The sequence below is a fragment of the Salegentibacter agarivorans genome, assembly GCF_900113135.1.
Taxonomy (GTDB): Bacteria; Bacteroidota; Bacteroidia; order Flavobacteriales; family Flavobacteriaceae; genus Salegentibacter; species Salegentibacter agarivorans.
In genome coordinates this window covers 1-115,343 of sequence record NZ_FOOH01000006.1, presented here as the reverse complement: position 1 = coordinate 115,343, position 115,343 = coordinate 1, and the positions used below count along the sequence as shown (strand labels likewise).

Genomic DNA, 115,343 nt, shown 5'->3' with positions numbered 1-115,343 from the left:
ATTCCACAGCTTTTACATCTGTGGCACCCATATAAGAAGTGGTAATAATCTTTAATTTTTTACCGCTTTTGGTAAATTCTTCTAGTTCCTTTTTAAATATTCGAATTCCAGAAAATTTAATAAAAGAAACTAGCCAGCATATTTCATCGGCAGAAAGAATTTCTTTTTTAATTTCACTCTCCAAGGAAATTCCAACATTGTTTCCGGTAAATAGTTCGCTTTGACTTAACCGAGTGTAAGGAGTAATTTCCTTCAGCCTGGCCTTCAAATTTGAATATGGAAAATCTAGTTTAGAAAAAACAGCCTGTAAAATCTTTCCTTCGTTTTCAATTAAATTTTCAGAGAATTCTGCACTCTTGAGCTCTTCTACTAAAAGATTTATAATTTTATTCGATAATTCAATTTGTTTTAAAGGACGGTCTTTATCTTTGATTTCCTCCAACGCAAATTTGATGTTTTCACTCAAATAAGTACTCAAATATTGAGAAGCTTCTTCCTTATCTAAAGGTGTTTCGCTAATGTGGAATTTCTGTAAATCTACATTTTCGAGTTTATTGGAAACTAATTTAGTTATTAGCTGCTCGTAAAGGCCTGTTTCAAAACTCATTTATACTTATTGATATAATAATTAACAATTGGAATATCTGCTTCAGCCCAATCTAAAGATTTTAATTTTTCAATAGGAAACCATTCTACTTGCGAATGTTCTAAAAGCATAATTTTGAAAGTCTGCAAAGAACATCGGAAAGGTATCAATTGAATTTTCTTTGATTCAGGATAGCTATGTTCGTTGGAGGGTAATTGTTCCAAAACTTTAATTTCTACTCCTAATTCTTCTATAATTTCTCGTGTGAGACACTCTTCAAGAGTTTCTTCTTTTACTTTTCCACCAGGAAACTCCCATTTGTTTGGTAAATGCATTTTACTGCTTCTTTGCGCACACAATACTTTACCCTCATGTTCTATAATAGCACAAGCAACTTTTATCATTAAAGGGATTTTATTAGAAACTAATTCAATAAAGAAAATTATAAAGCTCAATTTAACATTTAATTTAGAAACCAAAAAAGGTTTTCCATAAACCGATAAAATTTTATTAACTCAAAATACTCATAACTATCTCTTCTTAAAATCCCGGATTTACCAAAAGAATTCCCCTAACTTTAAAACAAAAAATGTTTCAGCAGCAATTCTTCTTAATATTAATATTCTTGGTTATGAGTAAATTACTTCTTTTCGATTTTAGCGTTACCTCTAACTGGAGTGCCTGGGAAGTAGAAAACGATGTAGTAATGGGGGGAAACTCCACTGCCAGGCTGGAACGCAGTGAGTCTGGCAATGCTATTTTTACTGGCCATGTTTCGTTGGAAAACAACGGTGGTTTTGCTTCGGTGCAGTATCATTTTCCATCTAAAAATATTAAAGGCTATAAAAAAGCGCTGATCTTGCTGAAAGGAGACGGGAAATCTTATCAATTTAGAATGAAGGCCAATTTACAGGATAGAGCTTCTTATATCTACACCTTCAAAACCACGGGAGAATGGCAAACAATTGAAGTTCCGCTAAAGGAAATGGAACCGGTTTTTCGTGGTAGAAAACTTGATCTTCCTAATTTTTCTGCAGAGAGTATTCAGGAAATTCGCTTTTCAATCGGGAATAAAAAAGCAGAAGATTTTAGGCTGGAAATTGATAAAATAGAGTTGGAGTAAGTATCTCGCTGAAAAAGATTTTCCGAATTAATTTATCGTTTTTCAGCGCCAATAAGTCTTAACTATCTTTCTATAAAAAACTAATAATAGGCAGTTTTCCTAATTGCTATGCTTTCACTTATCTTTGAAGTAAAACTACTTACCTATGAAAATTGTTGTTTCCCCGGCCAAAAGCCTGGATTACGAATCTAAATTACCTACTACCCGCGGCACTCAGCCTGCTTTTTTAGAAACCACGGTGAAGCTTAATCGCAAGATGGCGAGAATGACAAAAAATGAGATTTCAAAATTAATGGGAATCAGCGATAAGTTGGCCGATCTTAATTATACCCGCTACCAGGCTTTTGAGGAAGAACACAACAAAAAGAATTCCCGCCCGGCGATGTATGCGTTTAACGGAGATGTTTACACCGGCCTGGATGCCTATACCATCCCCACCGATAAACTGGACCGCCTTCAGGATATTTTACGAATCCTTTCGGGACTTTATGGCGTGCTAAAACCGCTGGATCTTATGCAGCCTTATCGGCTAGAGATGGGAACTTCTGTAGGTATTGAGCGTAAGAATAATCTTTATGAAGTTTGGCAATCAAAAGTTACTAAACTCCTGAATGATGAAATGAAGGAAGGCGAACTTTTTATCAACCTGGCCAGCAACGAGTATTTTAAAGCTGTTGACACTAAAAAACTAAAAGCTGAGGTGATCTCACCTGTATTTAAAGATTTCAAGAACGGAAAATTAAAGATCATCAGTTTCTTCGCAAAAAAAGCGCGCGGGGCAATGGTACGTTATATTATCGATAAAGACGTAAATACCATGGAAGAGCTAAAAAGTTTTGATTATATGGATTACCGTTTTAGTGAAGAACATACGGAGAAAGAGAACGAACCGGTTTTTATTCGTTAGTTCTTTTCAGTTTTCAGTAAGCAGTCTCAGTGGGCAGTGGTTAGGGTTCTTGAGTTCTCGGTTTTTAAGCAATTCTTGTATTCGTCATCGCGAGTTCGGAACGAGCGTGGCGATCTGTAGTTACAATTCCTAGTCACTTTGAGTTTCCGACGAGAGTCGGAAGTATCGAAAAGTGCTTTGTGTTTAAAAGTTAAGCGAAAAGTTAAAGGTAAGAGAAGAGAGAAAATAATAAAGTTTCAGAAATCAGGATATTTTTTGAAAACTCAAAACCGATAACTCACAACTGACCACTCACAACCGAAAACTGAACAACTTTTACCAATCTCCCAACAAATTATTAACGCTTCCTTGGCAGCTGAAAAAAGATTAGCGATCTAATTTCGTAATCGTATAGGAATGTTTTATTTCCGTGACGCACAACCTAAATCTGCCAATTTTGAAACAACAATACACAAAATTAATCCTGCTTTTTTCTGGGATTATTCTTTTAATTTTTACTGCCTGTAATAATAATGCACAAGAACCCAAGAAAGAAGTTCCACCAACGCAATTAGATACTATTTCAATGGAACCACCGGTTTTTAAAACTACTTACCGGTTAGATTCTATTCAGAATAAAGAACATTTGGATAGTCTTTTTAATGATTTTTCTGAAGAAGATGTAAAGTTGGTCTATACGCTAAACCGAATTGACGCTTATCGCGTTAAACCCGGTGCCAAACTAATAATTCCCGATTCTTTGGTAAAGGATTTGAATGTCTATGCACCTTTTCCGAAACTAATGAAGCCATTAGATTCAATAGAAAAAACCGTGATAATTTCAAAACGAATCCAGGCTTTTGCACTTTACGAAAATGGGAATTTATTGCATTGGGGTCCGGTGAGTACCGGGAAGCAAAGCACAGGCACACCTTCGGGTTTATACTACGGCAATTATAAAGCCAAGCGAAAAATAAGTACCATAGACCAATCCTGGATTATGCCTTATTATTTTAATTTTATGAATTTTGAAGGAATTGGGACACACGAATATACGCTCCCGGGATATCCTGCCAGCCACGGCTGCGTTAGGATGTACCGGGAAGATGCAAAAATGATTTACGATTGGGCCAATATGTGGGAATTAAAAAGTGATGTGATTGTACAAAATGGAACCCCATTTATGGTGATAGGTGAATATGATTATAATGATATTCAACCCTGGTTTAAACTTGCAGAAAACGGGCGAAGTAATGACTTAAACAAGGCTGAGATAGATACGCTAAAAGTTTATGCCCAGCGTTATAAAAACGATCCTTTAAACTTTAAATTTGAAGACTTAAGCGACCAGGATATTGTGCTTTAGATGCTTTTAGATTTTGTATTTTAGTCAGAAATTCGTTTTTATGAAATTAAGATTTTCGATTCCAGTTTTATTTTGTGCATTTTTATTTTGCTTCGGAAGCCTGGTGGCCCAGGAAACTACGGTTATGGTTAGGGCACTGGCAAAAGATGCGAAATTTATAGGAAGTTCTATTGGCGGCGCTAAAATTATTCTTAGAAATGCTGAAACGCGAGAAATCCTGGACCAGGGTTTAACCTCAGGGAGTACAGGAAACACCAAATTAATTTTGCAAACTCCCAAAAAGCGCTACGATAAACTCACCGATGAAACTACAGCGGGATTTGAAGCTAAATTAAATATAAAAGAACCTACGTTCGTAGATGTAGAGGCCCACGCACCGGTTAATAAAAAACAGGCCAAAGTAATTTCTAGCACCCAACTATGGGTTATTCCTGGGAAAGATATTACCGGTGAGGGGGTAGTACTGGAAATCCCGGGATTTGTGGTAGATATATTATCGCCACAAACTCACGAACGCATTAAAGCTTCTAATGGAATTAATCTAAAAGCCAACATTATTATGATGTGTGGTTGCCCCGTTACCGAAGATGGTGTGTGGGATGCCAATCAATATGAAGTAAAAGCGATCATAACTTCAGAAGGAAGTGAAATTAAAGAAGTCAGCTTAAACCCAACCAATAAACCCAGTACCTTTACTGCAAATACAAATTTAGAAAAAGGCTACTATACCATCACGATCTACGCTTTTGATCCCGTGACAGGCAATACCGGTGTAGATAAAACGAATATTATTATTAATTAAGTTCTCGGTTCTCGGTTCTCGGTTCTGAGTTGGCAGGTGCTATTACTTCGTCAATGCGGGCAAGAAACGAAGCCGGCGATCTTTTGATTGGGTTTCCTTCCGTCCCTTCGAGACGGTAGGAGGAAGTATCGAGAAGAGCAGAACTTCTATGAGTTCTCGATACAGCGTTATTTTCGCTTTTGCTCAAATATCGCCATTCGAACTGACGACCGGACGGAATAAGAGAAAAGAGTCGGGATAAAAGAAGCAAGACCAAAGACTCTGAAATATCCCAAAACTCGCAACAACTACAAACCATAAACACCAAACTTTCAAACCCGCAACCGGTTCAACCGGGAACTGACAACCGAGCCCAGTGAAGAATTATTAGTGGATTCGTGGCGTAACAATAACTCGGAAACAATAAATCAAGTACAGATTACCGTGTCCTGCAATCGCAGTTCTCACAAAGACGGAAACTCAAAACTCCAAACAATAAACTGAAAGCTGCCAACTGCCCACTTAATTTTTACATTCAAAACATTTAATTAAAGCCGGGCTTATTTTTGCATCTTCAGAACCTTTAAGGGGTTTGTTCAGTAATTCTTTTTCAGCGATTATTCGGTGGAATTCTTTGGCGTATGCTACTAAATTTTCACGGCGGGATTTAATCTTTTCAGCAATCTCTTTTCCGTCTAATTCGTAGATTTCCCTGGGCCAAATTTTAAAAGCATCGGCAATAGCTTTATCAGTCATTAATTCCTGTAATTTTTTTGCTTCCGAGGTAAAGATTTCTTCAGGAGTATCAGTAAGGAAATAAACATCGTTAGGATAAACCAATCCCGGCATATAATCTATTTCCTTTTCAAATGGCCGAACTTCCGGTTCAATATTCTCATTCGAAATTATTCCGGGAATAACGCCCTCTAAATTGAAAAAAGCATTATCCCTGTCACCGGCCACGGGAAAGGCTTTAAAAGAATTATTTTCTTCCTGAATTACCCAGCCCCACTGCTTGGCGTGCCTGTCCCAATCGCCAATAAGCATATCAAATAATCGAGCCCTCACCAATGCATTTCTATCTATCGAAACTTTTTCAGGATGTTCATTTTTTAATTCCTGCATGTTCTTGGTGTCAAGAATTTCAGCTACATTTTTATAACCGGTCCAGTTCTTTTCTCCTTCGGTTTCATATTCTAAAAGGAACAATCTATTGCCGTATTTCTCGTTATATTTTTCGCCTAGAAAATCCTGTTTTGGAACAAAAACCACTTTGGGATGGGTGTGTAAAACATTAGCTTTTTCTGAAAGTGCAGCGGCGAGAATTGCGCCGTATGGGTGCGAGGCCGAAATTGCATCTATCACAATATTTTCCAACCCAAGGCTTCGGGCAAACTGGGGAACGTGGGTAGATGGATCTTTATTTACACTGCGCAGGGAATAAAGAAAACCCTCATTATCCTTTAAACGAAGGGAATGGGTTTGGGTACCACCACCTTCTTTTACGATTTTCATTCCGCCGTAAAGTGTATCGAGAAAAAGTACAGGAACTTTTACGGGAGTGGCCCAGGCTTCGCGGTAATTTTCTCCCTGCATAATATTTTTAAGCGGATTGATTTTATATAAACTGCTTGCAGCGACTGTAACGGAGTCGTGCGCACGGAAATCTATATCTTCAATATCTTTAAAATCTTCTATTGTTGCGGTTTCAAATTCCTTATCGGTACCTAAAACCGAAAAATAAATAAGTCCTATAAAACCAATAAGAAGTATTAAAACCAGCCAAAGCAGCTTTTTCATTTTCTATAATTTATTGCGATTTAAAAATAGCAATAAAAACGAGGATAAGCATTCAAATTTGCTGAGGCTTTAGCGGAATTTCATTTAAAAGATTGTTAAGCTGATTAAGGGAATGGGAAGCGATCAAACCTTTATGAATTTTAATATTTTGATCTTCCGATTCCAGTATAAAACTATTTTTATATTTTCTAATTGCGCTAAGTTTGGTGAGATCTATACTCTTAGGAAAGAGTGAATTTTTAGTAAGGATATTATTATTTATTTGGAGGTAGTGATATTTGTTTTCGTAGTACCAAGTACCAATTTCTAAAAAGCCCAGGATTAACCAGGGATATATAAAAATAGGTGCTGAATCGATTATAAAAGCGATAGTACCAATAATTACCGATACGATGCCGTAAAGCAGTTTATACTTCAGTCTTTTTTGTGGATAATATATGGTCACAACTTAACGTTTAAAATAATATTTGAATAGTGCTAATATCAAGATCAATGCCTATTAAGAGGCACTTTGAAATTAGATAAAAGGAAATTCAAATAAATTATGGTTAAGTTGCGGAAAAATTAGGGGGTAATTTTAATGAAATTAATAAAAAAACCTCATTATTTCAATAATTTTTTAATGTTTTCTTTTAACTCCTTATCTCTTAAATTGACACCGACCACGCGACCGTTGGTATTTATAAGATAATTGGAAGGGGTGCGCTTTATTCCGTAGTTGGTAAAAACCGGACCTTCCCAGCCTTCCAAAGCGCTAAGGTGTTGCCATTTTAAATTGTCTTTTTCTATAGATTTAATCCAATCGGTTTGTGAAGTATCACGGGAAACCGCTACAATTTCGAGTCCGTCTGACTTATATTTTCGATATAATTTTTTTAGCTCGCGGTTTTGCATTTTACTGGGTTCGCAGGTAGAAGCCCAAAATTGTAAAAGGGTTACTTTACCTGTTAAAGCTGAAAATTTTCGTGTTTCCCCAGTGGGTGTAGGTAATTCAAAATCTACATATTTTTCGCCAGGTTGGGGGATGTTGTCATTATTTAAAATACTAAGGATTCGCTTTCCCAAAGCGCTTTCCTGAATTTCTTCAGGAAAAAGATCAAAATAATGAGCCGTAGTTTCCTGTCCCCATTTTCCTGAGACTTCATAAAGCATCCGGGCACTAATCAAGGCGTTGGGATTGTTTTTTATAAATTCTTCCTGGCGTTTTCTAAGTTCGGCTTCACTAATTTTATCATAATCTTCATAAACTGTTTTTATTTCGTCAACTAATTCCTGAGAAATAGAGCCGGTAACTTCGGCATCCTGGAAATCGGTATTGCTTGCATCAAAACGCATAGGTTTGTCCTGCAACCATAATTCTTTGAATTTAGAACGATCTTTAGTATGCAGCATTACCCACATTCTGGGTTCGGAAAGTTTAGTTTCGAATTTAAAGCTATTATTTTGAACTTTTGCGGAATCCAACGTAGCTCCATTTACCAAATCCCGAAAATAAAGCCAGCTGCCATCTTTTATATCATTTGTTTTACCGGTTAAAGAAAAAGAGGATTCCTGAGCCGTACCAGAAAATAGGCCTAATGCAAGCGCCAAAAGGAGAGAGGTTAACCGCATGATTTATTAGGTTTTGGAAATTAATTTAGTGAAAATATCGATTAAAAATTCAAATAAAAATAGGGCATTGAATCTGCCGCGATAGTTTGCTTTAATCGCAGCGGTACAGAAAGAGGTATATTCTATTAAAGTAATTCCTATTATTTAGACTCGGGAAATTTCCACTTCCAAAACTTGAATTTTCCCGTGAGTAGAAACGGAACTCCTAGACCGGTTAAAGCGCCGGCAAAGAAATTTAAATTATAAAATGCAAAGTAGGAGCTCCAAAAGAGCCCTACGAGTATAAGAAAAAGGCCGACTAATCTAGCTGTATTCACAGGGAAAAATTTTAAGGAGCTTAACCAAGAACAATAACTTCTAAAGCCTGGTCTAAAAATACAACCAGCATAAACGCAGTGAAAATAATTCCTACTAATTTTAAAATATTGATTCGATCTTTCATGATTAAGGTTTTTTAGTATTTCGATAGATATTTTTTAGTGATGCTTTCCTGAAGAAATTCTTATGAATTGAGGAAGCAATATCTTTCGAAAAATCGGTTTTAAATAACTCGATTTTTGTAAAACTAGCGGTAAATATAAGGAAATTCTAAGCTTTTTGCCAAATTTATATTTTTTCCGGAGGATTTTATATGGTTTTTGGTTAAAAAATTAGTGGTAATGTAAGATTAGATTAAATAGCTTTTTTGATGTAGATAAAATGAAAAAAAGATTAAGGAATATTTGTTAAACCGGGTTATTCCAGCCTTCTAAAGCCGCTTCTATGGTGAAATCCAGGAAGTAGATTGCAATAATTATGAGAGCTATTATTCCCAGGATTTCTAAGAAAGTATAATTATGTTTTCTGTTAGTTTTATTATTTTCCATACCTGCCTTTAGTGATAAGTAGATGAAAATATTAAAATGTTACAGTAAACCTTAAAAAGCTTTGGATTATAGGGTTTATTCCAATTTAAATTCACAATGGCGATGCCACTGTTTTCCATCGTGTTTTAGCAGTGTAAATGATTTCGCGATAAAGGAAGCCTGAAACTCACGTTTTTTAAAATCTGCCCAGGCATCAGGAAATTGTTTGTAATGAAGATCTCGAGAGGCAAGCGTAATATGCGGATGAATTTTAGAAAATTTCTCGTGTTTCTTTAACTGCAAATTTGCTGCGATTACTTTTTGTAATTCGGTGTGAAGAATTTTTATTGGCTCGTGATCTTCAATATTTATAAAAATCACTTTTTGGTTAAACCTGCCAAAATCTTTTAAATCTACCCGTAAGCTTTTTTGATTCTCAGCAAAAATTTCCAGGAAACCAATAAGTATATTTTCTTCTGATTCAGAAAGCTGAAATGGAATTTGAAGGGTAATATGCGCGGGCAGTTTCAACGCATGTTTAGCTTTATATTTTTCAGCAATTTCCTGCTTTAGAGATTTTACTCGCTTACAAATTTCTTTCGGGGGAATTATAGCGAGAAAATATAAAGGCATTTCAGATTGAATTTTCGAGAGTTAATTTTATTTTCTTCCTCTTACAAAAACCGTTTTCTTATTAAAATAATAGATTAATAAACCAAAAGTGAATAATAGTAAATTTTGTACAAGACTATCTACCATAAAATTTAAATCATCTCCCGTAGCGATTTTTATGAGCTTTCCTATAATTGAAAGCCCGGGGCCAACCATCATTATAATTGCCCAAAAGTGGATGGCCATTTTTGCAAGTCGGTGTTTGTTAAATAGCAAATATAGCAGCGTTAATTCTATAACTACCGCAATTAAGCCGAGGTAATTACCGGAAATAACCATATAAGTATTCCAAATAAGTATTAGGAAAATATAAATAATGAGCAGCCTATAAAACCATTTGTTTTTAAAAACTGTTTCCATAAATTATTTAGAAGCTTTTGCAGTTTTCGGGGTGAAATCCATAACTTTTTGATGCCTTAGCAAATCCTCAAAAGTTTCGCGCTCCCTTATTAAATGGCCTTTACCTTTATACCATAAAACTTCTGGCGGGCGGTAACGTGAATTAAAATTACTGGCCATTGAAAATGAGTAGGCCCCGGCATTGCTAAAAGCCAGGATATCTCCTTCGGTAATTTCAGCAATTCGGCGGTTATTGGCAAAAGTATCGGTTTCGCAAATATAGCCTACCACCGAGTAAAACCTGAATTTACCTTCGGGGTTAGATACATTTTTAATATCGTGATGAGACCCGTAAAACATTGGGCGAATTAAATGATTAAATCCGGTGTCTACCCCGGCGAAAACCGTAGAAGTGGTTTGCTTTATCACGTTCACTTTAGCAAGGAATTTCCCGGCCTCACTCACTAAAAATTTTCCTGGTTCAAAAACTAAAGTAAGTTCGCGCCCGTATTCTTTGCAGAAATTCTTAAAACGTTCGGTTAGTTTTTCACCTAACTCTTCAATATCGGTTTCAATATCATTTTCACGGTAAGGCACTTTAAATCCGCTCCCAAAATCAAGAAATTCAAGGTTTTTAAAGTTTTTAGCCGAATCAAAAAGAATTTCTGAAGCGCGTAAGAAAACTTCAATATCAAGAATATCACTACCGGTGTGCATATGAATCCCGTTAATATTCATCCCGGTATTTTCAACAATACGCAGCAAAAGTGGCATTTGGTGAATAGAAATTCCGAATTTAGAATCTACGTGGCCTACTGAAATTTTAGAATTTCCGCCGGCCAAAATATGCGGATTTATACGAATACAAACCGGTACTTCTGGATGTTTGGCTCCAAACTGTTCAAGGATAGATAGATTGTCTATATTAATTTGCACTCCCAATCGTACCACCTGTTCAATTTCTTCTAAAGAAACTCCGTTTGGCGTATAAATAATATCTTTTGGAGCAACCCCGGCTTTCAAAGCAAGCTTCACTTCCTGTACCGACACTGTGTCCATACCACTTCCTAAGGAATTTAAATATTTCAGGATAGAAATATTAGAAAGCGCTTTTACCGCATAATGAATACGTAAATCTTTAATTTCAGAAAACGCATTTTTAAGTCGGTTAAACTGAAAAGCAATTTTTTCGGCATCATAAACGTAAACAGGGCTTCCAAATTCTTTGGCTACAGCGAGAAGATCTTGATTGGTCATAACAATTGAAAAATTTAAGTGGCAAAAAACAGGAGAAATTTCAACTCCCACAAGTGCAAGTCTCAAAAATAACGAATTCCCCGAAATTGTTAATATTTAAAGAGTAGATACTTTAACTCGCGGTGGCTACAGCGCTTTCTTTTCGTTTTCTAATAAGAATAATCGCCAGGGCGATAAAAACGCCGAGACCCGCCATAACTGCGCCGACCAAAGATGCAGAGGTGAAGCCATAACCAAAAGCAATTGGCAAACCGGCAAAATAGGCACCGGAGGCATTTCCCATATTAAATGCGCTCTGGTTCATAGAAGAGCCCAAGCTCTCCGAGCCTTTTGCTGAATTGATCATCACCATTTGAATAGGTGTGGAGAGGCAAAAAGCGATAGTAGCAATAAGGAAGGTCATAATCAAAATTGCAATTTGATTCTCGGCAACGTAAGCATTGGTAATTAAGGCAAACACCATTAAAACCATACTCATGATCACCGCATAAATAGGAGAAAATTTCTCGGCAAGCTTAGCGCCAATAAGGTTTCCTATTACCATTCCCACACCGGCAAGAATCATAACATAACTAACGAACCCTTCGGGGTGTCCCGCTACTTCAGTTATTAAAGGTGCTATATAACTGTACCAGGCAAAAAAACCGCCAGTACCAATAGTGGTAAGTAAAACCACCATCCAAAGTTCCCCACGTTTTAGCACATTTAAATCTTTTCTAATACCTTCAGAAGAAGATTTTGGAAGTACGGGCATCCAGAATTTTACACTGGCAATTGCCAGTAAACCCACAATTCCCACCAAGATAAAAGAAACATTCCAACTATAATTGTGGCCCAAAAAAGTTCCCAGCGGAACGCCAAATACGTTGGCCAGCGTTAGGCCGGTAAACATAATGGCAATAGCTTGTGCCGATTTCCCGGGTTTGGCCAGCTGGCCGGCAACCACCGCGCCAATTCCAAAAAAAGCTCCGTGTGGTAAACCCGATAAAAAACGGGAAACCAATAACAGCTCGTAAGAATTGGCAAAAGCTGAAAGCGAATTAAATACCGTGAACCAAACCATAAGAAGGAGCAGGGTTTTATGCGCCGGCCATTTCCCGCCAAAGGCAGTAAGCAAGGGCGCTCCAACTACTACACCCAAGGCGTAAGCAGAGATAAAATGCCCGGCCTGTGGAATACTGATCTCTAATGCCGAAGCTACATCGGGAAGAATTCCCATAATTACGAATTCGGTCAATCCAATGCCGAATCCCCCAATAGCCAGTGCCACAAGTGCTTTATTCATTCTAAGGTTAATTTTTAGCAAAGGGCAAAATTAAAAGGGATAAACTTAATAATGCATAATTTCATCAAAAAATTACGATAAGCTTATAGTGGGGAAATCGCAGTAATGACGGGCATTTTAAAAATTTGTAAACCTTAAGGAAATGCTAAATTTTCTTCTGGCTTTAGATTATCGCAGGGCTGGCGATATCCTAAAAAAGATTGGTACAATAGCTATACATTTGTTACTTTTGCTAACCGTAATTAATACTGAAGAAATAGCTGATTATGAACATACACGAATATCAAGGAAAAGAGATTTTAAGCAGTTTTGGCGTACGCATTCAGCGTGGTTTAGTTGCACATAACGCAAAAGAGGCCGTAGAAGCCGCCAAAGAACTAACTGAACAAACCGGTACCGGATGGCACGTTATTAAAGCCCAGGTACACGCCGGTGGACGTGGAAAAGGTGGTGGTGTAAAACTGGCCAAGAACCTTAAAGAAGTTGAAGAAGTTGCTGGTAACATTATTGGAATGAACCTGGTAACACCACAAACTTCTGCTGAAGGTAAAAAAGTACACCAGGTATTAGTAGCCGAGGATGTTTATTATCCTGGAGATAACGAGCCTGAAGAATATTACATGTCTGTATTACTTAACCGTGCAACCGGCCGTAATATGATTATGTATTCTACCGAAGGTGGTGTAGATATTGAAACTGTTGCTGAAGAAACTCCGCATTTAATTTTTACTGAAGAGGTGGATCCTGCAACAGGACTTATGCCTTTCCAGGCAAGAAGAATTGCCTTTAACCTGAAACTTAGTGGAGCTGCTTTTAAAGACATGACAAAATTTGTAATGTCTCTTTATAAAGCCTTTGAAAAATCTGATTCTTCACTTTTTGAGATCAACCCGGTTTTAAAAACCAGTGATGATAAAATTCTTGCAGTAGATGCAAAAGTAACCCTTGATGACAACGCACTTTTCCGTCATAAAGACTATGCTGAAATGCGTGATATTCGTGAAGAAAACCAAACTGAAGTTGAAGCTAAAGAAGTTGGACTTAACTATGTAGACCTGGACGGAAACGTGGGTTGTATGGTTAACGGTGCTGGCCTCGCGATGGCAACAATGGATCTTATTAAGCAAGCTGGTGGAGAACCTGCAAACTTCCTTGACGTTGGTGGTACAGCTGATGCAAAACGAGTTGAAGAAGCTTTCCGTTTGATCTTAAAAGACGATAAAGTAGAGGCGATCCTTGTAAATATTTTTGGAGGTATTGTTCGTTGTGACCGTGTGGCGCAGGGAATTGTAGATGCCTATAAAAATATGGGTGATGCTGTTAATGTGCCAATTATTGTACGTTTACAGGGAACCAATGCAGATATCGCCAAGAAATTAATTGACGATAGCGGATTTAAAATCCACTCTGCTGTTCAATTTCAGGAAGCTGCAGATAAAGTACAGGAAGTACTTAAATAATCCCGGAGTTTCGGGATTTCCTGTTAAAATTAAGACTGTCTAAAGTTTAATCTTATTAACCCGTCATTCTAAAACAAGTTCAGGGTGACGATAGGAAATAAGAAAAATTTTAGGCAGTTTTTTTGTGCCCTACTGTAACAGCTTAAATAAGAAGATGGTCTCTCGGTTATAAACCAATTAAATCATTCATCATGAAAAAGCTAGTAGTTATTTTAGGAATTATCTTCATCGGTCTTAGTAGTTTTACTTCTGTAATTGACAAAACGGATAAAGTTCTTGTTAAACAGATTTATGCAATGCTGGATGATCTTCCGTTGGAAATTGAGGAAGAACTTCTGGTTGAAGTAAGACTGATAATTAATGAGCAAAATCGAATAAAAGTGTTGTTTGTTGAAGCTGAAGATCCTTTAGTGAGAAAACTAATTAGAAAGCGCTTGGATAAGAATACATTGGCAATACCTTTTAAAGTTGAAGGTGCTTATCGCTTGCCAATTAGAATTAAAGTATAAAATAATCGGCATTCTGACCCGAAGAGCCAGGGATATTTCAGTATTCAAAATTGACCCGGAAACGATCCCGAAACTTCGGGGCATGGTGACGAAAATTACAGAACCGGTTCATCACCGGTTTTTTTGTTCTCAGATATAAGTTAAAATTTCCTGAAATTAATATAAGTATGTAACATATAGAGTTTTAGACCGGTCTTTATAGTATAACCTTTAAATTTTATTATTATGAAGACTTTAAAATTAGTATTGTTTGCATTGGCGTTTAGTGCCGGAAGTTTAGTTCACGCTACTCCGGGAAATTCACCTGAAACTTCAGATTCCTTTAAAAAGGAAATCCAGAATTTATTAAAAAATATTGAACTTGATATTGAAGAAGAAGTGGTGGCAAATCTTGTAGTGAGTTTTAACGAAAAGAATGAAATGCAGGTGCTTTATGTGGGAACCGAGCATATTCCCGCCGGGAAATTGATTAAAAAACACTTGAATCATAAAAAGATTAAGACCGTTTTAGATCCTTCTATTAAAAAATATAAGTTACCCATAAGATTAAAGCCTTAGTTATTTTTTCAATCAAAAAATGTAAAAAACAAAGAACCCGGCTCATCACCGGGTTTCATTTTTTAAAAAGATTCGTATTTATTCTTGCTCGCTATCAGGATACCATTCCAGCATCTCTACTTCAATATCCTTATTGCTTTCGTTTACCAATTCTTTAAATTTATCTACATCAGCAAAACCATCCTGACCTCTAAAATGGTAAGGAATTACCTTCTTAGGTGCAAATGCTAAAACGCCATCGGCAGCCTCTTCAACCGTCATTGTGTATGGCAGGTTCATTGGGATTAAAGCAATCTCAATATTTTCCAGTTCCTTCATTTCAGGAATGTTTTCAGTATCTCCGGCAATATAAAGGCGTTGCCCGTTTCTTTCTACTACATAGCCATTCCCGCGTCCTTTAGGGTGGTATGCTTCAGGATCTTCTGGAAGGTTGTACATTGGGATCGCTTCAATATAAAATTCAAGTACACGAGTTGTAGCACCATTTTCCAAAACCCTAACTATATCTTTCATTTCGTCAGGCATTTTGTCTCTTACAGCTTGAGGCACTATTATATAAGCTCCTTCTAAACTTAAAGCTTCCAGGGTTTCAATACTCATATGATCTCCGTGGATATCGGTAATTAAAACGAAGTCTGGATCTTCTATTCCTTCAAAAGCTTCGGCACCACCAACAGGATCTATGTAGAAAGTGGCATCGCTCCAGTTTACCGCGGCAGTAGCGTGAGATATAGGCTTAATGTCTATAGAAGCCGAATCAGCCTCCAGCACGTTCTTTTCTTTTCCGTAAGGATTTTCATTTAGTTTATTTTCAGCATCATTGTTTTTTCCTTCATTCTTGCAGCCGGTAAATAAAATTCCCGCTACGATTAAGGTGAATAAATATTTCATAGTTGATTATTTTACATTAAAATTAATTAACCTACACTAGAATAGCCTCGTTTTTTTAAAATTTTATGCCAAATCCAGTCGCATTTTTATATCTCCACGGCTGTAAGGGTTATTTTTTCCAATAGGAATTTCTTTGAAGCCATACTTTTTATAGATATAAATTGCATTTTCAAGTTTTCGATTAGAAAAAATAATTAAATGATTCCAGCCCTGCTTTTTAGCAAAATGGAGGCTATGTTCCATTAATTTCTGTCCAATTTTTTTACCCTGGTATTCGGGACTTACTGCCATTTTTGTTAATTCAAAGATGCCATCTTCAATTTTCATTAAAGCCACGCAACCAATAATTTTTTCCTCATCTTTTACGAAAAAGATATTTCCACCGGTTACAATAATATATTTTTCGGGATTTCCCAGTACTTCTTCATCGTGGGGTTCTACCCAAAAATACTTTTTTAACCAGGCAAGGTTTAAGTTTTTAAAATCTTTGGAGTAAGCTGAATTATAAGAGACAATTTCCATTTTTATGTAGCTATTTTTTTGAACAAAAATAGAATAATTAAGCTGTAATTTCTAAGCCCAAAATCTGAATAAAGGTTTATTTCTGGCCTGTAGTACGATCTTTTGATTGTTTCCAGGGGAATTTTCCTTCTATTTCAATTTCCAAAGTAAAGCTTAAAAAGGTGCGAATTAGGATTATAAGTCCTAGATTGAGAATCTGCTCCATTTCGGCTCCATACACCACGGTGGCAATAATATCGGCAGCAATTAGAATTTCCAGTCCCAGTAAAATTGCACGTCCTAATTCTTCTCTTATTTTTTGAAAGCTCCGTACTTTTTCTCCCTGAAGTTTAAATGCATACCTACCCAGGGCAAGAAAGGTTCCAATTACCATAACGAGAATTCCTACCACTTCTATTACCAGGGCGGTTAGTTTAATAAGTTCTTCTGCTGTATCTGTCATGTCTTCATAAAATCTGTTATAAAAAATGATAGTGCCTTTCCTACTTGCGCGTAATTTTCATCGCTGGGGGCGGCTTCGCAAATATGTAAGTATTTACAATTTTTTTCTTCGGAAGCAATTTGAAGAAAATTTCTAAGCATATTTAAAGCAAAACCAGAAGGCGATTGTGCGCTAGATGGAAAATTTATAATGGCATCACAGTCCAGTTCCAACCCAAAAGGCTGTTTGTTAATAAACTCCAGCTGGGAATTAAAAGCTGCCATTTTTCCCTGGTGAGTTTGCAAAATTAGATCTTCAAAAAGATGGAATTTAATATTTGAAACCGAACTTATTTCGTCAAAAATATATTGTGGAGTATAATTTTTATGTAAACCGAAAGTTGAATATTTCCCGAGGAAACCATCTCGTTGTGCAAAGCTAAAACCATTGCCACTATGCCGGTGTTCCAACTTTCTTAAATCGGTATGGGCATCAATATTTAAAATATTTAGCGGTTTTTTTATGGCTTTAGAAGTGCCTTTAATATTGCCGTAAGCGTTGTTATGCCCGCCGCCAATAATAATTGGAATTTTCCCGGCTAAAACTATTTCCTCAACCAAAAAACTTACTTTTTCGTCTATTTTTTCTACCAGGTCCCCAAGTTTTGCATAATAGTTTGGATCGGCTTCATCAATATTGGCTGCTTTTTGCATTTCGGTTTTGCAGTCAATTTCACCAAGTAGAATAATATTTTCTGGAGCGGTGAATTCATTATTTTGAATATTCAGCAACGAATTTAAGCAAGCTTCCCAGGCCTTTGAAGCTCCGGCTTTTCCATGGTTAGCTCTAACGCCAATATCTTCGGGAATGCCAAAAAGCACAAATTTTGCCTTTGTTTTCTTAAGATCATCCAGACTTTCTACAAAACCTATTTTTTCCCCAAACCGGGTTTCACCGTAACGAATGGAAATAAGCTTTTCTACCGACTTATAATTATAGATTTTTAAACCGTCCATTATTCTATCATCTTTCCGTTAATAAAAACCGACTCTATAGAATTTGTGCCGAAAGCATAGGGTAAAAAGGTATAAGACGGAATTTCTTTCGTCAATATAAAATTGGCCTTTTTTCCTTTCGTGATACTCCCGTGGGTTTCGCTGAGTTCCATGGCGTATGCGCCGTTAATTGTAGCTGCGTTTATCGCTTCTTCCGGGGTCATTTTCATTTTTATACAAGCCAGGGAAACTACCAAATTCATATTTCCACTTGGTGTACTTCCCGGGTTGAAATCGGTTGCTAAGGCTAATGGCAACCCAGAGTCCAGCATTTCTCTCGCGGGTGTATAGGGAATGCTTAAAAATAGCGAGCAGGAGGGAAGTGCTACGGGCATTGTACTTGTTCCTTTTAAACTTTCAATATCTTCCGGGCGCATCACCTCTAAATGGTCTACGCTTAAAGCATCGTGCTCTATTCCTGCCTGGATACCTCCAATAGCATTAAATTGATTAACATGTATTTTTGGTTTTAAACCGAATTTTTTCGCTGCAGAAAGCAGTTTATGGGTATCAGCTACGCTGAAATATCCTTTTTCACAGAAAATATCTATGTATTCTGCCAGGTTTTCTTCGGCAACTTTTGGTAAGATTTTTTCAATCACCAAATCCATATAAGCATCGGGTTTTTCTTTATATTCCTTCGGAATTGCATGCGCACCTAAAAAAGTAGCTTTAATTGGAAGCTCGTAATTTTTCTGAAGTTTCTTTATAACCCGAAGCATTTTTAACTCGCCTTCTTCGGTTAAACCGTAACCCGATTTAATCTCAACAGCACCGGTACCCAGTTTCATAACTTCTTCCAGCCTTTTAGCCGATTGTTGGTAAACCTCTTCTTCCGAAGTTTCCTGCAGGGTTTTAGCAGAGTTTAAAATTCCGCCGCCTCGATTGGCGATTTCTTCGTATGAAAGTCCGTTAATACGATCGGCAAATTCCAATTCCCTGTTCCCGGCATACACAATATGCGTATGAGAATCGCACCAGCTAGGCAGGATTATTTTTCCTTCAGCATCAATAGTTTTATCGGCATTGATTTCAGGTAAAGAATCCATTTCGCCGTAATCGGCAATCTTATCATCTTCAATAAGTAACCAGGCGTTTTTTATAGTTGGTAACTCCTTCATCTCAGTTCCCGATAGTTTATCTACCTTGTTTTCCCTTACCTGAAGTAGCTCTTTTATATTTATAAATAATTGTTTCATCGTGCTTAGTTTTTTGTCTGTTTTCTGCTGAAAATGTGCGTTAAACAAATATAAAAACTAAGCCGGGAAAACCGGCTTTTTCAGTAGAAACAAAAAAAGCTGACTGAATATTCCTGGTTCCGTCAAGCTGTCCCGAAGCTTCGGGATTGTTGCAGCTTCTAACATGTTGCTTACTATAATCATATTAGATCCTGAAATAAATTCAGAATGACGTTTAGAAAATCATTTTTCAGTAAACCTTTTTATTAGTTCTTATTTTTCAAGGATTTCATATCAATCACAAAACGATATTTTACATCTGATTTTACAACGCGATCAAAAGCTTCGTTGATGTTATGTATATCTATCATTTCAATATCTGAAACAATATTATTTTCGCCACAAAAATCCAGCATTTCCTGGGTTTCTTTAATACCACCAATCACCGAACCGGCAATTCGTTTACGTCCGCCAATTAATCCGCCACCGTGCACGGGATCCAGAGGTTCAATTGCACCCACCAGGACCATTGTAGCGTCTCTTTTTAATAAAGCGATATACGGATTCATATCGTGACCAACCGGTACGGTATTCAAAAGAAAATCGAAACTTCCGGCTTGTTTTTTCATATCCTCTTCGTTTTTTGAAACCAGAACTTCATCAGCTCCCAGTTTTTTGGCGTCTTCAGATTTGGAAGGGGAAGTAGTGATCATCACCACGTGAGCTCCTAAAGCAGAAGCAAATTTTACGCCCATGTGACCAAGCCCACCAAGACCAATTACGCCAACTTTATCACCTTTTTTTACATTCCAGTGACGAAGTGGTGAATAAGTAGTAATCCCCGCGCAAAGTAGGGGAGCGGTAGCTTTCGCGTCAATATTTTCAGGAATGCTAAGTACAAATTCCTTATCTACCACAATTTGTTCAGAATAACCTCCAAAGGTATGGCCGCCTAAATGTTTGTCTTTACTATTATAGGTTAATGTGGCGCCTTTTTCGCAAAATTGTTCGAGGTCTTCTTTACAAGAATCGCATTCCTGGCAGGAATCTACCATACAGCCCACGCCTACAAGATCACCTTCTTTAAAATTACTTACGTTTTTCCCAACCTGGGTTACACGACCAATAATTTCGTGGCCCGGGACCACAGGATATTTAGAATTCTTCCAGTCGTTTCTAACCTGGTGAATATCACTATGGCAAACCCCGCAATATTCAATTTCAATTTGAACATCGTCTGCGGTAATTTGCCTGCGTTCAATGTTTAGTTCTTTTAAATTGGCATCGCTGGCTTGCGCGCCATAGGCTTTTACTTCACTCATATCAATCATTTTTCTTAAAGATAAAGAATAGAAAAGCTAATATTAAATGCCTATCCTGGTTTAACTTAATTTAACTTCTGTTTGATTATGAAAATCTTTAGGAATAGGAAACAGCCCAAAAACAAAGGACATTTAGAATATTTCTTTTTACATTAGGGCGAATTTTGAAAGCTTTAAAAATGACAAAAAAAAATCCCGGAATAAATACCATTTGCACCCATAGCGGAGAACTGGAAGACAAACAATTTAAAGGCGCGGTTTCACCATTATATATGGCTACATCTTATGCGTTTGAAGATGTTGAGGTAAAGCGCTATCCAAGATATTTTAATACTCCAAACCAGGTCGCGTTGGCTCAAAAAATGGCCGCTTTAGAACACGGGGAAGCAGCGTTGATATTTGGAAGCGGAATGGCAGCGGTAAGCACAGCGCTTATGGCTTTTGCGCAGAAGGGAGACCACGTGGTTTTTCAGAATACACTCTATGGCGGAACAAGTAATTTGATTACCGAAGAATTTGAGAAATTTGGATTGGAATATTCATTTACTAAAGATTCAAAACCCGAATCTTTTGAGGCTGAAATAAAAGAAAATACAAAGGTGATCTATATTGAAACACCTTCAAACCCACTACTTACTGTAACCAATATAAAAGCGATTGCCGAAATTGCCAAAAAACACAATTTGGTGAGTATGATAGATAATACTTTTGCTTCGCCGGTGAACCAGAACCCTATAGATTTTGGAATTGATGTGGTGTTACATTCAGCAACCAAATATATGGGTGGGCATAGCGATATTCTTGCAGGAACGGCGATTGCTTCTGAAGCGCATATTGATAAGATCTTTCAGCTGGCTAAAAATTTTGGTGGAAGTTTAAGTGACTTTACAGTTTGGATGTTGGAACGCAGTTTAAAGACTATGGGATTACGGGTAAAAGCCCAGAATGAAAATGCGTTGGAGTTAGCTCGTTTCCTTGAAAAACACGGAGACATTTCCAGGGTTTATTATCCCGGTTTAGAATCACATCCCGATCACGAACTTGCAAAATCACAAATGAAAGGTTTTGGCGGCATGATGTCGTTTGAATTGCGGGGAGGACTGGATTTTGATCTTTTTCAGAAGAAATTAAAATTGATAAAATCTTCTATGAGCTTAGCCGGCGTTGAATCTACCATCTTATCTCCTTCAAAAACTTCTCACGGCCTACTTTCTCCTGAAGAAAGAGAAGCCCAGGGGATAAAAGATGGCTTGATGCGATTTTCAGTAGGAATTGAAGAGAAAGAAGATTTGATGGAAGACCTGGAACAGGCATTGAAGGAAGTACGAGGATGAAAATACGTGGGACGAAGTTTGAAAGACTAACTTAAAATTAGATTTCCGCCTGCGCGGAAATGACAAAGTAAATATTATGAAACTAGATATATTGGCTATAGGCTCGCATCCAGACGATGTAGAATTAAGTTGTTCGGGCACTATAGCAAAAGAAGTAGACAGAGGAAAAAAGGTAGGGATTTTAGACCTTACTCGTGGTGAAATGGGCACTCGCGGCACTGCCGAAACTCGTGATAAAGAAGCAAAAGAAGCTGCAAAAATACTGGGCGTTTCAATTAGAGAAAACCTTGAATTTAGCGATGCTTTTTTTGAAAATAATACCGCCCACAAACTGGAAATTATAAAAATCTTACGAAAATATCGCCCCGAAATTGTTTTATGCAATGCAGTGGACGATAGGCATATAGACCACGGAAAAGGAGCGAAATTGGTAAGTGACGCCTGTTTCTTAAGCGGATTACGTAAAATAGAGACTATTTGCGACAGGGAAAGTCAGGAGGCCTGGCGACCCAAGCACGTTTATCATTATATCCAGTGGAAAAATTTAAAACCTGATGTGGTGGTGGATATTTCGGGATATATGGATAAAAAGATGGAATCGGTTCTGGCTTATAAAACCCAGTTTTACGATCAGGATTCTAAAGAACCTGAAACCCCAATTTCCAGCAGTAACTTTTTAGATAGTATTAACTACAGAGCGAGAGATCTGGGCAGATTAATCAGTACTGAACACGCCGAAGGTTTCACGGTAGAGCGTTACCCGGCGGTAGATTCTATTTTTGATCTAATCTAGAATGAAAATTAGTTTTCGCTAATTAATTAATTTGAAGCTTCTTAGCTTTAAGTACAGGAAATAGCAGTAAAATTCGTTCTAATATTAAAAATTTTTCTTTGGGAAATAGTTAAAATAACCTACATTTGCAACCGCAATTAAAATGGTGGTTGTAGCTCAGCTGGTTAGAGCGCCGGATTGTGGTTCCGGAGGTCGCCGGTTCGAACCCGGTCTTCCACCCCTTTATTCAAGCCTTCAGTTTTCTGAAGGCTTTTTTTATGCGGTGAATTTAAAGAACCTGAAATATTAAAATAGGCGCAATGCTGAATTGGTTTCAGTATCTAGGTGGCACTGAATAATAACTATTTTTTCTAATAAGACTTCCAAAAGCCTAAAATCAATCCTTATTTTTACAACACTAAAATTTCGACTATGAACTCCAGAGAAGAGCAATTAAAAGCATTTGATCGATTATTAACTATCATGGAAGAGCTAAGAGAGCAATGTCCCTGGGATAGAAAACAAACTATGGAATCGTTGCGGCATTTAACCATTGAGGAAACCTACGAGCTTGGCGATGCAATTTTAGATAATGATGTAGAGGAAGTGCGAAAAGAACTGGGAGATCTACTGCTACACCTTGTGTTTTATGCAAAAATAGGAAGCGAAACTAAAGATTTTGATATCGCTGATGTTGCTAACGGAATTTGTGACAAATTAATAGCCCGCCATCCACATATTTATGGTGATGTAGAAGTAGCAGATGAAGAAGAAGTAAAGAAGAACTGGGAAAACCTGAAACTTAAAGAAGGAAAAACCAGTGTTTTAGAAGGAGTGCCACGCTCTTTGCCGGCAGTGGTAAAAGCCAGTAGAATTCAGGAGAAAGTGGCCGGGGTTGGATTTGATTGGGAAAAACCGGAACAGGTATTTGAAAAACTTCAGGAAGAATTAGGAGAATTACAGCACGAAATAAATACCGAAAATAAAGATAAAATAGAAGCTGAATTCGGGGATGTTATGTTCTCTATGATTAATTATGCTCGTTTTCTTGGTATAAATCCTGAAAACGCTTTAGAACGTACTAATAAAAAGTTTATTACCCGGTTTCAGTATTTGGAAGGCAAAGCAAAAGGACAAAATAAAGCTTTAAAGGATATGACTTTAGCTGAAATGGATGTCTTTTGGAATGAAGCTAAGTTGTTGTAAGATTTTTATTTCCCAAAAATAATCACCTTAGGATTAATCTCCAATGCTGAAAATCCCAGGTTATTTCTTATCCAATCCAGGCTTTTTGCAGTATAGAAAAAAACATGGGTACGATCGTTTTTATAATACCAGTTATTGAAATCTATTTCTTCAGAATAAATAGAGGTTTTACAATACAATTTCCCTCCAGCATATAGTCGTTGGGCTAATTCGCTGAATTCACGCTTTGGATCATAGAAATGTTCCATGACTTCACAACAAATAATAAAATCGTAGGTAGCGTTTAATACGGCGGTATTCGGGTAAAAATAAGGATCGTATAAAGCAATGGAATATCCTTGTTTTTCAAGAATGTTTGCGGCAACTGGCCCGGTGCCACAGCCGTAATCCAACCCGGAATGTTTTGGAGTAAAATCCGTGAGAATTTGAGAGGTTATGGGGCTTACAAAATCCTGATAGCCGAGATCCTCTATGTCGTTATTGTGCGTGAGGTATCGTTTTTCTTCGGCGTTTTTTGAAATATAGAAGTCGGGTAAAAGTTGAATGCCACCACAAGTGGTGCATTCAACAAATTCCCTGTTCTTACTTTTCCAGAATTCTTTGGTTGCACCTTCGCAAAGAATACATTTCATATCGCTTTTCTTAGTAAAGCGACTTGATTTTACGAAGTTTTTCTTTCCAAACTTCCAGTTGTTCTTTCTGGTCGGCTATATTTTTGTGTACATCCTGTACCAACGGGTTATCATCATCTACATTAGAGAAAAACTGTAAGTTGTTTTCTAACTGTCTAATTTCAGCCTTTGTTTCCTCAATTTTCTTGGTAAGGAAATAATGCTCATTACGAAGTTTTTTATCATCGTCTGCATCATTTATAGCCTGTACCTTATTTTCGTATTTCAGCATCTCAGCTTTGGTGTGATCTACATCTAGTTTATTGAAAAGCTGATCTAAAGCTTTATTGAATTTCCCTTCAATAAAACGCTTATTGTGAGGTACTTTTCCAAGATTTTTCCAGTCTTCAATAAATTGTTTAATCTTAGGTAGGTCTTCTTTTTTATCGCCGGTTAGCTCTACAGATTTTACCTGCTCTAACAATTCTTTTTTCTTATCAAAAGCTTCAAATTCTTCTTTATTCTCATCGTCACGATTTTCGTGCATACGTTCAAAATAATGATTGCAGGCAGCTTTAAATTGTTTCCAAACCTTGTCGCTATCTTTTCTTGGCACGTGACCAATCTTCTTCCAATCCGCCTGGATTTTCTTCATTAAAGGCGTTACCGTCTTAAAATCGTCGCTATCTTTATTTTCTTCAGCAATTTTAATTAGCTCTTTTTTCTTTTCAAGATTATCGTATTGCTGCTTTTTTAGGTTTTTGTAGAAAGCGTTTTTATTTCGGTTAAATCGGCGAACGGTTTGTTTGAAATCAGTCCAGGTTTCTTCGTTTTTACTACGCGGTACCTTCCCGGCGTTAAAAAATGCTTCCCGAAGCGCTTCAATTTCCTTAATTTTTTGTTGCCATTTATTGTGGCTTTTATACTCTTCGTCTGCGATTTCCCTAATTTTCTCAATAATAACCTGCTTGGCCTTCCAATTCTCTTCGTAACGCTCATCCATCGTACTAAAGAATTCCTGGCGCTTATCGTGAATTTGTTTGGTAGCACTGCTAAAACGCTCCCAAATATCTTCCCGAAACTCTTTTGCAACCGGCCCAAGTTCTTCTTTCCACATTTTGTGAAGCATTTGCAATTCCCTAAACGCACGGTTTACATCGTTTTCCTGCACCAGTTCTTCGGCACGGTCTATTACTTTTAATTTTTGATCGAGGTTGTGTTTAAAATCAAGATCGCGGAATTCACGATTTAAATGAAGGAAATCATAGAAATTCTCTACGTGATGGTGATAAGTATTCCATACATCGTTATATTTTTCTCGCGGAATAGGCCCCGCAACACGCCAACGATCCTGGAGCTCTTTAAAATGCTTGTAAGTGGTATTTATATTTTCTTCAACATCAATTAGACCTTTTAATTCTTCAATAATTTCCAGGCGTTTGGCCAGGTTTTTATTAAGGTCTTGCTTTAGTTGCTTGTAGTAATTATTACGTTTTTCCCTGTAATCAAAATATAGTGAATTGAAACGTTTTTTTAGCGGAGTAGAGTAGTGGAAGTCTATAATATTCCCGCCTTCAGCAAGAAATTCCTCTTTTTTCTCCTCTTCTTCTTCGTTAAATTTCGCATTAAATTCAGCACGAATTTCAATTACGTGGTCTTTAATTGCCTGAACTTTTTCCTTTTTAAGCAAGGATTCAAATTCATCTGCCAGCTGTTCTTTGCTCATTGCGTGATAATCTTTCTTCGGAATATCATGCCGCTCAGCCTTAGTCTCATCTTCACTGTCTTCTGCAACAGAATCGTCTATATGCTCCTGGTGATGTTTTGAAGTTCTACCGTCTTCTTCTGAAGTTTCATCATCCTCATCGTCATCGTCATCATCATCATCAGAGTGGGCTTCACCTGATTTTTCTTCAGCTTTAGCACCTGTTTCAACCTGATCTTTTTCCTCTTCAGGTCGTTTTTTCTTCCTGCTTTCTTCAAGAATAGCATCATCTTCATCGTCTTCCTCCTTGCTCGCTTTATTTTCTTCTGAAGTGTTTTTAGTATCACCCGCTTCAGCAATCATAGCATCTTCCAGGCTATCATCTTTAGATTTAATTTCAGAGGCAGTTTCTGCCGGTTCAATTACAGCATTTTTCTCTTCTGAAGTTTTTTGGGTTTCAGACTTTTGAGAAAATGAATTTTCCTCTGCATTAGCATCATTATTTTCTTCGCTCAACTTCTTCTTATCCTGAGTTTGTTCAGAATTATTTGTTGATTCGTTAGAAAACTCCTCTTTGTTTTTATCATTTTCTTGCTGAGACATATCTTTCAATGTAAAGGTTCGTGTAAATTAATTAGGCTGAAAGATAGTAACTCCACTAAAATTGGGCAAACAATTCCCTTTTTTTGTAGAATTTAAAAGCAAAAAGTAGTGGTCATTTTGTCCATATCTTCCAGGCGCTTTCGGCTTGTAATTCCAACATTTTTAACCCGTTGGTTGCCGTGGCTCCTTTTGCCTGGGCACGAGCCATTAATTTTGTGGTGCGCGGATTGTAGATAAGGTCGTAAACCAGGTGTTTTTCGTTTATAAACTGAAAAGGAATTTCTGGATGCGCGTCAACATCTGGGTAAGTGCCTAATGGCGTGGTGTTTATTATAAGGCTGTGTTCTTTCATTATTTCTTCAGAAAGATCATCGTATCCCAATTTATTTTCTCCAGCAGATCTGGAAACAAATTTATATTCAATTTTGAATTTCTCTAGGGCATAAGCTACCGCCTTAGAAGCCCCGCCGGTTCCCAGGATAAGTGCTTTTTTATGATGCTCTTTCAAGAAAGGTTTTAAAGATTCAGAAAACCCTATATAATCGGTATTATGGCCAATTAATTTATTGCCAATTACATTAATGGTATTCACGGCACCAATTTCTTTAGCTTCTGGCGCTAGATCGTCTAAATAGGGAATAATCTCCTGCTTATACGGGATCGTAACATTTAAACCCTGCAGATTAGGTGTTTCTTTTATAACATCCCGGAATTCTTTTATATTATCCAGGTCGAAATTTCGATATTCTGCTTCAATATTTTCTTTCTTAAACTTTTCAGTAAAATACGTGCGGGAAAAAGAGTAACTGATATTTTTTCCGAGTAGCCCAAAATTCTTCATCGCTTTGCGGGTTTTTGGTTTTTCTTTTCGTACCAGGCGAGTCCCAATACTATAAGTATTCCTACAAAGATAAAGAAAATTGCGAGCCAGGTCTCGGCAGAGGAGAATGCGGGGAAATACCGGTCGTAATAATCTATTACTGCATTTCCCTGGCTGTCTAAAATCATTTCCCCGTTAGCGTCTACTTTAAAAATTTTTTCCTTCCAGGGCCAAACTACGCCCAGAGAGCCGGTAATAAAGCCAATAATTGCAGCAAAAGTATCGGTTTTATAATTTTTTAAAACGAAACCAAGAAGGTGGGAAAGGCTTACCAATCCTGCTAGGGAACCTGCCCCAAAAACCAGTAATACTTCCAAGAGTCTAATTCGTTCAGGATCGGCAAGGAAGCTTAGATCCCAAAGTAATAGATTGGCAATGGTATCATAAAGCGCATTTACAGAATCGACTAAAAGAAGTACATAATTTCCTAATAAAATTAGGATAAAAGACCCTGAAAGTCCGGGAAGCGTCATTCCTGAAACGCCTATAATTCCGCAGAAAAATACAAACCAGAGATTATCATTTTCTTTAGCAGGTTCCAGAAAACTTATAGCCACACCTACAATTATTCCCAGCAATACAAATACCAGGGAACGTTTGCTCCATTCTTCAAAATCTTTACTGATGTAATAAATGGAACCTACAATCATTCCAAAAAAAGCGGCCCAAACGTAAAGTTCGTAATGAAGAATTAAGTAATCCAGAACTTTAGAAACACTAAAATAACTAATAAGCATCCCGAGAATAAGTAAGCTCAGGAATTTTCCATTGGTATAGTAATATAAACTTCTAAACCTACCGTTGATAAGCAGAATAAAAGCTTTGTAATTTATTTTTTGAAGAGAATAGATGAATTCTTCATAGAAACCGGCAACAAAAGCTACAACGCCACCAGATACACCGGGCACTTTATTAGCTGCTCCCATAGCTAAACCTTTAAGTACCAAAAGCACTTTATCTGTAAAGGTTCTAGTTTGTTGCATTTACTTTGGTTGAACTTTTTGCGGCGAAAATTTCCAGACCCAGAATTAATAAAAATCCTGTAAGCATCAAAATTACGGCAAAGAAAGTTTGAGGCTCACCATTAAAATTCCACGGTAAAACCGAAGCTTCTCTTAGAACAACTTCCTTATCTCCATACATTTCGGTTTGTAGAACATGTTTCCAGGGCCAGATTTTATTAAGGGAGCCGGCTATAAAACCAGTTAGCACCGCCAGGGTGATACTGCTGTAATGTACAAAAAGCCATTTCAGAATTTTAGAAAAACTAAGTAATCCAATAACAGCACCTACGGCAAAGATTCCCAGGGTTTGGAAATCAAAATCGTGCGCGGCTTCAGTAATTCTTTTATAAGCTCCTAAAAGCACTAAAATAAAAGCGCCCGAAATTCCCGGAAGTATCATTGCGCAAATTGCAATAGCACCTGAAAAAAAGATGAATAAATTACTATCATTTGCAGCCATTGGAGGTAGGGAAACAATATAAAAAGCTACTCCGGCTCCAATAAGCAAAGCAAGGACAATTTTGAAATTCCATTTTGGGATTTGTTTGCCAACATACCAAATACTGGCAAGTACAAGACCGAAGAAAAAAGACCAGATTAAAACTGGGTGGTTCTCCAGTAAATAATTCGCAATTCTCATTAATGAAAAAATACTAATAAGAATTCCTATAAAAAGAGCTAAAATAAAAGGCCCGTTAAGTTGGTGCCACATGGCTTTAAAGCCTTTATTTTTCCAGGTAGTTATTAGCGAAAAATTTACCCCGCTAATGGTAGAGATTAATTCTTCATAAATTCCTGAAATAAAAGCAATAGTGCCTCCCGAAACTCCGGGAACCACATCTGCTGCACCCATCGCCATACCTTTTAGGGTTATTGAAAGATGGTCTTTAAAGCTTTTTTGCATGTGTACAAATTAAAATTCCGGCTCAAAGTTAGTAAAATAACTAAGAGAGGTTTATAAAGGAATTTATAATTTGTCTTACACTTTTTCGGTTAAAGATTTGAGGAAATAATTCTTCTATTACAATATAATATTCGGCATCTAGTTTTAGTCCTTTATTAAGGTGAAAATAAGCTTTTTCTCCTTCATTATGGCTAAAGTATAAACCGGCCAGCCTAAATTCAATCTCAGCGGTATCAGGATAAAATTCCAGTGCCTGATTAAGGTTTTGAATAGCAGTTTCAAATTCGCCAAGATCTATTAAGATATCGCAGCGTCTAACCCAGGTTTCTAATTCATAATTACCAAGATCAAGACTTTTTTTATAGCCGCGTTCCGCCTCTTCAAAAAACTTAAGGCGGTTATTGATTTTAGCGTAACGTTTCCAGTATAAAACGTTTTCCTCATCTATATTTATCGCCTTATTAATATAATAAAGCGCTTTCTGGTAATTTTTCTTTTTAATATAGAAATCGGTGATCGCAATCCAGCCTTTATCTAGAAGCGGATCTTCGTGCACGCAATCTTTATAATGTTTAAGGGCGAGTTCGTTTAATCCTAATTTCTCAAAACATTTTCCAATTCGCAAATATGCAAAAGAAGTAGGATCGTCTAACTCCAGGGTTAAACGATAGTTTTCTATAGCTTCGTGAAAACGGCCTAATTTTTCCAGAACTTTTCCTTTTTCAAGATAAGCGCCAATAAAATAATCGTCACTAATTATGGCAAAATCGAAAGCCGATAATGCTTTTTCGTAATCTTTTAGGTCAAAATATTGTTTTCCTACCTGGTGCCAGGCAACCTCGCAATATGGATTTTTATCTAAATACATATTCAGGTATTCAATGGCTGCTGTTTTTTGATCAAGAAAATCAAAACAGTACATAATATTGTAAAGCGCTGAATAATCCTCTTCATCGGCTTCCAGACATTTCATAAAGCTGAATTTCGCATTCTCAAAATCTTCAAGGAATAAATATTCCATCCCAATTAGGGAATAAACTTCAGCAGGATCCAGGGTAATGTCAAGCGCCATTTCTAAAACCTGAATGGCGTGAGCGTGGCGATCTCGTTTAGAAAGAATTTGTGCTTTTTGTATATAAATTTCTTCGTTAGAAGATTCTAATTGTTGTAAATCGGTAAGCATTGCTTCAGCAACATCCAGTTTATCTTCAAAAACCAAAATCTCAATTTTAAAAAGTTTTAGGTTTGTAGAAGTAGGATGCTGCGCCAGGCCTAATTTCACGGCTTTTTTAGCCAATGCAAATTTCCCGTTCTCTAAATAATAGTTAATAATATCTTCAAATTCCGCTGAATCAAAGAATAAAACATCGTTAGTTTTAAGCATAGATTCAAATCGGGAAAGTGAGAAATTGTTTTCGTCGTTATGGCTTAATTGCATACGTAGGTAATTACGGGATTTCTACTTTACTCACTAAGTGAGATTTATATATTCCAGGTTAAACCGGAATTATTGATCTTTTTGAATAAAATGCCTTGCGGCACTGCTTTAAGGTATTTCCTAAAATTAAAAATGAATAATGTTAAAAAGCTCAAATATCAATATTGTTGTTAACAAATTAATTAACAGCTTCCTGTTTCTTAATTATATCCTCCAATACGTCAATAATGATGCCACAGCCTTCTTTTATTTCTTCTTCAGAAATGGTGAGGGGAGGAGTTATTCTCACCGCTTTTTTCTCAAATAAAAGCCAGAAAAGAATAAGATTTTTATCTTTACATTTTAAGATTAACTGGTTCGCGATTTCCTCTGAAGGTGTAATGACAGCAAGCATTAAGCCCATTCCTCTTACTTCTGAAATTAGCGGATGCACCAGCAATTTTCTGAATAATTTTTCTTTTTCCAGGCTTTCTGACATTAAGTCTGATGAAGTGATTTCTTTTAATGTAGCTAAAGCTGAAGCAGCAATTACAGGATTTCCCCCAAAGGTAGTGATATGTCCCATTTTTGGATTGTCAGAAAGGCTATCCATCATTTTAGCTGAAGCCGAAAAAGCGCCAATTGGCATTCCGCCGCCCATTCCTTTGCCTAAAGCAACAATATCTGGCACCATATCAAAATTCTGAAATCCAAAGAGTTTTCCTGTTCTGCCGAAGCCTGGCTGGATTTCATCTAAAATCAATAAGGCACCAACTTCTTCACAACGTTGTTTGATCTTTTTTAAATAATTATTTTTTGGAAGTATAAACCCGGCACCACCCTGTATACTTTCCAGGATTACTGCCGCGGTTTTTTCGGTAATCTTTTCTAAATCTTTCTCTTCGTTAAACTGAATAAAAGAAATTCCACCTAAAAGAGGTCTAAACGGTTTTTGGCGTTCTTCGTAATCCATTAAGCTTAAGGAGCCCATGGTATTGCCGTGATAAGCCTGGTGAGCTGCAATAATTTCAGCTCTTCCAGTGTAACGCCGTGCAAGTTTTAAAGCACCTTCAATAGCTTCGGTACCCGAATTGGTGAGATAAGTTTTTTCCAAAGGTTTAGGGAATTGTTCTGCCAGTAACCTGGTTAATTCAACGGCGGGTTGCTGGGCGTATTCTCCATAAACCATAACGTGTAGGTACTTTTCGGCTTGTTCCTTTATTGCCTTTACCACTTTTGGATGACAATGTCCCAAACTACAAGCTGAAACCCCTGCTACAAAATCCAGGTGCTTTTTTCCATCTGTGGTAAAAATGTAGGAACCCTTGGCCGATTCCACTTCCAAACCTAAAGGATGGGGAGTGGTTTGTGCCTGGTATCTCAGGAAATCTTTATTCATCTTTTTGATCTTCTTCAGCTTCAGGATTAGCTTTATTTTCTTGCTCTGTAGCTTTAATCATTTCCTGTTGCTTCTTTAATTGAGGGATAGAATCTCTTAGCCTATTTTGTAATTCTTCGGCTTCAGTTTTAGCTGCATTTTCTTCATCTCCGTTTTCAGTATTAATTAACTGCTGTGCATCTTTTAGCTGCGGAATACTATCTTTTGCCCTGTTTTGAAGGTCTTCGGGTTTTAATCTTGATTTATCGTTAAGCAGCATATCGTCTCCTTCTTCGCGTTCATCAAAAAACGCTTCATCTTCTTCCGGCAACGGGATTCCTTCAATCTTAACCAATTCGGGCACCGGTTTGCCTTTAAACAAATCTTCTTTTGTAAGTAATCGCTCATCACCCCGCCAGTTAAAGCCAATCAATTCCCGAACATTTAGGGGAAAATCTTCTTCCGGGGTTAAATTACCATCAACATTCTGGTAGTAATAAATATCTTCAATTTCCCGTTCTTCAAAAAGGATTTTAATTGAACTGGAGAGGGTTTTGTTAATCCCAATAAGTTCCTGGTCGCTATTACGACTGTAATAAAGGGTTTCGGTATTTTTATTAATATCTACCTGATATAGCTCATTGTCTTCAAATAATCCTACCAGGTCCATTCCTTTTACCTGGTTGTATCCATCTATAGTATCTTTTTGAATAAGAAAAGCATTGTTAAAAACCCGCATAGAATCAAGCTGTTCGGTTTTGGTGTTGCTTTGCAAATGAATAGTGTCTCCGGTCATTTGGCTAAGACCGCTCCACAGCACGGGACTTCGGCGTTTAGTGACCGAAGTAACCGGGCCGCTGGTAATATTGATCATTTTGGTTAGACCGGTTTGCTGATTTATATGTACCGAATCACTCTTCCCGCTCATATCGCTTTTGAAAAGTCTAACATCATAAAATCCGCGAATTATTCGTTTTTCAGGTTTTCCGGTGATCATTATGGTATCACCGTGAATAAACAATGAATCCCTATCCTGAACGCTGGCTGCAACTGCTCTTTTAGTAATAAAAACCGAATCTTTATCCCGAAAAACTTCAGCATAATGCCCTGTGACCACACTCTCGTTAATGGTGTCTATCACTTCAATATTATTCGTAGCAGAAGCAAAATTGGTATTCCGGTTAAAATACATGCTATCGCCTTTAACCGTTCTGTTTTCGTAATCTATTTTTGAATTTTTTACAAAATAACCGGTATCGCCCCTGGTATCATAAAAGCCACGTTCACAATAAACAGTGCTGGTTTCACTTTCTATGGTTGAAGGGCCATACAGATATGCGTGGCCGGTTTCGCCATAAAAATCAAGTTGTTCTGAATTGATGATGTATTCGGGATTGGTAAGCACTACATCTGAAACAAAAGAATATTTATCATCTTCCATAAAATACCGGCCAATATTACTGGTAATAACCCCGCCGGTGTCAATTACTTTACCACCGCTCCTGTAATAGGCCTGTTGTTTTAGCCGGTCAAAGAAAAGACTGTCAGATTCCAGGGTGGTTTGCGGGCGCTTCATCACCACCTCACCACTGGCGAAGGCAAACTGGGAGTTTCCGTTATATTCCGCATAATTACTATTTAATTTTACGGTATCGCCCTGTTGCATTCTCACATTGCCAAAAGCCCTGAAGAAGTTTTCATCTTTATAATGAATGGCGAGATCGCACCAAACCTCTATACCTTCGTGCTTAAAATATACCTGGTTTTCTACTTTACTTAAAACAAATGCACCGGGATATTTTTCATCCTGAATATTCCTATCGGCCCTATAGTCAATTTCTTTTGCTTCCTGCGCCTGGATTAAAGCTGGAAAAACGAAAAAGGCAAATACTATAAAAAGATTGAATTTTTTCAAGGTGAAAATTTTTTCAAAAGTAATTAAAATTCTGCCATCCATAATGGTAATTGTCGTAAGTCCGTAATCAGATTTTATAATGGAATAACGCAAAAAAGAATTTTTATTAAATCTTTAATTGCAAAAATTCCAATGCTTAATAAAGTTCATAAGGTTTAAGGTGTTTCCATTTTTTTATTTAGAAAACTTTAACTCTAATACAAAAACCGTTGCCGGAATTACTGCGTAAGTATAGGAAACAACTAAAAATTAAATTATGGAAAAACCACGTATTAAGGTTGATGCAGTTTCTGTGAAGCCGGTAAACAACAGTAAATCACGAAGAAGATTTCTAAAAATGGGAGGACTTGCTATGGCAGGTTCAGGATTATTACTTTATGGATGTAGTAACGATGACGACGTTAATAACCCGGAACCTATGCCAGGAGAAGTTTTTGACCTGGGTAGTGGCGATGTGGGTATTTTAAATTATGCTTACGCGCTGGAGCAACTGGAAGCTGCATTTTATACCAACGTATTAGATGGTTCTTACTGGGCCGGAGCGACTGCTGAGGAGAAATTGATTCTGGAAGATCTCTATGACCACGAGGTAATTCATCGAGAATTCTTTAAAGCTGCAATTAATGCAAATGCTGAAGCCAACCAGGTTTTACCAGAACTTGAATTTGATTTTAGCGGTGTAAATTTTGCCGACAGGGATTCTGTACTGGCTACAGCCCGTGTCCTGGAAGATACCGGCGTGGCAGCATACAATGGAGCAGGTAGATTACTGCAAACACCAGATTTTTTAGTAATTGCCGGAAAAATAGTTTCGGTAGAAGCAAGACATGCGGCTACTATAAGGTCTATATATCTTGAAAACGATACCGCTTTCGCAGGGGATGATATTATTGATAGTAATGGTTTAGATCTCGCCAAAGATCCGCAAACCATTCTTAGCGAAGTGGGAGCTACGGGCTTTGTAGTGACCCCGTTTACCGCTAATAACTTACCTCAATAAGTATTAATCAACTTAAAAACAATATTATGAATATTATAAAATTTTTAGATGAATTTACTTCGGAAGACCTTATCAAAAAGTCTTCTTCAAGAAGAGAAATGCTTGGTAGCTTAGGGAATTTAGGGAAAAAGGCGGCTATGGTAGCTGTACCTTTTGGTCTTGCTTCAACTTCCGGAAAGGCATTTGCGCAAAGTGGTGGCAATGATGCTATAGGAGCATTGCAACTGGCACTTATCTTAGAATATCTTGAAGCTGAATTCTATATAAAAGCATTAGATTCTGGAGTATTACCAAGTGGCGGAAGAGCGGAAGCGGTATATAACCAAATATCAAAACACGAATCTGCTCATGTTGAGTTTCTAAAGGCAGGTTTGGGTGACAACTCAGTAGATTCACCAGAATTCGATTTTACTGCTGGCGGAGCTTTCGATCCATTTAATCCAAATAATGATATGGCTTACGCTCAATTATTAGCCTTAGCCCAGGCGTTTGAAGATACCGGCGTGAGAGCCTATAAGGGACAGGCGACAAATTTAATGGGTACCGAATTTTTAACCCCAGCATTGCAAATACATTCTGTAGAAGCAAGGCATGCATCTGAAATAAGAAGGTTAAGAGCAGATGTTTTAGGTGATAATACTAACGAGAATGCACTTGGTTGGATCACTTTAAACAATCGCGGACCGGGAATGCCGGAAGCAACGCAGGCTGTATACGATGGAGAAGAGAATGTAGTACAGGGTGGAGTAAATCTGGTTGATGCTACAGGATTTAGCGCCGAAGCGGTATCACAATCTTACGATGAGCCAATAAGCGGAGAAGTAGCCCAGCAAATCGCGGGTTTATTTATTGTTTCATAAGTATAATTGGCTCAATTCTAATTTTTTGTTATTAAGAATTTTGTGCTAAAAAAAGCCGTTTCAACTGAAACGGCTTTTTAAATTTATAATTGCTTTTTTATTAGCGCTCTATAGTTTGAGTTCTGTCTGGCCCTACAGAAACCACTTTAATAGGTATTTCCAGTTCTTTTTCCAGAAATTCCACATACTCATTAAATTCTTTCGGAAGTTCATTAGCCTTCGTCATCCCTGTAAGATCTGCTGCCCAACCTTTAATTTCGGTATAAACGGGTGTTACATTTTCTGCTTCAATATTATAGGGTAAATGCTGAATTTTCTTTCCCTTATAATTATAGGCAGTACATACTTTTAGGGTTTTAAAGCCGCTAAGCACATCACCTTTCATCATAATTAACTGGGTGATTCCATTTACCTGAACCGCATATTTTAAAGCTACTAAATCCAGCCAGCCACATCTACGAGCCCGACCGGTGGTTGCACCAAATTCGTTACCAACCCGTCCCATAGTTTCACCGTCTTCATCAAAAAGCTCGGTAGGGAAGGGGCCGCTTCCAACGCGGGTGGTATATGCTTTAAAAATCCCGTAAGCTTCCCCAATTTTATTTGGAGCCACACCAAGACCTGTACAGGCACCTGCAGCAGTAGTGGTAGAAGAAGTTACAAAAGGATAGGTCCCAAAATCTATATCGAGTAAAGATCCCTGGGCACCTTCAGCCAGAATAGTTTTTCCTTGTTTTTGCGCTTCGTGCAAATAAGCTTCACTATCTATAAAAGTTAGTGACTTAAGCGTTTTAACCGCATTAAAAAATTCCTTTTCCAATTCGGCAAGATCATATTGAACATCTACATCGTAGAATTTGATCATTTTTTCGTGCTTATCGGCCAGGGTTCTGTATTTTTCCTTCCAGTTAGAAAGTTCTAAATCTCCTACACGAATTCCGTTTCTTCCGGTTTTATCCATATAAGTAGGACCAATACCTTTTAGGGTAGAACCAATTTTGGCCTTTCCTTTAGAAGCTTCAGAAGCAGCATCTAAAAGCCTGTGGGTAGGCAAAATTAAATGTGCTTTTCGTGAAATAAGAAGTTTAGATATGTAATCTATATTATGTTTGCTAAGGTTGTCCAGCTCCTTTTTAAAAATTACGGGATCTATCACAACACCGTTACCTACAAGGTTGATGGTTTCATCGTGAAAAATTCCTGAAGGAATAGTATGTAATACGTGTTTCTGGCCGTCAAATTCCAGAGTGTGGCCTGCGTTTGGCCCGCCCTGAAATCTGGCAATAATATCGTATTTAGAAGTGAGTACATCAACAATTTTTCCTTTGCCTTCGTCACCCCATTGGAGACCGAGTAGTAAATCTACCGCCATTGAAATCTTAAGTTAATTAGTTGTTTTTTTGTTGCCGTAAAAATATAAAGAATGTTTGGTTATTTCTATATCAAACACTTCTTCGATAGTTTTTTTAATAGATTGAATACGCGGGTCGCAGAATTCTATTACTTCACCGGTATCGGTAAGAATAACATGGTCGTGCTGCCGGTCAAAATATGATTTCTCATACTGAGACTGGTTTTGTCCGAACTGGTGCTTTCTTACAAGTCCGCATTCCAGTAATAATTCTATGGTATTATAGAGGGTGGCACGACTTACCCGGTATTTTTTATTCTTCATTTTAATGTAGAGTGATTCTATATCAAAATGATCGTCGTTATTGTAGATTTCCTGAAGTATTGCAAAACGTTCGGGGGTTTTTCTATGCCCTTTTTCTTCCAAATACTTGGTAAAAACGTTTTTAACTACTGCCTGATCGTTCTTATTTACAACTTTTTTGCTCATAGTTCTTTGTACCTTACAAAGGTATGGGATTATTCACGGCTAACCTTATCGATCCCGTTAATTTTTTTGAGTCGGTTCATGATTTTTGTAAGTATCGCATTGTTCTTAACCCTTAGGGTAATTTGCCCGCTAAAAACGCCGTCTATACTTTCAAAATTAATCTTCTGCATATTCACATTCAGGTTACTGGAAATTTCCCGGGTTATCTCACTTACCAGGCCTAAATTGTCAATTCCGGTTAGTTTCACTACGGCTTTAAAGTCTTGCTGAGAAGAATCTATCCATTTGGCAGGAATAATTCTATAGGCATAATTACTTTGAAGCTGAAGCGCATTAGGGCAGTTTTTCTTATGAACTTTAATACCATCGTTTACCGTTACAAAACCAAAAACCTGGTCTCCCGGAATTGGGTTGCAACAATTCGCCAATTTATATTCTAAAGTTTCATCTTCATCGCGTCCAAAAACAAGCTGGTCGTATTTTGAAGTTATTTCATCTTTATTAAGATCTTCCGCAATAACCGGTTTTTTGATCTTTCGCTTAATATAACTTACCAGGGCGTTGCTTCTGGATGCAGCAAATTCTTTAAGTTTTTGGTTATCAATTTTGCCAATTCCAACGCGATAAAATAAATCCAGGCTGGTTTTTAGGTTAAAATGAACCACCAGCTCGTTAATTATTTTCTCGTTAAACGGAATTTTTTGAGCCCTTAATTTTCGGGTAAGAATTGCTTTTCCTTCTTCTGCTATTTCCCTTTTTTCGTCTTTTAGAGAAGATTTTATCTTAGCTCGAGCCCTTGCTGTTGTAGCATAATCCAGCCAGTTAACATTGGGTTGTGCATTTTCTGAAGTAATTATTTCTACCTGGTCTCCGCTTTTTAACTCGTGGCTTAAAGGCACCAGTTTATTGTTAACCCGGGCACCACGTGTTTTTAAACCTATTTCAGTATGTATACTAAAGGCGAAATCTAAAGGAGTAGAGCCTTTTGGTAAAGATTTTAAATCTCCCTGTGGTGTAAATACAAATATTTCTTTTGAATAAAGATTCAGCTTAAACTGCTCTACAAAATCTACGGCATTTACATCGGGATTTTCCAGGGCTTCCTGAAGCCGGTTTAACCATTCTTCTATTCCGTGATCATCCTGAGTATCGCCCTGCTTGTATTTATAATGAGCTGCGTAACCTTTTTCTGCAATCTCATTCATTCGCTGACTTCTAATTTGAACTTCTACCCAGCGACCTTTTGGCCCCATAACGGTAATATGCAGCGCTTCATAACCGGTAGATTTAGGCGAAGAAATCCAATCTCGAAGCCGGGTTGGGTTTGGTCTAAAATGATCGGTTACTATTGAATAAATTTTCCAGGCGAGAAATTTTTCGTTGGCCTGGTCACTCTTATAAATAATTCTAATGGCAAATTTATCGTAAACCTCGTCAAAGCTTACATTCTGAGCTTTCATTTTACGATGAATGGAGTAAATAGATTTAGGTCTACCTTTAATATCGTAGTCAAAATTTTCCTGTGTGAGGGAATCTTCAATTACTTTAGAAAACTCCCTGATATAAGCATCCTGTTCTTCTTTACTTTCTTTTATTTTGGTGTGAATCTCGTGGTACACCTCAGGTTCTGTATATTTTAAACCAAGGTCTTCCAGTTCGGTTTTAATATTATAAAGTCCTATTCGGTGGGCTAGCGGGGCATAAATATAAAGGGTTTCTGAAGCAATTTTTTCCTGTTTATCCCGCCTCATAGCATCCATAGTTTGCATATTGTGCAATCTATCGGCTATTTTGATAATAATCACCCGAATATCATCATTCAGGGTAAGCAGCATTTTCCGAAAATTTTCGGCTTGCAGCGAAACATCCTTGTCTTTCTTTAAACTCGAAATTTTTGTGAGTCCGTCTACGATAGTCGCTACGGTTTCTCCAAACATTTCCTGAATATCTTTAAGCGTATATTGGGTATCTTCTACTACATCGTGTAAAAGTGCGGCGATAATAGAAGTGGCATCCAATCCAATTTCTGAAGCTACAATTTTTGCCACCGCAATTGGATGAAAAATATAAGCTTCGCCAGATTTTCTACGTTGATCTTTGTGGGCATCTACAGCGGTATCAAAAGCCTTTCTAATTTGCTTTTTATCATCGTCACTTAAACTACGGTAACTTATGCGCAGCAGTTCTTTATATTGCCGCGCAATTTGCTTGTTTTCTTTTTCTATAGCTGCTTCTGTCATAATTTAAAAGTACAATTAAGTAGGTAAAGAAACAACTACACACCTCGCTTTAAGTTTCTGAATCTTTGTAGAAGTGTAGGATGCGAATAATGCATAAAAACATAAGCTTTATGCGGAGTAAGATTACTCAGGCTGTTTTTAGTAAGTTTTTTTAAGCTTGAAATTAACGGCGCGGCACCATAGGTGTTCTTCGCATAATTATCTGCCTGGTATTCAAACTTTCGGGATAAATAATTCATTAATAATCCTGTAATTTCTGAAATTGGGCTGTATAAAATTCCAAAAGCTATCAAACCAGTATGAAAACTGGGTTCTTCTACACCCAACGCTTGTGATAGGGCAGGGCTACCTACAAATAACGAAAGCAACCACAATGTAAAGCCTGTGGTTAAAATTGAAGCCAGTAAATTCACAATAATATGGTTCTTTTTATAATGCCCAACCTCGTGTGCCAATACCGCCACAATTTCCTCTTCTTCCAAATCTTTTACCAAAGTATCAAAAAGTGTAATACGTTTTTCCTTACCAAAGCCCGAAAAATAAGCATTGGCTTTTGTACTTCTTTTAGAACCATCTATGATAAAAATATTATCGAGGGTAAACCCAACACTTTTGGCGTAGGTTTCAATTTTTGTTCGCAAAGAACCTTCTTCCAATGGGCTTTGCTTATTGAACAAAGGCACAATAAGTTTTGCATAAAACATATTGATAAATATGGAAAATACAGCTACGAGAATCCAGGCATACCACCAGAAATCATTACCCGCAAATTGATAAAACCAAACGATAAGCGCAAGAATTCCGCCGCCGAGGATAATCATCATAAACCAGCCTTTAATTTTATCCAGGAAAAAAGTCTTTTTCGTGGTTTTATTAAAACCGTATTTTTCTTCTATCACAAAAGTGCTGTACCAGGAGAACGGTGTGGTGAGAATATCGCTGCCAATCATTATTATTCCGAAGAAAATAAGGGCAACCAATATTGCATTATCGGTGAAATTTCTCGCAATGTCATCTACCCAGGCAAATCCGTCAAAAATAATAAACCCTAAAGTGAGCAATACTGAAAAAGTGGAGGTAATAATTCCAAAACGGTAACGTTCCTTTTTATAGCGCTGAGATTTTTCGTATTCATCCTTGTTGTAAACATCACTGAGTTCCTGCGGAATTGGATCATCAAAGTGTTTTGCGTTTAAAGTATCCAGGATTTTATCGATAATAAAATCGATAATTATAATGGCAATGATGATATAAAATAGGGTTTGGGGATTCAAAGGTTTTTAATTTTATGCTGAATTATATTTACTAAGCTCGGTGTTTGTGTTCTAAAAACCACGCTGTCTTTTAGCTTCAAAAATAAGTATTCCAGCTGCAACAGAAACATTCATAGAATCAATTTCACCGCTCATAGGAATAATAATATTTTGCGTGGAATTTTCGCGCCATTCTTCGCTTAATCCGGTTGCTTCAGTTCCCACCACAATTGCTGCAGATTTTGTAAAATCGATGTTGTGGTATGGTTTTGACGCTTGCAAAGCTGCTGCGTAGATAGAAATATTATTTTCCTTTAAAAAATCAATAATTTCTGAAGTACTCCCGGTAGCAATTTGGTTGGTGAAGACACAACCCACGCTGGAGCGGATGATATTTGGATTATAAAGATCGGTTTTTGGGTTTGCTATAAAAACAGCATCTACTTTTGCGGCATCGGCAGTTCTTAAAATAGCACCTATATTTCCCGGTTTTTCTGGAGCTTCAGCCACAAGAATTAAGGGGTTTTTAGTTTCAAATTTAATACTGCGAAGATTATTTTCTTTAGTTTTAAAAATGGCTAAAACACCTTCAGTACTGCTTCTATAAGCCAGTTTTTCATAAACTTCCGAAGAAATTTCAGTTACTTGAAATTCATCTGAAGTAAATTCCTGAATTTTCTCAAAACTTATTGAATCGGGGCAAAAATAAATTGCCTTTAGTTCAAATTCGCCCTTTAAAGCCAATTCGATTTCCCGTTGGCCTTCTACCATAAAAACGCCTTCTTTCCGGCGAAGCCGGGATTTTTCCTGTAATTGAAGTAGGTGTTTTACCTCCTTATTTTGTGTACTGCTAATTTGCTTAACCATAGGTGTAAAAATAGGGAGTTTAAACCTATTGCAAAGAAAAAGAGGTTAACAAAATACCTGCTTAGATATAGTTGCTAACCTCTTTAATATATTTAAATTTTTTATTTACTGGCGCTCTCGTATTTTTCCATATAACGCTGGTAAAGTTCGGTTTGGTGAGTTTCCAAACTTACTTCTCTGCCCTGGATAAAAGCGTGGGTTAAAATATTTCCGCGCATATCTAAGGCATCACCTTCGCTAATAAATAAAGTGGCATCTTTTCCTTTTTCTAAAGTGCCCACCATATCATCTATTCCAAGAATTTTAGCAGTATTAGAAGTAATTAATTTTAAAGCTTCTTCTTTACCCAATCCGTAAGCACCGGCAGTTCCTGCATAGAAAGGTAAGTTTCTGGTATTCATCCGCTCCATACTTCCGCTGCTTTCCAGGGCTACTAAAACACCTTTATTATGAAGAATTCCGGCTAATTTATATGGAAAATCATAATCGTGATCTTCACTGTTTGGCTGATCGTGCGGACGCTGAACCAAAACAGGAATGTTATTCTCTTTAAGTTCTTCAATAGCTTTATGAGCCTCATAACCACCAACAATTACTAAATGTTCTATTTCCTGTTTTTGTTTAAAATCTATTACATCCAGTATTTCTTTTTTTCCGTCTACGTGAATAAAAACACGTTTTTCTCCGCTAAAAACGTTTTTCATCGCATTGTAAGCAAGATTGGTTTTTTCGCTGTTTCCTTCCAAATAAGCTTTTGCAGAAGCAAAAAATTCTTCCAACTCCAAAAGTTCTTCCTGGTAATCATCGCTGGGTTTAATCCCGGGATCTTCCCCGGCCCACCAACGGCCACGGGTAAAACTGCTTGGCCAATTTATGTGAAGCCCATCATCCTCCTTAATAACCGCATCTTCCCAGTTCCAGGCATCAAATTGTACAATAGAAGAAGTGCCGGAAATTCTACCGCCTCTTGGTACAATTTGCCCCATTAAAACCCCGTTTGGACGCATACTTTCTACCAGCTTACTTTCAGCATTATAAGCGATTATACTTCTAATATGAGGAAGCATGGATCCTATCTCATCTTCATCATCGGTAGCACGAACTGCATCAATTTCTACTAAACCTAAAGTGGCGTTGGGTGCTATAAATCCCGGGTAAGCGTGTTTTCCTTTGGCTTCAATAATACGGCCGCGATATTGCATTTTTGTAGCAGTGGCATCCATCACCTGGGTGATTTTTCCGTCTTCAAAAATAATTAAACTATTTTCTATTATTTCACCATTTCCTAAGTGCGCGGTGGCACCAACTATGGTAATTGCTTCGGTTTGTTTAGAAGCAGGTGTTTGCTGCGCAAAAGAATTTCCTATACAGGTAAATAGTGCGAGTAGTACTAAATATTTCATCTTCATTTTTTCTTTTTAATGGATTTCTTCCAGGGTATTACAATGGATATGTTGTTCTTCTTTCTTCGTTACCGGTTGTGTTTTTAGGCCTTTATTTTTAGCCTCCAACATTTGGGTAATTAATTCACTTCTTTGCTGCTGAATTTCTTCTCGCAACTTTTTATCTCTCTCAATATCAAAGAAAACTTTTCCCTGAATTAAAGTTTTTTCGGCTTTGGCGTAAATCGATAATGGATTATCTGACCATAGAACCAAATCTGCGTCTTTTCCTGTTTTTACACTTCCAACGCGATCATCTATATGCAATAATTTTGCCGGATTCAAGGTTACAAATTTCCAGGCTTCTTCTTCAGAAACTCCACCGTATTTTACAGATTTTGCTGCTTCCTGGTTTAATCTTCTGCTCATTTCGGCATCATCACTATTAATTGCAGTTACTATTCCCTGGCTATGCATAATTGGTGCATTAAAAGGAATGGCATCATTAACCTCATATTTATAAGCCCACCAGTCTGAAAAAGTAGAACCGCCTGCGCCGTGCTCCTTCATTTTATCGGCCACTTTATAACCTTCTAAAATATGCGTGAACGTATTAATTCTGAAATCAAAATTCTCAGCAACTTTCATCAACATATTAATTTCGCTTTGAACATAGGAGTGCGCTGAAACAAAGCGTTCACTATTAATAATCTCCAGGAGGGTTTCCATTTCCAGGTCCTTTCTAAAGTCTTTATCGTTTTGTTTTGCCTTTTCATATTCTTTTGCACGGGTAAAATAATCGGTAAAAACCTGTTCTACACCCATCCTGGTTTGTGGAAACCTGGAACGGCTTCCCCAGTTAGACTGCTTTACGTTCTCACCCAATGCGAATTTTATAAATTTAGGGGAGTTTTCAAAGATCATATCTTCAGCATCTTCACCCCATTTTAACCTTAAAATCGCAGAACGGCCGCCAATTGGATTTGCCGATCCGTGTAAAAGCTGTACGGTAGTTACCCCGCCAGCAAGGTTGCGATAAATATTCATATCTGTGGGATCTACCACATCTTCCATAGTAACTTCTGCAGTAGAGTTGTGGCCGGCCTCGTTAATGGCAGAAGCCGCAATATGTGAATGCTCGTCTATAATTCCTGAAGTTAGATGTTTTCCTGTGGCATCTATGACTTTGGCATTTCCGGCGCTAAGGTTCTTTCCAATCCTGGAAATTTCCCCGTTTTTCACCAAAACATCGGTATTTTCTAAAATTCCTTCTGCTTCGTTTGTCCAGACTGTTGCGTTTTTAAAAAGAATAGTTTCTTCTTTAGGCATTTCTGAAAATCCGTAAGCTTTATTCGGAAAACTTACCGGCATAATTTCGCGAATATCTTCCTCTTTATCTTCTCCGTTTTCTTCTTCGTCTTCTTCCGCTGCAGCAGTTTCATTTGAAGCTTTCCTGGTCGCTGAGAAATCAGTTTCTGAACCATCGCTTAAATAAGCCGTACCAGAAATTTGTTCTTTATTTTCGTCGGTTTTGGCCACTAAACGGGTGAAACCTGTTTTAGTAGTATCGGCAGGAGAAAGCAATAAATTCATCCAATTATCAGAAAAACTAAGTTTTGCCCCCAATTTTGTATCTCCAGATTTTACACTTGCCTTTGGAGCTTCGGGTTTTCCTGAAATCTTTAATTCATACGTTTTTCCTTCTAAATTAAGATCGTAGGTTCCGGTAATATCTGTAGTGTTCATTTTATTGATCACTATTTTTTCGCCCTGGATCCAGTTTTCAAAAACACTGGTTTCTTTATCAAAATAATCTCCTGAAGTGATTATAAAGTTTGCCCACGCGCCTTCTTTTAAAGTTCCCAGGCGATTTTCCTCGCCAAGAATTTTTGCAGGGGTAGTGGTTAAGGCAGCAAGCGCATCTTCTTTACTTAATCCATAAGAAACTGCTTTTAGTAAATTATTTCTGAAATCTTTTTCAGCCTCAAGGTTGTGGGCGGTTATGGTAAACGGAATTTCATTTTCGGCAAGCATTTTAAGGTTAGCCGGGGCCTGGTTCCAGGTTTTCATTTCTTCCAGCGTTACATGTTCGGCCAAAAAAGGATTTTCTACATCGTAAGCATCGGGAAAATTAAGCGGAACAATAAATGTGCTTCCGGTTTCCTTTATTTCCTTAAGACGCTGATATTCTTTTCCGTCTCCCAGGATCACATAATTCACATTGAATTCGTTACCTATTTTTCCGGCTCTTAAAGCATCCAGTAGATTATCTGTTGCGAAAATTTGAGTCAGATTTTTATTTCGGTTTAAAGCTTCTAAAGCTAAATCTTTGTTGTTAGATTTTCCTTTTCCGTACCATTCAGCATCTAAATAAGTCTGCCGAATTAATGCCATTGCACCCATTGTGGAGGTCGGATAAGACTGTCGGGACAGTTTACTTTTATCAAAAGAAAGGTATTGTGCCGAGCGATCTTTTAAAATGCGATCACCTTCGGTGCCGCCGGGGTTTAAAGCTACCAACATCCCGGTACCGCGAATAATCCCATCTGGAACGTGTGTATTTACGGCGCCAAACCCTGCTTTATGGAAGGAAGTTACCGTTTTTTCATCATAATTAAAGTGTTGTACCGCATCGGTTTCTGGCCTTATATGGTCGTTCCAGTAATACCCTTCCCGGTTCGCATCATATTGTGGCTGGCCGTTCCCGTTACTCGCTTCTTTGGGTTCTTTTACTCCAAAACTGCTGTAAAGATCAATAAAGGAAGGGTAAACTTCTTTCCCTTTTAAATCTATAACAATGCTGTTTTGTGGTTCGTTAACCGATTTGCCAATGGCAGTAATTTTGCCATCTTTTACCACGAACCTTCCGTTTTCTATTGTTTGCTGCGGACTTACGTGAATTTTTGCATTTTTAAATACCGTGTAATTGGTTTGTGGATTTTTTACCCCGTCGTTTTTGGGGAAGTACTCCTGGGCGTTGCTTTGCAAACTGACCAGAAATACCAGACATAGTAAAAGTCTTATTTTCATAAATTGTAGCTGAATTAAATGTGGCTTAGAAATTAAAGGCGGTAAATTAAGAAAATTATAACAAAGCCGAAATTGGTTTTCGTACTATGTGAGAATTTATTTTTCTTACTAGCTATTTCATAAATTATTAGGTTAAAGTCTATTCTTTTCTTCTGAAAAATAATTCACCAAAAGTGCTACCACATAACTATAGCTTTTCATTCCATCGGCCTGGTTATTTACAATTAAAAACCGATTGTAAAATGCCTGAAATATGGGTTCAAAAGGATTTTGATGCGCCAACCAGAATTCTTCTACTTCCCGGTAGTTTTCTAAAATACCCGGATTCATTTTTGCCTTTAAAGTTTTAAACTTTTCAGGATCCCTTCGGTATAATTCATTTAAACAATATCGCAAGGCAAAAGTATATCCTGAATACCGGAAATAAGCATCGGGATGATTCATGGTGCTAAGGCAGGCAATAAAATTAGCTTCATTCTCTTTTGCAAAACCCAGTTGATGTCCAATTTCGTGACTGGCGGTAGTGGGGATTTTATAAGGCACAATTTGGGTATTTACCTGGGCTTCCCCGGTAAGTGGGTTCAAATAGCCGTTGAAGCCCATATAAGAAAGTGGAATACTATATAAAGAGCGTTTTAGCGATTCTCCTTTATAGGTAAGTTCAGGAAAATCTTTGCTGATATTGCTATAGCCTTCAATGGTTTTTTCAAAGATTTCATTCTTGGAATATGGAATTACCACGCTAACCGAATCGTTTTCCGTTAGTTGATTGTGGAGTTTGTTAGACTCAATAATTAATATTTCTGAAAGTTGATAAAGCTCTTCGGTGGTATAATCGTTTTCAATTTCTAAAGCTTCGTGAAGCGGTAAGCGGTAATAATTAAATCCCCAGAAAATATGGAAACAGGCATATACTACTGATAATATAGCAAGAACATCTATCACCCAAAAACGAGGGTTTCTAAATTTCTGATTAAAACGTCTTAGTAGCCAACGAATTATTAAAATTCCCAAGAACGTATATAAGAGATCGCCAAGAGAAAAAGGTAAAAATCCGTGCCCGTAGCGCATTAATTTTGAAAATTCAGGGTATAGAAATCGGCTGTACCAATTTTCTACCAGCTCGGGATGCCCGGCCAGGAAAAAGATAAAAATGATCTGCACGGGGAGCAGAAATGCTAAAATACAAAGTCCTTTTTTCTTCACTCGATAATCGAGATTTTATTCTCCGAGATCTGTCTCGAAATTAATAACATTATTTTCTATAATTGCTTCAAGAGCTTGCTACAGGGTAGTTTGCTTTTTAAAATTACAATTATTAGCAAAACACGGCTTAAAATTTTAAATAACTGTTCTTCATTTGGTTAAATAAGTTTTAAAAAGCCTGTAAATTTTCCTTCTTTGTTTATTACCAATACCTTTGTGAAAGACCAAAATATAAAACAATGAACGAAGAAATAAGGGAATTAGAGCCGAAAATCTTATGGAATAAATTTGCCGATCTAAACGAGGTACCACGACCTTCAAAAAAAGAAGAGCGGGTTATTGAGTTTATGAAAAACTTTGGAAACAAACTTAACCTGGAAACCCTGGTAGATGAAACCGGAAATGTGGTTATAAAAAAACCTGCTACTTCAGGGATGGAAGATAGAAAACCCATTGTATTGCAGGCCCATTTAGATATGGTGCACCAGAAAAATAACGATACCGATTTTGATTTTGAAACCAGCGGAATCAATATGTATGTAGATGGAGATTGGGTAAGAGCCAAAGGAACAACCCTGGGTGCCGATAATGGTCTGGGAGTTGCGAGTATGATGGCAATTTTAGAAAGTAACGATATTCAGCACCCTGCTCTTGAAGCTTTATTTACGATAGATGAAGAAACCGGAATGACCGGTGCAAAAGGTTTGGATTCTAATTTATTGGAAGGAGATATTCTTTTAAACCTGGATACCGAAGAAGATGATGAGATTGGGATTGGATGTGCCGGCGGCGTAGATATAACTGCGGTTAGGGATTATGAAGTAGAGCACACACCTGATAATTCGGTTGGTTACCAAATAAAAGTAAAAGGTTTGCAAGGCGGGCATTCTGGGATGGATATTATAAAAGGTCTGGCCAATGCCAATAAAATTATGGCACGTGTACTTTTTGATTCTAATCGGGATTTCGGTTTGCGCGTTTCCAGCATAAAAGGTGGCGGATTACGAAATGCCATTCCTCGTGAAAGCGAAGCTATTGTGGTGGTAGATAAATCTAATACCGAAACTTTTTTAACTGAAATTATTCAGCAGGTGCGTGAGATTAAAGCTGAATTTGCTTCTCTGGAACCTAATATGGATATTGAAATTTCTGAAACCGAAGTTCCAAACGAAGTAATGAAAGTGGAAGATCAGCAAGAAGTAGTTAAAGCAATTTCTGCAGCGCATAATGGAGTTTACAGAATGAGTCCTGATATTGAAGGTTTGGTTGAAGCTTCTAATAATATTGCCAGCGTAAAAGTTGGGGATGGAAAAGTGAAAATTAACTGTCTTACAAGATCATCGGTAGAATCTTCAAAAGATGATTTGGCCAATAGTTTGGAAGCAACCTTTGAGCTGGCGAAATTTAAGGTGAAATTATCTGGGGAATATCCGGGTTGGGCACCAAATCCTAATTCTGCAATTTTAAAAGTTGTAGATGGATTATATCAAAACCTGCATAATGAGAAAGCCGATGTTGCAGCCTGCCACGCTGGTTTGGAATGTGGAATAATTGGAAACCATTATCCTGAAATGGATATGATTTCTTTTGGGCCTACCATTAGAGGGGCACATTCACCTGATGAACGCGCAAGTATTTCCTCAGCCCAGAAGTACTGGAAATTTTTAATTGAAGTTTTAAAGAATATTCCGAAGAAATAATTGGAGATATTTAGAAAGTAAAAAGGCTGTTTGAATAGTCATTTTCAAACAGCCCTTCTTATATATAAATTCAGGAAATTATTCCTGTATACCTACCAATTCTACTTTAAAAACAAGATCGGTGTTTGGAGGAATTACGCCACCCGCGCCTCTTTCTCCATAACCTAAATGACTTGGGATATAAAGTAAAGCTTCATCTCCAACTTTTAATTGCTGAATGCCTTCTTTAAATCCTGGAATCATAGGAGCATCTGGACCGTAAACTACTGTCATGGGACCATAACCACCCTGGTTTTTTCTAGCTTCATTAAATAAGCCCATTTCTTTGGCCAGTTCTTCTTTGTTTGTATCAAAGATTTCACCGTCACTAAAATAGCCTTCGTAAAGCACTTCTACCATTTGCCCGGTTTTAGGTTTTTCACCTTCACCTTCATTTAAATAGTAAATTTTTAGTCCGCTATCTAATGCTTCAGCATCACCTTCGTGGCTTTCAAATTCTTCAGCCTGGGCTGCTTTAGCTTCCTGCCGCTTTTTAGCTTCGGCATCTTCCTTATCTTTTACTGCCTGTAGTTCTTCTTCAAATACCGTAGGAGCGTCAAAATTTTTGGCGGCTTTACCTTTTCTAATAATGTTTACCTCTTCCATGGTAACCGTCTTTACTGGCTTATCTCTTGGGCCTGTTTCAACTTTCCCTATAGAATCTACAACATCCTGGCCTTCTACAACTTTCCCGAAAACAGTATGCCTGCCATCAAGGTTTGGAGTAGGAGCAAGTGTAACAAAAAACTGACTTCCGTTAGTGCCCGGGCCGGCATTAGCCATAGAAAGAATTCCTTTAGAATCATGACTTAAGCTATCTACAATTTCATCTGGAAATTTGTAGCCTGGGCCACCACTACCGGTTCCAGTGGGATCACCTCCCTGTATTACAAAACCGTCTATAATTCTGTGAAAAGTTAATCCGTCGTAATAATTTTTGCCTTTATGGGTGCTGTCTACCATTTTGTTATTGCCTTCGGCAAGGGAAACAAAACTGGCTACGGTTATTGGAGTTTGTTCAAAGTAGAGTTCAGAAACAAAAGTTCCGTAATTGGTTTTAAATTCAGCATACATCCCATCTTCTAGATCTGGATATTCGTCGTTACACGCAAACATGGTAAATACCACGGCAAAAAGTAATAAAAATTTACTGGTTCTCATTTATTATAAAAATTAAAAAGGCTTAATAAAGCCCGGGTTTACTTATTGTTGATTTTGAATTTCTTCTTTTTCAGTGATATTATTGAGGGTGACTTTTGTTTTTAAAGGCCAGTTTGTACCTATTTTATTTTTATCTCCATAATATCCAAAAGCTTTATACGAAGGAAATAAAAAAGTTACGGTTTCTCCTTCTTTCATTAATTTTAGGCCCTGTCTTAAGCCGCTAAAAAGTTTTTCCTGGTCTATGGCATAAGTTCTGGTAGCTTTTTCTCCTTCGGCATAAATCACTTCATCATTTAAGGTAGAAATACTATAATCGAATTCTACAATATCGCCAAATTCTGGGGTGGTTGTAGTGGTAGAATCTTCAACTTTTTTATGATAAGAATACCAAAAACCATCTTGAGAAGAGTGATATTCTCTTGTAGAATCCCTTTGTATGGCAGTTTTAATAAGTGCTATTTCTTTTTCCAGTAGTTCCTGGTTTTTAGCAATAGATTCGCTAAAGTGGGAACCCGATTTCTGAGTTACAGGGTAACGGGCTTCAGGAGATTTACAGGCTCCCAAAGCGAAAATTGCTATAAAAATTAGATATTTATTCATTATTGCAATTCCTTATAACTGGGAAGAATGGTATTAAGCTTTGTGATGGTGTCTTCCATAGAAAGTTCACTTTTACCTCCGGCCGCATTATTGTGGCCTCCGCCTTCAAAATGAGCCCTGGCAAATTCATTTACGTTAAAATTACCTTTAGATCTAAATGAAATTTTAATAATTCCCTCTTGTTTATTTTCAATAAAAATTATGGCAAAAACTACCTTTTCTATCGCCAGGCCGTAATTTACAAAACCTTCGGTATCTCCTTTTTGAAAATTATGTTTATCCAGCTCTTCCTGAGTTAAAGTTATGTAAGCCGTTTTATACTGAGGTTTTACTCGTAAGTTTTGCAGCGCAGTTCCTAAAAGCTGAAGCCGGTCTTCATTATAGGTGTCAAATATATTGTTATGAATTTCGTGATTTACCGCCCCTTTATCAATTAAATCGGCTATTACGCGGTGTGTTTCGGCACTGGTGGCACTAAATCTAAACGAGCCCGTATCAGTCATAATACCTACATAAAGGCAGGTGGCGATTTCGGGAGTGATTTTATGTACGGCGCGTAATTTATCAATAAAATGATACACCATTTCGCAGGTAGAACTCATTTCGGCATCGCTATAGGTATAGTTAGCAAAGTCTGAGGGTTCCCGGTGATGGTCTATCATAATAAAAACAGCTTCCGAAGCTGTTAAGATTTCCTGCATATCGCCAGAGCGGTCTAAATGATTAAAATCCAGAGCAAAAACCAGCTCGGCTTCATTTATAAAATTTTCGGCATTTACTTTATCTTTTTCATAGATAATTACCTCATCATTTCCCGGTAGCCATTTTAGAAACCTGGGATAGTCGTTTGGTGAAATCACATTTACCTTATGGCCTTTATCCCTTAAAAAATGCATTAAACCTAAGGTAGAACCCATGGCGTCACCATCGGGGCCTTTGTGTGGTACAATAACTATATTTTTAGCCTGGGAAAGTTCGGCAGTGATCTCTAAAATTGCTTGTTCTATCATAATTTAATATAAAATACCACCGGGATAAATCCTCAAGGTATTATGTTGAAAAAAATGAAACAAAAACGTTTCAAATTTCATTTCCTTTAGTGATAAACCCAGGGCTATAATTCAATCTCTTGCCCGGCGAGTAATCAGTAAAGATACAATTTATTAATACCAGCTTAAAAAACCAATCTGTATTTTTGTATTCAACAAATCAACAAAAAATGAAGGTAATTTTGTCGCTCTTTCTAAGCTTTTTTCTATTTAGGCTTTAAAAAATGCAGCAGTCTGAAAGCTAAATTCATATAAAACTTAAAGGAGCTTGTATTTGCAGCTTATTTAATTATTTTTGCCAAAATTTAAAAAACCATAAGATGGCAGGAAAAAGAACATTCACCATGATAAAGCCCGATGCTGTTGAAGCCGGGAATGTAGGTGCAATATTAGAGCAAATTACCGCTTCAGGATTTAGAATTGTAGCTTTGAAAATGACTCAAATGACTACCGCTGATGCTGAAGAATTTTATGCAGTACACAACGAACGTCCTTTCTTTGGAGAGTTGGTAGAGTTTATGACTCGTGGACCAATCGTATCGGCTGTGTTAGAAAAAGACAATGCCGTAGAAGATTTTAGAGCTTTAATTGGAGCCACAAACCCAGAAGATGCTGCTGAAGGAACTATAAGAAAAAAATACGCGAAATCTGTTGGTGAAAATGCTGTACACGGAAGTGATAGCGACGAAAACGCACGGATTGAAGCTGCTTTTCATTTTTCAGGTAGAGAGATGTTCTAAGCAGAACTTTTTAAGTAATATAAAAGCCATCAGTTATTCGCTGATGGCTTTTTTGATTTATACCAATAGGGTTTTGTATAATATATTGCCCTACAAACACTTATAATTCCGTTTTTCATCTAAATAATAAGGAAACTATCGAATAAATAAGGTTTTTAGCCGGCTATTTTATAAATTATTGTTCAACTTAAAATGTAGAATTATGAAATTTATTGATAGCTATTTTGTCTTTTTTATTTTTTTGTTAAGCACTTCAATTACTGCGCAGGAATTAGAAGGAAAATGGATTGTCTCGGGAAATAAAAGCTTTGGTGGTTTTCCCGGAATACATTTAATGGAAGTGAGTGAAGATTCCTTATCTCACTATAACTTTGATCAATTTGTGACAAAAACTGCATATCAAACCGAAGATAACAAGTTGAAAATAGATACACTCGCCTTTGCCGATTTCAGCTTTAAAAATCCTAACCGATTAAGTATTTCTTCAGAAAGATTGGAACAACCTATAGATTATATAAGATTAGTTCCCACTAAAACAGATTTAAACGCTGCAAAAATTAAACAGAAAAAATACAATTTAGAACGGGGTGGGAAAAATTTCGAAATAGATTTTCAAAATCATCCCGATAGTAAAATTATGCATTCCTATTTAAAGAAAATAGATGAAACTTATTTCCTGGTAATTCATCGCTATGGTAACCCAATTACTGCGGTACCCATTGAGAAAATTACTGCAGATAAATTGCACTTATATGGATTTATGGCTGGCCCCGAAAAACTTGTAGCTAAAGCCATTGAATAATTGAAATAGCATAAATAAAAAACCTGCCTAAAAGAAGTCTTTGAGGCAGGTTTCACAAAATTTTCTTTGATATTTTATTTCTCTTCAGGTACCGGGAAGCCACGATCGCGCATTAGCGCATCAATTTCAGCATCACGGCCTCTAAATTTTCGATAAGCTTCAGCGGGATCCATGGCGTTTCTTGGCGCAAACAGATATTTCACTAATTTTTCTGCCATATTCTCATCGTAGAATCCTCCGGGAGATTCAGCAAAAGCTTCCGCAGCGTCAGAGGTTAATACATCAGCCCATAAATAGCCGTAATATCCGGTAGCATAACCTTCTCCTGAAAATACGTGTCCAAAATGTGGAGAACGGTGACGCATCACAATTTCATCTGGCATTCCCAGTTCGTCTAAAGTTTCTTTTTCAAACTTTCTTGGTTCAATTTTATCGGGATCTGTGGTATGGTATTTCATATCCATTAAAGCCGAAGCTAAAAACTCGGTGGTAGCGAATCCCTGATTGAAAGTAGCTGCTTTTTTAATTTTGGCTACTAATTCATCTGGAATTACTTCCCCGGTTTCATGATGTTTTAGAAAGCGGTTTATCACTTTATCGGTAGATAACCAACGTTCCAGTAATTGCGATTGAAACTCGGTATAATCACGAACACCACTGTTTAGGGTTGGATATTTAATATCGGCAGCTAAAAAGTGTAGCGCGTGGCCAAATTCGTGGAAAAAAGTTTCGGCATCGTCCCAGGAAACTAACACAGGTTCTCTGGGAGCCGGTTTTATAAAGTTAGAATTATTGGATGCTAAAACGGGTTTTGCACCTTCTAATTCAGAATAACTTCTATAGGTGGTTGCCCAGGCACCTGAACGTTTTCCCTGGCGCGCAAAAGGATCTAAATACCAAAGCCCAATAAGTTCTCCAGAATCTTTATCGGTTACTTCCCAAACATTTACATCTTCGTGGAAAACAGGGACGCTACCTTCTTCTACCGGCTTAAACTCGAAATTAAAAAGCTCTCCAGCGGTATAGAAAAGCGCATCGGTTAGATTGCCCAGTTCTAAATACTGCTTTACTTCCTCACTGTCAAGATCGTATTTTTCTTTTCTTACTTTTTCTGCATAATATCTATAATCCCAGGGTTTAATGGTAATATTAGCCCCTTCATCATCGGCTACAGCTTGCATATCTTTTACTTCTTCTTCTACGCGGGCAAGTGCAGCCGGCCAAACGGCTTCCATAAGTTCCATCGCGTTTTCTGGGTTTTTAGCCATTCGGTTTTGTAAGCGCCATTGGGCAAAATTTTCATAACCCAGCAACTCTACACGTTCATCGCGAAGTTTCAGGATTTTTTTTATCACCTCATTATTATCAAATTCATCATCATTATCACCCCGGGAATAATAGTTTTTCCAAACTTTTTCGCGTAGTTCACGTTCATCAGAATAAGTTAAAAACGGATCCATAGAAGAGCGCGTATTGGTTACGGCATATTTCCCTGCTTCTCCATTGGCTTTAGCAGTGCTCGCTGCAGCTTTCACATAAGATTCCGGAAGGCCGCTAAGTTGATCTTCGGTTAAATAAACAATGTAGTTCTCTTCCTCAGCAAGAACATTATTAGAGAATTTGGTATATAATTCAGAAAGTTCACTGTTTATTTCGGCGTAACGCTTTTTATCTTCTTCGTTTAAATTGGCGCCTTCCATCGCAAATTCTTCGTAAATAAGATCAATTACGCGTTGCTCTGGAGCCGGTAGCGGATTTTCTTCTGAATTCTGATAAACGGTTTTAATCCTTTCGAATAGTTTTGTGTTTTGAGAAATTTTAGAGCTGTATTCAGAAATTTCCGGAGAAAGTTCGCGCTGTATTTCCCTAAATTCAGGACTGGAAACATTGCTGCTAAATATACCGTAATAAGTAAATACCCTGTTTAAAAGATCGCCAGAATCTTCAAAAGGCACAATAGTATTTTCAAAAGTTGCCGGTTCAGGATTTTGGGTAATTTTATCGATTTCAGCAAGATGCGCATCCATCGCTTTAAGCATTGCGGGTTTTACAAGTTCTACCTGCATTTTATCAAAAGCGGGAACGCCGGCATAAGGGCCAGTCCATTCAGCAAGTAAAATGTTATCCATATTCTGTTTGGGGTTTTGTTCCTGGGAATTAGCTTGAAATCCTGCGACCAGCGCAAACACCCCCAGGCCTTTTATAATGTTTTTTTTCATTTTGTGTGGTTTTATTTCGAATCTATGAAGGTAAGGATTTTGGCAAAATTGGCAGCTATAGAACTTTTATAAATTCCCTGAAATATGAAAAATTAAGGCTTAAATACATTAACAATTAAAAATAATTTATCTTTGATATTGTAAATAACTAATTACAAACTATAAATAAGTAAATATGAAATTTTTAAGCAAAACTGTATTGATTTTAGGAGCCGTAGCAATGATTGCCTGCGGAGATAAAAAAGAAGAAAAAGAGGATAAAATTACTATTGGAGATGGTACCAGCCCGCAGTCTCAAACTGAAGCCGCCACAGATAAGTCTGCTTCAGAAATGAATTCTTCAGACGAAGATGTGGTTGAGGTGACTATTGAAGGAAATGACCAAATGCGTTTTAATAAAGACGAGATTAAAGTAAAAGCCGGGCAAACCGTTAGACTTACTTTAAAACACGTTGGTGAGATGGAAAAAACCGTAATGGGCCATAACTGGGTATTGTTAACTCAAGGTACCGTAATTAACGAATTTGGACAGAAAGCTGTACAGGCCAAGGATAACGACTATATTCCTGAAGGAACTGATGCGGTTATTGCCCACACTAAAATGATTGGTGGCGGAGAAGAAGTAACTATAGAATTTGAAGCTCCTGAAGCTGGTGAATACGACTTTATTTGTAGCTTTCCAGGTCACTATTCTGTGATGAAAGGTAAATTTATCGTGGAATAAGAGAATTTTTTAATTTTTTAGAAATGCCTTTACTGCGGAGACTTCCGTTTAGTAAAGGCATTTTTATTTTAGAGAGGTTATTTGAGTTCTGATTTTAATTTCTTCTAAAAGTTTTTTATTTGAAAAACCGAAGAAATTTCATTTTTAACTACTAATTTCAGTGGCTTTTTATAAGCTCTGTATTTTATAGCAGCTCATTTTATGAATTGTTGAAAATATTACTATAGCTAAAATTTTGACCGTGTATTTTTACTAAAATTGGTACGCTAAGATTGCTAAAAATAGTAGTTTTAGGCTTCATTTTAGATTACCTTAAATATGAGTGAGAACAAGCACTTTGTAATAGATTTTGATAGTACATTTACCCAGGTAGAAGCCCTGGATGTTTTGGGAGAAATATCCCTGGCCAACGATCCCGATAAGCAAAAAAACCTTGATGAAGTAGAAGCTTTAACCGATAAGGGAATGAAAGGAGAAATTTCTTTTAGAGAATCCCTGGTAGAGCGAATTCGGCTTCTAAAAGCCAATAAAAGTGATTTGCCAAAATTGGTAGAAAACTTAAGTGAGCGGGTATCTTCTTCATTTGTTAGAAACCGGGAGTTCTTTAACGATCATCACGAAAATATCTATATTGTCTCCAACGGTTTTAAAGAATTTATTGTTCCTATAGTTGAACCGTATGGGGTTAAGCCCGAAAATGTTTTTGCCAATACTTTTGAGTTTGATGAAGATGGTGAGATTGTAGGTTTTGATAAAGAAAACGTGCTTTCTTCAAATAACGGAAAAGTAGAACAACTTAAAAGATTAAAGTTAAAAGGCGATGTTTACGTAATTGGCGATGGTTATACCGATTATGAAATTAAAGCCGCCGGACTCGCCAATAAGTTTTATGCCTTCACCGAAAATGTAGAAAGGGCAAATATTCTTGAAAAGGCAGACCATATCACACCAAGTTTAGACGAATTTTTATTTGTACACAATATGAACAAAGCAATCTCTTACCCAAAAAATAGAATTAACGTACTTCTTCTTGAAAATGTTCACCAGGACGCAGTAGATATAATGAAGAAAGAAGGTTATAATGTAACTGTACATCCCGGAGCGATGGATGAAGATGAACTTTGTGAAAAAATCAAAGATGTATCAGTAATAGGGATTCGTTCTAAAACACATTTAACTGAAAAAGTACTGGAAAATGCCAACCGATTAATCGCGGTGGGCGCTTTTTGTATAGGAACCAACCAAATAGATCTTCAGGCCTGTTTAAAGAAAGGAGTTGCAGTTTTTAATGCGCCTTACAGTAATACAAGATCTGTGGTAGAACTAGCTATTGGGGAGATTATTTTATTGATGCGTAACCTGCCCGATAAAATGCGATTAATGCACGAAGGGAAATGGGAAAAATCTGCTAACAATAGTTTTGAAACCAGGGGTAAAAAACTGGGGATTATTGGTTATGGAAATATAGGTGCACAACTTTCGGTAGTTGCAGAATCTGTTGGTTTTGATGTTTATTACTACGATGTTGAAGAAAAATTACCAATGGGTAATGTTACCAAGTGTAATTCCCTAAAAGAACTTCTTGAAACTGTAGATATTGTGACTCTTCACGTAGATGGAAGAAAGGAAAATAAAGATATTATTGGGGAAAAGGAATTTGGTTATATGAAAGATAACGTGATTTTCCTGAATTTAAGCAGGGGTCACGTAGTAGATATTAAAGCGCTTAAAAAGAATATAGAATCTGGCAAAATAATGGGGGCGGGCATAGATGTTTATCCGCAGGAGCCTAAAACCAATAATGAAGAATTTGTTTCTGAATTAAGAAATTTACCAAACGTGATTTTAACGCCTCATATTGGTGGAAGTACCCTGGAAGCCCAGGAAAATATCGGGAATTTCGTTCCGGGAAAAATTATAGAATATATAAATACCGGCAGCACCACCAACTCGGTTAACTTCCCTAATTTACAATTGCCGGTATTGCAAAATGCCCACAGGCTAATTCATATTCACGAAAACAGGCCGGGAATTTTGGCAGAGATCAACAGGATTCTTGCCGGGCACGATATTAATATTGAGGGCCAGTATTTAAAAACTAATGAGACTATTGGTTATGTAATTACCGATATTGATAAGAAATACGATAAAAAAGTAATTAAAGATCTAAAAGGCCTAAAAGGCACGATACGTTTTAGAGTTTTATATTAGAAAATATTTTTTCTGAAAAATATATCCCGGGACTTATTTCTACTTTAAGAAATAGCTTCCGGGATTTTTTGTGTTTAATCTAACTGAATTTTCAAAGGTCCTGAAACATGGTAAATGTGGCAGCAATCTGCACCAACTTTATATTCCTGTTCCAGGATTAAATTTTCCTCCTTAAATCCTTTAAAAAGAAGATTTATTTCTTCATTTTTATACTATTGAAAATGGAATAAAACCCATTTCCTGCATTTTCTGTAGAATTAAGGTCAATTTCGCGATTGTTGGTAATATCTCTAAGCGCAATCAGGAACTAAATTATCACTGTCTAAAACCACCGGGTTCTCTTCAGAATCTGTGATTTCAACATTAATACTTTTAAATTCTTCGGTGCAAATTCCATTACATTCCCCGCTGTCGTCTTCTCCGCAGGAAAAAGTAAATAAAATAATTCCGATAAATAAAATAAATCTGTGTAGCATCAATTAATCATTTTCTATAAGATACAGAAAACTGATAATGGTTGCGTAAAAATATGTAGAAATTTACTCGATAATCGAACTTTGAAAATGTCTTTTCTTTAAGCCGGGTACCAGGCTGAAATTCAGAAAAAGAAAACTATTAATCTTTAAGAATAAATTCAGTAGCTAATTGCGCGTGGAGCTTTGTAGTATCTAAAAGTGGAATTTCGGTATCCTTTTCCTTAATAAGCATCGGCAGTTCGGTACAGCCTAAGATTATTGCATCAGCTCCGCGATCTTTTAAAAGTTGCATTTGTTCTAAATAGAAATTTTTTGCGGTGTCGGTGAAATTTCCCTGTGTAAGTTCTTCAGAAATAAATCTGTGGGTTTCATCAATATGTTCCTGCGATGGAATTATAGTTTCAATTTGGTGGTTTTTCTTAAGTCTACCCTGAAGAAAATCGCCCGTCATTGTGGGTTTTGTGCCCAGCAATCCAAGTTTTTTAAAACCTTTTTGTTTTGCTTCTTTAGCTATTGCATCGGCAATATGAAGAATGGGAATATCAATTTTTGGTTGCACAAAATCGTAAACTAAATGCGGAGTATTGGCACAAATAATTATAGCGCCGGCACCGGCATTTTCCAGTTTTTGAGCAATTTCTAAATATGAATTTTTAATTTCTTCGGGATCGTTTTTACGCATCAACTTTACATTGAGGCTGTATAAAAGAAGTGGCGGATTTTGCTGCTTCCCAATTTTTTCGCCTACAAGCTCATTTAAAAGTCGGTAATATTCTATGGTAGAGTGCCACGAGGTACCACCAATCATTCCCAGTAAATTCATTAATTTTAGTTTTTCCCTAAATTATGCAATTTTAAGGTTTTCGTTAAATTCTTCTTCTTTTTCTTTATGTCGAAATGAACTTAAAACCCCCACAGCTTCTAGAGCCGCAAATTCTGAATTATAGGTAAATGTGATTTTAGACGCTTCTGAATCTGCATAAATATCACAAATGTCTTTAATTTTAGAAAGTTCTTTGGTAATGTATGTTATGCAATTACCAACATTAAGTTCTTCCAGTAACATAGTAGCTTTCATAATTTCTGATTTTAATTTACTACAAATTTAAAGGCAGGAATCGCTAAATTTTATGAGGAAAATCAGTTTAAGCTATTTTACTTGAAAAAACCAGGGCTTCTTTCTTACTTTTGCAAATTACTTTTTTAAAAAACGCTGATAAAATAATGCCTAAGTAAGAGATTGAAATTTTCTTACCGGGAAGAATTTTTTAAAATTTAAAGAAATTGCGCAGGAAAAGGCAACCCATAAAATATACCGAAGGCAGGATTTTTAGCTCCCTGGCCAACCTGGCCTGGCCTATAATTCTGGCTAATATTTTACAAACCGCTTACCAGTTAATAGATACTTTTTGGCTGGGAAGACTGGGTGCCAATGCTGTAGCTGCGGTGAGTATTAGTTTTCCTATACTTTTTCTTATTCTCTCATTGGGCGCCGGTTTAACGCTTGCGGGAACAGTGATTGTTTCTCAATATAAAGGTGCTGAAAATCAGGACCAGGTTAATTACAGTTCTTCACAAACCGTTTTTGTAATATTTTTTATTTCGGTTTTACTGGCTATTGTAGGTTATTTTTCGTCAGAACCATTAATGAAGCTCATAGGCGCAGGCCCCGAAATTTTAAGCGATTCGGTAAGTTATTTTAAAGTATCGTCTCTGGGCTTTATTTTTCTGTTTATGTTCTACGTTTTTCAGTCACTTATGCGAGGAATTGGTAATGTGCTGTTGCCCATGTATATAGTTCTTGCTACCGTATTTCTTAATCTAATTTTAGATCCGCTTTTTATATTTGGTTTTGGTCCTATTCCCGGGTTTGGAGTAGCAGGAGCTGCTGTTGCCAGTGTAATTACCCAGGGTATATCGGCCTTAATAGGCTTACTTATTCTTTTCCGCGGAAATAAAGGCATAAAAATTAGTTTTAGCAGAATGAAATTCGATTTTAGCTGGACCCGAAGTATGTTCAATATTGGGATTCCTTCCAGTATAGAAATGTCTACCAGAGCCGGCGGTATGACGGTTATGGTTATGCTGGTTACCAGTTTTGGAAGCGAAGTTGTAGCCGCTTACGGTATTGGAAGCCGGGTTTTAAGCCTTATTGTAGTACCCGCGCTTGGTTTTGCTATTGCAACCACCACTTTGGTAGGACAAAATGTTGGCGCCGGAAAAATAAAGCGCGCTGAAAAAATTGGAAATCTAAGTGCTAAAATTGCCTTTTTTGGGCTCACGGGAATAGGGATGGTTCTTTTCTTTTTAGCTGAACCAATTACTGCCTTTTTCGTGCCTAACGATCCCGGCGTGATTAGGGACGGTTCTTTGTTTATTAAAATTATGGCCCCCAGTTTTGGAGTGCTGGGTGTGCAGCAGGTTCTAAATGGTGTTTTTAATGGCGCCGGATTTACTAAAGCTTCTTTGCTAATTTCTGTATTTGCCCTTTGGATTGTGAGATTTCCTACTGCTTTTATTCTATCTAATAATACCGATCTTTCTTTTGAAGGAATTTGGTGGGCGTTCCCAATCTCTAACCTTATCGCCGCCATTGTAGCTTTCACTTATTATAAAATGGGTTATTGGAAGTTAAGAACTATTCGTTACCGGCACCGCCAACTTTAAATTTTAGTTTTCTGAATTATTGTCCTGATAAAAAATAAACACCAATTTTATTCCCTCATAAGTTTTAAAAATGAAGATCGAAAACCAACAGCGAATTGCACTAAGCACTTACTTTTTTCTCTCGGGCTTTTGCTTTTCTACCTGGGCTTCCCGAATTCCTACTATTAAAATGGCCTTCGATTTAAATGAAGCCGAATTAGGAAACCTACTTATGGTAATGCCGGTGAGTTCTTTAATTGGGCTTCCGGTTTCTGGCTGGTTGGTTTCTCGTTTTGAAAGCAGGTATCCGTTAATCGTTTCATTTGTTTTACTTGCCGTCTCCCTTAGTATTATAGGAATAGCCGACAGCCTTTTGTTATTAATAATAGGGATATTTTGCTTTGCATTTTCTATGCGAATTTTTAACATCGCTATGAATACCCAGTCTTTAACCTTACAAAAAGCATTTCCTAAAAAAATTATTGGATCCTTTCACGGTCTTTGGAGTACCGGCGGACTTTTAGGCGTAGCTTTTTCAACTTTGCTAATTAAATTTGATATTCCTATTTATCAGCATTTACCGGCTGTTGCTGGTTTTACTTTTATTTTAGCTTTTCTTGCTTTCTCATTTTTGCTAAAAAAGGATCGTTCTACCCAGGGGAATAAGCTTCGCTTTGGAAAACCCGATAAACCTACCATGTACCTTGGTTTTCTGGTTTTCCTTGCTGCAATTACCGAAGGCGGAATGTTTGACTGGAGTGGGGTTTATTTTAAAGAAGTGGTGAACGAAGATGTTTTTACGCTGGGCTACTTAATATTTATGATTTTTATGGCCCTTTCCCGTTTCTTTTCAGATAGAATTGTGGAAAAAATAGGAATGGAAAAGAATTACATCATAAGTGCTTCCCTGGTATGTTTAGGAGTTTTACTAATGATTGTTTTCCCTTATTTCTGGCCTGCATTAATAGGTTTTTGCCTGGTAGGTATTGGAGTGGCCGCAATAATTCCCATGACTTTTCTTCTCGCCGGTTCTTCTAAAAAATATTCGCCAGGAATGGCTATTTCAATAATTACCACCTATGCAATAGTGGGAATGCTTTTAGGCCCACCGCTGGTTGGTTATTTAGCGCATTTATTTAATTTGAAAGTATCTTTTATCCTTTTCTTTATTTCGGCTTTAATGCTTATTCCTATTTCGCAGCTGTTTTTTAAGCAGAAAGAAGAAAATATTCAGGAATAATTTCAATAAATGCCTAATCCTTATCTGCCGGGGTAATCATAATATGAGCGCGGTGCGTACCGGGATCCATTAACCACGGCATTCCGGGAGTGTGAGGTTTATCTGGAAGTCCGGTTTCCTCGGTAGTAGCATAAGGCATATAAATCACATAACGCAGTTTTGCATCTTTAAGCTCCCCGGTCTCACGATTTAAATTTGCTTCTTTTCCAGAAAGTATGTAGGTCATACTCGGGGCATCGGGCATTTTTAATTTCCCGCTTTCTACTTCCTGCTGGCGCACTGCACGAGTATCCATCATATCTTTACCTTCAGCTTTTAATTCCCTGCCGCGAGACATAAAAGGCTCAAGTTTTTTATTATAACAACTTACTGAAACTCCATTCATATTAGGATCGTCTGCAATACAAACCAGGTTGTTGGTGCCTTCTTTTAATAAAACCGGTTTCCCGTCACGATCATAACCATACACAGTTACTGCATCCCTGTCTTCTTCTGGCGCAGCCATACTGGCCATTTTTATTTGAATTTCTTCAGATAAATAATCTTCCTGGGCTATTCCGTTAAAACTAAAAGCCAGAATCATTAAGCTATAAATTACATTTTTCATTTTAAATTTATTTTAATTCATATTGTTTAAACTTCTACTTCCAGGATACTTCATGCTGAACTTATTTCAGCATCCAGGATGAAAAGTATTTTAATTTAGCTTAGACCCTGAAACCATCCCGAAACTTCGGGACAGGGTGACGATTCAACCTAAGATGAGAATACTTTTTAAAAAGTCAAAAAATTATAATTAATAATAATTTTTGGTAATCCTTTCAGCTAAAGTTACATATTTTAAGTTACTTCCTTTCTTAAAACTTCTAAAGGTGGTTTTCGTATTACGCTTAAACTATTACTTAATCCAATAATCAATACCAGTAAGACAATTCCCGGGAATACTACTAAAAATGGAACCAGAGATGGGGTAAATGGCGATTCAAAAACCAACCAGGCCAATAACTGACTGCTAATTAGAGAAAGCAATACACCAGATAAACCGCCTAAGGTTCCCAGGTAAATGTATTCTAAAGCGGTAATATTTAGAATTTGGCTGCCTTTAGCACCCAAAGTTCGTAATAACACACTTTCGCGAATTCGTTGATATTTACTGGTTCTTATTGCTCCTAAAAGCACAATAACACCCGTTAAAATACTGAAAAATGCCATAAAATTAATTATCCATGAAATTCTTCCCAGGAGCATTTCAATAACACTTAATATCTGTCTAAGATCAATTATAGAAACATTGGGAAACTGTTTCACCAATTGCTGTTGTAATTTAGCCGATGCATCTTCCCCCGGAACTTTGGTGGTTAACACGTGAAATTGCGGCGCGTCTTCTAAAACCCCTGTTGGGAAAACCAGGGAGAAATTCAGTTGCATTCTAGACCAGTCTACAGTTCTTATACTACCCACCACTGCATCTAATAAAACGCCCTGCACGTTAAAAACAAGCTCGTCTCCAACTTCAACTTTAGCATCTTCAGCAAAATTATCACTTATAGAAACAGGAACGGGACTAATATTTCCTCCTTCGGCGGTCCATTCTCCGCTTTCAATAAATTCAGAAGCAATAATTGAATCGCGATAAGTTACCCTAAATTCGTGGTTTAAAACCCAGCCATTAATTTGGGAAGTAGTATCATTTCTTATTTCGTTAACCGATTTTCCTGCTATATTTTGTACACGCATAGTGACAATAGGAATATCGCTTAAAACCGGTAGATTATTCGCTTTTATTGTTTGGGCTACGGCTTCACGTTGTTCAGATTGTACATCTAAAAGAATCATATTAGGGCTATCGGCCTGGGATTCTATAGAAGCCTGGGCCAGTAGCAAATCTTTACTAAAATAAAGCGTACTAATTAGAAAAGTTCCTACACCAATAGCAAGTACCAGCGTTAAGGTTTGATTTTGTGGTCTAAAAAGATTCAGTAAGCTTTGCCGGGCTACAAAACCCCAGCTATGCGGAAAATACTTACGAATAGCCCGCATAAATAGATAGGCTATTCCGGCCAGGATTGAAAAAGTGACTAAAATTCCGCCTACAAACGAGAGGGAGTATTTCCAATCTTCCAGTAGCCAAAGCGAAAACAAGAAGATGAATAAAAAGATTCCTATTGAAACTAAAATAATTGCCTTTCGGGATTTTTTAGAATCTTCTTTTATTACTCGTAGCGCCTGTAAAGGAGAAATATAAAGTGTTCCGATTAACGGGTAGAGCGCAAATAAAACCGACATCAAAATTCCTAATAAAATTCCCATCACAATTACCTGTAAGGAAAAAGTGATTTGAACATCTACCGGTAACAAGCCTTCTAAAAGCCAGGGAAATAATTGCTGAAGAATTAAACCGAGGGCAGTACCTAAAATACCGCCAATTAAACCCATAAAAGCAACCTGGATAAGGTAAATTAAGAAAGTTTGCTTTTTGCTGGCGCCCAAACATTTTAGAACAGCTACGGCACGTAACTTTTCTTTGATGTAAATATGAATGGCGCTCGCAATACCAACACAACCAAGCAGCAGCGCGATAAAAGCAACGAGATTAAGAAATTTTCCGAAATTTTCATAGCGTCTTCCCAATCGGTCGCTGGTGGAGATGTGGGTATCTATATCGGATTCTTCAGCATCAAGGATAGGATCCAGTTCTTCATCCAGCTTTTCCATATCGGTTTTAGGATCGGCTGTAAAATAGAATTCGTAATCTATACGGCTTCCGGTTTGTACAAGGCCAGATTCTTCAATAAACTTATATGGAATAAGTACCGGAGGAGCTACCGAACTAAAAATAGCCGTACTTCCCGGAACGCTATTGAGTGCCCCTGCAATTGGCAAAGTAACTTTTCCAATTTTAATGCTATCGCCAGGCTTTACCCCTAACTGAAGCATTACCGTTGCATCAACCAAAGCTGCAGCATCTTCCTGGTATGTTTTGGCAGCTTCTGCCGGCTGAGTTTCCAATTCGCCGTAAAATGGGAATCCACCTTCAATTCCTCTAACCTGCATTAATTTTGTGGCTTCGCTTTGCGGAAAAGCAGCCATAGAAGCAAATTTGATCTCCCGAGCTTCAGGCCCGCCCAGTGAATCCATAACTTGCATAACGCGTTCATTGGGAGGATCGTCGCTGTCTATTTTAAAATCGGCGCCCATCAGCGCTTTAGATTGCAAGGAAATATTGTCTTTTAGATTTTCTCCAAAAGATTGAATGGAAACTACCGCGGCAATTCCCAGAACGATAGAAGCCATAAAAAGCGTTAACTTTTTACCGCTAGCCTTTCCGTCGCGCCAGGCCATTTTAAAAAGCCAGTTAATACCGGGTTTAGAGGGTTTATTGGTGTTCATCTTTTATACTTGCGTTTCTTGATTTTCAACAATTTTTCCTCCTTTTAGTTTTAGAATATGCTGTGTTTTTGCTGCTAATTCAATATCGTGAGTTACGATAATCAAAGTTGTACCTGCTTCTTTATTGAGATCGAAAAGCAATTCTTCTACTTTTTCGCCGGTTTCGGCATCGAGATTTCCGGTAGGTTCATCGGCAAATAAAACCGAAGGTCGCGTAGAAAAAGCACGCGCTAACGCCACTCGTTGCTGTTCTCCCCCAGAAAGTTGGGAAGGATAATGATTTATACGGTCGCCTAATCCTACTTTTTCTAATAATTCTTTTCCTATTTTAGAAGCATTTTTATTCCCCTGAAGTTCTAATGGAACAGCCACATTTTCTAAGGCAGTAAGTGTTGGTAGCAACTGGAAATCCTGGAAAACAAATCCAATATGTTGATTGCGCAATAGCGCTCTTTCGTCTTCATCTAACGTGCTAAGTTCGCTTCCGCATAAATCAATAATTCCGGAATCTGGCCTGTCTAATCCCGCACAAAGTCCCAGTAGCGTGGTTTTTCCACTTCCGGATGGGCCTACAATAGCAAAGGTTTTTTGTTCTTCTACTTCAAAATTAATATCCTGGAGAACTTTAAGTTTTTTAGAACCGCTGGAATAGCTTTTCTCCAGGTTGCGAACGTTTAATATCTTTGCCATCTTATTACTTGATTATTGTCTTTTTTGAATGCAGACAAAATAAGGAAATGATTTGATTATAAACCCCGTTGCTATGAGAAACTTGAAGTATTATTTTGCTGTTTTTTCAATATTTATAATGATTTCCTGCGGAGAAAATGCTGAAAAGAAATCGGAAGAAAAAAGCAAAGAAGAAACACAAACCGAAACTGAAGCTGAGGTAAGTGAAAAAAACGTGATTCTTTTCTTCGGAAATAGCCTTACAGCGGGAATGGGGTTAGAAGCTTCTGAAGCTTTCCCGGCGCTTATTCAAAATAGATTAGATTCCCTGAATTATAATTATGAAGTAGTAAATGCTGGATTAAGCGGGGAAACTACTGCCAGCGGAAAAAATCGCATTAACTGGGTGTTAAATCAGGATGTAGATATTTTTGTATTGGAATTAGGAGCGAATGATGGCTTAAGAGGAATCCCAATAACTGAAACTCGTAGAAATCTTCAGGATATTATAGATACTGTAAAAGAGAAAAATCCCGATACTAAAATAGTTTTAGCCGGAATGCAGATTCCACCAAATATGGGAGAAGAATATACCACCGATTTCAGAAATATTTTTCCTGAACTTGCCGAAGGAAATAATTTGCAACTCATTCCTTTTCTTCTTGAAGGCGTAGCGGGAGATGCAGAGCTAAATCAGCAAGACGGCATTCATCCCACCGCCGAAGGTTACAAAATTGTAGCCGACAATGTATGGAGTATTTTGAAAGATGTGGTAGAGAAAGAATAATTTATTCTGAAGGTTTTTCTAATGTTTTTTAGTCTTCTTCCGCCAGGGTAGTTTCTCACTCTTAGAAACTAAAGCAAGGCTTAATGAAACTAATACAGAAATCGCTGCCGTAGTACCCAAAGCGCCGCCATAACCTTTAAAAAACGGACTCGCATTTAGGTAGATAATAGAAAAGATAAATCCTGAAAAACCTACTAGTAAATAGCTGGGGAGTATTTTTGAAGAAACCATTCCTATAAAAGTAGCGCCAATAAAAACTATAGGGATGTTTTTGGTTAAATATGGATTAAAAATATCAGGAAAAGAATAGAAAAATAAACCCACCAAAAGCGAGAGGCTTGCTGAAGCACGAACAGCACCCTGCCTGTACTTGTTATTCACTACATAAGTTAGAATGGCAGAAATAATTCCGGTGAGAAAAAGAATGCTTATTTCCATTAAAACAGGGTATATAAAATGGCGGAAGTGATGGCAATACTACCAAAAGCGATAGTTCCCAGTTTACCACCAAATCCGTTAAAAATATTTTTAGAAAGAATAAGAATGCTACCTGCGATAATACCGGCCAGTAGAATAAATTTTAAATTGGGCGCTACACTGGCCGAAGTCATTCCCACAAAAGCACCGCAGTAAATAGCGGGTGGTGCTTCTTTTAAAAGATTTGATTTTCTATTTATTGAAGGCACAAAAGAAGCCAGGGTTCCTATAAATCCGGCGGCAAGTACCGGGCCATATTTAAGTTCAATATTTATAAAAAATGTGCTTAGGGCACCGGTCACCGCAAAAAGAATAAGATAAAGATCTTTTATAAAATACCTTTCCTCTTGCCGTGGCGCTTTAAAATAAGCAAGACTTATTAATACCGAAATTATCCCCAAAAATAAAAGTACGAGGGGAGCATTCATCTTATCAAAAAATATAGCGAACAAAAATGCAAACTGCATCATGATTAGAATAAAGAAAGATAATCTTCTGAATATTTTCGTCATACTTCAGGCTTGGTACTTTTAAGTCGGCAAAACTACTAAAACTATAGATTTTAGGTTGTTAGATTTTAATAATAAAAGGGCTTTTATTTTGACTTTTTCAGAATAATCAAGCTGAAAAATTCTTTTCAAAATTTAACGAAGCAGAATAATTTTGAGTTTAAATATTTTATAATTTTGGAAAATATCCTATAAAAAGGAAATAATCCAAAAATGAAAAATAAGTCTATTTTACACCTGGATCTCGATGCATTTTTTGTTTCGGTAGAACGTAAACAAAATTCTGAATTGAATGGTAAACCGCTTATCGTAGGTGGAATGGGAGATCGTGGGGTAGTGGCGGCCTGTAGTTATGAGACGAGAAAATTTGGAGTACACTCGGGGATGGCAATGAAAGTAGCCCGGCAGCTTTGTCCGCAGGCCACCGTAATTAAAGGAAATGCCAGTACTTACACCAAACATTCGAAAGAAGTTACAGAAATTATTAAAAACCAGGTGCCCAGTTTTGAAAAAGCCAGTGTAGATGAGTTTTATGCCGATTTGAGTGGGATGGATAAATTTTTCGGCATCAATCAATTTGCCAGTGAGTTGAGACAGACAATTATAAAGGAAAGCGGCTTGCCAATTTCTTTCGGACTTTCACAAAACAAGGTGGTTTCTAAGATCGCTACGGGAGAAGCCAAACCTAATGCCGAAATTATAATTCCGCATGGAAATGAAAAAATTTTTCTTGCACCCTTAAGTGTAAATAAAATCCCGATGGTTGGTAATAAGACCTTTCAAAAACTACTGAATTTAGGCGTTAGAGAAATAAAAACTATCCAGGAAATGCCAGTGGAAATGTTGGAAAGTGTTTTAGGAAAGGCCGGGCGAACTATCTGGAAGCGTGCTAATGGCCTGGACGATACACCAATTATTCCTTATCACGAAAGAAAGTCTATCTCTACCGAGCGCACTTTTGGCCGCGATACTATAGATATGGTGCGCCTGCACGCCACTTTGGTGGCTATGGCCGAAAGCCTGGCTTACCAGTTACGGCGAGGAAATAAATTAACCAGCGTGGTAAGTGTAAAAATCAGGTATTCCGATTATCAGACGCATTCTAAACAGGTGAAAATCTCCTATACCAGCGCCGATCATATTCTAATTCCTAAAGTTGAAATGCTCTTTAAGCAACTCTATTCCCGCCGGTTGTTGATTCGGTTAATCGGTGTGAAATTCAGCGGACTAGTAGGTGGAAATTACCAGATTAACCTGTTTGATGATTCTGAAGAAATGCTGAATTTATATAATTCTATAGATAAAATTAAAGAGCGTTTTGGAGAACATAGTGTGATGCGCGCGGTCACCATGGGCACAAAAACCATTGGCCGCATGGGAAATCCGTTTAACGGCGAACCGCCAATTGTGCTAGCACATAGAAAACAATAATGATCTATTTAAACTGCCATACCTGGTACTCACTGCGCTACGGGACTTTCTCAGTGGAAAAACTCTGTGAACTCGCCCGGGAATTTAAAGTGGAATCTTTAGCGCTTACCGATATTAATAATACTTCGGCTTGTTTAAATTTTATAAAAATTGCTTCGGAATATGGAATAAAACCAATTGTGGGAATAGATTTTAGAAATGGAGCGGAGCAACAATATGTTGGGGTCGCTAAAAACAATGAAGGTTTTAGGCAGTTAAACGAACATTTATCGCAACAATTTCATCTAAAAAAAGATTTTAAACCTGAAGCGCCCGAATTACCTGATTGCTTTATTATTTATCCTTTTGAAAAAGTATTTGCACACAAAAAGACGAATTTCAGGAAGAATGAATTCATTGGAATTTCTGTGGAAAGTCTGCGGAAGCTTAAATTCTCAAAATACCTTGAATTTAAAGATAAACTGGTATTGCAGCAAAGCGTGAGTTTTAGGAATAAGCGTGATTATAATGCACACCGGTTGTTGCGGGCCATAGATAATAATGTTTTACTTAGCCAGCTTCCTGAAAACGAGCAGGGTTCTTTTTCTCATCAAATGATAGCTTCAGAAATTATCACTTCAGAATTTGAAGATTTCTCCTATATTTTAGAGAACACACACGAATTGGTAAATGCCTGTCGGGTAGATTTCAAATTCGGAAAAACCCAAAATCGAAATTTGTTGGTTTCAGGTGACAGCCCTGAAGCTGATGTTGCCCGGTTAAGAAAACTATGTGATGAAAACCTGCCAAAACGTTATCCAAAGTTAGAACCAGAGGTTTTGGAACGAGTAGAAAAAGAGCTGAATGCCATCATAAAACTCGGCTTTGTTTCCTATTTTTTGATCAATTATGATATTGTAAGTTATGCCCGGTCGCAGAATTTTCCGTTTATAGGGCGGGGAAGTGGTGCCAATTCTATTATTGCTTATATTATTGGAATTACCAATGTAGATCCCGTAGAGCTGGATTTATATTTTGAACGTTTTATTAATGAAAGTCGAAGTTCTCCACCTGATTTTGATATCGATTTCTCCTGGAAAGATCGTAACGAAGTAACTGATTTTATTTTCAAAAAGTACGAGTTCACCGCTTTAATGGGAACTTATGTAACTTTTAAACGCCGAGCGGTATCCCGGGAATTGGGTAAGGTTTTTGGTTTGCCTAAAGAAAACATAGATAAACTTTCAGCAGGATTTTTTAGTATAAATGAGCTGGATCAATTGGAAAAATTGGTGTTACGTTACAGCGCTTTAATTGAAGGTTTTCCCAATTATTTGAGTGTGCATTCCGGCGGAATTTTAATTCTGAATGACAGCATCTATAATTATGCCGCTACTTTTTTGCCACCCAAAGGTTTTGAAACAATCCAGATAGATATGAATATCGCGGAAGAAGTGGGGATTCATAAATTTGATATTCTTGCCCAACGCGGACTCTCAAAGATCACCGATGCGATTGAAATTATAAGGAAAAATCAACCAAATGCTGAAATTGAGGAGATTGAAAATATTGCTGTTTTTAAGGAAGATCCGGAAATCAATAATTTGCTAAAAACCGGTGATTGTATGGGTGTTTTTTATGTAGAATCTCCTGCAATGCGTGGTCTGCTCACTAAACTACAAACCGATAATTATTTAAATCTGGTAGCCGCGAGTTCTATAATCAGGCCCGGAATTTCCAGTGGTGGGATGAAAGAAGAATATATAAAACGGCATCGCGATCCTAAACGAAGAAAACAAGGCCACCCGGTGATGCTCGAAATTATGGGTGATACTTACGGGATTATGGTCTACCAGGAAGATGTGATGAAAGTAGCTCATAAATTCGCCGGACTTAGTTTTGAAGATGCTGATGTTTTGCGGCGGGGAATGAGTGGAAAAAAAACCTCTAAGGGCCAGATGGAAAGAATTGAAGCTAAATTCAGGGAAAATTGTAAACAAAAAGGCTATAATAAAAAGATTATTGATGAGGTTTGGGAGCAAATTTCTTCTTTTGCCGGTTATGCATTTCCAAAGGGACATTCGGCTTCTTATGCGGTAGAAAGTTACCAAAGTTTGTATTTGAAAAAATATTTTCCGCTAGAATTTATGGTGGCTGCGCTTAATAACGGCGGCGGATTTTATGATGTAGAAACTTATATCCAGGAAATTAGAAAATGCGGCGGGAGAGTGCATCCTCCCTGTATCAATAAAAGCGATCACCCAAATAGTATTTTTGGAAAAGATATTTACCTGGGATTAGGTTATATCAAAGAATTGGAAACTAAAACCGTACAGCAAATCCTGGAAAATCGGCAGTTTTTTGGTGTTTTTAAGTCCTTTGATGATTTTATAGATCGGGTTTCTATTTCAATAGAACAGCTAAGTATTTTACTGAAAATTGATGCTTTTAGATTCACACAAACAGATAAACATCATTTACTATGGAAAGCTCATTTTAAACTGAATGCCTCCAAACCGGTAGCTACACAGGAAAAATTATTTAATACTGCTCACCGGGATTTTGAACTTCCGCAGTTTCAATATTCAGCATTAATAGAAGCTTTTGACCAAATGGAATTGCTGGGTTTTCCGCTTTGTTCACATTTTAAATTGCTTAAAAATCCTATCGAAAAATCGGTAAGAGCAAAAGATTTAAAACATTATGTGGGAAAGGAAGTTTTGATTTATGGTGCCCTGATCACCGCTAAAAAAACTGGAACTTCTAACGGGAAATATATGTATTTCGGGACTTTTTTTGATGCTGAGGGCGATGTTTTCGACACGGTTCAATTTCCTGCTACCGCAGAAAAATATCCGTTGCGCAGCAAAGGAATTTATAAATGCTACGGCAGGGTAAATAACGAATTGGATTATATTTCTATTAGCATACAATGGCTGCAACGCCAGGACACCTTAACTGATCCTCGGTTGGTTGGCTACCAGTTTTCTTAGAGATTAACCTAAACGTCATCCTGAACTTGTTTCAGGATATAAGGAGTTAAGCCACATAATTTTATACTATTTCATATTTCAATTTTACTTATCTTTGACGTTAGTAACGGAAATCGGGATTACTTGTGATAAAATCATTTGCGGACAAAGAAGCTGAAAAAATTTGGAATGGAACTCAATCCAAAAAGCTTCCTGCTAATATTCAAAATGTAGCTCGAAGAAAATTAAGAATGATAAATAATGCTCAAAATATAAATGATTTAAGAATTCCTCCCGCTAATCATTTGGAAAAGTTGAGTGGAAATTTAGAAGGCTTTCATAGCATTAGAATCAATAAGCAATGGAGAATAATTTTTAAATGGGAAAATGACAATGCTCTTGAAATTCAAATTGTTGATTATCATTAGATTTAAAAAGTAAATTGAAAAATGAAAAAGTTAGATAATATACATCCTGGAGAAATTTTAAAAGAGGAATTTTTAGATGCAATGGAAATCAGTGCTTACCGACTTTCTAAAGAAACATTTATTCCGCAGACAAGAATAAGTGAAATCATAAAAAAGAAAAGAAGGATAACTGCTGACACAGCTCTTCGACTTTCTAAATATTTTGGAACAACTGCTAAGTTTTGGTTGGGATTACAAGATGATTATGATTTAGAAGAAGAAAAATCTCTTAAAGGAAAAGAATTTAATAGCATTAAACCGGTAAAAAATAACGCGGCATAACCAGTTATTAAGATAATTGGACTTCACTATGCCTGCATCGCTTAGAATTTATTTCAGCATCTAATATGAATAGAAGAGTTGAGAATTTCCTCTTAATTTAGACCCCGAAATAAATTCGTGATGACGTAAAAAACCAAAAATAGCTACTTCAAATACTCCAAGACATTATTTTCAATACGGGTTTCAATATTGCTGATATCGCTTTTTACAAAAGCTTCCCCGGTGATCTTTTCGTATAATTCTATATACCGTTCAGAAACCGACTCGATATATTCATCGCTCATTTCTGGTAAAATCTGGCCTTCTTTTCCCTGGAAGTTATTTTCAATAAGCCATTGTCTCACAAACTCTTTAGATAATTGTTTTTGCGGCTCATCATTATCCTGTCTTTCCCGGTAACCATCAGCATAAAAATATCGAGAAGAATCGGGAGTATGAATTTCATCTATTAAAACAATTTCCCCATCAGCATTTTTACCAAATTCATATTTGGTATCAACTAAAATTAATCCTCTTCTTGCTGCAATTTCAGTTCCGCGTTTAAAAAGATTTCGCGTGTATTTCTCAAGGATTTCGTAATCTTCTTTAGAAACAATAGCACGTTTTAGAATTTCTTCTTTAGAAATATCTTCGTCGTGATCGCCCTGTTCCGCTTTGGTTGCAGGAGTAATAATTGGCTCCGGGAATTTATCATTTTCCTTCATTCCGTTAGGCATTTCTACCCCACATAGCATACGTTTCCCGGCTTTGTATTCCCGGGCAGCGTGGCCCGCAAGATAACCGCGAATTACCATTTCAATTTTAAAAGGCTCGCAGGCCTGGCCAACCGCAACATTAGGATCTGGAGTCGCCTCCAGCCAGTTGGGCACAAGATCGCGTGTGGCTTCCATCATTTTTGTAGCAATTTGATTAAGGATCTGGCCTTTGTAAGGAATGCCCTTTGGCATTACCACATCAAAAGCCGAAAGCCTATCGGTAGCCACAATTACAAGTTTATTATTTTTTAAAGTATAAACATCCCGCACTTTGCCTTTGTAAACATCGGTTTGGCCGGGAAAATTGAAATCGGTTTTTATAATGGTATTATTCATTAGAATCTATTCTGAATTTTGGAAACTGAATTTTATAAAAAATTGAAATAGGATTTTACTCTGTATGTTCAATTTCTTTATAGGCTGAAATTATTTTTTTCACGAGTCGGTGGCGAATTACATCTTTATCGTCAAGGTAAATTATCCCTACACCTTTTACTTCTTTAAGCACGAGCAACGCTTCTTTTAGACCTGAAATCACCCTGCGAGGTAAATCTATTTGCCCGGGATCTCCGGTGATCATAAACTTGGCACTTTTACCCATTCGGGTAAGAAACATTTTCATTTGCGCGTGGGTGGTATTTTGCGCTTCATCCAAAATCACAAAGGCATTATCTAAGGTTCGGCCACGCATAAATGCAAGTGGTGCAATTTGAATCACTCCTTTTTCTATAAATGAATCAAGCCTTTCCTGCGGAATCATATCCCGAAGCGCATCATAAAGCGGCTGCATGTAAGGATCTAATTTTTCCTTTAAATCCCCGGGAAGAAATCCCAGGTTTTCACCAGCTTCAACCGCGGGACGGGTAAGAATAATTCTGCGAACTTGTTTTTCTTTTAATGCTTTTACGGCAAGCGCAACGCCTGTGTATGTTTTTCCGGTTCCTGCAGGACCAATGGCAAAAACCATATCGTTTTTACGCATTAGCTCAACCAGCTTTCTTTGGTTTGCGGTTTGGGCTTTTACCAATCGGCCGCCCACCCCGTGAACCAATACTTCGCCGCTTTCGTCTGAAGTTTGATAATCTGAACTTTTCTCGCTGGTAAGCACCCTTTCAATCACATTTTCGTCCAGTTTATTATACTTTCCGAAGTGCTCCATTAGCATTGTGATGCGTTCATCAAATTCTTCCAGCATTTCCTCGTCTCCAAAAACCTTAATTTTATTTCCGCGGGCTACAATTTTTAGCTTTGGAAAGTATTCTTTAAGAAGTTCAATATTCTCGTTTTGTTGCCCAAAAAATTCGCGGGGATTAATCTCAGAAAGTTCAATTACAATTTCGTTCAAAGGCTTATGGTTTTAGTTGAAAAACAATATCAAAATATTTTTATTTATAGTTATTCTTTATTTGTTGCTACTAAGTTTTAATGCTAATTTTGGCAGTTAGAAGATAGGTTGAAATACCTAACTTTCTTTTTCAAAAAAACCAATAAACTTAACTTCGCTTACTATACAAACTTACATAAAATAAGCGCTTACAAGTTAAAAAAATATTAACAATCACCTATGGCTATCATTACTTTAACCACCGATTTTGGCGAGAAAGATTACTTTGTGGGAGCGGTTAAGGGAGCTATTTACAGCGAATTAAAAGAAGTTAGAATTGTTGATATTTCACATTCAGTTTCCCCGTTTCATATTAGTGAAGCGGCCTACATTATAAAAAACGCTTATAATAGTTTCCCTAAAGGTAGTATTCATATAATTGGGATCGATTCAGAATTTACACCAGAAAATAAACACCTGGCTGTTTTACTGGACGATCACTATTTTATTTGTGCCAATAACGGGATTTTATCTTTGCTGGCTTCAGAAATTAAACCTGAGAAAGTTGTGGAAATTAATATTCACGATGCTATAGAAACCAATTTCCCGGTTTTAGATGTGTTTGTAAAAGTAGCCTGTCATTTAGCTCGTGGAGGAACGCTGGAAGTAATTGGAAAAAATATTAGTGAGATAAAATACCTAAAACAGTTTGAACCTGCTATTAATTCTGAAAAAAACCAGATTGTTGGTCACGTTTTATATATTGATAATTATGGAAATGTAGTTACTAATATTAGTCGGAAGCTTTTTGACCACGTAGGCAAAGGAAGAAATTACTTAATTAGTGCCAGAATGGTCACTTTTCCAAAAATTTATGAAGCATATTCTGATTGGATTAATTTTGAAGTGGAAAAAGAGAATCGGGGAGAAGAAGATGGCAAAAAACTTGCGCTATTTAATTCGGCCGGGTATATAGAACTGGCAATTTATAAAAGTAATCCTTCTACGGTAGGCAGCGCGTCTACACTTTTTGGACTGGAACACCGCGATACGGTAACTATTAAATTTGAAGAGAAATGATACACAGAATTGTGAAAATGGAATTTGATCCCGAAAAAATTGAAGAATTTCTTTCTAATTTTGAACAAAACAAAAAGAAAATAAGAGAATTTGGCGGTTGTTATAAACTGGAATTATTACGGGACCAGGACAATACAAACATCTTTTTTACGTATAGTTACTGGGTAGATGAGCTCTCTTTAGAACGTTACCGAAATTCAGAATTATTTAAAGATGTTTGGGCAAAAACTAAGGTACTTTTTAATGCCAAACCAATGGCCTGGAGCACCAATATTATAAGTAGCCAATAATTAAATTAGAATCATATTGCCAATGCTGGCCATTTTAAACAAAGAAATAAACTCTTTTTTTTCATCACCAATCGGTTACCTGGTCATTGGAATCTTTTTGGTAGTTTGTGGTTTGTTCTTATTTGTTTTTACCGGAGATTACAATATCCTGGATAATGGATTTGCCGATGTAAAACCATTCTTTAATCTTGCCCCCTGGATCTTCATTTTTCTTATTCCCGCAATTACCATGAAGAGTTTTTCTGAAGAGAAAAGACAGGGCACTATGGAATTGCTGCTAACTCGCCCCATTGGTTTTACACAACTTGTTTTAGGAAAATATTTTGGCGCTTTAATCCTGGTGATTTTAGCTATTTTGCCCAGTATTTTATATGTAATTACTATTCATCAACTGGGAAGTCCGGTGGGAAATTTTGATCTTGGTGCAACTCTTGGATCTTATTTAGGCTTAATTTTTCTTGGAGGCTGTTATACTGCTATTGGAATTTTTGCTTCTTCACTTTCTCAAAATCAGATCATCGCATTTATTATCGCGGTTTTTCTATGTTTTCTAAGTTATTTCGCTTTTGAAGGTTTGGGAGATTTAGACCTATTTGGAAGTACTAATTATGGCGCAGAATACCTTGGGATCAGCTTTCATTATCAAAGTATAAGCAGAGGTGTGATAGATACCCGGGATATTATTTATTTTCTAAGTTTTATAATTTTCTTTTTAAAACTTACGCAGTTAAGGTTAATATCAATTCAGAAAAAATCTTAGGCTTTGAAACACCAAAACACCTATAAAAACGTTTTTCTGTGGCTTGTTGCACTTGTAGCGATAAACCTGCTAGCGGCCAACTTTTTTGAGCGCATAGACCTTACTCGAGACCAACGTTATACACTGTCTCCTGCGGCAATGGAAATCGTTTCAGATGCTGATTCGCCCATTGTTATAGAAGTCTTTTTAGAAGGAAAATTCCCATCAGAGTTTAGAAGGCTTCGGAATGAAACCAGGCAAATGCTGGAAGAGTTTTCAGCTTATAACAGTAATATAAAATTCACTTTTACCAATCCCTTAGAAGAAAGTAAGGATGCTGAAGCTACGGCGCAGGAATTTTATCAGCAGGGAATGCCGCCGGCAAGGGTGAGTGTTCAGGAAAACGGTAAGAGTTCTGAAGCTTTGGTTTTTCCTTGGGCTGTGGCCAGACTTGGCGATAAAGAAGTGCAAATTCCTTTATTAAAAAATAAACTGGGCGCTACCGATGAGGAACGGGTTTCAAGCTCGGTACAGCAGTTGGAATATGCTATTGCCAATGCATTGAATAAATTAGTTTATCCGCGGAAAAAGAAAGTCGCGGTAATGCGTGGAAACGGAGAATTGCCCGATGCACAAATAGCTAGTTTTATAAAGACGCTGCAGGAATATTATTTTATGGCGCCGTTTACTTTAGATTCGGCGGCTGTAAATCCTCAAAAAACGCTTCAGCAATTAAAAGGCTACGATTTGATTATCGAGGCAAAACCTACCGAGGCCTTTACCGAAAATGAAAAGTATATTTTAGATCAATATACAATGAATGGTGGTAAATCACTTTGGCTTACCGAAGCCGTTGCCATGGAAACCGATAGTTTGTTGAATCCTTCAGGCAGAGCTTTTGCTTTACCTCGTGATCTTAATTTAGGCGATTTTTTCTTTTCCTACGGAATTAGAATCAACCCGGTTTTGATCAATGATATTTATTCAGCGCCCATTATTTTGGCCTCAGGAGAGGGAAATAATACTCGGTTCAACCCGTATCCCTGGTTTTACAGTCCGTTAACCACTTCGCCCAACGATCACCCTATTATTAATAATATTGAAGCAGTGAAATTTGAATATGCCAATCAAATTGATACGCTTCAGAATAAGCTTGAAAAAACAATTTTATTAAGCAGTTCTCCACAAACCAGGGTAGAAGGTACGCCGCGGGAAATTAGCCTCGAGATGGTAAGCCAGGAACCGGATATGGCTTCCTATAAAGATGGCGAGCAACCACTGGCAGTTTTATTGGAAGGAGAATTTACTTCGGTCTATAAGAACAGGATCAAGCCATTTGAAATTAAAAATCCTTTAGACCAAAGTGAAGAAACAAAAATGCTGGTAATATCTGATGGAGATGTTATTAAAAATGAAGTACAGCGAGGTAAACCCCTGGAACTTGGGCTTGAACGCTACACGGGAAATACCTACGGAAACAAAGAATTTTTGCTGAATGCCGTAAATTATATGCTGGATGACAGCGGACTTATAGATATTCGCAGCAAGGAAATAAATATCGCATTCCTGGACGATCAAAGAACTGCTGATGAACGCGAAAAATGGCAGGTGATTAATATTATTCTTCCTTTAATTATCCTGGGACTTTTCGCTTTCGGATTTAATTATTTCAGAAAAAAGAAATACCTGAAATAGCTTTCTTAGACTTCAATTTTCAGGAAATAAAATCAACATATTAACAATCTTAAAAAGATTATAGGTTGTAAGTATCTGTTTTTTAATTGTTTACTACATATTTTTTTGTTTTTGATGTTAATAAAAACTCGTCGACACAAGCTTTATTTTTAACAGATTAAAATATATTTGTAATGATTTCTAATTAATCACAAAGCCGATGAAATTTATTGTATCCAGCAGTTATTTGCTGAAACAGCTTCAGATATTGGGTGGGGTTATTAACAACACCAACACCCTTCCAATTTTAGACAACTTTTTATTCGATCTTAAGCAGGACGAGCTTACGGTTTCTGCCTCAGATCTTGAAACTACAATGTCTGCTAAACTTAAGGTAGAATCAGATTCCGAAGGAAAAATAGCGGTTCCTGCAAAATTGCTTTTAGATACGCTAAAAACTTTCCCGGAGCAACCCTTAACTTTTGTTGCTGAAGATAACAACACTATAGAATTAAGCTCTAATCACGGTAAATACGCGCTTGCCTATGCCGATGGTGAGGAATTTCCAAATCCTGTGGAATTGGAAGATCCTAGCAGCACCGTTTTAGAAGGTGATATTTTAGCTACCGCGATTAGCAAAACCATTTTTGCTTCAGGAAACGACGATCTTCGCCCGGTAATGAGTGGGGTTTTCTTTCAATTTACAACAGAAGGTTTGACTTTTGTAGCAACTGACGCGCATAAATTGGTGAAATATCAGCGTGAAGACGTTACGGCTTCCCAGGCTTCAGACTTTATTATGCCGAAAAAGCCACTAAACCTTTTAAAAGGAATTCTAGCCGGTAGCGAAAGTGAAGTGCTTATAGAATACAACGATTCTAATGCGAAATTCACTTTTGATGATACGCAATTAGTTTGTCGTTTAATAGACGGGAAATACCCTAATTACGAAGCGGTAATTCCGAAAGAAAATCCGAATAAATTAACCATAGAGCGCAACCAGTTTTTGAGTTCGGTTCGTAGGGTTTCTATTTTCTCTAATAAAACTACGCACCAGGTGAGATTAAAAATTGCCGGTGCCGAATTAAATATTTCTGCAGAAGACGTAGATTACAGTAATAAGGCGGAAGAGCGTTTAACCTGTTCTTACCAGGGAGACGATATGCAAATTGGTTTCAACTCTCGTTTTCTGACAGAAATGTTGAATAATTTAACTTCAGATGAAGTTCAACTGGAAATGAGTCTGCCTAATCGTGCAGGAATTTTAACTCCTGTAGATGGTTTAGACCCTGGAGAAAAAATTACCATGCTGGTTATGCCGGTGATGCTTAATAATTAAGCCCCCTGGCCCCCGAAGGGGAGATTCAACATAAAAACCTAGCTAGCTTAAAGAAATCAAACCTCACAGGTTTTCAAAACCTGTGAGGTTTTTTATTCTAACAAGTAGGGAATGAAATTATAATAAAACAAGGCAGCCGATTGGCTGCCTTGCTGTTTTGAAAATGTCTCCGGTTTATTTTATAATTTCAATAGTTAGCGGATAATTAGGTATTTCCCCGTTGCTCACTTTAATAGCATTTACAATAGGAATAACAACCATTAAAATTGCTATTCCAATAAGAGCGATTATCCCAAGTCCGAATAAAAAGATTAGCGGGATACATAATAAGCTATAAATAAACATACTTATTTGGAAATTGATGATCATTTTTCCGTGAAAATCCATTCCGGCAACTTTATCTTTTTGGGTAAGCCACAGGATTAACGGAACTATAAAGCCGCCAATTCCTGTAACTAAATCCAGTAACTGACTTAAGTGGGTAAGAACGAGCATTTGGTTGTCTTCTCTCATTTTTTCTTTGATTGATGTGATGTCTCTATATTAATAGACGATCTTTTCCGCACGATGTTACAATTTTTAAAAGATGCATTTTTTCTTCCCCTCTTTTGGAGGGGGTTGGGGGGAGGCTTATCTTTGCACTATGAAATTAAACGATACTATTGTAGCGCTTGCCACACCTTCTGGTGCAGGAGCTATTGCGATTATTAGGGTTTCCGGTCCCGAAGCATTTAATATTGTTTCACCGCTTTTTAAGGCGAAGAGTAAAAAAAAGCTAAGCGAACAGCCCAGCCATACTTTACATTTAGGAAATTTAATGGATGATGATCGTACCTTAGATGAGGTTTTAATTTCAATATTTAGAGCGCCTAAATCTTATACCGGCGAAGAAACGGTAGAAATTTCCTGTCACGGAAGTCCCTATATTCAGCAGGAGATTATTCAATTAATGATTAGAAAAGGTTGTCGCTCAGCCGAAGCCGGGGAGTTTACCATGCGAGCCTTCCTAAACGGAAAAATGGATCTCAGTCAGGCGGAAGCCGTAGCCGATTTAATTTCTTCTGAAAACCAGGCTTCGCACCAAATGGCGATGCAACAAATGCGCGGCGGATTTTCTAATGAAATTCATCGTTTACGCCAGGAATTACTAGATTTTGCGTCCTTAATTGAACTAGAATTAGATTTTTCTGAAGAAGATGTGGAGTTCGCTAATCGCGATCAATTTAAAGAATTGGTAGCCAGGATTCAGCAGGTATTAAAACGTTTAATAGATTCTTTCGCTACCGGGAACGTGCTTAAAAACGGAATTCCCGTTGCAATTGTAGGTGAGCCAAACGTAGGGAAATCTACTTTACTGAATTCACTTTTAAATGAAGAACGCGCTATTGTTTCTGAAGTGGCCGGGACCACCCGTGATTCTATTGAGGACGAAATGAGTATTGGTGGCGTTGGATTCAGGTTCATTGATACCGCCGGAATACGAGAGACTGAAGATGTGGTGGAAAGCATCGGAATAAAGCGAACGTTCGAAAAAATAAGTCAGGCGCAAGTAGTTGTATTTTTGCTAAATGCAGAAAAGTTTAAAGCTCAAAGTTCAAAGTTTAAGGTTGAAATTAAAAAAATCCACAATCAATTTCCTCAAAAACCTCTTGTTGTTATTGCGAATAAAGTAGATCAACTTACGGAAAATGAGAAAGAGAATTTATTTGAAAATTTAAACGAACTGGAAGGCGCAAGCTTGCAGTTAATTTCTGCTAAGACAGGCGAAGGTGTGGAGGAACTAAAAATTAAACTACTGGAGTTTGTAAACACCGGTGCGCTTAGAAATAACAATACCATCGTAACCAACAGCCGTCATTACAATGCGCTTTTAAAAGCCCTGGAAGAAATAAACAAGGTAGAAGAAGGACTAAACACAGACCTCTCTGGCGACCTATTAGCCATAGATATTCGCGAAGCATTAGAATACTTCGGTGAAATCACCGGGCAGGTCACTAATGATGAATTATTGGGGAATATATTTTCTAATTTCTGTATTGGAAAATAAACATGTAATTTTATTTGGTGTTATATGGTATCAAATATCGTCAAAACTATCGAAATTAAAGGGTTTAAAGAAAATTAAATTTTCCTATATTTTTTTATAAGTTACTAATTTTACACCTTTATTTACACCTCATTTACACCTTTTTAAAAAATATAACTATGAGGTGTAATTTTTTACACCTGTAAAAGTTTTTTTGTAAATTGAACAAAATATTCAATTATAAAAATAGCTTTAAAAAAGAAAAAACTGGCCACAGGAAAGTATAGCCTTTATATTGAATACTATAAAGGGTTTACGCAAAATGAAAAGGGTAAAATTCAGCATCAAAGAGAATTTGAATATCTCAAAGAATATCTTCTAATTAACCCTAGGACAGCTGCTGAAAAGAAAGATAATAATGAAACCTTATTAAGAGCAGAACAAATTTTGTCTATTCGTCAAGCAGAATATGCGCAGGGTAAATATGGAATTAAGGATAAAAGTAAAGACCGACTTCTCTTCCTTTCTTATTACGATAAACTTAAAGAGGAGCGTTACGAAAGTAAAGGAAACTATGATAACTGGGATGCCGCACAAAATCATATTGAAGCCTATTGTGGGAAGAAAAAAATAACATTTGAAGACATTGATGAAGATTTCGTAATAGGATTTAAAAAGTTTTTAAATCATAAATCAAGAACAAAATCTAATACTGCTTTATCTCAAAATTCAAAATATACTTATTATAATAAATTTAAAGCAGCATTGCGGCAGGCTTTTGAAGACGGTTATACCAGACGAAACTTTGCCACGACGGTAAAAGGTTTTGCCCAAGGTGAAACATCTCGAGAATACCTTACCCAGGAAGAATTGCAAGCTATGGCAAAAGCTCACTGTAAACATCAGGTGCTAAAAAATGCTTTTTTGTTTAGTTGCCTAACGGACTTAGGTGGAGCGATATAAACAAGCTCACCTGGGTTGAAATTAGAGACGAAGAGGAAGGTCCGCGGCTTATTTTTAAACAAAAGAAGACTTCAGGTCAGGAGTATCAATATATCTCTAACCAAGCAAGACAACTATTAGGAAAGAGGAAAAGAGAAAGTGATCTCGTTTTTAAGGGATTAAAATATGGAGCCCATTTTAATGCGGAAATACTTAGATGGTGTATGCGGGCAGGTATCACCAAGCATATAACATTTCATAGTGCCCGGCACACTCACGCAGTTTTACTATTAGAATACGGTGCTGATATCTATACCGTGTCAAAAGTTCTGGGACATAAAGAAATCAGAACTACCCAGGTGTACGCAAAAATAGTAGATAAGAAGAAGAAGGAAGCAGCCAACCTGATTCCAGAACTTGAAATGGATTATGAGTTTTGATTTATTCAAATATCTAACAACTCTTGGCTTTATCTATATTTATGGTAGACTCGTTTTACATTATGGTGAAGTTTTCTGGACCTATATGTGGGATGAGGAAATACTCTGGAAATCTAATTTAGAGAAACCAAGAATCCTCTTTCTATTAACTGGGTTGGGAGTTATGCATCTAATATCCTTCGCAAGAACAACCATAACGCCAGATAATTATACAGTCCAAATTCTTCTACTGCTTGCCTTTAGTAGCGGGTTTTATTTAGCAGTTATAACCTGGACGTACCAATTTAGAGATAGTATCCAAGTTCAAAAAGCATTTCCAGCACTCAACAAAAATAAACCAAAAAGAGAAAATAATTTTCATCTTGAGATTTCTGAAGATCAAATACAAAAGCTATATCACGGTTTAATTAGATATGATCTTTTGAACTATGATAAAACAAGTAAGCAGGATTTAAAGAATGTACTTCTAAAAAATTGGGACGCACATAATTCAAAAATCCATTTTAATATGGATGGCCCCAGCTGTAGAGAGTTTCATGACTATTTCATCCGGACTTTTCCCAAAAATTCTTTGACGATGAAAAATTTCTTTGAAACGTCTAAGCTCGTATTAAGAGCGGATGGAAAATCCTATAAATATAATACCATTATAAGGTGCACCCCTAAAAACGATCTCATCGAAAGAGAATGAAAAGTTGAGAAGCATTTTTCAAAAACTGACTTTAAACCAGGCATCTTCAAAAGAGTTTACTGTGGGTAAATCGTTTTAAAATATTCACAAACTATAATCATTTCCTCGCTGAATTTTTCTGGGTAGGAGATCATCTCTCTTTCGTAGTATGCTTTGTGAACTTTTTTCCAGTATTTAAGGGATTTATCGCCTTCGCCTTCAGTTGCTGCAAATTCTTCTGTGATTTTATTAAATGGAACCTGCTCTATCTTCAACGTTTCAATTATAGCTTTTGCATTTCCATTCCAATCCGTCACAATTTGTTGGTCCCCGGCTCTTGGCAGAGGTTTATTAATTTTTTTAAACCACCATAAAGAAGTAGCAGTAGCCCTTTTTATTCCATTAACTACCAACTCAGCACATTCATTCGCATCTTTTTCATTGTCACAGAAATAGAAAGAAACTGGAACTTCTCCTAATTTATTCTGAGGGTTTTGAGTAAGAAAGTCTTCCCATAGGGTTATTACAGATTTAAAATTTTCTCTTCCATTATTCATAGTTTCCCTATCTCGAAATTTTTTGAGTGCTTTTTAAATTTGTTTTATTCCGCTACCTGCCTACTCCAATTTTGAATAACGCTGCGCTAATAGATCTGAGTATTTTTGCTTGTATTCGCTTGATAAAAAGGAGCTTTCTAAAAGAGAAAGAGCGTTCTTTTTATTTTTAATGAATCTTTTAAATACTCCATCAATTTGCTTTTTGTTCAATTCCAGTTTCTCTCCCAGACTCACAAAATGTTTTTTTGCTAATTTTTTCTTTTTTCCTTCAAGAGTTAGTGCCAGCTCTTCACCATCTTCTGGGTTAACTATAGCAACATTAAGAAGATCATAAGCAGGGGACAAGACCCATTCTCTGGTTCGCTTTATTAAAGAAAAGTTTTTCAGATGCATATCGTTGTTTCCCGTGAGAAAACTAAATAAAGCTATTTCAAAAAAATAAAGTTTGTCAAGCAAGGTGTTGGAGGAATAAGTCCCGATAGCTTTGCCTACCTTTTCCATTGAGCTTTTATATTTATCAAAAGCCTCTAGGATCTGAAACATATCGAGCATATGAATTTTTTCATTGCTAAGTGTTCGATCTATTCGCTTTGTAATATAGGCTAACTCTCCTGATTTTAATCGTATTAAACTGGAGGGAACAGTTCTTATTCCAAAGCTTTCTGCCATACGCATTGTAAAATGTTCATTTTGCGGCATTTCAGCAAAAGCTGCAGAGGGTGGTTTTAAGATATAATTACCTCCGAGTGCTCCTACCACTGTTAACCTGTTATTTTCCGATGCTAGTGCGTTATCGATGAAGGATAAGGAAAGTTTAGGTTGTACCCCAGGAACTGCTATTCTTCTTTCTACCACATTTTTCGCCAGATCTACCATTTGATCCAGGGAATATTCTAACTGAGGCGGAATTTCAGTACCAAAGAAATTTACACTGCAATTGGTGTGAAAATCTTTCGGATCTGTTTCTCCCAATTCTTTATAACAATATAAACATCTATTCTGCATTTTCTGTGACTTTTGGGTGAACACTGACCGCACCTATACAATTTTTGCAACAGGCTAAAAGTAGTCCCATTCGGTCATTGCGGTTGATTTTCCAGTTTTTTGATGCAATATCTAGAAGCCATCCTTCCGGGATAAGACCTTCAAAAAAGGGAAAAAGCCGTTTTTCTACATAAGGTTCTTTTCTAACCGGCATCGTAAACGTGATAAATTGGTCAGAATATTTATCAACGTAATCAATTTCATATTGAAATTGATATTCTCCTTCATCGGTTTCGGTTAAAATACCTGCTAGAAGTTCCTGATAATAAATTTTTGCCTGTCTCATAAATTAAGTTTGAGAAATATCATTTTGGTCTACCGGTGCCAGTACGTGCCCAAACATCTTTAGCACCTGATTTACCTTTTCCATATTCAGGTTTTCTTTTCCTTGTTCTATTTTTCTCACAACGGTTAAAGCCACACCAGCCCTTTCGGCAAATTCTTCCTGAGTGAGTTGGTTTTCTTTTCGCTTTTGTTTTAAAAACTCTGAGAGATTCTTCATTATATGTAATTAGATATAATTATTACAAATATATATTAATTATATGTTTAAACGTATAATTTTGGTTTTATTTCTATATTTATATGCATTTGCATATAAATATAAACTAAAAACCACTGAATCAATTAGAGCTGATTTTTCATACATTAAAAAAAAGAAGTCATACAAGGTATGAATAGTATGACTTTCTTATCCTTTCCCATCTTAGTTTTGGTTCCAGAATTCAAAATACAAAAGCGCTTTTGTTCATTTTTTAACTAAAAATTTTCAAAAATGAACGAACTAAAAATTTTAGAAAAATTAGATCGTATAGAAACGATTGTTCGTGCCCACAAAACTGTATTGACCTTTGATCAGGCCTGTGATTATACAGGTATCTCAAGAAATTATATGTATAAACTGACTGCCAGGGGAGAAATTCCTTTCTCTAAACCAAAGGGGAAACTAATCTTTTTCTCTCGGGAAAAACTCGATGATTGGCTGCTCAATAATAGTCATTCTTCTAAAGAGGAGATTAGAGGGCAAGCAGTGGAATATGCTTTCCGGAATAAAAGATTCTAAAGATCTATATGATGAAGAAAGTTGAGCTAAAATTATACCAGGTCTCGGAGCAAAAGAAGAAAACCATCTATGATTATGTAGATGAATATGTTTCTAATAAATATGATATCCGGTTTAATGAAATATCCCCGGAGTTTCAGATTTCTATTAAAGGAAAACATTCCTGGGAAGATTTTGAGGTGAATTCTTTACTTATAGAATTAGCAAAATCTAATATAGAAGTGAACCCTGGTAAGCTGGATATCTATTTACGCTCTAACCTGATTGCAAGATTTAACCCTATTGCGGAATATTTTGATAAGCTTCCGAAATGGGTAGGGGGTGACCATATTAGAAAACTCGCTTCATACCTGCCTACCCGGGAATCTGAAGAATTTCTTTATCATTTTAGAAAATGGTTAGTGTGAACGGTTAAGGGAGCATTGGAAGATTAATATTTTAATAAGCAATGCCTGGTCCTGGTTCATTCGGAGCAGAATTCAGGGAAGTCTACCTGGTGTCGGTTCTTATGTCCTCCTGAATTATCCAGGTACTTTACTGAAGATATGACTACCGATAAAGATGCCAGGATTCAACTTACAAGAAATTTCATTATCAATCTTGATGAATTATCCGTGCTAGCAAAAAAAGAATTAAATGCGCTTAAAGCATATTTTTCTAAAACGATGATCAATGAACGTTTGCCCTATGATCGCAAAAACTCAAACCTTCGAAGAACCTGTAGTTTTATAGGGTCTACCAATAGGGCAAGTTTCTTAACAGACGAGACCGGTTCAGTGAGGTGGCTATGCTTTGAACTTCTGGGAAAAATCGATTTTAACTACAGTAAGGAGGTGGAGATCGATAAGGTTTGGGCCCAGGCTTATTATTTAGCTTTTGTAGATCCAAATTTCGATCCTGAGCTTAACTACCAGGATATTCTTAAAAACGAGGAACGAAATAAACGCTATAGGGAACCGACCCTGGAAGAGGAATTACTTGCCAAGTTCTATGATTTAAGTAAAGATCAAAAATACTTTATGACTGCTTCTGATATCATTACTAAGCTGAGTTGTATAAATCCACGGCTTAACGTAATCAAATATGGGGCGCGCACTAAAATCGAGAGGTTTTGACCGAATCAAACACCCTGAAAAAGGAGTGTATGGATACCTGGCAAAACCACTCTTTAAAAATAACCCCTGGGAAATTAATTAATACTAAAAACAACTTACCATCCTACCATCACCTTTTTGAACTCAATGAGCATAGGGGAGTGGAAATGGTAAGATAATTTAAGAGAACCTTACCCATCTTACCTGAAGAACTATTCCTGGTAACATGGTAAGATCAATAAACAGAAATAAATCTTTCTTAAGCCTAGTAAAATCAAGGTTGGGTAAGATGGTAACTTAAAAATTAAAAAATGAACTTAAATAACTTATCGTGTAAAAGCGCCCGTAATATTTGTCTCGTAAAAATACTAGCAAAATTAGGTCACTTTCCCATCAGGACAACGGAAAAAGAAGCTTGGTTTCTGAGTCCCCTGCGGTCAGAAACGCAAGCCTCTTTTAGCGTTTCTTTAATTAAAAACTTATGGTTTGATTTCGGAATGGGAGTAGGAGGGAATACCATAGATCTTATTATGGCAATCAAATCCTATTCTGTAAGAGAAGCCCTAGAATTTCTGAAAGATGATCCGGATTCATTTTCTTTTAGCCCGCCGAGTACCAAACCTTCAGACCAGGGCATAAGTATATTGGAAGTCCAATACATCAATTTAATTGCATTAATACATTACCTGGAATCACGGAATATACCTTTCGAGCTTGCCAGGAAATATTGTATGCAGGTTTGGTACCGATCAAAGGGTAAACAATTTTTTGCGATTGGTCTTAAAAATCACCTGGGGGGCTGGGAACTTAGAAATAAATATTTTAAAACATCCAGTAGCCCAAAAACTTATTCATTGATTCAAAGGGATGCTAAGGTTCAAAGGGATGCTAAACAACTTATCATTTTGGAAGGGATGTTTGATTTTCTATCCCTTGCCACTATTGATGAAGACTTAGTCCAGAATTCTGATTGTATCATTTTAAACTCCCTGGCTTTTTTGGACCGGGTGAAAATATTTATCCCGGTATATAAGCGTGTATTGCTTTACCTGGATAATGACCCTGCAGGTAAAAAAGCTACTGCTACGCTTTTAAGCCTTTATGACCATATCACAGATTGTAGTGATTCTTATAGCGAATATGCAGATCTCAATGAAAAACTGAAAGATGAAAAAGCCTGGAAAAAATAAGAATCTGTTGGGAGGAAATATAAAACCCAGCTTTGATGATGCTCTTCAAAACACCATCCGAAAACATTTGGAAGATACAGGACAGGTAAATTCTAATGCAGAGAAAAAAGAGGTTGAGCTATCTGTTCCAATTTTGAAAGGGAACGGAACGCAAGATGTGTGCCTGTGGGCACAATCTTGATTGCTCCCGGTGGTCGCAATGAAAAAAAAGAGATGTTTAAGGGGAAAAACCAATGGATAAAATTCAGGTGTTCCTTATATGAAAAGAAGATGCTCAGGATCAAAGCAAAACAAAGTGGACTTTCATTAAGTGAATTTTGTAGAAGATCGATCTATGAAAAAGAGATCAAGGAACGACTTTCTGATGATCAAATTGAGATCTATAAAACCCTGGCAAAATTTCATAATAATTTTAAATCCATCGGGAATATGTTTCGTAAAAAAGATCCCAAACTTTCCAAAGAAGTTTATGCGCTGGCCAATACTATAAAATCTCACCTTCAAAATTTGAACGAATGATTGGTAAAGGCAAAGCGATATCCTATACCCAGGCTTCTATGTCCTACGGCTGGAACCAGGAGAAAGATGCCCAAGTGGTCTATTCTCAAAACCTGGTGGGAGAGAACCCTAAAGAGGTTGCTGCTGAATTTAGGCTTACCCAGGAGCTTAATACAAATTGTGAAAAGAATACACTTTCTTTTATCCTAAGTCCTACCATCGATGATGGAAAGAACCTGGAGAAGAAAGAGCTTTCAAGAATATGCGAGCAGTTTATGAAGCAGATGAATTTAAAAGATCGCCAGGCGATTGCTTTTGTCCACCGGGATAAAGCTCATAAACACATTCATCTCTATGTGAACCGAATTGATTTTAAAGGCCAGGCCTATAATGATAGCTTTATTGGAAAACGGAGCCAGGTCGCAGCGGAGAAAGTAGCAGAGCGGCTACAGCTGACTACTGTTAAACAGGTGCAATGGGAAAAGGAACACAATCTCAGGGCTATTCGGTTTGAAATCAAAAGACGTCACGATCTTACGATGCAGCAATTTAAGCCGCGTTCTTTTGATGATTATATCAAAGGAATGCAGACCAACGGGGTAAAGGTTATTCCCTCGATTAATAAAGCGAACAAGCTGCAGGGCTTTCGGTTCGAATTTGATAAATACAATCTCAAAGGAAGTGAAGTACACCGCTCGATGACCGGGGGGAATATTGGTAAAACCCTGGCTGAGGATAAAAGTATGGCAAACTTTCTTAAAGAAAACACCCACCTCAAAGTTGCCGGGAAAACGGTTGAACTCTCCACCGGGATGGCTAAAGCAATAGCAAAACAGGTAATAAAGAAAATAATCTCCAAAGGAATGGATACTGGAATAGGATTTTAAAAACTAAATATTATGGCAAAATTAGAACACCTTAGTGAATTGCTGGTTTCAGAAATCAGCCAGTTTGAAAGTACAGTGCAACGACTGGAGAAAATTCAGAAGGAGAAAATCGGTATTGATAGTGCAGCTTTTGAAATGTTGCTTTTAAAACACCAGGAGAAAATGGAAAAAGGTCTTTTTGAACATTCAGTGGATATGAAAGATCTTGGGGCAAAACTTGAAGAAGCCAAGGCTTATCCAATTTGGGCTTTGATCGTTTTTGGGGTATCGATAGTGCTTAATGGGATTTTGATTTATATAGTTTTTTTTAATTCTAAACTCAATATTAGCATTATTATGGGCGCGTATGCTCAAATGGCAAAACGTACTTTGAGCTATAAACTAAACTCTAGGCTCTATTAGCTCCAAAAACCATTTACCTAACCACACTATAATGTGGATTTAAAGGTGTTTTTTATCATTGACTCTAAAAATTCATTAATTTTCACATTGAAGTGTGGATTTTAGTGTATTTTTGAATGTCAGAGTAATTAATACATTAAGATCCACAATGTATTGTGGATCTTAAATTATGAAAATCAAGAAACCTATGGCAGCGATACAGAAGATTGCCTTATTGATCCAGCAGCGCCGGGATCAAATGCGTATCACGCAAAAACAATTAGCCGATATGGCTGATATTGGGATCAATACATTGTATAAGATTGAGACTGGTCAGGCCAATCCAACCCTGGAGTCCTTACAGAAAATAACGGATGTCCTTGGGATGGAAATAACCCTACAGGTTAAAAAAGTATAATTTTAAATGAGACAGGCCACTATACTTTACAAAGGAAAAGAAGCTGGAAATTTAAAACAGCATGATGATGGAAGTTTTACTTTCCGGTATCTGGAAGCCTGGTTGGCTGATCCGGAGAACCCATCCATTAGTCTTACCCTGCCGAGATCCCAAGCGGAATATCATGCTGAATACTTATTTCCTTTTTTTTATAATATGCTTCCGGAAGGGGCTAACAGGCAAACCGTATGCATGGCAAACCGGTTGGATCCCGATGATTATTTCGGAATTCTAATCACTACCGCCGGTTATGATACCGTGGGTGCAATTACCGTCAAAAAAATAAAGAGCTAAAATGAAAATAGATCATTGTCCCGGAACATTAGCAGAAGGGTTTAGCACCTATAGCAGAACCTGCTTGAAACGTGTTTTTGATGCACGCAAGGTTTCTCATGTGTTGCCTTATGAGTCGCCAAACTCCAACCTGCAAACCGATAAGCTCTTTGAAGACAACCAAAAGCGTATTTCTATTTCCGGGGTACAGGAAAAGTTCTCTGTACTTCAGGAAAAAAATAAATTGCGGCTAATCCAAAAAGGGGAGCAAGGCACACATATATTAAAACCAATCCCAAATGTTGGCAAGAAACGCAAACAAATGCCTGCCAATGAACATTTAACCATGCAGATTGCACGACAGGTATACGATATTGAAACTGCTGAAAATGCACTGATCTTTTTTGAGAATGCAGCTCCCGCCTATATTACCAAACGATTTGACGTAAACCCGGACGGTTCTAAGAAGGCAAAAGAGGATTTTGCTACTCTTGCCGGAAAAACTCCCCAAACACATGGCGAACATTATAAATACGCAGGAAACTACCTGGAATTATTCCGGTTGATGAAAAAATTCCTGCCGGCTTATCGCGTTGAAATACCTAAATTATTTAAACTCCTGGTATTTAATTATTTATTTTCTAACGGTGATGCACACCTAAAGAATTTTGCTATCCTGGAGACACCTATGGGAGATCATAGGTTAAGTCCTGCCTATGACTTACTCAATACTCGTATCCATGTAGATGATAGTGATTTTGCACTGGAGGATGGTTTATTACCAAAAAGTATGGGGCAAACTACGACAGGAGGTCAGTTTAAAATCCTGGCAGAACAGGTTGATCTAAAGCCGAAGCAATTTGATGAAATAATGGAGAGCATGATGAAGCATTCCGATGAAGTTTTCAAATTAACCCAGGCGTCTTTTTTGGAAGAAACTACCAAACGCAATTATATCCAGGATTTTCAATACCGATTAAAGCAATTGCAAAAAATAAATTTTTAATAAAGATTTTCAAAAGCTCAATTAAGTATTAAAATTAAGGTGTAGAATTCCTGGAGTAAATCCAGAACCTTCTATGGTGCTTAAAGCTTACAAATAAAACTCCCTAAGTATTTAAACTTAGTAAAAAGAGAGTAAGAAAGTTAATTGAACTTTGCTTTAATTGCTTTACGGTATGTTTCACCAATAGGTAAGCGAATATCTCCATACAGGCAAATACTATTACCTTCAAGCATCTTTATTTTTTTTGAGGGAATAATATAAGATCTATGAATTCTTAAAAATTCATCTTTAGGTAGCTTGCCGATAATATCTTTCATATTCTCATGAGTTATGATTTTCTCGCTTGTCGTGTGGATCCTGATATAATCCTTAAGGCCTTCAATATATAGGATCTCCTCAGGAATTATTCGGTAGACCTTTCTCTCCGCTTTAATATAAAAATCCTTATTCTCGGCAGTAGTGTCAGAAATGGTATTAAAGGATTTCTCCCAACCTAAATATTTCTCAACGCTTTCATAGAATCGCTGAAATGAAATAGGTTTTACAAGGAAGTCAATCACCTGGTATTTAAAAGCATCCAGGGCATATTCCTGGTAGGCTGAGGTGATAATAAAATTATGATGGGAATGATTACTCATTTGCATAATTTCCATCCCGCTAAGTTCAGGCATCTGAAGGTCTATAAAAACTAAGGTATTCGTGTACTCCTTAAGTAGCTCGAGAACTTTGTAATTATCATTACCTGCATAAATAACATTAAGGCTAGAAACCTTTTTTGCATAATCTTTTAATAAATGAACTGCAAAAGGTTCGTCATCAAGAATTATTGTATTAATTGGCTTTTCCATCAAGATCAATTTCTAATTGGGCACTGAAAATTTGTTTATCCTGATTTATCTTCAAAGAATGAGCATCGGGATAATTTATAACTAAGGTTTTCTTTAGGTTATCCAGGCCTATTCCTCCTAATTTATCTTTCTTCTGGTGGCCAATTTTATTGGTGATTTTAAAGAAAAGCCTTTCACCGGTTTGTTGTAGGTTGATAAAAATCGGGTGATATTTATTATACTTACCGTGTTTCAGTGCGTTCTCCACTAACGGACTTAGTAAAAAGGGAGGGATTTGTATAAAAGGCTTGTCAATAGCAATTTCAAAGTTTACCGTATTATCATCTTCATGCCTTAACTGGTCAAGTTCGATATAAGATTTTATATAATTAACCTCCTGCTGTAAATCAATTTTCTCTTTACTGGTTTCATAGGTGGTATATCGCATTAATTCCCCAAGCTTTTCAATAGCAGGTAGGGCCTTATCAGATTTAAAATAAACAAGAGAGTAAATATTGTTAAGGGTATTAAACATAAAGTGTGGGTTGAGTTGAGCTTTAAGGAACTTTACTTCGGTTGCACTTTTTTCCTCAACGATGTGTTTATTGTATTCCAATAACCGAACATTAAAAATCAATATCCAAAGAATGGAACTGATAATCAGCGGGAAACTTCCATAATATAAGTTGTCATAAACGTAATAACTAAGCGAAGTACCTTCAAAATAATTACCATGACCAATTAATTGGCTAATTAAAATCTGTTCAAGAAAATACCTCAGGGAGATAAAGAAAATATATCCGGATGCAATACTAAGGATCCCTCTTTTCCAGTTGAGTTTATCAAATACCCATGGGAGAAGCAAAATATAATTAATATAAAAGGTAGCCAGGAAAATAATACCACCCGAGATCTCGAAAATATCCAACTTTCTAATGCTAAAAAGATAGGGGTTTGTGAGGTCAAATTGAATAAGTTCGAAGTAAACAAAGAGTAACCAAAAAAGAGCATGAAAAAGAACTTCCTTTTTCTTGGTCATAGTGCCGGTATGGGGAAATGGTTTCATTGATGTAAAACTAAAACATTCTAAGCAGGAGTGGGGAGGGGTTTGTCGAAAAGTAGGAGGGGTTCGTAGAAAAAAAGAATTTATTCCCCCGGATTAATCTGATTTTTGAGGCAACTTAAAAATTAAAGAAATGAAAACTACATTGATTATGATGGTACTTTTGAGTATCCAGTTGCAAGCCCAGGAGTTAAAAGAGCCGGTAAAATTTGAAAACACGGTTAAGGTATTAAATATGGGAACCTTTCATATGGGATATACTCCAGATGCCACTACTACTGAATTTGATGAACACGACCAAAAAAATATCGACCGGGTACATCAAATTGCTCAATCCATTGCGGAATTTAATCCTACTGTAATTCTTGTAGAAAGGGTTCCTGAAAAGAATAGTGAAGTACAGAAAAACTATAAGAAGTATGTGCAAAACCCGGATATGAAATTTAAAAATCCAAGTGAGGTAGAATTGCTGGCATTTGAAATAGGTCGGCTCGCGGGTACAAATCGTATTTACGGGATAGATTATAAAGAGGGCTATTACTACGGAATCGCAGAGAAAATAAATGACAACTATGGTATTGAAACTTATAAGAAATATTTCTCCGTATTGGATTCTTTGCAGAAACAGTATCCTGAAGAGGAAATGTCTGTGTTACAAAAATTACAAATGAGCAATAACCCTATGTATAAAGATATGCTCCTCAATATCAATGCTGATATTCTAACCCATATTTCAACTGAAGGTAATGCGGAAGGAGCGGATGAAGCAGCAAAATTCTATCATCGGAACCTGGTGATGTACTCCAACCTGAATCAAATCGAATTAAATGGAGATGACCGCGTATTTATCCTTATGGGAGCTAGTCATACAGCATTTTTTGATATGTGGTTGGAAAGAAGCCCAAAGTATGAATTAATAAATACAACGAAATTCTTAAAATAAGATAGGTGAAAACTTACCTGGGCAATTAAGAACCAACTTCTGATAAATTTTTAAAAAGATAAAGCCAGGCCAACTCCCTGATGGTTCCCAATGAAATTAAGGGTGACTTGAAGGGGATTGGGCGGTGAAGAATTAACACTATTTATTCTTTCTACCGCTTCAAATGCCTGGTTGCTGGATCTTAAGGAAATAGGTATGGCTACCCCAATAAAAGCGGCACCAACTCCCGCTAAGACCCAGGGGGCATCTTGATTGGAAACCGCAGCACCAATCGGAATACCTACGAAACTACCTCCTATACTTCCCACAATGGTGGAGATAGTTTTGTTCTTTCTCGCCTTTTTTATTAAACGGGTAGCTTCTCTATCTGCTATCATCAGCTTTTTCATTGCTTTAAGGTCTAGCCTTTGGTTATTCATAGTAAACTTATAGCCAAGAAAAACCTTTTCGGATTCAATTTGCTGAGCCGATAATGAAGTGATACTTAAAAAAAGTAGGAGTAGGAAACTTAGTTTTTTCATTTAAAAAGATAGTTAATAAAGTTTGTGTTAGTTTCAGAATTGTTTTTTTCTGTTTACCGTTATAATTATTATCGCACCTATTAGCATAAAGGGTATACTCAACAGCTGGCCCATATTTAACACCATTTGATTTTCGAATGCAACCTGGTTTTCCTTAAAAAATTCAATAATGAATCTGGCTAGGAAAAGAAGTATTAGAAATAAACCAAAAATAACTCCATTGGCTGTGTTTTGTGTTTTGGTTTTGTAGATAGCATATAATATTACGAATATTACCAAATAGGAAAAGGCTTCATAAAGCTGGGTAGGATGTCGCGGAATTAGATCATCGCGCTGAAATACAACACCCCAGGTACCGCTTGTGGGTTTACCATAAATTTCGGAATTCATAAAATTTCCAAATCTTATAAAAGCCCCGGTTATAGGTGTTGCAATGGCAACCCTATCCAATACCCACAGTATTTTTAGGTTATATTTTCTACAATACAGCACTATCGCCAGTAATACTCCTATAGCTCCTCCGTGGCTGGCTAGTCCCTGAAAACCGATAAATTGGTAATTGCCATTAATTTCTTTAATTGGAAGGAACATCTCTATTGGATGTTCCAGATAATAACTGGGTTCATAGAACAAGCAATGACCTAATCGGGCGCCGATGATCGTTCCCAGGACAATATAGGTAAGCAAGCTATCCAATTGTTCCGTAGGATTTTTTTCCTTTTTATAAATATGCTTTACCACAAAATAACCCAGAAAAAGGCCGGTCATGAATAAGAGACCATAGTATTTTAAAGGAAAATTCTCGGTAATCCATAAGATCACCGGATCTGTATCCCAGTATAGGATGTTGTCTTCTAACCTATTAGCCAATCCTCGTAAGTTTTAAATAGAAATAGAATTCAATAAGTTTTAAGGATATTATTTGTTAGTTGCCAGAACGCATATTTTGTTACGTTTTATATTTATTCTTTAGTAAACAAGAATTCGCCACCACCTTGTTTAAGAGTCATGGAATTGGCTGTAGCATCAAAAATAATTTCTACCCCGGCTTGAGTATAGGAAAACCTGTTTTTTGATTTAGCTTCCATCGCAAAGCTTGGTTGCCCGGTTACCTGCCCAATAAGTACATTTCCCTCCTGGAAAGTAAACAGGGAAAATTAAAAACTTCCATCAAAAGCAAATTATGCTATACTTTCCTTAAAAGACCATCTTAGGCTGTATAATCTTCCTAATTTTATTCTTTTAATAGAGAAACAGTAAGCCTTTATGCGCATTATTAATGCCAACCAAAATAATCTCAACAATATAACTCTTAACATTCCGGAAAATCAATTAATCGTTGTTACCGGATTATCGGGGTCCGGCAAATCCTCCCTGGCAATGGATGTGATTGCTAACGAAGGCTACCGCTATTTTTTAGAGAGTCTCCCAGCTTATAATCAACAAAATGCGCAGTTAATTCCCACTGCTGAAGTAGACGATATAGAAGCCCTACCGCCTGTCATTAAAGTAGAACAATCGAAGCGCTTTCAATCAATTAATACAACTCTTGGAACGCTTTCAGAAATTGCATCTGTCTTCAGAATTTTATTTGCCCGTTATTCCGCAGAAGAGACGATGAGCAAATCGCTTTTTTCTTTTAATCATCCCAAAGGGGCCTGTGAATATTGTCACGGGATTGGTGAGGCAGAATATATTGATCTTGATAAATTGGTGGGCGATGAAAACAAAACCCTTCGAGAAGGCGCCATTACTACAACCTTGCCGAATGGTTATATTGTATATTCTCAAATTACAGTAGATGAATTAAATAAGGTATGCCAGGCCCATGGTTTTAGTGTAGATATTCCCTGGAAAAATCTCACCAACGAACAAAAAGAGGTGGTTTTAAACGGAAGTGATCGCATTAAAGTTTTTTTTGGAAAGCATACTTTGGAGTCCCGGTTAAGATGGGAAGGTTTAAAAGCAAAACCCCGGGAAGAAGGATTTTATAAAGGAATGCTTCCCATTATGAAAGATATTCTGCGACGAGACCGCAATCCCAATATCTTAAAGTTTGCGAGCTCCAGAACCTGCCCCAGTTGTAAAGGAGCACGTATTAAAGCTGATCATCTGGATTACCAATGGAAAGGGCTAAATTTCCAGGAATGGATGGATTTACCTTTAAATTTTTTATACGAAAGCCTGAAAAACCGGAGTTTAAAAGATGGGGAACAGCTTTTGGTAGATAAGATTTGTACACAGTTGTTCGACCTGATACGACTTGGAATGGAGGAATATCGCTTGAGTACTCCCAGTACCGAAATTTCTTCGGGAGATGCGCAGCGTATAAAACTCATAAAACAGGTAAACAGTAGCCTGCAGGGAATTCTCTATGTTTTTGATGAACCTTCCATCGGTTTATCTGAGGAATACCAGAACTATTTACGGCATATTTTGAATCGGTTGATAAAGCGTGGTAACACGGTTATGGTGGTAGAGCACGATTTAAATTTTATAAGATCTGCCGATTGGATAATCGAATTAGGACCCGAAGCCGGGGCTTACGGGGGAGAAATTCTTTTTAACGGACCGGTTAAAGAATTTTTAAATGCCGAAAATTTATCGAGTCCAACCCTGGCTGAAATACAAAAAGAAAATTCAAAATCTGAAATCGAACCTTCAAAAATCTCAGTAGATACATTTTCTCCCACAGCTGGAGAATTAATCGTTGCGAACAGAAAAACATCTGAATTTCTTCAAAAACTCGAGGTATATTCAACAAAAGAAGATTTAAAGCTGCTTACGGTTTCAGATCAGCCTATAGGTAAAACCCCCAGAAGTAACCCCGCGACTTATACCGGCCTGGCTGATAAAATACGCGATCTCCTGGCAAAATCACCGGAAGCCAAAGTTCTAAAATTAGCTAAAGGTGCCTTTTCTTTCAATAATAAGCGCGGGAGATGCGAAACCTGTGAAGGGGCAGGCGTGATTACACTTTCTATGAATGTATTGGGTACTATTAATCAGGTTTGTCCTACCTGCAAGGGCCAGCGTTCTAAGCCGGAAGTTTTGAAAGTGGAGTGGAACAATAAAAATATTGCCCAAATCTATAACCTGAGTATAGCTGAAGCTTTTGATTTCTTTTCCGGGGAAAATAAGATCACCAAAATCCTCGCTTTAATGCTGCAATTAGGCCTGGGTTATATTAAACTTGGCCAGCCATCAAATACCCTGTCTGGTGGCGAAGCACAACGAATTAAGCTCACCAAACATTTTGCAAAACAATCTAAAAAAACACTATTGTTGTTGGAAGAACCAAGTATTGGATTACACCAGCAAAATGTGCGGCAGCTGCTAAAAGCTTTGCATCAGCTTAAAAATCAAACCGCGGGGATTATTTGCTTCGAGAATCATCAGCTTTTTCAATCTTCGTGTGATATCCTGGTAGAAAATAATAATAAATCTTCCTTACCGGAATTTAAAGAATCACCAGACCAGCGTAGGGATACTATTGCCGTAAAAGGAGCTAGAACCCATTATTTAAAAGACCTGGAAGTAAATTTCCCTAAGAATCAATTATCTGTAGTTACAGGAATTTCGGGTTCGGGTAAATCTTCTTTGGTGATAGACACCCTGCACGGTTATGGATTACAGGAAATGACCAAACAGTTTTCGAGTTATCAGCAATCCAGGGTAGGAGTTAATTTTCAGTTTGATGTAGATTATATTGAAGGGCTCACTCCAACTATTTGCGTTACCCGTAAAGAAAAAAGTTTTACAGAACGTTCAGATATTGCTAAACAAACGGGAATAGATAAGATCTTACGCTTTGCTTTTTCCAGAAAAGCGCAATACGAAGGAGAAGAATTATCTGCCAGCCATTTTTCTAACAATCACGAATTGGGAAAATGTGTTGTATGTGATGGGATGGGGCAGGAACTGCTACCCGATTTAGATAAAATAGTCCTGGACCAAAATAAAAGTATTGCCAACGGTCTTTTTGAGCACAATAAATCCCTGGCTTATTACGGTCAGTCGAACAGTCAATATATGGCAATTGTAAAGGAGGTGGGAGCTCAATATAATTTTAATCTGGAAACACCTTTTAATGAGCTAAGCCACGAACAGAAAAATATTCTAATTAATGGAGCAGGCGAAACTGTATGGAAGGCCAACTGGCAGTTCAAGACCAAAACCCGGGAAGGAATTCAGGAGGTAAGTATGAAATGGGAAGGGCTTTTCCATTACTTAAAAGATGAATATTATAAAACCCGGAAAAATAAAAATATTGAAAAGCTAAAAGCCCTTTTTTCCCTCAACGCATGTAGCCATTGTTCTGGAAGTGGATTAAAACCGGAAAGATTAGTCTTTAAAATTGGAGGAAAATCTATTCACGAAATACGGTCAATGGACTTTAAAGCTTTGGAAAACTGGCTTTTGGTTAATTCCAGGCTAGATGAGATGGATCAAAAACTCATCCTTAGAATTCAGCCTCATTTAATTAATACTATTAAGCGCGCAAAGCAGTTGCACATTGATCATCTTCAATTAAACCGAAAATCAATGACGCTTTCCGGCGGAGAAAATCAACGTGTAACGCTTATCAAGCAGTTAAATAGCCCGCTTAAGGGTATTACTTATCTTTTGGATGAACCTTCAGCAGGACTGTCTAATAACAATATTCCCGACCTGGTCAATATCCTAAAAGAACTCGTGGAAAAAGGAAATACAGTTATTGTAATTGAGCATAATAAAGAGATTATTTTGAAGGCTGATAAACTAATTAAAATAGGACCAAAGGCGGGAAAATTAGGAGGTTATCTTACTTTTCAGGGAAATTCACAAGAATATTTGAAACAAAAGGATTCTCATCCTTTTTTAAAAGAACCTTCTCAACCAATTATTTTAAAAGAATCAGAGAATACTATTTCCTTCCGAAAAATCTCCAAACATACTTTAGTGAAAGCTGCTCTGAAAGTGCCAGTTGGTGGCATTACTGCTATTAGCGGTAAATCTGGAATAGGAAAAACGACCTTAGTAAAAGACATCCTGATTCCGAGTATTGAAACCGGAAAACCGGTAAATTGTGAAAGCATAAAGCTCCCGAAAAAATATTCAGAAGCGCATTATTTTGAGCCTAAAAAACTTAGAACCCACGCAAATACCTTATTGGTTTCTTATTTAGATCTACTAAAGGAAATAAGTAAAATATTTGCCAGTGAAACAAACTTGAAGCCCCGGGATTTTTCATATAAAACAAAAACCAGTCAGTGTGAAAACTGCAAAGGAAAAGGCTATCTGGAAACCAGCCTGGATGTAGCTGCCAATGCGATTGAAAAATGCGAAGTTTGTAGAGGGAAACGTTACCAGCAGCATATTTTGGAACATACTGTAGATTCAAAAGATATTGCTGAGGTACTCGCCTTTAATCTAATAGAATTAAAACAGTGGTTTGAAGAAATGAAGGTTTCAGAGAAAATTATTTCATTTTTAAATCAGATGGAGAAAATCGGTTTGGTGCATCTTCACTTAGATCAGGCTGTACAATCACTTTCTTCGGGAGAAAAGCAACGATTATTACTTTTGAATTGGCTGCAGAGTCCAACTACCAATGCTCTTTATATTCTTGACGAACCCAGCACCGGATTGCATTATGCCGATATTGATCTTTTGTTTGAAATACTGAAAAAACTCAGTAAAAACAATGATTTATTAATCATAGATCATAATCCATATTTATTACAAAAGATTGGAGTTGGGGTGGTTTTAGAATAAAATTTAGGACTGAAAAACCTTTTCTTTTTTCCTTAAACTTCAGGATTTTTTCTATTTTTAAACTGTTTTTAGTGATTTCTATGAATCCTAATTAGTTAATAATTCAAATTCATTCAATTTTACATTCATGAATAAATTAGTTGTTAGCAGGAGATCGGAATGGGCCAACAGGGCCAGAAAAATCGGGTTATATCTTAATGATAAGAAAATTGATACCATAGGAAATGGAGAATCAAAAGAATTTACATTGGAACCCGGAGATTACAAATTGAAAGCAAAAATTGATTGGTGTGGCAGCCAGGTTCATCATTTTGAAATAAAAGAGAATGAGGTAACAAAAGTAGAACTTACTGGATTTACCCAAAATAAATGGGTGCTACCTATATTGGTATTTATTCAAATGATTCTTCTTGTTTTATCATACATTATTGAGGTAAATAGTGTTTTAATGATCGCTTTCTCTACGTGTCTGTTAATTTATATAATCTATCCAATTACTTTTGGTAAAAATAATTACCTCAAATTAATCCCAGGATAATTAAACCCGTAACCTTCAGCATAATTGATAAATTCTAAAAAATTTGATAAAGATGAATAAAGTAAGGATTACCGGTTTAGGATTATTAGCAATTGGCATTAGCTTAATTTCCCTGTTTGAAGGAGATTTAGCCGGTATAGCTGCGGGCTTACTTACAGGTTTGGGAATTGGTTTATTGGTAACCGGCCGTTTAAGATTTCAGAAGTAAGTGCTCACATTTAATTTTCTTCAAAAGAAAAAATAGCTTCTATTGGCAATTTAAAAAGCCTGGAAATTCTAAATGCCGTTGGCAAACTGGGGTCGAATTTCTCTTTCTCTATGGCATTAATTGTTTGCCGCGAGACTCCAATAATATCTGCTAAATCTTCCTGGGTATAGCTATTTTCGGCTCTTAGTACTTTTAATTTGTTTTTCATGCGTAGCGTTTGGTATTTACGGTGACTAAAACCAAATAGGTTAGGCCTATAAAAATTACCAGGTTGCTTATTTCGGCATTATATGCAATTAAATTGGTGGCATCAAGTAGAGAATAAGTTAAGCCAACTACTACCGCTAAGCCTAAGGTTAAAGCCAAAGATTCTAAATGAATTTTCCGCTCCAGCTCATCAAAATTATTGAACATTCTCCGGTTCGCAATAATCATTAAAATTCCGTGGACAAAGTTTACCGAAACTGCCAGTGTGGTTAATACACTATGATCGTCCCAAATGTATTTGGGGCCAAAAGAGGCAAGGGCAAGGGTAGCCACCCAGCTCCAGGTCCAAATGGCAAGGTTGTAAAGATTCTTTTTTCGTTCTGCTTTCATTTTTAATGTAATTAATAGTTTACTTTATGTAATGTTTACTTTACAAGTATACGCAATTAATTTAAATGTAAAGTTTTATTTACATAAATTTCTTTGAGATTCAGAAAAAGAATGATGTTAAGGGATAAATTAGTATCTTAAATTCTAAATAATTATCCTAATGAAAAGAGTATTTCAAGTATTAATATTATTTCTTGCTACAGCGGCTATGGGGCAGGATTCCGAAAAGCAAAAGGAAGAACAGTTAAAAGAACTTATTAAAAATTCTTTTCAAGAGATATTTTCTAATATGGAGCTTCAAGCGCTTGAGACTTATTGTACCCCAGATTTTTTACTCCTGGAAACCGGGGAAGTTTGGGATATGGAAAAGATGAGGAATTATATTAAAAAAGCGAGTGAGCAAAAATCACAGGTGAAAAGGATTAACTCTTTTAATTTTATTGAAATAAAAATTGAAGGAAAAATGGCCTGGGTGGCCTATCACAATAAAGCTGAATTTATGTCTGGAGATGAGGTAGTAAGGGAAATAAACTGGCTGGAAAGTGCCTCTGCCATTCTCACTGATGAAGGTTGGAAGCTTCAGCTTCTTCATTCTACCATAGCGAACAAAGAGTAGTAGTAATTTGATGCTGGCAGTATATAGCTTTTTAAATCTCAATTATTTGGTGAAAATAATTTTCAAAGCTTTCTTTCACTATCTTTACTGGGTTAATGCTAAACTATTTAGAAATTATGGCAAAAGAAAAATCACCTTCAAAGAATTCGGCTAAAAAAGAACCGGTTTTGAGTTTAAAGGAAAAGCGCGCTGCTAAGGCCGCAAAGAAAAAGAACAGAAGTTAATTAGATATTTTATTAAAAGAAAAGAGGCTGTCTTAGACAGCCTCTTTTTATATAGGTTCAAAATATTTTACTTTTTCTTAGGTTCAAAAACCGGTAATAATTGGCTGCTTACTTCGCCAAAACCAATTCTACGGCCTTTGCTTTCGCAATAACCACGCATAATTACCGTATCGTGATCTTCAATGAATTTTCGTTCGCTACCATCTTTAAGTTTTACTGGCTTTTCACCTTTCCAGGATAATTCTAACATAGAACCATAACTATCTGGGGTTTTCCCTGAAATAGTTCCCGAAGCCATCATATCTCCAGAATTTACCGGGCAACCATTAACGGTATGATGTGCTAATTGCTGACTCATATTCCAGTACATATGCTTGAAATTGGTTTTTGACAGCGGAGTTTCTTCAGAATTTTCCGGTTTAAGGGAAACTTCAAGATTAATATCAAAGCTTTTCTTGCCAGTGCTTTGCAAGTATGGAAATAATTCTACTTCAGGTTTAGGTCCTTCAGTTCTAAAAGGCTCTAAAGCATCTAAAGTAACAATCCACGGTGAAATTGAAGAAGCGAAATTCTTGGCAAGGAATGGCCCTAAAGGTACATATTCCCATACCTGGATATCTCTTGCGCTCCAGTCGTTAAACAATACCATTCCAAAAATGTATTCTTCGGCTTCTTCTATGGGTATTGGTTCTCCTAACGGATTAGCGTCTGTAGTGATAAAAGCCATTTCAACTTCAAAATCTACTCTTTTTGAAGGTCCAAATACAGGAGTATCAGAATCTTTTGGTTTTGTTTGTCCCTGTGGCCGGTGTACCGGGATTCCACTTGGGATTATAGAAGAACTTCTTCCGTGATAACCTACAGGAATGTGTAGCCAGTTTGGTAATAATGCATTGTCTGGATCACGAAACATTGTTCCTACATTGGTAGCGTGCTCTTTGCTCGAATAAAAATCGGTATAATCACCCACCTGAACCGGCATTTGCATTTCAATCTCGTCTAGCGTAAAAAGTACACGGCTTCTATGCTCTTCATTATCCCTTAATTTATCATTTTTTGCGTCAAAAATTTCGGCAATTCGGTTACGTACCAATCGCCATGTCTTTTTTCCGTCAGAGATAAAATCGTTTAGGGTATCCTGTAAAAATATATCATCGGTTAACGGGATTCCTTCAAAATAGCCCAATTGGTGCAGTGCGCCAAGGTCTATCGCAAAGTCTCCAATACGGGAGCCTATGGTAATTACATCGTCCCGGGTTAGGAATACCCCAAAAGGAATATTCTGAATAGGGAAATCGGTATTTTCCGAAGTTTCCAACCAGGTTTTTCTATTTGGGTCGTTAGCTGTAATAGGCATATAATTTTTTGTTTTTATTAAGAAATCTAATGAATCCAAATATATTATTTTCCTGTTATTAACCGAATGTATTTCTTACTTTTGATGAATATTTAACGTAAACTTTTGAAATGCAACGAGACACCGAAATTTTTAATTTGATTGCGGAAGAAAAAGAACGCCAACTTAACGGACTTGAGTTAATTGCCAGTGAGAACTTTGTGAGCGAGCAGGTTCTGGAAGCTGCAGGTTCTGTACTTACCAATAAATATGCTGAAGGTTACCCGGGCAAACGCTATTATGGCGGTTGCGAAGTGGTAGATAAAGTAGAACAACTGGCTATAGATCGTTTAAAGGAATTATTTAATGCCGAATATGCCAACGTACAGCCCCATTCGGGATCACAGGCGAATACCGCGGTATTTCATACCTGCCTTAACCCGGGAGATAAATTCTTAGGATTTGATCTTTCTCATGGTGGGCATTTAACCCACGGTTCTCCGGTAAATTTCTCCGGAAAACTTTATAATCCTGTATTTTACGGGGTAGACAAGGAAACCGGACTTATAGATTACGACCAGGTAGCTGAAATTGCCAAAAAAGAAAAACCTAAAATGATTATTGCTGGAGCATCGGCATATTCACGAGAAATAGATTATAAAAGATTTAGAGAAATAGCTGATAGTGTTGGCGCAATTTTGTTTGCAGATATTGCGCATCCTGCCGGGCTTATTGCCAAAGGATTAATTAGTGACCCAATGCCACATTGCCATATTGTAACTTCAACCACGCACAAAACTCTTCGTGGGCCTCGTGGCGGAATTATAATGATGGGTAAAGATTTTGATAATCCATTTGGTCAAAAATTGAAAAACGGAAAACCTAAAAAAATGTCTACTTTGCTTAACAGCGGAATTTTCCCTGGAAACCAGGGTGGGCCTTTAGAGCATATTATCGCTGCAAAAGCGGTTGCCTTTGGTGAAGCTTTAACCGATGAGTTTTTGCATTACACAGTTCAGGTTAAAAAGAATGCAGCGAAACTTGCCGAAGCATTTATGGATAAAGGTTATGATATAATTTCCGGTGGTACCGATAATCACTGTATGCTTATAGATCTTAGAAATAAAAATGTAAGCGGAAAAGAAGCTGAAGAAGCTTTAAGTAAAGCTGAAATTACCGTTAATAAAAATATGGTTCCTTTTGATGATAAATCACCTTTTGTAACTTCCGGAATTAGAATTGGTACCGCTGCAGTAACAACCCGCGGACTTATTGAAGCTGATATGTCTAAAATTGTAGATTTTATTGAGCGTGTGATCACTAATATAGATAATGATAGTGAACTGGAAGCGGTTAAAAATGAAGTAAAAGCTATGATGAAGGGAAAACCACTATTTAAAGTGTAATTCTTTCAATACTGGATATAATTTTAAAAGCTTATTTGAAAAAGTTTTTTTCGTGTTAGATCCTGAAACAAGTTCAGGATGACGGAAATAGCACACTTTCAAATAAGCTTTTTTTTCGCTTCTCTGAAATGAATAGAATTATTGCTGAAAAACCTTCTTTAATTCTTCTGAAATCTTGGTTGGTCTTTTCTTTTCCTGATCCATAAGCGCCCAGGTGGTTTTGGCTTCTACCAAAACTTTTTCGGTTTCAGCATTTTTTATAATCACGTGCCGCACAGATTTTACGTGAGTGGTTTCACCAACATAGGTTTGCAGTAAAATCTTGTCGCCCAAAAAAGCCTGTTGCTTATAACTTATTTCGTGGGTAACCACGATCCAGAAAAATTTCTCATTTTGCTCTTTGGTGGCTCGTGCTTCCCAATGCGCTTTGGCAACATCCTGCACCCATTGTACATACTGCACGTTATTCACGTGGTTCTGTTCATCTAAATGCCTTTCTTCAACTAAAAAGCTTTGTTCAAATATTTCTGGTGTTTCAGCCATTATTTTTCTATTATTTCTACTTCAAAAACCTTGTCCCAGTTTTTCCCGGTCACGTAAAGTTTGTTAGTATTTTGGTTATAGGCAATTCCATTTAAAACGTGATTTTGAGAATCCAAATCATCAAGATTACCTAAGCGTTCCCGCAATCCCCTAAAATCTATTACACCTTCTATTGCGCCGTTTTCAGGGTTAATAATAGTCACACTGGGAAACTGGTAAGTATTGGCATAGATCTTTCCCTCAACCCATTCCAGTTCATTAAATTTTGAATAAATTTTAGTGTTGGTAGCTACCTGTATAAAATCTTTTTCAGCAAGAGTTTCTGCATCAAGAATCCAAATTTTTTCGGTGCCATCGCTTTTATAAAGTTTTTTACCGTCGTTACATAAACCCCAACCTTCTTTACTCTGGTTATAGCTAAAAGTACCGGTTTGTTCAAAGTCATCTAAATTGTAGATTAAACCTTCTTTTTCTCTCCAGGTTAGCAGGTAAAGTTTGTTATTAAGAATGGTAAGTCCTTCGCCAAAATAAGTGTCCTCCAGGTTTATTTTATTTAAAACTTCGCCGGTTTCCAGGTTGAGTTTTCTTAACGAAGAATTACCATATTGCCCGGTGCTTTCATATAAAGTGTCCTTATAAAATTCCAGCCCTTGAGTATAAGCTTCGCTATCGTGCGGGTATTCCTTAATTACTTTATAAGTATATGCTTTTGGAGATTGGTTGTTTAAAATTTTTAGGTTTTCACTAATTGTATCGGTTTCCCCTTCAGAAAAAACTATAGCTTCCAGTTTTTGGCGTCCTAATTTTGTGTTTTCAAGTGGAACCGAAAAAGAAGTTTCCGCTATTAAAGTTTGAAAATATTTTTGCTGAAAATAAAGTTGAATAGAATCAATTTCACGGTCTTTTAGGTTTTCTATAGAGCCTTCAATTGTTTCTCCAAGCTTAAATTCAGTCTTATTTTCGGCAGTTTTCAGCTTAAAATAAGAAGTTTTTTTATCAGAATTGCTTCCGCAGGAAAAAAATAAAAATCCTAATATTAACAGGGACAGGAACTTAAATTTATTCATTGATCTTTTGCATTAAATACCTTGCTAAAATACTTAATTCGGTTTAAAAAATACTTGCGCAAAGTAGGAAAGATTGTATATTTGCAGCGGCAAGTCCCACACAACCAGCTCCTGCTGAATCCCCCAGGGCGGGAACGCAGCAAGGGTAGGCGGTCGTAGCGGTGTGATGTGGGGAGCTTGCCATTTTTTGTTTCTAAAAGGTTCTAAATTTTATCGCATCTTTGCAGCCTATGAAAACAAATGCATCTCCTCAAAAAGTAGTGCTTATAACCGGAGCTTCTTCCGGAATTGGAAAATCTATAGGCGAATACCTTTCTAAACATAATTTTAAAGTTTACGGTACCAGCCGGAATCCGGCGAAGATATCTCATCCTCCTTTTGCGATGGTTGCTTTAGATGTAACCAAAAAGGAAACGATTACCGCTGCTGTTGAACAAATAATTGCTGAGGAAGGCAAAATTGATGTGCTTATCAATAATGCAGGTGTTGGAATTACCGGCCCCATTGAGGAAACTCCAGATGAAGAAATAGCAAAAGCTTTTGAAACAAATTATTTTGGACCTATAAAAGTGATAAAAGCAGTTTTGCCTGAAATGCGAAAGCAAAACAGCGGACTTATCATAAATATTACTTCTATTGCCGGTTATATGGGTTTGCCTTACCGCGGAATTTATTCAGCTTCAAAAGGAGCTTTAGAACTTACTACCGAATCTTTTAGAATGGAATTGAAAGATTTCAATATAAAAATGACCAATATTGCTCCCGGAGATTTTGCTACCAATATCGCAGCCGGTCGTTATCACGCTCCCGTTCTGGAAGATTCTCCTTACAAAGAACCTTATGGTAATACCCTGAAATTGATGAATGAAGATGTAGACGCGGGGAAAGATCCATTTGTCATGGCTAAAGTAGTGTATAAAATTATTCAGGAAAAAGATCCTCGTGGGCATTATAAAGTAGGGGAGGCGCTTCAGAAATTTTCAGTGGGTTTAAAGCGAATTTTACCCGATAAAGTCTATGAAAAAATGCTGCTTAAGCATTATAAGTTATAATTTTGTAAAAACAACACATTAAACAATTAAAGATTATGAAATTTTTTATTGATACCGCCAATCTTGATCAAATAAGGGAAGCCCAGGCACTTGGGGTTTTAGATGGTGTAACTACCAATCCCTCTTTGATGGCGAAAGAAGGAATTTCCGGAAAAGATAATATTTACAAGCATTACAGGGAAATTTGTGAAATTGTAGACGGTGATGTGAGCGCTGAAGTGATCGCAACCGATTTTGACGGAATTGTTAGAGAAGGCGAGGAACTGGCAGAATTGCACGAGCAAATTATTGTAAAAGTTCCTATGATCAAAGAAGGGGTTAAAGCGATTAAATACTTTAGCGATAATGGGATTAAAACCAACTGTACATTAGTTTTTTCAGCAGGTCAGGCTTTGCTTGCGGCCAAGGCTGGAGCTACTTATGTTTCTCCTTTTATTGGACGTTTAGATGATATCTCTACTGATGGTTTAAACCTTATTGCAGATATCAGGTTGATATATGATAATTACGGATTTGAAACTGAAATTCTTGCAGCTTCTGTGCGTCATACCATGCACGTTTTAGAGTGCGCAAAATTAGGCGCCGATGTAATGACCGGGCCACTTTCTTCTATTGAAGGTTTATTAAAACATCCGCTTACAGATATTGGTTTAGAGAAATTTTTATCTGATTATAAGAAGGGAAATCAATAAGAAATTGCTGAAGTAAAATTTACGGAAAGGCTATTTAGAGAGTTTGCGTCAAGCTGAATTTATTTCAGCTTCTAACATCTTAGATCCTGAAACAAGTTCAGGATGACGATAAATTTAAAAGAACTCTCTAAATAGCCTTTTTAATTGTTCAAAAACTCCAAAATTTGTCTTTCAAAATTAGGAGTGTTAAGTTGTGCTTCACCGTTTACTATATTCCCCTGTGTATCTATAAAAATAAGTTTGTTGAGGTAGTTTTTGAGTAGATTAACATTGATGTTAGCCGAATTTAATTTGTATTCTCGCTCTTTATTCATCCCATACACTTCTACAGTATTCTTCCAGGATTGTTGAGAGTCGTTATCAATATTAATTCCTACAAATTCCAGTTCAGGATATTTTTCCCGTAAGGTAGAAATAATAGAATGTTGCCATTTATAATGTTCTGGTGCTTCCATAGACCAATGATAGGTAACTATGGGTTTATCTGAAATTTCTTTTAGCGAAACGGTATCTTCTTGAAAATTGGTTAAAGATAAATTTCCAATATTATTCCCCGGAAGCAAGCTTTTTTGAATTCCGGCCATTTGTTTTAAGTCGGGAAGATTTTTTCCATTAAACTTAATGTCTTCAAGAATACCCAGAATACTGTCAATCTTTTCAGCATTGTTAGAAAATACCATTCCTTGAATTGCCAGGCGGTTTATAAATATATTTTTGATTTCGCTTTTTTCTATCAGTGAATCGGCAAGGCTAATTCGATATTGAATATTGTCTACCGAGTGTAATTCAAAGCAATCTGCATTGGTGTCATACTCTTCCAGGCATCTTTCAATAGAACGGGTTCTTAGATAATCTTCAATAAAATTAAGATAACCGTAATACTCTTTAAGCTTGGTGTCGTTAAAGTTAAGATAGCCGCGGTAATCGTGAAAATCATCTGGAATTTGCTGGGCTAGTTCGTTATAGTATTTTTTTACTAAAAACGTGTAACGTTCTCTAAGATGGTAAAAATCGTAATCTATACTGTTATTGGCGAGGTCTAAAAACGATTCAGAAAAATTCTTCTTTTCGTTTAATTTTTCTAATTTATTTTTCCTTTTATTTTTAATAGAATCGGTAATTCCGGCAAACTCGTTGGGATTTATTTTATAATAGGAAAGCATTAAGTTATTGTTCCTTTCATTATTAAGAAACATATCTAGCAAAAAACTGCTTTTAGCAGCTCCAGGACCGCTAAAATTAAGCGATTCATCAAACTGCATAGTGTTTAACCAAACCAAAACACTATCACCGGGCTCCAAATACATAATTTGATTTTCGGGCGGGTGGTTAAAACTATAAATCCCGGCTTCTAAACCTTTAAAATTTTTCCCAAACTGGTTATTTTGATCCAGGAAGAGCGTATCTATGGTCTCATTATCTTTGGAAAGAATAAAATAGGGGTTGTAAGGGTTCATAATTTGACCGCCAACAAAAGTTCCTTTCTGGTCTTTTTGAGAGTCATTACAACCGGTAAATAATATAACTCCGATAAGAAAAAAAAGTAAATAATATTTCATGCAGATCTTTAAGAACTAAGGACTTGAAATGCTATTGATTTTGGCATCATCCGCAAATATAGTCTGAGCCAAATACCATGAATGTTAATCGGGAGTTAAAAGAATAATAAAAACGTTAATCTTTAGATAAGTGTTGAAGTTTGGCTATTTTTGCAAAAATTTTCAAATTCTATTTTTATGCTTTCAGTATCAAATCTTTCGGTTCAATTTGGCAAGCGTGTTTTGTTTGATGAAGTGAACACCACTTTTACCCAGGGCAATTGCTATGGGATTATTGGAGCCAACGGCGCCGGAAAATCTACTTTTTTAAATATCCTCTCAGGAAAATCTGAGCCTACTTCCGGGCGTGTTCATCTTGAGCCGGGAAAGCGAATGTCTGTACTGGAGCAAAATCACAACCTTTATGATGATACGCCGGTTTTAGATACCGTAATCCTGGGAAATAAGCCTTTAGCTAAGATTAAAAAGGAGATGGATGAAATCTATATGAAAGAAGATTTTAGCGATGCCGATGGAGAAAGAGTAGGGGTTTTGCAGGTTGAATTTGAAGAAATGAACGGCTGGAATGCTGAAAGTGATGCCGCCTCTTTACTTTCTAACTTAGGGATAAAAGAGCAACACCACGCTACTTTAATGAAAGATCTTGATGGTACACAAAAAGTTAGGGTGTTATTGGCGCAGGCACTTTTTGGAAATCCAGATGTACTAATTATGGATGAGCCTACCAATGATTTGGATTATGAAACCATCTCCTGGTTAGAGAATTTTCTGGCAAATTATGATAACACAGTGATCGTGGTTTCTCACGACCGTCACTTTTTAGATGCTGTTTGTACCCATATTTCTGATATCGACTTCGGAAAAATAAATCATTTCAGTGGTAATTATACCTTCTGGTATGAGTCCTCTCAACTTGCCGCTAGACAGCGTGCTCAGCAGAATAAAAAATCTGAAGAAAAGAAGAAAGAATTACAGGAATTTATACAGCGTTTTAGCGCGAACGTAGCCAAATCTAAACAGGCTACTTCCCGTAAAAAAATGATTGATAAACTTAATATTGAAGATATAAAACCTTCCAGTAGAAGGTATCCTGCAATTATTTTTGAACGTGAACGTGAAGCCGGAGACCAGATCTTAAATGTAGAGAAACTGGAAGCTTCTATAGAAGGCGAAACGCTTTTTAAAAATGTGAACATCAACCTTGCAAAAGGTGATAAAGTTGTAGTTTACTCTAGAGATTCTAGAGCTACCACCGCTTTTTATGAAATTATAAATGGAAACCAGGAACCGGTATCTGGTAAATATTCCTGGGGAGTTACCACTTCTCAATCTTATCTTCCGCTAGATAACTCGGAGTTTTTTGAAAATGATCTTACTTTGGTAGATTGGCTTAGACAATGGGCTAAAACCGATGAGGAAAGAGAAGAAGTTTATATACGCGGATTTTTAGGTAAAATGTTATTTAGTGGGGAAGAAGCACTAAAAACTTGTAAAGTTCTTTCTGGAGGTGAAAAAGTACGTTGTATGTTAAGCCGAATGATGATGATGCGGGCTAACGTTGTAATGTTAGACGAACCTACAAACCACCTTGATTTGGAATCTATTACTGCTTTTAATAATTCGCTAAAGAATTTTAAAGGAACGGTAATGTTCACCACACACGATCACGAATTTGCACAAACAGTTGCCAACCGTGTAATTGAACTAACACCAGGCGGAGCTATAGACCGTTATGCTACTTTTGATGAATATATGAGTGATAAAAAGATCAAAGAGCAACGTGATAAAATGTATGCTGTAGAGGCTTAAAACAACTTGAATTGTAAAAATAAAGAGGCTGTCTGAAAAGGCAGCCTTGTTTGTTGTATTATTTTCTGGTTTTTAGTATTTTCATGTAATGAAAGCCAAAGCAGTATTTAAGACCTATGACCAGTCGCAGTTAAGTCTTTTGCCTCCCAGTTATGATGATCTGGTCCCTGCCCATCATCCCGTTAGGATCGTCAATACGATTATTGATCAAATCGACATCGCTGACCTGGAGCGAAGTTATAAAGGAGGAGGTACTTCCAGTTACCATCCCCGGATGTTGCTCAAGGTGACCATCTATGCCTACCTGCGCAATATGTATTCCTCTCGTAAAATTGAGCAGGCCCTTCAGGAGAACATTCATTTTATGTGGCTCAGCGGTCAAAGTAAACCCGATCATAATACCATCAAT

The 115,343-nt window shown here is 36.9% G+C and carries 116 protein-coding genes, 1 tRNA gene, 1 other RNA gene and 1 pseudogene (1 of these 119 running past the window's edge); 57 read left to right on the top strand and 62 right to left on the bottom strand.

Annotated elements, in window-relative coordinates:
* Positions 1 to 607, bottom strand: partial view of a DEAD/DEAH box helicase gene (locus tag BM084_RS06175; protein WP_093303663.1) — the beginning only. 2,537 nt of this gene lie to the left of the window's left edge; 607 of the gene's 3,144 nt are visible here — the first part of the coding sequence; it begins with the start codon at positions 605 to 607; its stop codon lies off the left edge, out of view.
* Entirely contained in the window at positions 604 to 990 is a 387-nt protein-coding gene (locus BM084_RS06170; protein ID WP_075328011.1) for a (deoxy)nucleoside triphosphate pyrophosphohydrolase, read from the bottom strand. The genes BM084_RS06175 and BM084_RS06170 overlap by 4 nt, the downstream gene beginning before the upstream one ends.
* Before the next feature lie 227 nt (positions 991 to 1,217).
* Here BM084_RS06170 and BM084_RS06165 point away from each other — a divergent pair, with 227 nt between their 5' ends.
* From BM084_RS06165 to BM084_RS06150, 4 genes are all read left to right on the top strand, one after another.
* The gene (locus BM084_RS06165) at positions 1,218 to 1,709 is read left to right on the top strand and encodes a CIA30 family protein (RefSeq protein ID WP_245764346.1); all 492 of its coding nucleotides are present in this window, start codon (positions 1,218 to 1,220) and stop codon (positions 1,707 to 1,709) included.
* Between the two features lie 145 nt (positions 1,710 to 1,854).
* A complete protein-coding gene (gene yaaA / locus BM084_RS06160; protein WP_075327524.1) occupies positions 1,855 to 2,616 on the top strand; it encodes a peroxide stress protein YaaA in 762 nt (253 codons plus the stop codon).
* Between the two features lie 436 nt (positions 2,617 to 3,052).
* Positions 3,053 to 3,961 carry a L,D-transpeptidase gene (locus tag BM084_RS06155; protein ID WP_245764345.1) on the top strand — a complete coding sequence of 303 codons (909 nt, stop codon included), beginning with the start codon at positions 3,053 to 3,055 and terminating at the stop codon, positions 3,959 to 3,961.
* Positions 3,962 to 4,001: 40 nt separating this feature from the next.
* Positions 4,002 to 4,763, top strand: a complete 762-nt coding sequence (locus BM084_RS06150; protein ID WP_093303658.1) for a hypothetical protein — start codon at positions 4,002 to 4,004, stop codon at positions 4,761 to 4,763.
* A 501-nt stretch (positions 4,764 to 5,264) separates the two neighbouring features.
* On the opposite strand, the gene BM084_RS06145 is transcribed toward BM084_RS06150, so the two are convergent.
* From BM084_RS06145 to BM084_RS06115, 8 genes are all read right to left on the bottom strand, one after another.
* Positions 5,265 to 6,542, bottom strand: coding sequence for a hypothetical protein (locus BM084_RS06145; RefSeq protein WP_093303655.1), 1,278 nt, complete (start codon positions 6,540 to 6,542; stop codon positions 5,265 to 5,267).
* A 52-nt stretch (positions 6,543 to 6,594) separates the two neighbouring features.
* On the bottom strand, positions 6,595 to 6,987 hold the full coding sequence (locus BM084_RS06140; RefSeq protein ID WP_075327521.1) for a hypothetical protein: 393 nt from the start codon (positions 6,985 to 6,987) through the stop codon (positions 6,595 to 6,597).
* Between the two features lie 158 nt (positions 6,988 to 7,145).
* Positions 7,146 to 8,153, bottom strand: a complete 1,008-nt coding sequence (locus BM084_RS06135; protein WP_093303652.1) for a TlpA disulfide reductase family protein — start codon at positions 8,151 to 8,153, stop codon at positions 7,146 to 7,148.
* Between the two features lie 725 nt (positions 8,154 to 8,878).
* Entirely contained in the window at positions 8,879 to 9,019 is a 141-nt protein-coding gene (locus tag BM084_RS19140) for a hypothetical protein (RefSeq protein WP_156858155.1), read from the bottom strand.
* A 75-nt stretch (positions 9,020 to 9,094) separates the two neighbouring features.
* A complete protein-coding gene (locus BM084_RS06130; RefSeq protein ID WP_093303650.1) occupies positions 9,095 to 9,631 on the bottom strand; it encodes a 2'-5' RNA ligase family protein in 537 nt (178 codons plus the stop codon).
* 27 nt (positions 9,632 to 9,658) lie between these two features.
* Positions 9,659 to 10,030, bottom strand: a complete 372-nt coding sequence (locus tag BM084_RS06125; RefSeq protein ID WP_075327518.1) for a hypothetical protein — start codon at positions 10,028 to 10,030, stop codon at positions 9,659 to 9,661.
* Positions 10,031 to 10,033: 3 nt separating this feature from the next.
* Positions 10,034 to 11,266, bottom strand: coding sequence for a diaminopimelate decarboxylase (lysA, locus tag BM084_RS06120; protein WP_075327517.1), 1,233 nt, complete (start codon positions 11,264 to 11,266; stop codon positions 10,034 to 10,036).
* A 112-nt stretch (positions 11,267 to 11,378) separates the two neighbouring features.
* Complete coding sequence (locus BM084_RS06115; RefSeq protein ID WP_075327516.1) at positions 11,379 to 12,551, bottom strand: MFS transporter; 1,173 nt, start codon at positions 12,549 to 12,551, stop codon at positions 11,379 to 11,381.
* A 266-nt stretch (positions 12,552 to 12,817) separates the two neighbouring features.
* On the opposite strand from BM084_RS06115, the gene sucC reads away from it, so the two are divergent.
* The 3 genes from sucC (at position 12,818) to BM084_RS06100 (ending at position 15,078) form a co-directional block, all read left to right on the top strand.
* A complete protein-coding gene (sucC, locus tag BM084_RS06110) occupies positions 12,818 to 14,011 on the top strand; it encodes an ADP-forming succinate--CoA ligase subunit beta (protein WP_075327515.1) in 1,194 nt (397 codons plus the stop codon).
* A gap of 191 nt (positions 14,012 to 14,202) precedes the next feature.
* Positions 14,203 to 14,520 carry a hypothetical protein gene (locus BM084_RS06105; protein ID WP_075327514.1) on the top strand — a complete coding sequence of 106 codons (318 nt, stop codon included), beginning with the start codon at positions 14,203 to 14,205 and terminating at the stop codon, positions 14,518 to 14,520.
* 225 nt (positions 14,521 to 14,745) lie between these two features.
* A complete protein-coding gene (locus BM084_RS06100; RefSeq protein ID WP_093303647.1) occupies positions 14,746 to 15,078 on the top strand; it encodes a hypothetical protein in 333 nt (110 codons plus the stop codon).
* Between the two features lie 78 nt (positions 15,079 to 15,156).
* Here the strand turns inward: BM084_RS06100 and BM084_RS06095 are convergent, their stop codons facing one another.
* From BM084_RS06095 to BM084_RS06070, 6 genes are all read right to left on the bottom strand, one after another.
* Positions 15,157 to 15,969, bottom strand: coding sequence for an MBL fold metallo-hydrolase (locus BM084_RS06095; protein WP_075327512.1), 813 nt, complete (start codon positions 15,967 to 15,969; stop codon positions 15,157 to 15,159).
* Positions 15,970 to 16,032: 63 nt separating this feature from the next.
* On the bottom strand, positions 16,033 to 16,491 hold the full coding sequence (locus BM084_RS06090; protein ID WP_093303645.1) for a GNAT family N-acetyltransferase: 459 nt from the start codon (positions 16,489 to 16,491) through the stop codon (positions 16,033 to 16,035).
* A 76-nt stretch (positions 16,492 to 16,567) separates the two neighbouring features.
* The gene (locus BM084_RS06085; protein ID WP_075327510.1) at positions 16,568 to 16,933 is read right to left on the bottom strand and encodes a DUF1622 domain-containing protein; all 366 of its coding nucleotides are present in this window, start codon (positions 16,931 to 16,933) and stop codon (positions 16,568 to 16,570) included.
* Positions 16,930 to 17,928 carry a formimidoylglutamase gene (locus tag BM084_RS06080; RefSeq protein ID WP_093303642.1) on the bottom strand — a complete coding sequence of 333 codons (999 nt, stop codon included), beginning with the start codon at positions 17,926 to 17,928 and terminating at the stop codon, positions 16,930 to 16,932. Before BM084_RS06080 ends, BM084_RS06085 begins: the two co-directional genes overlap by 4 nt.
* Entirely contained in the window at positions 17,928 to 19,166 is a 1,239-nt protein-coding gene (gene hutI / locus BM084_RS06075) for an imidazolonepropionase (RefSeq protein WP_093303640.1), read from the bottom strand. The genes BM084_RS06080 and hutI overlap by 1 nt, the downstream gene beginning before the upstream one ends.
* 245 nt (positions 19,167 to 19,411) lie before the next feature.
* Positions 19,412 to 20,467 carry an NAD(P)-dependent alcohol dehydrogenase gene (locus BM084_RS06070; RefSeq protein WP_093303759.1) on the bottom strand — a complete coding sequence of 352 codons (1,056 nt, stop codon included), beginning with the start codon at positions 20,465 to 20,467 and terminating at the stop codon, positions 19,412 to 19,414.
* Between the two features lie 179 nt (positions 20,468 to 20,646).
* On the opposite strand from BM084_RS06070, the gene BM084_RS06065 reads away from it, so the two are divergent.
* From BM084_RS06065 to mazG, 4 genes are all read left to right on the top strand, one after another.
* Positions 20,647 to 21,801: a trans-sulfuration enzyme family protein gene (locus BM084_RS06065; RefSeq protein WP_093303637.1), complete on the top strand. Its 1,155-nt coding sequence runs from the start codon at positions 20,647 to 20,649 to the stop codon at positions 21,799 to 21,801.
* A 76-nt stretch (positions 21,802 to 21,877) separates the two neighbouring features.
* Positions 21,878 to 22,594 carry a bacillithiol biosynthesis deacetylase BshB1 gene (gene bshB1 / locus BM084_RS06060; protein WP_093303635.1) on the top strand — a complete coding sequence of 239 codons (717 nt, stop codon included), beginning with the start codon at positions 21,878 to 21,880 and terminating at the stop codon, positions 22,592 to 22,594.
* A 144-nt stretch (positions 22,595 to 22,738) separates the two neighbouring features.
* Positions 22,739 to 22,814 (top strand) — tRNA-His (locus BM084_RS06055).
* 191 nt (positions 22,815 to 23,005) lie between these two features.
* Positions 23,006 to 23,779: a nucleoside triphosphate pyrophosphohydrolase gene (gene mazG, locus BM084_RS06050; RefSeq protein ID WP_075327504.1), complete on the top strand. Its 774-nt coding sequence runs from the start codon at positions 23,006 to 23,008 to the stop codon at positions 23,777 to 23,779.
* Between the two features lie 5 nt (positions 23,780 to 23,784).
* Here mazG and BM084_RS06045 read toward each other — a convergent pair whose 3' ends face one another.
* The 8 genes from BM084_RS06045 to BM084_RS06010 form a co-directional block, all read right to left on the bottom strand.
* The gene (locus BM084_RS06045; RefSeq protein ID WP_093303632.1) at positions 23,785 to 24,411 is read right to left on the bottom strand and encodes a class I SAM-dependent methyltransferase; all 627 of its coding nucleotides are present in this window, start codon (positions 24,409 to 24,411) and stop codon (positions 23,785 to 23,787) included.
* A gap of 10 nt (positions 24,412 to 24,421) precedes the next feature.
* Positions 24,422 to 26,698, bottom strand: coding sequence for a DUF349 domain-containing protein (locus BM084_RS06040; RefSeq protein WP_093303630.1), 2,277 nt, complete (start codon positions 26,696 to 26,698; stop codon positions 24,422 to 24,424).
* Between the two features lie 112 nt (positions 26,699 to 26,810).
* Entirely contained in the window at positions 26,811 to 27,539 is a 729-nt protein-coding gene (locus BM084_RS06035; RefSeq protein ID WP_093303627.1) for a shikimate dehydrogenase family protein, read from the bottom strand.
* Positions 27,536 to 28,561 carry a DUF368 domain-containing protein gene (locus BM084_RS06030; protein WP_075327500.1) on the bottom strand — a complete coding sequence of 342 codons (1,026 nt, stop codon included), beginning with the start codon at positions 28,559 to 28,561 and terminating at the stop codon, positions 27,536 to 27,538. Before BM084_RS06030 ends, BM084_RS06035 begins: the two co-directional genes overlap by 4 nt.
* Positions 28,548 to 29,486: a DUF368 domain-containing protein gene (locus BM084_RS06025; protein ID WP_093303625.1), complete on the bottom strand. Its 939-nt coding sequence runs from the start codon at positions 29,484 to 29,486 to the stop codon at positions 28,548 to 28,550. Before BM084_RS06025 ends, BM084_RS06030 begins: the two co-directional genes overlap by 14 nt.
* Before the next feature lie 40 nt (positions 29,487 to 29,526).
* Entirely contained in the window at positions 29,527 to 30,924 is a 1,398-nt protein-coding gene (locus tag BM084_RS06020) for a tetratricopeptide repeat protein (RefSeq protein WP_075327498.1), read from the bottom strand.
* 178 nt (positions 30,925 to 31,102) lie between these two features.
* Positions 31,103 to 32,302, bottom strand: coding sequence for an aspartate aminotransferase family protein (locus BM084_RS06015; protein WP_093303622.1), 1,200 nt, complete (start codon positions 32,300 to 32,302; stop codon positions 31,103 to 31,105).
* On the bottom strand, positions 32,295 to 34,238 hold the full coding sequence (locus BM084_RS06010; RefSeq protein ID WP_093303757.1) for an OstA-like protein: 1,944 nt from the start codon (positions 34,236 to 34,238) through the stop codon (positions 32,295 to 32,297). Before BM084_RS06010 ends, BM084_RS06015 begins: the two co-directional genes overlap by 8 nt.
* A gap of 214 nt (positions 34,239 to 34,452) precedes the next feature.
* On the opposite strand from BM084_RS06010, the gene BM084_RS06005 reads away from it, so the two are divergent.
* The gene (locus BM084_RS06005) at positions 34,453 to 35,196 is read left to right on the top strand and encodes a ferritin-like domain-containing protein (RefSeq protein ID WP_075327495.1); all 744 of its coding nucleotides are present in this window, start codon (positions 34,453 to 34,455) and stop codon (positions 35,194 to 35,196) included.
* Between the two features lie 26 nt (positions 35,197 to 35,222).
* Complete coding sequence (locus BM084_RS06000) at positions 35,223 to 36,056, top strand: ferritin-like domain-containing protein (RefSeq protein WP_075327494.1); 834 nt, start codon at positions 35,223 to 35,225, stop codon at positions 36,054 to 36,056.
* A 100-nt stretch (positions 36,057 to 36,156) separates the two neighbouring features.
* Here BM084_RS06000 and BM084_RS05995 read toward each other — a convergent pair whose 3' ends face one another.
* From BM084_RS05995 to BM084_RS05960, 8 genes are all read right to left on the bottom strand, one after another.
* Positions 36,157 to 37,428, bottom strand: coding sequence for an adenylosuccinate synthase (locus BM084_RS05995; protein WP_093303619.1), 1,272 nt, complete (start codon positions 37,426 to 37,428; stop codon positions 36,157 to 36,159).
* Between the two features lie 12 nt (positions 37,429 to 37,440).
* The gene (locus BM084_RS05990) at positions 37,441 to 37,896 is read right to left on the bottom strand and encodes a Fur family transcriptional regulator (protein ID WP_037315154.1); all 456 of its coding nucleotides are present in this window, start codon (positions 37,894 to 37,896) and stop codon (positions 37,441 to 37,443) included.
* A gap of 29 nt (positions 37,897 to 37,925) precedes the next feature.
* Positions 37,926 to 40,136 (bottom strand): RelA/SpoT family protein, encoded by a 2,211-nt coding sequence (locus BM084_RS05985; protein WP_093303616.1) that lies wholly within the window; start codon positions 40,134 to 40,136, stop codon positions 37,926 to 37,928.
* Positions 40,137 to 40,171: 35 nt separating this feature from the next.
* Positions 40,172 to 41,410, bottom strand: coding sequence for a M48 family metallopeptidase (locus tag BM084_RS05980; protein ID WP_093303614.1), 1,239 nt, complete (start codon positions 41,408 to 41,410; stop codon positions 40,172 to 40,174).
* Between the two features lie 51 nt (positions 41,411 to 41,461).
* Positions 41,462 to 42,256, bottom strand: coding sequence for a TrmH family RNA methyltransferase (locus tag BM084_RS05975; protein ID WP_093303612.1), 795 nt, complete (start codon positions 42,254 to 42,256; stop codon positions 41,462 to 41,464).
* A gap of 101 nt (positions 42,257 to 42,357) precedes the next feature.
* A complete protein-coding gene (locus tag BM084_RS05970) occupies positions 42,358 to 43,659 on the bottom strand; it encodes an amidohydrolase family protein (protein WP_177195666.1) in 1,302 nt (433 codons plus the stop codon).
* A 15-nt stretch (positions 43,660 to 43,674) separates the two neighbouring features.
* Positions 43,675 to 46,668 (bottom strand): amidohydrolase family protein, encoded by a 2,994-nt coding sequence (locus BM084_RS05965; RefSeq protein WP_093303607.1) that lies wholly within the window; start codon positions 46,666 to 46,668, stop codon positions 43,675 to 43,677.
* Between the two features lie 132 nt (positions 46,669 to 46,800).
* Positions 46,801 to 47,874 (bottom strand): DUF3810 domain-containing protein, encoded by a 1,074-nt coding sequence (locus tag BM084_RS05960; RefSeq protein WP_075327488.1) that lies wholly within the window; start codon positions 47,872 to 47,874, stop codon positions 46,801 to 46,803.
* Positions 47,875 to 48,113: 239 nt separating this feature from the next.
* Here BM084_RS05960 and BM084_RS05955 point away from each other — a divergent pair, with 239 nt between their 5' ends.
* Positions 48,114 to 49,574 carry an aminoacyl-histidine dipeptidase gene (locus BM084_RS05955; protein ID WP_075327487.1) on the top strand — a complete coding sequence of 487 codons (1,461 nt, stop codon included), beginning with the start codon at positions 48,114 to 48,116 and terminating at the stop codon, positions 49,572 to 49,574.
* A 78-nt stretch (positions 49,575 to 49,652) separates the two neighbouring features.
* Here BM084_RS05955 and BM084_RS05950 read toward each other — a convergent pair whose 3' ends face one another.
* From BM084_RS05950 to BM084_RS05940, 3 genes are read right to left on the bottom strand one after another with little or no spacing between them, the layout of a single operon-like run.
* Positions 49,653 to 50,774 (bottom strand): peptidylprolyl isomerase, encoded by a 1,122-nt coding sequence (locus BM084_RS05950; protein WP_075327486.1) that lies wholly within the window; start codon positions 50,772 to 50,774, stop codon positions 49,653 to 49,655.
* 42 nt (positions 50,775 to 50,816) lie between these two features.
* Complete coding sequence (gldI, locus tag BM084_RS05945) at positions 50,817 to 51,377, bottom strand: gliding motility-associated peptidyl-prolyl isomerase GldI (RefSeq protein ID WP_075327485.1); 561 nt, start codon at positions 51,375 to 51,377, stop codon at positions 50,817 to 50,819.
* Positions 51,377 to 52,387 (bottom strand): DHH family phosphoesterase, encoded by a 1,011-nt coding sequence (locus BM084_RS05940; RefSeq protein WP_075327484.1) that lies wholly within the window; start codon positions 52,385 to 52,387, stop codon positions 51,377 to 51,379. Before BM084_RS05940 ends, gldI begins: the two co-directional genes overlap by 1 nt.
* A 359-nt stretch (positions 52,388 to 52,746) precedes the next feature.
* Between BM084_RS05940 and BM084_RS05935 the strand changes: the two genes are divergently transcribed.
* Together BM084_RS05935 and BM084_RS05930 are read left to right on the top strand one after the other, a co-directional pair.
* Positions 52,747 to 53,166, top strand: coding sequence for a nucleoside-diphosphate kinase (locus tag BM084_RS05935; RefSeq protein ID WP_075327483.1), 420 nt, complete (start codon positions 52,747 to 52,749; stop codon positions 53,164 to 53,166).
* Between the two features lie 202 nt (positions 53,167 to 53,368).
* Positions 53,369 to 53,968, top strand: coding sequence for a hypothetical protein (locus tag BM084_RS05930; protein WP_075327482.1), 600 nt, complete (start codon positions 53,369 to 53,371; stop codon positions 53,966 to 53,968).
* Between the two features lie 74 nt (positions 53,969 to 54,042).
* Here the strand turns inward: BM084_RS05930 and BM084_RS05925 are convergent, their stop codons facing one another.
* Positions 54,043 to 56,187: a M3 family metallopeptidase gene (locus tag BM084_RS05925; RefSeq protein ID WP_075327481.1), complete on the bottom strand. Its 2,145-nt coding sequence runs from the start codon at positions 56,185 to 56,187 to the stop codon at positions 54,043 to 54,045.
* A 175-nt stretch (positions 56,188 to 56,362) separates the two neighbouring features.
* Here BM084_RS05925 and azu point away from each other — a divergent pair, with 175 nt between their 5' ends.
* On the top strand, positions 56,363 to 56,911 hold the full coding sequence (azu, locus tag BM084_RS05920; RefSeq protein ID WP_075327480.1) for an azurin: 549 nt from the start codon (positions 56,363 to 56,365) through the stop codon (positions 56,909 to 56,911).
* Positions 56,912 to 57,229: 318 nt separating this feature from the next.
* The gene (serA, locus tag BM084_RS05915; protein WP_093303604.1) at positions 57,230 to 59,122 is read left to right on the top strand and encodes a phosphoglycerate dehydrogenase; all 1,893 of its coding nucleotides are present in this window, start codon (positions 57,230 to 57,232) and stop codon (positions 59,120 to 59,122) included.
* Positions 59,123 to 59,412: 290 nt separating this feature from the next.
* Here serA and BM084_RS05910 read toward each other — a convergent pair whose 3' ends face one another.
* From BM084_RS05910 to BM084_RS05900, 3 genes are all read right to left on the bottom strand, one after another.
* A complete protein-coding gene (locus BM084_RS05910) occupies positions 59,413 to 59,598 on the bottom strand; it encodes a hypothetical protein (protein WP_075327478.1) in 186 nt (61 codons plus the stop codon).
* 139 nt (positions 59,599 to 59,737) lie between these two features.
* Complete coding sequence (locus BM084_RS05905; protein WP_075327477.1) at positions 59,738 to 60,421, bottom strand: aspartate/glutamate racemase family protein; 684 nt, start codon at positions 60,419 to 60,421, stop codon at positions 59,738 to 59,740.
* A 21-nt stretch (positions 60,422 to 60,442) separates the two neighbouring features.
* A complete protein-coding gene (locus BM084_RS05900; RefSeq protein WP_075327476.1) occupies positions 60,443 to 60,676 on the bottom strand; it encodes a heavy-metal-associated domain-containing protein in 234 nt (77 codons plus the stop codon).
* A 206-nt stretch (positions 60,677 to 60,882) separates the two neighbouring features.
* Here BM084_RS05900 and BM084_RS05895 point away from each other — a divergent pair, with 206 nt between their 5' ends.
* Together BM084_RS05895 and BM084_RS05890 are read left to right on the top strand one after the other, a co-directional pair.
* Positions 60,883 to 62,265, top strand: coding sequence for an MATE family efflux transporter (locus tag BM084_RS05895; RefSeq protein ID WP_075327475.1), 1,383 nt, complete (start codon positions 60,883 to 60,885; stop codon positions 62,263 to 62,265).
* A 70-nt stretch (positions 62,266 to 62,335) separates the two neighbouring features.
* Entirely contained in the window at positions 62,336 to 63,484 is a 1,149-nt protein-coding gene (locus tag BM084_RS05890; RefSeq protein ID WP_093303600.1) for an MFS transporter, read from the top strand.
* A 13-nt stretch (positions 63,485 to 63,497) separates the two neighbouring features.
* Here BM084_RS05890 and BM084_RS05885 read toward each other — a convergent pair whose 3' ends face one another.
* The 3 genes from BM084_RS05885 to BM084_RS05875 form a co-directional block, all read right to left on the bottom strand.
* On the bottom strand, positions 63,498 to 64,091 hold the full coding sequence (locus BM084_RS05885) for a hypothetical protein (protein WP_075327473.1): 594 nt from the start codon (positions 64,089 to 64,091) through the stop codon (positions 63,498 to 63,500).
* Positions 64,092 to 64,324: 233 nt separating this feature from the next.
* The gene (locus BM084_RS05880; protein ID WP_245764344.1) at positions 64,325 to 66,874 is read right to left on the bottom strand and encodes an ABC transporter permease; all 2,550 of its coding nucleotides are present in this window, start codon (positions 66,872 to 66,874) and stop codon (positions 64,325 to 64,327) included.
* Between the two features lie 3 nt (positions 66,875 to 66,877).
* Positions 66,878 to 67,564, bottom strand: a complete 687-nt coding sequence (locus BM084_RS05875) for an ABC transporter ATP-binding protein (protein ID WP_075327472.1) — start codon at positions 67,562 to 67,564, stop codon at positions 66,878 to 66,880.
* 73 nt (positions 67,565 to 67,637) lie between these two features.
* On the opposite strand from BM084_RS05875, the gene BM084_RS05870 reads away from it, so the two are divergent.
* On the top strand, positions 67,638 to 68,330 hold the full coding sequence (locus BM084_RS05870) for an arylesterase (protein ID WP_093303597.1): 693 nt from the start codon (positions 67,638 to 67,640) through the stop codon (positions 68,328 to 68,330).
* Between the two features lie 18 nt (positions 68,331 to 68,348).
* On the opposite strand, the gene BM084_RS05865 is transcribed toward BM084_RS05870, so the two are convergent.
* Both BM084_RS05865 and BM084_RS05860 read right to left on the bottom strand, forming a co-directional pair.
* Positions 68,349 to 68,768 (bottom strand): hypothetical protein, encoded by a 420-nt coding sequence (locus tag BM084_RS05865; RefSeq protein ID WP_075327470.1) that lies wholly within the window; start codon positions 68,766 to 68,768, stop codon positions 68,349 to 68,351.
* Positions 68,768 to 69,319, bottom strand: a complete 552-nt coding sequence (locus BM084_RS05860) for a hypothetical protein (RefSeq protein ID WP_075327469.1) — start codon at positions 69,317 to 69,319, stop codon at positions 68,768 to 68,770. The genes BM084_RS05865 and BM084_RS05860 overlap by 1 nt, the downstream gene beginning before the upstream one ends.
* 210 nt (positions 69,320 to 69,529) lie before the next feature.
* Here BM084_RS05860 and dinB point away from each other — a divergent pair, with 210 nt between their 5' ends.
* The 4 genes from dinB to BM084_RS05840 all read left to right on the top strand — a co-directional run bounded on the left by dinB (position 69,530) and on the right by BM084_RS05840 (position 74,447).
* Entirely contained in the window at positions 69,530 to 70,747 is a 1,218-nt protein-coding gene (dinB, locus tag BM084_RS05855; RefSeq protein ID WP_075327468.1) for a DNA polymerase IV, read from the top strand.
* Complete coding sequence (locus BM084_RS05850; RefSeq protein ID WP_083634203.1) at positions 70,747 to 73,719, top strand: DNA polymerase III subunit alpha; 2,973 nt, start codon at positions 70,747 to 70,749, stop codon at positions 73,717 to 73,719. The genes dinB and BM084_RS05850 overlap by 1 nt, the downstream gene beginning before the upstream one ends.
* 125 nt (positions 73,720 to 73,844) lie before the next feature.
* Entirely contained in the window at positions 73,845 to 74,126 is a 282-nt protein-coding gene (locus BM084_RS05845) for a type II toxin-antitoxin system RelE/ParE family toxin (protein WP_075327467.1), read from the top strand.
* A 21-nt stretch (positions 74,127 to 74,147) separates the two neighbouring features.
* Positions 74,148 to 74,447, top strand: coding sequence for a HigA family addiction module antitoxin (locus BM084_RS05840; RefSeq protein ID WP_075327466.1), 300 nt, complete (start codon positions 74,148 to 74,150; stop codon positions 74,445 to 74,447).
* Positions 74,448 to 74,590: 143 nt separating this feature from the next.
* Here BM084_RS05840 and BM084_RS05835 read toward each other — a convergent pair whose 3' ends face one another.
* Positions 74,591 to 75,538 carry a phosphoribosylaminoimidazolesuccinocarboxamide synthase gene (locus tag BM084_RS05835; RefSeq protein WP_093303595.1) on the bottom strand — a complete coding sequence of 316 codons (948 nt, stop codon included), beginning with the start codon at positions 75,536 to 75,538 and terminating at the stop codon, positions 74,591 to 74,593.
* A gap of 55 nt (positions 75,539 to 75,593) precedes the next feature.
* Positions 75,594 to 76,547, bottom strand: coding sequence for a PhoH family protein (locus BM084_RS05830; RefSeq protein WP_075327464.1), 954 nt, complete (start codon positions 76,545 to 76,547; stop codon positions 75,594 to 75,596).
* Between the two features lie 219 nt (positions 76,548 to 76,766).
* Between BM084_RS05830 and BM084_RS05825 the strand changes: the two genes are divergently transcribed.
* From BM084_RS05825 to dnaN, 5 genes are all read left to right on the top strand, one after another.
* Entirely contained in the window at positions 76,767 to 77,606 is an 840-nt protein-coding gene (locus BM084_RS05825) for an SAM hydrolase/SAM-dependent halogenase family protein (protein WP_075327463.1), read from the top strand.
* On the top strand, positions 77,603 to 77,896 hold the full coding sequence (locus tag BM084_RS05820) for a putative quinol monooxygenase (RefSeq protein WP_075327462.1): 294 nt from the start codon (positions 77,603 to 77,605) through the stop codon (positions 77,894 to 77,896). The genes BM084_RS05825 and BM084_RS05820 overlap by 4 nt, the downstream gene beginning before the upstream one ends.
* Before the next feature lie 22 nt (positions 77,897 to 77,918).
* Entirely contained in the window at positions 77,919 to 78,656 is a 738-nt protein-coding gene (gldF, locus tag BM084_RS19405) for a gliding motility-associated ABC transporter permease subunit GldF (RefSeq protein ID WP_232228854.1), read from the top strand.
* A 3-nt stretch (positions 78,657 to 78,659) separates the two neighbouring features.
* The gene (gene gldG, locus BM084_RS05815; RefSeq protein WP_232228853.1) at positions 78,660 to 80,330 is read left to right on the top strand and encodes a gliding motility-associated ABC transporter substrate-binding protein GldG; all 1,671 of its coding nucleotides are present in this window, start codon (positions 78,660 to 78,662) and stop codon (positions 80,328 to 80,330) included.
* A 199-nt stretch (positions 80,331 to 80,529) separates the two neighbouring features.
* Positions 80,530 to 81,648, top strand: a complete 1,119-nt coding sequence (gene dnaN / locus BM084_RS05810) for a DNA polymerase III subunit beta (RefSeq protein ID WP_057481476.1) — start codon at positions 80,530 to 80,532, stop codon at positions 81,646 to 81,648.
* A gap of 174 nt (positions 81,649 to 81,822) precedes the next feature.
* On the opposite strand, the gene BM084_RS05805 is transcribed toward dnaN, so the two are convergent.
* A complete protein-coding gene (locus tag BM084_RS05805) occupies positions 81,823 to 82,161 on the bottom strand; it encodes a DUF4870 domain-containing protein (protein WP_075327460.1) in 339 nt (112 codons plus the stop codon).
* Between the two features lie 130 nt (positions 82,162 to 82,291).
* On the opposite strand from BM084_RS05805, the gene mnmE reads away from it, so the two are divergent.
* From mnmE to BM084_RS05790, 5 genes and pseudogenes are all read left to right on the top strand, one after another.
* Positions 82,292 to 83,695 carry a tRNA uridine-5-carboxymethylaminomethyl(34) synthesis GTPase MnmE gene (mnmE, locus tag BM084_RS05800; protein ID WP_075328006.1) on the top strand — a complete coding sequence of 468 codons (1,404 nt, stop codon included), beginning with the start codon at positions 82,292 to 82,294 and terminating at the stop codon, positions 83,693 to 83,695.
* A 216-nt stretch (positions 83,696 to 83,911) separates the two neighbouring features.
* Positions 83,912 to 84,079 (top strand): annotated as a pseudogene (locus tag BM084_RS19600) (site-specific integrase); the annotation flags it as partial.
* 42 nt (positions 84,080 to 84,121) lie between these two features.
* The gene (locus BM084_RS19595; protein WP_317040648.1) at positions 84,122 to 84,637 is read left to right on the top strand and encodes a phage integrase SAM-like domain-containing protein; all 516 of its coding nucleotides are present in this window, start codon (positions 84,122 to 84,124) and stop codon (positions 84,635 to 84,637) included.
* Positions 84,607 to 85,056: a site-specific integrase gene (locus BM084_RS19590; protein ID WP_317040647.1), complete on the top strand. Its 450-nt coding sequence runs from the start codon at positions 84,607 to 84,609 to the stop codon at positions 85,054 to 85,056. The genes BM084_RS19595 and BM084_RS19590 overlap by 31 nt, the downstream gene beginning before the upstream one ends.
* Positions 85,046 to 85,747 carry a hypothetical protein gene (locus tag BM084_RS05790; protein ID WP_093303592.1) on the top strand — a complete coding sequence of 234 codons (702 nt, stop codon included), beginning with the start codon at positions 85,046 to 85,048 and terminating at the stop codon, positions 85,745 to 85,747. Before BM084_RS19590 ends, BM084_RS05790 begins: the two co-directional genes overlap by 11 nt.
* A gap of 56 nt (positions 85,748 to 85,803) precedes the next feature.
* Here the strand turns inward: BM084_RS05790 and BM084_RS05785 are convergent, their stop codons facing one another.
* The 4 genes from BM084_RS05785 to BM084_RS05770 all read right to left on the bottom strand — a co-directional run bounded on the left by BM084_RS05785 (position 85,804) and on the right by BM084_RS05770 (position 87,829).
* On the bottom strand, positions 85,804 to 86,283 hold the full coding sequence (locus BM084_RS05785) for an ASCH domain-containing protein (protein ID WP_075327435.1): 480 nt from the start codon (positions 86,281 to 86,283) through the stop codon (positions 85,804 to 85,806).
* Positions 86,284 to 86,343: 60 nt separating this feature from the next.
* Positions 86,344 to 87,159, bottom strand: a complete 816-nt coding sequence (locus BM084_RS05780) for a HipA domain-containing protein (RefSeq protein WP_317040646.1) — start codon at positions 87,157 to 87,159, stop codon at positions 86,344 to 86,346.
* 118 nt (positions 87,160 to 87,277) lie between these two features.
* Positions 87,278 to 87,613 (bottom strand): HipA N-terminal domain-containing protein, encoded by a 336-nt coding sequence (locus BM084_RS05775; RefSeq protein WP_075327433.1) that lies wholly within the window; start codon positions 87,611 to 87,613, stop codon positions 87,278 to 87,280.
* Positions 87,614 to 87,616: 3 nt separating this feature from the next.
* The gene (locus tag BM084_RS05770; protein WP_037320618.1) at positions 87,617 to 87,829 is read right to left on the bottom strand and encodes a type II toxin-antitoxin system Y4mF family antitoxin; all 213 of its coding nucleotides are present in this window, start codon (positions 87,827 to 87,829) and stop codon (positions 87,617 to 87,619) included.
* A gap of 273 nt (positions 87,830 to 88,102) precedes the next feature.
* Here BM084_RS05770 and BM084_RS05765 point away from each other — a divergent pair, with 273 nt between their 5' ends.
* From BM084_RS05765 to BM084_RS05720, 11 genes are all read left to right on the top strand, one after another.
* The gene (locus tag BM084_RS05765; protein ID WP_093303589.1) at positions 88,103 to 88,390 is read left to right on the top strand and encodes a helix-turn-helix domain-containing protein; all 288 of its coding nucleotides are present in this window, start codon (positions 88,103 to 88,105) and stop codon (positions 88,388 to 88,390) included.
* A gap of 8 nt (positions 88,391 to 88,398) precedes the next feature.
* A complete protein-coding gene (locus BM084_RS19400) occupies positions 88,399 to 88,797 on the top strand; it encodes a hypothetical protein (RefSeq protein ID WP_232228852.1) in 399 nt (132 codons plus the stop codon).
* A 45-nt stretch (positions 88,798 to 88,842) separates the two neighbouring features.
* Positions 88,843 to 89,505 (top strand): VapE domain-containing protein, encoded by a 663-nt coding sequence (locus BM084_RS19395; RefSeq protein WP_317040650.1) that lies wholly within the window; start codon positions 88,843 to 88,845, stop codon positions 89,503 to 89,505.
* A 290-nt stretch (positions 89,506 to 89,795) separates the two neighbouring features.
* Positions 89,796 to 90,674: a toprim domain-containing protein gene (locus tag BM084_RS05755; RefSeq protein ID WP_093303587.1), complete on the top strand. Its 879-nt coding sequence runs from the start codon at positions 89,796 to 89,798 to the stop codon at positions 90,672 to 90,674.
* Positions 90,652 to 90,855 carry a hypothetical protein gene (locus BM084_RS05750; protein WP_093303585.1) on the top strand — a complete coding sequence of 68 codons (204 nt, stop codon included), beginning with the start codon at positions 90,652 to 90,654 and terminating at the stop codon, positions 90,853 to 90,855. Before BM084_RS05755 ends, BM084_RS05750 begins: the two co-directional genes overlap by 23 nt.
* Entirely contained in the window at positions 90,840 to 91,193 is a 354-nt protein-coding gene (mbpA, locus tag BM084_RS05745) for a mobilization protein MbpA (RefSeq protein ID WP_245764343.1), read from the top strand. The genes BM084_RS05750 and mbpA overlap by 16 nt, the downstream gene beginning before the upstream one ends.
* Positions 91,190 to 92,059 carry a relaxase/mobilization nuclease domain-containing protein gene (locus BM084_RS05740; protein ID WP_093303582.1) on the top strand — a complete coding sequence of 290 codons (870 nt, stop codon included), beginning with the start codon at positions 91,190 to 91,192 and terminating at the stop codon, positions 92,057 to 92,059. The genes mbpA and BM084_RS05740 overlap by 4 nt, the downstream gene beginning before the upstream one ends.
* 12 nt (positions 92,060 to 92,071) lie before the next feature.
* Positions 92,072 to 92,461: a DUF6730 family protein gene (locus tag BM084_RS05735; RefSeq protein WP_093303580.1), complete on the top strand. Its 390-nt coding sequence runs from the start codon at positions 92,072 to 92,074 to the stop codon at positions 92,459 to 92,461.
* Positions 92,462 to 92,648: 187 nt separating this feature from the next.
* Positions 92,649 to 92,858, top strand: a complete 210-nt coding sequence (locus tag BM084_RS05730) for a helix-turn-helix domain-containing protein (RefSeq protein ID WP_245764342.1) — start codon at positions 92,649 to 92,651, stop codon at positions 92,856 to 92,858.
* Positions 92,859 to 92,864: 6 nt separating this feature from the next.
* Positions 92,865 to 93,191: a HipA N-terminal domain-containing protein gene (locus BM084_RS05725; RefSeq protein WP_093303574.1), complete on the top strand. Its 327-nt coding sequence runs from the start codon at positions 92,865 to 92,867 to the stop codon at positions 93,189 to 93,191.
* A gap of 1 nt (position 93,192) precedes the next feature.
* Positions 93,193 to 94,176, top strand: a complete 984-nt coding sequence (locus tag BM084_RS05720) for a type II toxin-antitoxin system HipA family toxin (RefSeq protein WP_093303572.1) — start codon at positions 93,193 to 93,195, stop codon at positions 94,174 to 94,176.
* Between the two features lie 140 nt (positions 94,177 to 94,316).
* Here the strand turns inward: BM084_RS05720 and BM084_RS05715 are convergent, their stop codons facing one another.
* Together BM084_RS05715 and BM084_RS05710 are read right to left on the bottom strand one after the other, a co-directional pair.
* Positions 94,317 to 95,024: a LytR/AlgR family response regulator transcription factor gene (locus BM084_RS05715; protein ID WP_093303569.1), complete on the bottom strand. Its 708-nt coding sequence runs from the start codon at positions 95,022 to 95,024 to the stop codon at positions 94,317 to 94,319.
* Positions 95,008 to 96,069: a sensor histidine kinase gene (locus BM084_RS05710; RefSeq protein WP_093303567.1), complete on the bottom strand. Its 1,062-nt coding sequence runs from the start codon at positions 96,067 to 96,069 to the stop codon at positions 95,008 to 95,010. Before BM084_RS05710 ends, BM084_RS05715 begins: the two co-directional genes overlap by 17 nt.
* A 130-nt stretch (positions 96,070 to 96,199) precedes the next feature.
* Here BM084_RS05710 and BM084_RS05705 point away from each other — a divergent pair, with 130 nt between their 5' ends.
* Positions 96,200 to 97,009 (top strand): DUF5694 domain-containing protein, encoded by an 810-nt coding sequence (locus BM084_RS05705; protein WP_093303564.1) that lies wholly within the window; start codon positions 96,200 to 96,202, stop codon positions 97,007 to 97,009.
* Positions 97,010 to 97,059: 50 nt separating this feature from the next.
* On the opposite strand, the gene BM084_RS05700 is transcribed toward BM084_RS05705, so the two are convergent.
* The 3 genes from BM084_RS05700 to BM084_RS19510 all read right to left on the bottom strand — a co-directional run bounded on the left by BM084_RS05700 (position 97,060) and on the right by BM084_RS19510 (position 98,618).
* The gene (locus tag BM084_RS05700; protein ID WP_093303561.1) at positions 97,060 to 97,530 is read right to left on the bottom strand and encodes a hypothetical protein; all 471 of its coding nucleotides are present in this window, start codon (positions 97,528 to 97,530) and stop codon (positions 97,060 to 97,062) included.
* 33 nt (positions 97,531 to 97,563) lie between these two features.
* Positions 97,564 to 98,400 (bottom strand): prolipoprotein diacylglyceryl transferase, encoded by an 837-nt coding sequence (gene lgt, locus BM084_RS05695; protein WP_177195665.1) that lies wholly within the window; start codon positions 98,398 to 98,400, stop codon positions 97,564 to 97,566.
* Between the two features lie 92 nt (positions 98,401 to 98,492).
* Positions 98,493 to 98,618: a hypothetical protein gene (locus BM084_RS19510; protein ID WP_262506670.1), complete on the bottom strand. Its 126-nt coding sequence runs from the start codon at positions 98,616 to 98,618 to the stop codon at positions 98,493 to 98,495.
* Positions 98,619 to 98,796: 178 nt separating this feature from the next.
* Between BM084_RS19510 and BM084_RS05690 the strand changes: the two genes are divergently transcribed.
* The 3 genes from BM084_RS05690 (at position 98,797) to BM084_RS19135 (ending at position 104,033) form a co-directional block, all read left to right on the top strand.
* Positions 98,797 to 103,287, top strand: coding sequence for an ATP-binding cassette domain-containing protein (locus BM084_RS05690; RefSeq protein ID WP_093303557.1), 4,491 nt, complete (start codon positions 98,797 to 98,799; stop codon positions 103,285 to 103,287).
* Between the two features lie 127 nt (positions 103,288 to 103,414).
* Positions 103,415 to 103,825 carry a hypothetical protein gene (locus BM084_RS05685; RefSeq protein ID WP_093303555.1) on the top strand — a complete coding sequence of 137 codons (411 nt, stop codon included), beginning with the start codon at positions 103,415 to 103,417 and terminating at the stop codon, positions 103,823 to 103,825.
* Positions 103,826 to 103,877: 52 nt separating this feature from the next.
* Complete coding sequence (locus BM084_RS19135) at positions 103,878 to 104,033, top strand: hypothetical protein (RefSeq protein WP_156858153.1); 156 nt, start codon at positions 103,878 to 103,880, stop codon at positions 104,031 to 104,033.
* Between the two features lie 10 nt (positions 104,034 to 104,043).
* On the opposite strand, the gene BM084_RS05680 is transcribed toward BM084_RS19135, so the two are convergent.
* The gene (locus BM084_RS05680) at positions 104,044 to 104,241 is read right to left on the bottom strand and encodes a helix-turn-helix transcriptional regulator (protein WP_075327418.1); all 198 of its coding nucleotides are present in this window, start codon (positions 104,239 to 104,241) and stop codon (positions 104,044 to 104,046) included.
* Positions 104,238 to 104,630 carry a hypothetical protein gene (locus tag BM084_RS05675; protein ID WP_093303552.1) on the bottom strand — a complete coding sequence of 131 codons (393 nt, stop codon included), beginning with the start codon at positions 104,628 to 104,630 and terminating at the stop codon, positions 104,238 to 104,240. Before BM084_RS05675 ends, BM084_RS05680 begins: the two co-directional genes overlap by 4 nt.
* A gap of 160 nt (positions 104,631 to 104,790) precedes the next feature.
* Here BM084_RS05675 and BM084_RS05670 point away from each other — a divergent pair, with 160 nt between their 5' ends.
* Positions 104,791 to 105,246 (top strand): DUF4440 domain-containing protein, encoded by a 456-nt coding sequence (locus BM084_RS05670; protein ID WP_093303550.1) that lies wholly within the window; start codon positions 104,791 to 104,793, stop codon positions 105,244 to 105,246.
* A gap of 291 nt (positions 105,247 to 105,537) precedes the next feature.
* On the opposite strand, the gene fahA is transcribed toward BM084_RS05670, so the two are convergent.
* Positions 105,538 to 106,827: a fumarylacetoacetase gene (gene fahA, locus BM084_RS05665; protein WP_075327414.1), complete on the bottom strand. Its 1,290-nt coding sequence runs from the start codon at positions 106,825 to 106,827 to the stop codon at positions 105,538 to 105,540.
* A gap of 110 nt (positions 106,828 to 106,937) precedes the next feature.
* Here fahA and BM084_RS05660 point away from each other — a divergent pair, with 110 nt between their 5' ends.
* On the top strand, positions 106,938 to 108,212 hold the full coding sequence (locus tag BM084_RS05660) for a serine hydroxymethyltransferase (protein WP_093303547.1): 1,275 nt from the start codon (positions 106,938 to 106,940) through the stop codon (positions 108,210 to 108,212).
* Between the two features lie 138 nt (positions 108,213 to 108,350).
* Here the strand turns inward: BM084_RS05660 and BM084_RS05655 are convergent, their stop codons facing one another.
* Together BM084_RS05655 and BM084_RS05650 are read right to left on the bottom strand one after the other, a co-directional pair.
* Positions 108,351 to 108,755, bottom strand: a complete 405-nt coding sequence (locus tag BM084_RS05655) for an acyl-CoA thioesterase (RefSeq protein WP_093303545.1) — start codon at positions 108,753 to 108,755, stop codon at positions 108,351 to 108,353.
* Positions 108,755 to 109,822 carry a glutaminyl-peptide cyclotransferase gene (locus BM084_RS05650; RefSeq protein WP_093303542.1) on the bottom strand — a complete coding sequence of 356 codons (1,068 nt, stop codon included), beginning with the start codon at positions 109,820 to 109,822 and terminating at the stop codon, positions 108,755 to 108,757. Before BM084_RS05650 ends, BM084_RS05655 begins: the two co-directional genes overlap by 1 nt.
* An 87-nt stretch (positions 109,823 to 109,909) precedes the next feature.
* Between BM084_RS05650 and ffs the strand changes: the two genes are divergently transcribed.
* From ffs to fsa, 3 genes are all read left to right on the top strand, one after another.
* Positions 109,910 to 110,008: signal recognition particle sRNA small type (ffs, locus tag BM084_RS05645), an RNA gene on the top strand.
* A 44-nt stretch (positions 110,009 to 110,052) separates the two neighbouring features.
* Entirely contained in the window at positions 110,053 to 110,874 is an 822-nt protein-coding gene (locus tag BM084_RS05640) for an SDR family oxidoreductase (RefSeq protein ID WP_075327410.1), read from the top strand.
* Between the two features lie 35 nt (positions 110,875 to 110,909).
* Positions 110,910 to 111,566 carry a fructose-6-phosphate aldolase gene (gene fsa / locus BM084_RS05635; RefSeq protein WP_075327409.1) on the top strand — a complete coding sequence of 219 codons (657 nt, stop codon included), beginning with the start codon at positions 110,910 to 110,912 and terminating at the stop codon, positions 111,564 to 111,566.
* Between the two features lie 140 nt (positions 111,567 to 111,706).
* Here the strand turns inward: fsa and BM084_RS05630 are convergent, their stop codons facing one another.
* Positions 111,707 to 113,125: a TlpA family protein disulfide reductase gene (locus tag BM084_RS05630; protein ID WP_075327408.1), complete on the bottom strand. Its 1,419-nt coding sequence runs from the start codon at positions 113,123 to 113,125 to the stop codon at positions 111,707 to 111,709.
* Between the two features lie 177 nt (positions 113,126 to 113,302).
* Here BM084_RS05630 and BM084_RS05625 point away from each other — a divergent pair, with 177 nt between their 5' ends.
* Together BM084_RS05625 and BM084_RS05620 are read left to right on the top strand one after the other, a co-directional pair.
* Entirely contained in the window at positions 113,303 to 114,934 is a 1,632-nt protein-coding gene (locus tag BM084_RS05625) for an ABC-F family ATP-binding cassette domain-containing protein (RefSeq protein WP_093303538.1), read from the top strand.
* 88 nt (positions 114,935 to 115,022) lie between these two features.
* Positions 115,023 to 115,343, top strand: a 321-nt coding sequence (locus BM084_RS05620; RefSeq protein WP_245764341.1) for a transposase, incomplete at its 3' end; no start/stop codon positions are given.

Coding starts and splice junctions, on each gene's coding strand:
- BM084_RS06170 (WP_075328011.1), bottom strand. CDS start 990: ATGATAAAAGTTGCTTGTGCTATTATAGAACATGAGGGTAAAGTATTG.
- BM084_RS06165 (WP_245764346.1), top strand. CDS start 1,218: ATGAGTAAATTACTTCTTTTCGATTTTAGCGTTACCTCTAACTGGAGT.
- yaaA (WP_075327524.1), top strand. CDS start 1,855: ATGAAAATTGTTGTTTCCCCGGCCAAAAGCCTGGATTACGAATCTAAA.
- BM084_RS06150 (WP_093303658.1), top strand. CDS start 4,002: ATGAAATTAAGATTTTCGATTCCAGTTTTATTTTGTGCATTTTTATTT.
- BM084_RS06145 (WP_093303655.1), bottom strand. CDS start 6,542: ATGAAAAAGCTGCTTTGGCTGGTTTTAATACTTCTTATTGGTTTTATA.
- BM084_RS06135 (WP_093303652.1), bottom strand. CDS start 8,153: ATGCGGTTAACCTCTCTCCTTTTGGCGCTTGCATTAGGCCTATTTTCT.
- BM084_RS19140 (WP_156858155.1), bottom strand. CDS start 9,019: ATGGAAAATAATAAAACTAACAGAAAACATAATTATACTTTCTTAGAA.
- BM084_RS06130 (WP_093303650.1), bottom strand. CDS start 9,631: ATGCCTTTATATTTTCTCGCTATAATTCCCCCGAAAGAAATTTGTAAG.
- BM084_RS06125 (WP_075327518.1), bottom strand. CDS start 10,030: ATGGAAACAGTTTTTAAAAACAAATGGTTTTATAGGCTGCTCATTATT.
- lysA (WP_075327517.1), bottom strand. CDS start 11,266: ATGACCAATCAAGATCTTCTCGCTGTAGCCAAAGAATTTGGAAGCCCT.
- BM084_RS06115 (WP_075327516.1), bottom strand. CDS start 12,551: ATGAATAAAGCACTTGTGGCACTGGCTATTGGGGGATTCGGCATTGGA.
- sucC (WP_075327515.1), top strand. CDS start 12,818: ATGAACATACACGAATATCAAGGAAAAGAGATTTTAAGCAGTTTTGGC.
- BM084_RS06105 (WP_075327514.1), top strand. CDS start 14,203: ATGAAAAAGCTAGTAGTTATTTTAGGAATTATCTTCATCGGTCTTAGT.
- BM084_RS06100 (WP_093303647.1), top strand. CDS start 14,746: ATGAAGACTTTAAAATTAGTATTGTTTGCATTGGCGTTTAGTGCCGGA.
- BM084_RS06095 (WP_075327512.1), bottom strand. CDS start 15,969: ATGAAATATTTATTCACCTTAATCGTAGCGGGAATTTTATTTACCGGC.
- BM084_RS06090 (WP_093303645.1), bottom strand. CDS start 16,491: ATGGAAATTGTCTCTTATAATTCAGCTTACTCCAAAGATTTTAAAAAC.
- BM084_RS06085 (WP_075327510.1), bottom strand. CDS start 16,933: ATGACAGATACAGCAGAAGAACTTATTAAACTAACCGCCCTGGTAATA.
- BM084_RS06080 (WP_093303642.1), bottom strand. CDS start 17,928: ATGGACGGTTTAAAAATCTATAATTATAAGTCGGTAGAAAAGCTTATT.
- hutI (WP_093303640.1), bottom strand. CDS start 19,166: ATGAAACAATTATTTATAAATATAAAAGAGCTACTTCAGGTAAGGGAA.
- BM084_RS06070 (WP_093303759.1), bottom strand. CDS start 20,467: ATGAGTGAAGTAAAAGCCTATGGCGCGCAAGCCAGCGATGCCAATTTA.
- BM084_RS06065 (WP_093303637.1), top strand. CDS start 20,647: ATGACAAAAAAAAATCCCGGAATAAATACCATTTGCACCCATAGCGGA.
- bshB1 (WP_093303635.1), top strand. CDS start 21,878: ATGAAACTAGATATATTGGCTATAGGCTCGCATCCAGACGATGTAGAA.
- mazG (WP_075327504.1), top strand. CDS start 23,006: ATGAACTCCAGAGAAGAGCAATTAAAAGCATTTGATCGATTATTAACT.
- BM084_RS06045 (WP_093303632.1), bottom strand. CDS start 24,411: ATGAAATGTATTCTTTGCGAAGGTGCAACCAAAGAATTCTGGAAAAGT.
- BM084_RS06040 (WP_093303630.1), bottom strand. CDS start 26,698: ATGTCTCAGCAAGAAAATGATAAAAACAAAGAGGAGTTTTCTAACGAA.
- BM084_RS06035 (WP_093303627.1), bottom strand. CDS start 27,539: ATGAAGAATTTTGGGCTACTCGGAAAAAATATCAGTTACTCTTTTTCC.
- BM084_RS06030 (WP_075327500.1), bottom strand. CDS start 28,561: ATGCAACAAACTAGAACCTTTACAGATAAAGTGCTTTTGGTACTTAAA.
- BM084_RS06025 (WP_093303625.1), bottom strand. CDS start 29,486: ATGCAAAAAAGCTTTAAAGACCATCTTTCAATAACCCTAAAAGGTATG.
- BM084_RS06020 (WP_075327498.1), bottom strand. CDS start 30,924: ATGCAATTAAGCCATAACGACGAAAACAATTTCTCACTTTCCCGATTT.
- BM084_RS06015 (WP_093303622.1), bottom strand. CDS start 32,302: ATGAATAAAGATTTCCTGAGATACCAGGCACAAACCACTCCCCATCCT.
- BM084_RS06010 (WP_093303757.1), bottom strand. CDS start 34,238: ATGGATGGCAGAATTTTAATTACTTTTGAAAAAATTTTCACCTTGAAA.
- BM084_RS06005 (WP_075327495.1), top strand. CDS start 34,453: ATGGAAAAACCACGTATTAAGGTTGATGCAGTTTCTGTGAAGCCGGTA.
- BM084_RS06000 (WP_075327494.1), top strand. CDS start 35,223: ATGAATATTATAAAATTTTTAGATGAATTTACTTCGGAAGACCTTATC.
- BM084_RS05995 (WP_093303619.1), bottom strand. CDS start 37,428: ATGGCGGTAGATTTACTACTCGGTCTCCAATGGGGTGACGAAGGCAAA.
- BM084_RS05990 (WP_037315154.1), bottom strand. CDS start 37,896: ATGAGCAAAAAAGTTGTAAATAAGAACGATCAGGCAGTAGTTAAAAAC.
- BM084_RS05985 (WP_093303616.1), bottom strand. CDS start 40,136: ATGACAGAAGCAGCTATAGAAAAAGAAAACAAGCAAATTGCGCGGCAA.
- BM084_RS05975 (WP_093303612.1), bottom strand. CDS start 42,256: ATGGTTAAGCAAATTAGCAGTACACAAAATAAGGAGGTAAAACACCTA.
- BM084_RS05970 (WP_177195666.1), bottom strand. CDS start 43,659: ATGAAATATTTAGTACTACTCGCACTATTTACCTGTATAGGAAATTCT.
- BM084_RS05965 (WP_093303607.1), bottom strand. CDS start 46,668: ATGAAAATAAGACTTTTACTATGTCTGGTATTTCTGGTCAGTTTGCAA.
- BM084_RS05955 (WP_075327487.1), top strand. CDS start 48,114: ATGAACGAAGAAATAAGGGAATTAGAGCCGAAAATCTTATGGAATAAA.
- BM084_RS05950 (WP_075327486.1), bottom strand. CDS start 50,774: ATGAGAACCAGTAAATTTTTATTACTTTTTGCCGTGGTATTTACCATG.
- gldI (WP_075327485.1), bottom strand. CDS start 51,377: ATGAATAAATATCTAATTTTTATAGCAATTTTCGCTTTGGGAGCCTGT.
- BM084_RS05940 (WP_075327484.1), bottom strand. CDS start 52,387: ATGATAGAACAAGCAATTTTAGAGATCACTGCCGAACTTTCCCAGGCT.
- BM084_RS05935 (WP_075327483.1), top strand. CDS start 52,747: ATGGCAGGAAAAAGAACATTCACCATGATAAAGCCCGATGCTGTTGAA.
- BM084_RS05930 (WP_075327482.1), top strand. CDS start 53,369: ATGAAATTTATTGATAGCTATTTTGTCTTTTTTATTTTTTTGTTAAGC.
- BM084_RS05925 (WP_075327481.1), bottom strand. CDS start 56,187: ATGAAAAAAAACATTATAAAAGGCCTGGGGGTGTTTGCGCTGGTCGCA.
- azu (WP_075327480.1), top strand. CDS start 56,363: ATGAAATTTTTAAGCAAAACTGTATTGATTTTAGGAGCCGTAGCAATG.
- serA (WP_093303604.1), top strand. CDS start 57,230: ATGAGTGAGAACAAGCACTTTGTAATAGATTTTGATAGTACATTTACC.
- BM084_RS05910 (WP_075327478.1), bottom strand. CDS start 59,598: ATGCTACACAGATTTATTTTATTTATCGGAATTATTTTATTTACTTTT.
- BM084_RS05905 (WP_075327477.1), bottom strand. CDS start 60,421: ATGAATTTACTGGGAATGATTGGTGGTACCTCGTGGCACTCTACCATA.
- BM084_RS05900 (WP_075327476.1), bottom strand. CDS start 60,676: ATGAAAGCTACTATGTTACTGGAAGAACTTAATGTTGGTAATTGCATA.
- BM084_RS05890 (WP_093303600.1), top strand. CDS start 62,336: ATGAAGATCGAAAACCAACAGCGAATTGCACTAAGCACTTACTTTTTT.
- BM084_RS05885 (WP_075327473.1), bottom strand. CDS start 64,091: ATGAAAAATGTAATTTATAGCTTAATGATTCTGGCTTTTAGTTTTAAC.
- BM084_RS05880 (WP_245764344.1), bottom strand. CDS start 66,874: ATGAACACCAATAAACCCTCTAAACCCGGTATTAACTGGCTTTTTAAA.
- BM084_RS05875 (WP_075327472.1), bottom strand. CDS start 67,564: ATGGCAAAGATATTAAACGTTCGCAACCTGGAGAAAAGCTATTCCAGC.
- BM084_RS05870 (WP_093303597.1), top strand. CDS start 67,638: ATGAGAAACTTGAAGTATTATTTTGCTGTTTTTTCAATATTTATAATG.
- BM084_RS05865 (WP_075327470.1), bottom strand. CDS start 68,768: ATGGAAATAAGCATTCTTTTTCTCACCGGAATTATTTCTGCCATTCTA.
- BM084_RS05860 (WP_075327469.1), bottom strand. CDS start 69,319: ATGACGAAAATATTCAGAAGATTATCTTTCTTTATTCTAATCATGATG.
- dinB (WP_075327468.1), top strand. CDS start 69,530: ATGAAAAATAAGTCTATTTTACACCTGGATCTCGATGCATTTTTTGTT.
- BM084_RS05850 (WP_083634203.1), top strand. CDS start 70,747: ATGATCTATTTAAACTGCCATACCTGGTACTCACTGCGCTACGGGACT.
- BM084_RS05840 (WP_075327466.1), top strand. CDS start 74,148: ATGAAAAAGTTAGATAATATACATCCTGGAGAAATTTTAAAAGAGGAA.
- BM084_RS05835 (WP_093303595.1), bottom strand. CDS start 75,538: ATGAATAATACCATTATAAAAACCGATTTCAATTTTCCCGGCCAAACC.
- BM084_RS05825 (WP_075327463.1), top strand. CDS start 76,767: ATGGCTATCATTACTTTAACCACCGATTTTGGCGAGAAAGATTACTTT.
- BM084_RS05820 (WP_075327462.1), top strand. CDS start 77,603: ATGATACACAGAATTGTGAAAATGGAATTTGATCCCGAAAAAATTGAA.
- gldF (WP_232228854.1), top strand. CDS start 77,919: ATGCTGGCCATTTTAAACAAAGAAATAAACTCTTTTTTTTCATCACCA.
- dnaN (WP_057481476.1), top strand. CDS start 80,530: ATGAAATTTATTGTATCCAGCAGTTATTTGCTGAAACAGCTTCAGATA.
- BM084_RS05805 (WP_075327460.1), bottom strand. CDS start 82,161: ATGAGAGAAGACAACCAAATGCTCGTTCTTACCCACTTAAGTCAGTTA.
- mnmE (WP_075328006.1), top strand. CDS start 82,292: ATGAAATTAAACGATACTATTGTAGCGCTTGCCACACCTTCTGGTGCA.
- BM084_RS05790 (WP_093303592.1), top strand. CDS start 85,046: ATGAGTTTTGATTTATTCAAATATCTAACAACTCTTGGCTTTATCTAT.
- BM084_RS05785 (WP_075327435.1), bottom strand. CDS start 86,283: ATGAATAATGGAAGAGAAAATTTTAAATCTGTAATAACCCTATGGGAA.
- BM084_RS05780 (WP_317040646.1), bottom strand. CDS start 87,159: ATGGTAGATCTGGCGAAAAATGTGGTAGAAAGAAGAATAGCAGTTCCT.
- BM084_RS05775 (WP_075327433.1), bottom strand. CDS start 87,613: ATGAGACAGGCAAAAATTTATTATCAGGAACTTCTAGCAGGTATTTTA.
- BM084_RS05770 (WP_037320618.1), bottom strand. CDS start 87,829: ATGAAGAATCTCTCAGAGTTTTTAAAACAAAAGCGAAAAGAAAACCAA.
- BM084_RS05765 (WP_093303589.1), top strand. CDS start 88,103: ATGAACGAACTAAAAATTTTAGAAAAATTAGATCGTATAGAAACGATT.
- BM084_RS19400 (WP_232228852.1), top strand. CDS start 88,399: ATGATGAAGAAAGTTGAGCTAAAATTATACCAGGTCTCGGAGCAAAAG.
- BM084_RS05755 (WP_093303587.1), top strand. CDS start 89,796: ATGAACTTAAATAACTTATCGTGTAAAAGCGCCCGTAATATTTGTCTC.
- BM084_RS05750 (WP_093303585.1), top strand. CDS start 90,652: ATGAAAAAGCCTGGAAAAAATAAGAATCTGTTGGGAGGAAATATAAAA.
- BM084_RS05740 (WP_093303582.1), top strand. CDS start 91,190: ATGATTGGTAAAGGCAAAGCGATATCCTATACCCAGGCTTCTATGTCC.
- BM084_RS05735 (WP_093303580.1), top strand. CDS start 92,072: ATGGCAAAATTAGAACACCTTAGTGAATTGCTGGTTTCAGAAATCAGC.
- BM084_RS05730 (WP_245764342.1), top strand. CDS start 92,649: ATGGCAGCGATACAGAAGATTGCCTTATTGATCCAGCAGCGCCGGGAT.
- BM084_RS05725 (WP_093303574.1), top strand. CDS start 92,865: ATGAGACAGGCCACTATACTTTACAAAGGAAAAGAAGCTGGAAATTTA.
- BM084_RS05720 (WP_093303572.1), top strand. CDS start 93,193: ATGAAAATAGATCATTGTCCCGGAACATTAGCAGAAGGGTTTAGCACC.
- BM084_RS05715 (WP_093303569.1), bottom strand. CDS start 95,024: ATGGAAAAGCCAATTAATACAATAATTCTTGATGACGAACCTTTTGCA.
- BM084_RS05710 (WP_093303567.1), bottom strand. CDS start 96,069: ATGAAACCATTTCCCCATACCGGCACTATGACCAAGAAAAAGGAAGTT.
- BM084_RS05705 (WP_093303564.1), top strand. CDS start 96,200: ATGAAAACTACATTGATTATGATGGTACTTTTGAGTATCCAGTTGCAA.
- BM084_RS05700 (WP_093303561.1), bottom strand. CDS start 97,530: ATGAAAAAACTAAGTTTCCTACTCCTACTTTTTTTAAGTATCACTTCA.
- BM084_RS19510 (WP_262506670.1), bottom strand. CDS start 98,618: ATGGAAGCTAAATCAAAAAACAGGTTTTCCTATACTCAAGCCGGGGTA.
- BM084_RS05690 (WP_093303557.1), top strand. CDS start 98,797: ATGCGCATTATTAATGCCAACCAAAATAATCTCAACAATATAACTCTT.
- BM084_RS05685 (WP_093303555.1), top strand. CDS start 103,415: ATGAATAAATTAGTTGTTAGCAGGAGATCGGAATGGGCCAACAGGGCC.
- BM084_RS19135 (WP_156858153.1), top strand. CDS start 103,878: ATGAATAAAGTAAGGATTACCGGTTTAGGATTATTAGCAATTGGCATT.
- BM084_RS05680 (WP_075327418.1), bottom strand. CDS start 104,241: ATGAAAAACAAATTAAAAGTACTAAGAGCCGAAAATAGCTATACCCAG.
- BM084_RS05675 (WP_093303552.1), bottom strand. CDS start 104,630: ATGAAAGCAGAACGAAAAAAGAATCTTTACAACCTTGCCATTTGGACC.
- BM084_RS05670 (WP_093303550.1), top strand. CDS start 104,791: ATGAAAAGAGTATTTCAAGTATTAATATTATTTCTTGCTACAGCGGCT.
- fahA (WP_075327414.1), bottom strand. CDS start 106,827: ATGCCTATTACAGCTAACGACCCAAATAGAAAAACCTGGTTGGAAACT.
- BM084_RS05660 (WP_093303547.1), top strand. CDS start 106,938: ATGCAACGAGACACCGAAATTTTTAATTTGATTGCGGAAGAAAAAGAA.
- BM084_RS05655 (WP_093303545.1), bottom strand. CDS start 108,755: ATGGCTGAAACACCAGAAATATTTGAACAAAGCTTTTTAGTTGAAGAA.
- BM084_RS05650 (WP_093303542.1), bottom strand. CDS start 109,822: ATGAATAAATTTAAGTTCCTGTCCCTGTTAATATTAGGATTTTTATTT.
- BM084_RS05640 (WP_075327410.1), top strand. CDS start 110,053: ATGAAAACAAATGCATCTCCTCAAAAAGTAGTGCTTATAACCGGAGCT.
- fsa (WP_075327409.1), top strand. CDS start 110,910: ATGAAATTTTTTATTGATACCGCCAATCTTGATCAAATAAGGGAAGCC.
- BM084_RS05630 (WP_075327408.1), bottom strand. CDS start 113,125: ATGAAATATTATTTACTTTTTTTTCTTATCGGAGTTATATTATTTACC.
- BM084_RS05625 (WP_093303538.1), top strand. CDS start 113,303: ATGCTTTCAGTATCAAATCTTTCGGTTCAATTTGGCAAGCGTGTTTTG.